General features: G+C 57.4%; 114 protein-coding genes and 2 pseudogenes (1 of these 116 cut by a window edge). 64 read left to right on the forward strand and 52 right to left on the reverse strand.

What is annotated here, in order from left to right:
* Window positions 1-180: hypothetical protein (locus tag GVL52_RS30640; protein WP_210254109.1), on the forward strand; the 180-nt coding region annotated here is incomplete at its 5' end.
* A 154-nt stretch (window positions 181-334) separates the two neighbouring features.
* On the opposite strand, the gene GVL52_RS30645 is transcribed toward GVL52_RS30640, so the two are convergent.
* Window positions 335-703 (reverse strand): plasmid mobilization relaxosome protein MobC, encoded by a 369-nt coding sequence (locus GVL52_RS30645; RefSeq protein WP_210254110.1) that lies wholly within the window; start codon window positions 701-703, stop codon window positions 335-337.
* 424 nt (window positions 704-1,127) lie between these two features.
* Between GVL52_RS30645 and GVL52_RS21865 the strand changes: the two genes are divergently transcribed.
* Together GVL52_RS21865 and GVL52_RS21870 are read left to right on the forward strand one after the other, a co-directional pair.
* Window positions 1,128-1,811: a ParA family protein gene (locus tag GVL52_RS21865; protein WP_160011039.1), complete on the forward strand. Its 684-nt coding sequence runs from the start codon at window positions 1,128-1,130 to the stop codon at window positions 1,809-1,811.
* On the forward strand, window positions 1,808-2,179 hold the full coding sequence (locus GVL52_RS21870) for a hypothetical protein (RefSeq protein ID WP_160011041.1): 372 nt from the start codon (window positions 1,808-1,810) through the stop codon (window positions 2,177-2,179). Before GVL52_RS21865 ends, GVL52_RS21870 begins: the two co-directional genes overlap by 4 nt.
* 205 nt (window positions 2,180-2,384) lie before the next feature.
* Here the strand turns inward: GVL52_RS21870 and repC are convergent, their stop codons facing one another.
* The 6 genes from repC to GVL52_RS21900 form a co-directional block, all read right to left on the reverse strand.
* On the reverse strand, window positions 2,385-3,593 hold the full coding sequence (gene repC, locus GVL52_RS21875) for a plasmid replication protein RepC (protein ID WP_160011043.1): 1,209 nt from the start codon (window positions 3,591-3,593) through the stop codon (window positions 2,385-2,387).
* A gap of 149 nt (window positions 3,594-3,742) precedes the next feature.
* Window positions 3,743-4,762, reverse strand: coding sequence for a plasmid partitioning protein RepB (gene repB / locus GVL52_RS21880; protein WP_160011045.1), 1,020 nt, complete (start codon window positions 4,760-4,762; stop codon window positions 3,743-3,745).
* A gap of 3 nt (window positions 4,763-4,765) precedes the next feature.
* On the reverse strand, window positions 4,766-5,965 hold the full coding sequence (gene repA / locus GVL52_RS21885) for a plasmid partitioning protein RepA (RefSeq protein ID WP_159952621.1): 1,200 nt from the start codon (window positions 5,963-5,965) through the stop codon (window positions 4,766-4,768).
* A gap of 1,707 nt (window positions 5,966-7,672) precedes the next feature.
* A complete protein-coding gene (locus GVL52_RS21890) occupies window positions 7,673-8,008 on the reverse strand; it encodes a hypothetical protein (protein ID WP_160011047.1) in 336 nt (111 codons plus the stop codon).
* Between the two features lie 761 nt (window positions 8,009-8,769).
* Entirely contained in the window at window positions 8,770-9,090 is a 321-nt protein-coding gene (locus tag GVL52_RS21895; RefSeq protein ID WP_159952623.1) for a single-stranded DNA-binding protein, read from the reverse strand.
* A 33-nt stretch (window positions 9,091-9,123) separates the two neighbouring features.
* Window positions 9,124-9,741 carry a hypothetical protein gene (locus tag GVL52_RS21900; protein ID WP_160011049.1) on the reverse strand — a complete coding sequence of 206 codons (618 nt, stop codon included), beginning with the start codon at window positions 9,739-9,741 and terminating at the stop codon, window positions 9,124-9,126.
* On the opposite strand from GVL52_RS21900, the gene GVL52_RS21905 reads away from it, so the two are divergent.
* Window positions 9,728-9,976 carry a helix-turn-helix domain-containing protein gene (locus GVL52_RS21905; RefSeq protein WP_160011051.1) on the forward strand — a complete coding sequence of 83 codons (249 nt, stop codon included), beginning with the start codon at window positions 9,728-9,730 and terminating at the stop codon, window positions 9,974-9,976. The genes GVL52_RS21900 and GVL52_RS21905 overlap by 14 nt on opposite strands.
* Before the next feature lie 341 nt (window positions 9,977-10,317).
* A complete protein-coding gene (locus GVL52_RS21910) occupies window positions 10,318-10,761 on the forward strand; it encodes a hypothetical protein (protein ID WP_160011053.1) in 444 nt (147 codons plus the stop codon).
* A gap of 109 nt (window positions 10,762-10,870) precedes the next feature.
* Here GVL52_RS21910 and GVL52_RS21915 read toward each other — a convergent pair whose 3' ends face one another.
* The 3 genes from GVL52_RS21915 to GVL52_RS21925 form a co-directional block, all read right to left on the reverse strand.
* Window positions 10,871-11,674, reverse strand: a complete 804-nt coding sequence (locus tag GVL52_RS21915) for a hypothetical protein (RefSeq protein ID WP_160011055.1) — start codon at window positions 11,672-11,674, stop codon at window positions 10,871-10,873.
* Between the two features lie 282 nt (window positions 11,675-11,956).
* Window positions 11,957-12,475, reverse strand: a complete 519-nt coding sequence (locus GVL52_RS21920; protein WP_160011057.1) for a thermonuclease family protein — start codon at window positions 12,473-12,475, stop codon at window positions 11,957-11,959.
* A complete protein-coding gene (locus GVL52_RS21925; RefSeq protein ID WP_160011059.1) occupies window positions 12,472-13,077 on the reverse strand; it encodes a hypothetical protein in 606 nt (201 codons plus the stop codon). Before GVL52_RS21925 ends, GVL52_RS21920 begins: the two co-directional genes overlap by 4 nt.
* Before the next feature lie 181 nt (window positions 13,078-13,258).
* On the opposite strand from GVL52_RS21925, the gene GVL52_RS21930 reads away from it, so the two are divergent.
* The 16 genes from GVL52_RS21930 to GVL52_RS22005 all read left to right on the forward strand — a co-directional run bounded on the left by GVL52_RS21930 (window position 13,259) and on the right by GVL52_RS22005 (window position 27,064).
* Window positions 13,259-13,726 (forward strand): lytic transglycosylase domain-containing protein, encoded by a 468-nt coding sequence (locus GVL52_RS21930; RefSeq protein WP_210254111.1) that lies wholly within the window; start codon window positions 13,259-13,261, stop codon window positions 13,724-13,726.
* A gap of 68 nt (window positions 13,727-13,794) precedes the next feature.
* Window positions 13,795-14,121: a TrbC/VirB2 family protein gene (locus GVL52_RS21935; protein WP_159952631.1), complete on the forward strand. Its 327-nt coding sequence runs from the start codon at window positions 13,795-13,797 to the stop codon at window positions 14,119-14,121.
* A complete protein-coding gene (locus tag GVL52_RS21940) occupies window positions 14,121-14,411 on the forward strand; it encodes a type IV secretion system protein VirB3 (RefSeq protein ID WP_159952632.1) in 291 nt (96 codons plus the stop codon). Before GVL52_RS21935 ends, GVL52_RS21940 begins: the two co-directional genes overlap by 1 nt.
* Window positions 14,408-16,816: a VirB4 family type IV secretion/conjugal transfer ATPase gene (locus GVL52_RS21945; protein ID WP_160011065.1), complete on the forward strand. Its 2,409-nt coding sequence runs from the start codon at window positions 14,408-14,410 to the stop codon at window positions 16,814-16,816. Before GVL52_RS21940 ends, GVL52_RS21945 begins: the two co-directional genes overlap by 4 nt.
* Window positions 16,809-17,978, forward strand: a complete 1,170-nt coding sequence (locus tag GVL52_RS21950) for a transglycosylase SLT domain-containing protein (RefSeq protein ID WP_160011067.1) — start codon at window positions 16,809-16,811, stop codon at window positions 17,976-17,978. Before GVL52_RS21945 ends, GVL52_RS21950 begins: the two co-directional genes overlap by 8 nt.
* Window positions 17,979-17,989: 11 nt before the next feature.
* The gene (locus tag GVL52_RS21955) at window positions 17,990-18,709 is read left to right on the forward strand and encodes a type IV secretion system protein (protein WP_159952635.1); all 720 of its coding nucleotides are present in this window, start codon (window positions 17,990-17,992) and stop codon (window positions 18,707-18,709) included.
* A 10-nt stretch (window positions 18,710-18,719) separates the two neighbouring features.
* Window positions 18,720-18,896: a hypothetical protein gene (locus GVL52_RS21960; protein WP_160011069.1), complete on the forward strand. Its 177-nt coding sequence runs from the start codon at window positions 18,720-18,722 to the stop codon at window positions 18,894-18,896.
* Between the two features lie 4 nt (window positions 18,897-18,900).
* The gene (locus GVL52_RS21965) at window positions 18,901-19,923 is read left to right on the forward strand and encodes a type IV secretion system protein (protein ID WP_160011071.1); all 1,023 of its coding nucleotides are present in this window, start codon (window positions 18,901-18,903) and stop codon (window positions 19,921-19,923) included.
* Between the two features lie 56 nt (window positions 19,924-19,979).
* Entirely contained in the window at window positions 19,980-20,210 is a 231-nt protein-coding gene (locus GVL52_RS21970; RefSeq protein ID WP_160011073.1) for a hypothetical protein, read from the forward strand.
* Window positions 20,211-20,238: 28 nt separating this feature from the next.
* Entirely contained in the window at window positions 20,239-20,619 is a 381-nt protein-coding gene (locus GVL52_RS21975; protein ID WP_159952638.1) for a hypothetical protein, read from the forward strand.
* Window positions 20,619-20,813: a YqaE/Pmp3 family membrane protein gene (locus tag GVL52_RS21980; RefSeq protein WP_160011075.1), complete on the forward strand. Its 195-nt coding sequence runs from the start codon at window positions 20,619-20,621 to the stop codon at window positions 20,811-20,813. Before GVL52_RS21975 ends, GVL52_RS21980 begins: the two co-directional genes overlap by 1 nt.
* Before the next feature lie 129 nt (window positions 20,814-20,942).
* The gene (locus GVL52_RS21985) at window positions 20,943-21,659 is read left to right on the forward strand and encodes a virB8 family protein (protein WP_160011077.1); all 717 of its coding nucleotides are present in this window, start codon (window positions 20,943-20,945) and stop codon (window positions 21,657-21,659) included.
* A 20-nt stretch (window positions 21,660-21,679) separates the two neighbouring features.
* Window positions 21,680-22,459 carry a TrbG/VirB9 family P-type conjugative transfer protein gene (locus tag GVL52_RS21990; RefSeq protein WP_210254112.1) on the forward strand — a complete coding sequence of 260 codons (780 nt, stop codon included), beginning with the start codon at window positions 21,680-21,682 and terminating at the stop codon, window positions 22,457-22,459.
* The gene (gene virB10, locus GVL52_RS21995) at window positions 22,459-23,886 is read left to right on the forward strand and encodes a type IV secretion system protein VirB10 (protein ID WP_160011081.1); all 1,428 of its coding nucleotides are present in this window, start codon (window positions 22,459-22,461) and stop codon (window positions 23,884-23,886) included. The genes GVL52_RS21990 and virB10 overlap by 1 nt, the downstream gene beginning before the upstream one ends.
* Window positions 23,883-24,887 carry a P-type DNA transfer ATPase VirB11 gene (gene virB11, locus GVL52_RS22000; protein ID WP_159952642.1) on the forward strand — a complete coding sequence of 335 codons (1,005 nt, stop codon included), beginning with the start codon at window positions 23,883-23,885 and terminating at the stop codon, window positions 24,885-24,887. Before virB10 ends, virB11 begins: the two co-directional genes overlap by 4 nt.
* A complete protein-coding gene (locus GVL52_RS22005) occupies window positions 24,884-27,064 on the forward strand; it encodes a type IV secretory system conjugative DNA transfer family protein (RefSeq protein WP_160011083.1) in 2,181 nt (726 codons plus the stop codon). The genes virB11 and GVL52_RS22005 overlap by 4 nt, the downstream gene beginning before the upstream one ends.
* A 135-nt stretch (window positions 27,065-27,199) precedes the next feature.
* On the opposite strand, the gene GVL52_RS22010 is transcribed toward GVL52_RS22005, so the two are convergent.
* On the reverse strand, window positions 27,200-29,197 hold the full coding sequence (locus tag GVL52_RS22010; RefSeq protein ID WP_306440372.1) for a methyl-accepting chemotaxis protein: 1,998 nt from the start codon (window positions 29,195-29,197) through the stop codon (window positions 27,200-27,202).
* A 76-nt stretch (window positions 29,198-29,273) separates the two neighbouring features.
* Between GVL52_RS22010 and GVL52_RS22015 the strand changes: the two genes are divergently transcribed.
* The 3 genes from GVL52_RS22015 (at window position 29,274) to GVL52_RS22025 (ending at window position 32,147) form a co-directional block, all read left to right on the forward strand.
* Window positions 29,274-29,615: a WGR domain-containing protein gene (locus GVL52_RS22015; protein ID WP_159952644.1), complete on the forward strand. Its 342-nt coding sequence runs from the start codon at window positions 29,274-29,276 to the stop codon at window positions 29,613-29,615.
* A gap of 145 nt (window positions 29,616-29,760) precedes the next feature.
* Window positions 29,761-30,081, forward strand: a complete 321-nt coding sequence (locus tag GVL52_RS22020; protein ID WP_244619250.1) for a helix-turn-helix transcriptional regulator — start codon at window positions 29,761-29,763, stop codon at window positions 30,079-30,081.
* A gap of 158 nt (window positions 30,082-30,239) precedes the next feature.
* The gene (locus tag GVL52_RS22025; protein WP_160011087.1) at window positions 30,240-32,147 is read left to right on the forward strand and encodes a bifunctional diguanylate cyclase/phosphodiesterase; all 1,908 of its coding nucleotides are present in this window, start codon (window positions 30,240-30,242) and stop codon (window positions 32,145-32,147) included.
* A gap of 57 nt (window positions 32,148-32,204) precedes the next feature.
* Here GVL52_RS22025 and GVL52_RS22030 read toward each other — a convergent pair whose 3' ends face one another.
* The 6 genes from GVL52_RS22030 to GVL52_RS22045 all read right to left on the reverse strand — a co-directional run bounded on the left by GVL52_RS22030 (window position 32,205) and on the right by GVL52_RS22045 (window position 36,302).
* The gene (locus tag GVL52_RS22030; RefSeq protein ID WP_160011089.1) at window positions 32,205-32,564 is read right to left on the reverse strand and encodes a DUF736 domain-containing protein; all 360 of its coding nucleotides are present in this window, start codon (window positions 32,562-32,564) and stop codon (window positions 32,205-32,207) included.
* Window positions 32,565-33,215: 651 nt separating this feature from the next.
* A complete protein-coding gene (locus GVL52_RS22035) occupies window positions 33,216-33,632 on the reverse strand; it encodes a DUF3597 domain-containing protein (RefSeq protein ID WP_160011091.1) in 417 nt (138 codons plus the stop codon).
* Window positions 33,633-33,856: 224 nt separating this feature from the next.
* A complete protein-coding gene (locus GVL52_RS22040; RefSeq protein ID WP_244619251.1) occupies window positions 33,857-34,039 on the reverse strand; it encodes a DUF736 family protein in 183 nt (60 codons plus the stop codon).
* 934 nt (window positions 34,040-34,973) lie between these two features.
* Window positions 34,974-35,147, reverse strand: coding sequence for a hypothetical protein (locus GVL52_RS30465; protein ID WP_200844347.1), 174 nt, complete (start codon window positions 35,145-35,147; stop codon window positions 34,974-34,976).
* Between the two features lie 349 nt (window positions 35,148-35,496).
* The gene (locus tag GVL52_RS30470; protein ID WP_200847877.1) at window positions 35,497-35,664 is read right to left on the reverse strand and encodes a hypothetical protein; all 168 of its coding nucleotides are present in this window, start codon (window positions 35,662-35,664) and stop codon (window positions 35,497-35,499) included.
* A gap of 326 nt (window positions 35,665-35,990) precedes the next feature.
* Window positions 35,991-36,302 carry a DUF736 domain-containing protein gene (locus tag GVL52_RS22045; protein WP_200844349.1) on the reverse strand — a complete coding sequence of 104 codons (312 nt, stop codon included), beginning with the start codon at window positions 36,300-36,302 and terminating at the stop codon, window positions 35,991-35,993.
* Window positions 36,303-37,036: 734 nt separating this feature from the next.
* On the opposite strand from GVL52_RS22045, the gene GVL52_RS30475 reads away from it, so the two are divergent.
* A complete protein-coding gene (locus tag GVL52_RS30475; RefSeq protein ID WP_200847878.1) occupies window positions 37,037-37,438 on the forward strand; it encodes a SyrB-like regulator in 402 nt (133 codons plus the stop codon).
* A 131-nt stretch (window positions 37,439-37,569) separates the two neighbouring features.
* Complete coding sequence (locus GVL52_RS22055; RefSeq protein ID WP_160011093.1) at window positions 37,570-38,166, forward strand: hypothetical protein; 597 nt, start codon at window positions 37,570-37,572, stop codon at window positions 38,164-38,166.
* A gap of 124 nt (window positions 38,167-38,290) precedes the next feature.
* On the opposite strand, the gene GVL52_RS22060 is transcribed toward GVL52_RS22055, so the two are convergent.
* From GVL52_RS22060 to GVL52_RS22085, 6 genes are all read right to left on the reverse strand, one after another.
* Window positions 38,291-38,602 carry a DUF736 domain-containing protein gene (locus GVL52_RS22060; RefSeq protein ID WP_160011095.1) on the reverse strand — a complete coding sequence of 104 codons (312 nt, stop codon included), beginning with the start codon at window positions 38,600-38,602 and terminating at the stop codon, window positions 38,291-38,293.
* Between the two features lie 237 nt (window positions 38,603-38,839).
* Window positions 38,840-39,766 carry an ArdC family protein gene (locus GVL52_RS22065; RefSeq protein ID WP_159952652.1) on the reverse strand — a complete coding sequence of 309 codons (927 nt, stop codon included), beginning with the start codon at window positions 39,764-39,766 and terminating at the stop codon, window positions 38,840-38,842.
* A 273-nt stretch (window positions 39,767-40,039) separates the two neighbouring features.
* On the reverse strand, window positions 40,040-40,456 hold the full coding sequence (locus GVL52_RS22070; protein WP_160011097.1) for a helix-turn-helix domain-containing protein: 417 nt from the start codon (window positions 40,454-40,456) through the stop codon (window positions 40,040-40,042).
* A 294-nt stretch (window positions 40,457-40,750) separates the two neighbouring features.
* On the reverse strand, window positions 40,751-41,155 hold the full coding sequence (locus GVL52_RS22075) for a type II toxin-antitoxin system VapC family toxin (protein ID WP_160011099.1): 405 nt from the start codon (window positions 41,153-41,155) through the stop codon (window positions 40,751-40,753).
* Window positions 41,155-41,400, reverse strand: coding sequence for a type II toxin-antitoxin system VapB family antitoxin (locus GVL52_RS22080; protein WP_159952737.1), 246 nt, complete (start codon window positions 41,398-41,400; stop codon window positions 41,155-41,157). Before GVL52_RS22080 ends, GVL52_RS22075 begins: the two co-directional genes overlap by 1 nt.
* A 108-nt stretch (window positions 41,401-41,508) precedes the next feature.
* Window positions 41,509-42,096 (reverse strand): hypothetical protein, encoded by a 588-nt coding sequence (locus tag GVL52_RS22085; protein WP_159952655.1) that lies wholly within the window; start codon window positions 42,094-42,096, stop codon window positions 41,509-41,511.
* A gap of 461 nt (window positions 42,097-42,557) precedes the next feature.
* On the opposite strand from GVL52_RS22085, the gene GVL52_RS22090 reads away from it, so the two are divergent.
* Entirely contained in the window at window positions 42,558-42,860 is a 303-nt protein-coding gene (locus tag GVL52_RS22090; protein WP_160011214.1) for an alkylphosphonate utilization protein, read from the forward strand.
* 7 nt (window positions 42,861-42,867) lie between these two features.
* Here GVL52_RS22090 and GVL52_RS30480 read toward each other — a convergent pair whose 3' ends face one another.
* The 10 genes from GVL52_RS30480 to GVL52_RS22140 all read right to left on the reverse strand — a co-directional run bounded on the left by GVL52_RS30480 (window position 42,868) and on the right by GVL52_RS22140 (window position 54,869).
* The gene (locus GVL52_RS30480) at window positions 42,868-43,308 is read right to left on the reverse strand and encodes a hypothetical protein (protein ID WP_200847879.1); all 441 of its coding nucleotides are present in this window, start codon (window positions 43,306-43,308) and stop codon (window positions 42,868-42,870) included.
* Window positions 43,305-43,694, reverse strand: coding sequence for a hypothetical protein (locus GVL52_RS22100; RefSeq protein WP_244618849.1), 390 nt, complete (start codon window positions 43,692-43,694; stop codon window positions 43,305-43,307). The genes GVL52_RS30480 and GVL52_RS22100 overlap by 4 nt, the downstream gene beginning before the upstream one ends.
* On the reverse strand, window positions 43,694-44,575 hold the full coding sequence (locus GVL52_RS22105; RefSeq protein WP_160011101.1) for a hypothetical protein: 882 nt from the start codon (window positions 44,573-44,575) through the stop codon (window positions 43,694-43,696). The genes GVL52_RS22100 and GVL52_RS22105 overlap by 1 nt, the downstream gene beginning before the upstream one ends.
* Entirely contained in the window at window positions 44,572-45,048 is a 477-nt protein-coding gene (locus tag GVL52_RS22110) for a hypothetical protein (RefSeq protein WP_160011103.1), read from the reverse strand. Before GVL52_RS22110 ends, GVL52_RS22105 begins: the two co-directional genes overlap by 4 nt.
* A gap of 93 nt (window positions 45,049-45,141) precedes the next feature.
* Entirely contained in the window at window positions 45,142-46,881 is a 1,740-nt protein-coding gene (locus tag GVL52_RS22115; protein WP_160011105.1) for a ParB/RepB/Spo0J family partition protein, read from the reverse strand.
* Between the two features lie 297 nt (window positions 46,882-47,178).
* A complete protein-coding gene (locus GVL52_RS22120; RefSeq protein ID WP_160011107.1) occupies window positions 47,179-52,275 on the reverse strand; it encodes a DEAD/DEAH box helicase family protein in 5,097 nt (1,698 codons plus the stop codon).
* Between the two features lie 110 nt (window positions 52,276-52,385).
* Window positions 52,386-52,787, reverse strand: coding sequence for a DUF3085 domain-containing protein (locus tag GVL52_RS22125; protein ID WP_160011109.1), 402 nt, complete (start codon window positions 52,785-52,787; stop codon window positions 52,386-52,388).
* Window positions 52,788-52,794: 7 nt separating this feature from the next.
* On the reverse strand, window positions 52,795-53,394 hold the full coding sequence (locus GVL52_RS22130; protein WP_160011111.1) for a DUF1419 domain-containing protein: 600 nt from the start codon (window positions 53,392-53,394) through the stop codon (window positions 52,795-52,797).
* A 64-nt stretch (window positions 53,395-53,458) separates the two neighbouring features.
* Window positions 53,459-54,493, reverse strand: a complete 1,035-nt coding sequence (locus GVL52_RS22135; RefSeq protein WP_160011216.1) for a DUF3991 and toprim domain-containing protein — start codon at window positions 54,491-54,493, stop codon at window positions 53,459-53,461.
* A gap of 193 nt (window positions 54,494-54,686) precedes the next feature.
* Window positions 54,687-54,869 carry a hypothetical protein gene (locus tag GVL52_RS22140; RefSeq protein WP_160011113.1) on the reverse strand — a complete coding sequence of 61 codons (183 nt, stop codon included), beginning with the start codon at window positions 54,867-54,869 and terminating at the stop codon, window positions 54,687-54,689.
* An 859-nt stretch (window positions 54,870-55,728) separates the two neighbouring features.
* Here GVL52_RS22140 and GVL52_RS22145 point away from each other — a divergent pair.
* The 4 genes from GVL52_RS22145 (at window position 55,729) to GVL52_RS22160 (ending at window position 58,926) form a co-directional block, all read left to right on the forward strand.
* Window positions 55,729-56,991: a GGDEF domain-containing protein gene (locus tag GVL52_RS22145; RefSeq protein WP_160011115.1), complete on the forward strand. Its 1,263-nt coding sequence runs from the start codon at window positions 55,729-55,731 to the stop codon at window positions 56,989-56,991.
* Between the two features lie 26 nt (window positions 56,992-57,017).
* A complete protein-coding gene (locus GVL52_RS22150) occupies window positions 57,018-57,239 on the forward strand; it encodes a DUF1275 family protein (protein WP_200847882.1) in 222 nt (73 codons plus the stop codon).
* Window positions 57,240-57,273: 34 nt separating this feature from the next.
* Window positions 57,274-58,360, forward strand: a protein-coding gene (locus tag GVL52_RS22155) for an IS3 family transposase (RefSeq protein WP_160011117.1) whose coding sequence is annotated in 2 segments (ribosomal slippage) — window positions 57,274-57,530 and window positions 57,529-58,360 — 1,089 coding nt in all. Because the reading frame shifts where the segments join, the coding sequence is not laid out codon by codon here.
* Between the two features lie 44 nt (window positions 58,361-58,404).
* Complete coding sequence (locus GVL52_RS22160; RefSeq protein WP_160011119.1) at window positions 58,405-58,926, forward strand: YoaK family protein; 522 nt, start codon at window positions 58,405-58,407, stop codon at window positions 58,924-58,926.
* A gap of 48 nt (window positions 58,927-58,974) precedes the next feature.
* Here GVL52_RS22160 and GVL52_RS22165 read toward each other — a convergent pair whose 3' ends face one another.
* Window positions 58,975-59,382 carry a helix-turn-helix domain-containing protein gene (locus tag GVL52_RS22165; RefSeq protein WP_159952664.1) on the reverse strand — a complete coding sequence of 136 codons (408 nt, stop codon included), beginning with the start codon at window positions 59,380-59,382 and terminating at the stop codon, window positions 58,975-58,977.
* Window positions 59,383-59,488: 106 nt separating this feature from the next.
* Here GVL52_RS22165 and GVL52_RS22170 point away from each other — a divergent pair, with 106 nt between their 5' ends.
* Window positions 59,489-59,692, forward strand: a complete 204-nt coding sequence (locus tag GVL52_RS22170) for a helix-turn-helix domain-containing protein (RefSeq protein WP_159952665.1) — start codon at window positions 59,489-59,491, stop codon at window positions 59,690-59,692.
* A 203-nt stretch (window positions 59,693-59,895) separates the two neighbouring features.
* Here GVL52_RS22170 and GVL52_RS22175 read toward each other — a convergent pair whose 3' ends face one another.
* A complete protein-coding gene (locus GVL52_RS22175; protein WP_160011121.1) occupies window positions 59,896-62,322 on the reverse strand; it encodes a bifunctional diguanylate cyclase/phosphodiesterase in 2,427 nt (808 codons plus the stop codon).
* 669 nt (window positions 62,323-62,991) lie between these two features.
* Between GVL52_RS22175 and GVL52_RS22180 the strand changes: the two genes are divergently transcribed.
* The gene (locus tag GVL52_RS22180; RefSeq protein WP_160011123.1) at window positions 62,992-63,759 is read left to right on the forward strand and encodes a CBS domain-containing protein; all 768 of its coding nucleotides are present in this window, start codon (window positions 62,992-62,994) and stop codon (window positions 63,757-63,759) included.
* A 306-nt stretch (window positions 63,760-64,065) separates the two neighbouring features.
* On the forward strand, window positions 64,066-64,350 hold the full coding sequence (locus tag GVL52_RS22185) for a hypothetical protein (RefSeq protein WP_159952668.1): 285 nt from the start codon (window positions 64,066-64,068) through the stop codon (window positions 64,348-64,350).
* Between the two features lie 162 nt (window positions 64,351-64,512).
* Here the strand turns inward: GVL52_RS22185 and GVL52_RS22190 are convergent, their stop codons facing one another.
* Window positions 64,513-65,829: a type II toxin-antitoxin system HipA family toxin gene (locus GVL52_RS22190; RefSeq protein ID WP_160011125.1), complete on the reverse strand. Its 1,317-nt coding sequence runs from the start codon at window positions 65,827-65,829 to the stop codon at window positions 64,513-64,515.
* Entirely contained in the window at window positions 65,826-66,200 is a 375-nt protein-coding gene (locus tag GVL52_RS22195) for a helix-turn-helix transcriptional regulator (RefSeq protein WP_159952670.1), read from the reverse strand. Before GVL52_RS22195 ends, GVL52_RS22190 begins: the two co-directional genes overlap by 4 nt.
* A 258-nt stretch (window positions 66,201-66,458) precedes the next feature.
* Here GVL52_RS22195 and GVL52_RS22200 point away from each other — a divergent pair, with 258 nt between their 5' ends.
* Window positions 66,459-67,655, forward strand: a complete 1,197-nt coding sequence (locus tag GVL52_RS22200; protein ID WP_160011127.1) for a diguanylate cyclase — start codon at window positions 66,459-66,461, stop codon at window positions 67,653-67,655.
* Here GVL52_RS22200 and GVL52_RS22205 read toward each other — a convergent pair.
* Window positions 67,652-68,611: a LysR family transcriptional regulator gene (locus GVL52_RS22205; RefSeq protein WP_160011129.1), complete on the reverse strand. Its 960-nt coding sequence runs from the start codon at window positions 68,609-68,611 to the stop codon at window positions 67,652-67,654. The genes GVL52_RS22200 and GVL52_RS22205 overlap by 4 nt on opposite strands.
* Before the next feature lie 91 nt (window positions 68,612-68,702).
* Between GVL52_RS22205 and GVL52_RS22210 the strand changes: the two genes are divergently transcribed.
* Window positions 68,703-69,005, forward strand: a complete 303-nt coding sequence (locus tag GVL52_RS22210) for a hypothetical protein (protein WP_200844351.1) — start codon at window positions 68,703-68,705, stop codon at window positions 69,003-69,005.
* A 47-nt stretch (window positions 69,006-69,052) separates the two neighbouring features.
* Here the strand turns inward: GVL52_RS22210 and GVL52_RS22215 are convergent, their stop codons facing one another.
* The 7 genes from GVL52_RS22215 to GVL52_RS22245 all read right to left on the reverse strand — a co-directional run bounded on the left by GVL52_RS22215 (window position 69,053) and on the right by GVL52_RS22245 (window position 77,570).
* The gene (locus tag GVL52_RS22215) at window positions 69,053-70,927 is read right to left on the reverse strand and encodes a methyl-accepting chemotaxis protein (RefSeq protein WP_160011131.1); all 1,875 of its coding nucleotides are present in this window, start codon (window positions 70,925-70,927) and stop codon (window positions 69,053-69,055) included.
* Window positions 70,928-71,283: 356 nt separating this feature from the next.
* A complete protein-coding gene (locus GVL52_RS22220) occupies window positions 71,284-71,625 on the reverse strand; it encodes a hypothetical protein (protein ID WP_159952674.1) in 342 nt (113 codons plus the stop codon).
* Window positions 71,626-71,687: 62 nt separating this feature from the next.
* The gene (locus GVL52_RS22225; protein ID WP_160011133.1) at window positions 71,688-73,262 is read right to left on the reverse strand and encodes a globin-coupled sensor protein; all 1,575 of its coding nucleotides are present in this window, start codon (window positions 73,260-73,262) and stop codon (window positions 71,688-71,690) included.
* Between the two features lie 176 nt (window positions 73,263-73,438).
* Window positions 73,439-73,717 carry a PilZ domain-containing protein gene (locus tag GVL52_RS22230; protein ID WP_159952676.1) on the reverse strand — a complete coding sequence of 93 codons (279 nt, stop codon included), beginning with the start codon at window positions 73,715-73,717 and terminating at the stop codon, window positions 73,439-73,441.
* A gap of 3 nt (window positions 73,718-73,720) precedes the next feature.
* Window positions 73,721-74,821, reverse strand: coding sequence for an HD domain-containing phosphohydrolase (locus GVL52_RS22235; protein ID WP_160011135.1), 1,101 nt, complete (start codon window positions 74,819-74,821; stop codon window positions 73,721-73,723).
* An 11-nt stretch (window positions 74,822-74,832) separates the two neighbouring features.
* Window positions 74,833-77,055, reverse strand: coding sequence for an ATP-binding protein (locus tag GVL52_RS22240; protein ID WP_160011137.1), 2,223 nt, complete (start codon window positions 77,053-77,055; stop codon window positions 74,833-74,835).
* The gene (locus tag GVL52_RS22245) at window positions 77,052-77,570 is read right to left on the reverse strand and encodes a molybdopterin-dependent oxidoreductase (RefSeq protein ID WP_159952679.1); all 519 of its coding nucleotides are present in this window, start codon (window positions 77,568-77,570) and stop codon (window positions 77,052-77,054) included. Before GVL52_RS22245 ends, GVL52_RS22240 begins: the two co-directional genes overlap by 4 nt.
* A gap of 524 nt (window positions 77,571-78,094) precedes the next feature.
* Between GVL52_RS22245 and GVL52_RS22250 the strand changes: the two genes are divergently transcribed.
* Complete coding sequence (locus GVL52_RS22250; protein WP_159952680.1) at window positions 78,095-78,823, forward strand: response regulator transcription factor; 729 nt, start codon at window positions 78,095-78,097, stop codon at window positions 78,821-78,823.
* 215 nt (window positions 78,824-79,038) lie between these two features.
* Entirely contained in the window at window positions 79,039-79,254 is a 216-nt protein-coding gene (locus tag GVL52_RS22255) for a hypothetical protein (protein WP_159952681.1), read from the forward strand.
* Between the two features lie 259 nt (window positions 79,255-79,513).
* On the opposite strand, the gene GVL52_RS22260 is transcribed toward GVL52_RS22255, so the two are convergent.
* On the reverse strand, window positions 79,514-80,248 hold the full coding sequence (locus GVL52_RS22260; RefSeq protein WP_159952682.1) for an autoinducer binding domain-containing protein: 735 nt from the start codon (window positions 80,246-80,248) through the stop codon (window positions 79,514-79,516).
* 376 nt (window positions 80,249-80,624) lie between these two features.
* Here GVL52_RS22260 and GVL52_RS22265 point away from each other — a divergent pair, with 376 nt between their 5' ends.
* From GVL52_RS22265 to GVL52_RS22320, 12 genes and pseudogenes are all read left to right on the forward strand, one after another.
* On the forward strand, window positions 80,625-81,020 hold the full coding sequence (locus tag GVL52_RS22265; protein ID WP_160011139.1) for a helix-turn-helix domain-containing protein: 396 nt from the start codon (window positions 80,625-80,627) through the stop codon (window positions 81,018-81,020).
* Complete coding sequence (locus tag GVL52_RS22270) at window positions 81,013-81,369, forward strand: hypothetical protein (RefSeq protein ID WP_159952684.1); 357 nt, start codon at window positions 81,013-81,015, stop codon at window positions 81,367-81,369. The genes GVL52_RS22265 and GVL52_RS22270 overlap by 8 nt, the downstream gene beginning before the upstream one ends.
* 65 nt (window positions 81,370-81,434) lie before the next feature.
* Window positions 81,435-82,976, forward strand: coding sequence for a methyl-accepting chemotaxis protein (locus tag GVL52_RS22275; RefSeq protein ID WP_160011141.1), 1,542 nt, complete (start codon window positions 81,435-81,437; stop codon window positions 82,974-82,976).
* Between the two features lie 249 nt (window positions 82,977-83,225).
* Window positions 83,226-84,320: a GGDEF domain-containing protein gene (locus GVL52_RS22280; RefSeq protein ID WP_160011143.1), complete on the forward strand. Its 1,095-nt coding sequence runs from the start codon at window positions 83,226-83,228 to the stop codon at window positions 84,318-84,320.
* Window positions 84,321-84,422: 102 nt separating this feature from the next.
* A pseudogene (locus GVL52_RS22285) lies at window positions 84,423-85,461 on the forward strand (zinc-dependent alcohol dehydrogenase).
* 87 nt (window positions 85,462-85,548) lie between these two features.
* The gene (locus tag GVL52_RS22290; RefSeq protein WP_160011145.1) at window positions 85,549-85,839 is read left to right on the forward strand and encodes a hypothetical protein; all 291 of its coding nucleotides are present in this window, start codon (window positions 85,549-85,551) and stop codon (window positions 85,837-85,839) included.
* Between the two features lie 282 nt (window positions 85,840-86,121).
* Window positions 86,122-87,642 (forward strand): PAS domain-containing sensor histidine kinase, encoded by a 1,521-nt coding sequence (locus GVL52_RS22295; protein ID WP_160011147.1) that lies wholly within the window; start codon window positions 86,122-86,124, stop codon window positions 87,640-87,642.
* The gene (gene fixJ / locus GVL52_RS22300) at window positions 87,629-88,249 is read left to right on the forward strand and encodes a response regulator FixJ (protein WP_160011149.1); all 621 of its coding nucleotides are present in this window, start codon (window positions 87,629-87,631) and stop codon (window positions 88,247-88,249) included. Before GVL52_RS22295 ends, fixJ begins: the two co-directional genes overlap by 14 nt.
* An 88-nt stretch (window positions 88,250-88,337) precedes the next feature.
* Window positions 88,338-88,676: a hypothetical protein gene (locus GVL52_RS22305; protein ID WP_160011151.1), complete on the forward strand. Its 339-nt coding sequence runs from the start codon at window positions 88,338-88,340 to the stop codon at window positions 88,674-88,676.
* 86 nt (window positions 88,677-88,762) lie between these two features.
* On the forward strand, window positions 88,763-89,407 hold the full coding sequence (locus GVL52_RS22310) for a helix-turn-helix domain-containing protein (protein WP_159952691.1): 645 nt from the start codon (window positions 88,763-88,765) through the stop codon (window positions 89,405-89,407).
* A 261-nt stretch (window positions 89,408-89,668) separates the two neighbouring features.
* Window positions 89,669-89,887 (forward strand): hypothetical protein, encoded by a 219-nt coding sequence (locus GVL52_RS22315; RefSeq protein ID WP_160011153.1) that lies wholly within the window; start codon window positions 89,669-89,671, stop codon window positions 89,885-89,887.
* Between the two features lie 283 nt (window positions 89,888-90,170).
* Window positions 90,171-92,081 (forward strand): methyl-accepting chemotaxis protein, encoded by a 1,911-nt coding sequence (locus GVL52_RS22320; protein ID WP_160011155.1) that lies wholly within the window; start codon window positions 90,171-90,173, stop codon window positions 92,079-92,081.
* Window positions 92,082-92,567: 486 nt separating this feature from the next.
* On the opposite strand, the gene GVL52_RS22325 is transcribed toward GVL52_RS22320, so the two are convergent.
* Window positions 92,568-92,801 (reverse strand): helix-turn-helix domain-containing protein, encoded by a 234-nt coding sequence (locus tag GVL52_RS22325; protein WP_244619252.1) that lies wholly within the window; start codon window positions 92,799-92,801, stop codon window positions 92,568-92,570.
* 232 nt (window positions 92,802-93,033) lie between these two features.
* Between GVL52_RS22325 and GVL52_RS22330 the strand changes: the two genes are divergently transcribed.
* From GVL52_RS22330 to GVL52_RS22360, 7 genes and pseudogenes are all read left to right on the forward strand, one after another.
* Window positions 93,034-93,987, forward strand: coding sequence for a GGDEF domain-containing protein (locus GVL52_RS22330; RefSeq protein ID WP_159952695.1), 954 nt, complete (start codon window positions 93,034-93,036; stop codon window positions 93,985-93,987).
* Between the two features lie 49 nt (window positions 93,988-94,036).
* Window positions 94,037-94,270 carry a hypothetical protein gene (locus GVL52_RS22335; RefSeq protein ID WP_159952696.1) on the forward strand — a complete coding sequence of 78 codons (234 nt, stop codon included), beginning with the start codon at window positions 94,037-94,039 and terminating at the stop codon, window positions 94,268-94,270.
* Window positions 94,271-94,355: 85 nt separating this feature from the next.
* Window positions 94,356-95,288, forward strand: a pseudogene (locus tag GVL52_RS22340) (bifunctional enoyl-CoA hydratase/phosphate acetyltransferase); the annotation flags it as partial.
* Between the two features lie 165 nt (window positions 95,289-95,453).
* Window positions 95,454-96,332 (forward strand): universal stress protein, encoded by an 879-nt coding sequence (locus GVL52_RS22345; protein ID WP_160011157.1) that lies wholly within the window; start codon window positions 95,454-95,456, stop codon window positions 96,330-96,332.
* A 67-nt stretch (window positions 96,333-96,399) separates the two neighbouring features.
* Complete coding sequence (locus GVL52_RS22350; protein WP_160011159.1) at window positions 96,400-97,629, forward strand: acetate/propionate family kinase; 1,230 nt, start codon at window positions 96,400-96,402, stop codon at window positions 97,627-97,629.
* A 24-nt stretch (window positions 97,630-97,653) separates the two neighbouring features.
* Window positions 97,654-100,047, forward strand: a complete 2,394-nt coding sequence (locus GVL52_RS22355; protein ID WP_160011161.1) for a phosphoketolase — start codon at window positions 97,654-97,656, stop codon at window positions 100,045-100,047.
* A gap of 67 nt (window positions 100,048-100,114) precedes the next feature.
* Complete coding sequence (locus GVL52_RS22360; protein ID WP_159952701.1) at window positions 100,115-100,753, forward strand: CBS domain-containing protein; 639 nt, start codon at window positions 100,115-100,117, stop codon at window positions 100,751-100,753.
* Between the two features lie 48 nt (window positions 100,754-100,801).
* Here the strand turns inward: GVL52_RS22360 and GVL52_RS22365 are convergent, their stop codons facing one another.
* From GVL52_RS22365 to GVL52_RS22375, 3 genes are all read right to left on the reverse strand, one after another.
* A complete protein-coding gene (locus GVL52_RS22365) occupies window positions 100,802-101,050 on the reverse strand; it encodes a hypothetical protein (RefSeq protein ID WP_160011163.1) in 249 nt (82 codons plus the stop codon).
* Between the two features lie 162 nt (window positions 101,051-101,212).
* Window positions 101,213-101,464: a YdcH family protein gene (locus GVL52_RS22370; protein WP_159952703.1), complete on the reverse strand. Its 252-nt coding sequence runs from the start codon at window positions 101,462-101,464 to the stop codon at window positions 101,213-101,215.
* A gap of 43 nt (window positions 101,465-101,507) precedes the next feature.
* Entirely contained in the window at window positions 101,508-102,143 is a 636-nt protein-coding gene (locus GVL52_RS22375; protein ID WP_306440373.1) for a universal stress protein, read from the reverse strand.
* Window positions 102,144-102,513: 370 nt separating this feature from the next.
* On the opposite strand from GVL52_RS22375, the gene GVL52_RS22380 reads away from it, so the two are divergent.
* Entirely contained in the window at window positions 102,514-102,960 is a 447-nt protein-coding gene (locus tag GVL52_RS22380; protein ID WP_159952705.1) for a response regulator, read from the forward strand.
* A gap of 432 nt (window positions 102,961-103,392) precedes the next feature.
* Here the strand turns inward: GVL52_RS22380 and GVL52_RS31275 are convergent, their stop codons facing one another.
* Together GVL52_RS31275 and GVL52_RS22390 are read right to left on the reverse strand one after the other, a co-directional pair.
* The gene (locus tag GVL52_RS31275; protein ID WP_306440374.1) at window positions 103,393-107,391 is read right to left on the reverse strand and encodes a PAS domain S-box protein; all 3,999 of its coding nucleotides are present in this window, start codon (window positions 107,389-107,391) and stop codon (window positions 103,393-103,395) included.
* Window positions 107,392-107,800: 409 nt separating this feature from the next.
* Entirely contained in the window at window positions 107,801-109,393 is a 1,593-nt protein-coding gene (locus GVL52_RS22390) for an MBL fold metallo-hydrolase (RefSeq protein ID WP_160011165.1), read from the reverse strand.
* A gap of 223 nt (window positions 109,394-109,616) precedes the next feature.
* On the opposite strand from GVL52_RS22390, the gene ccoN reads away from it, so the two are divergent.
* The 6 genes in view from ccoN to GVL52_RS22420 are tightly spaced (at most 13 nt apart) and all read left to right on the forward strand, a layout consistent with a single transcriptional unit that may run on beyond the window.
* Window positions 109,617-111,275 carry a cytochrome-c oxidase, cbb3-type subunit I gene (ccoN, locus tag GVL52_RS22395; protein ID WP_160011167.1) on the forward strand — a complete coding sequence of 553 codons (1,659 nt, stop codon included), beginning with the start codon at window positions 109,617-109,619 and terminating at the stop codon, window positions 111,273-111,275.
* A 4-nt stretch (window positions 111,276-111,279) separates the two neighbouring features.
* Window positions 111,280-112,032 (forward strand): cytochrome-c oxidase, cbb3-type subunit II, encoded by a 753-nt coding sequence (ccoO, locus tag GVL52_RS22400; protein WP_160011169.1) that lies wholly within the window; start codon window positions 111,280-111,282, stop codon window positions 112,030-112,032.
* 9 nt (window positions 112,033-112,041) lie between these two features.
* Window positions 112,042-112,212 (forward strand): cbb3-type cytochrome c oxidase subunit 3, encoded by a 171-nt coding sequence (locus GVL52_RS22405; RefSeq protein WP_159952709.1) that lies wholly within the window; start codon window positions 112,042-112,044, stop codon window positions 112,210-112,212.
* On the forward strand, window positions 112,203-113,084 hold the full coding sequence (ccoP, locus tag GVL52_RS22410) for a cytochrome-c oxidase, cbb3-type subunit III (protein ID WP_160011171.1): 882 nt from the start codon (window positions 112,203-112,205) through the stop codon (window positions 113,082-113,084). Before GVL52_RS22405 ends, ccoP begins: the two co-directional genes overlap by 10 nt.
* Window positions 113,084-113,281, forward strand: a complete 198-nt coding sequence (locus GVL52_RS22415; RefSeq protein ID WP_159952711.1) for a hypothetical protein — start codon at window positions 113,084-113,086, stop codon at window positions 113,279-113,281. Before ccoP ends, GVL52_RS22415 begins: the two co-directional genes overlap by 1 nt.
* 13 nt (window positions 113,282-113,294) lie before the next feature.
* A protein-coding gene (locus GVL52_RS22420; protein WP_160011173.1) for a DUF2189 domain-containing protein crosses the window boundary here: on the forward strand, window positions 113,295-113,665 show its start. The gene runs 436 nt beyond the window's last position; 371 of the gene's 807 nt are visible here — the first part of the coding sequence; its start codon is at window positions 113,295-113,297; the stop codon falls past the right edge of the window.

A 113,665-nucleotide genomic window follows, 5' to 3' on the forward strand; every position in this document is an offset into this window, starting at 1 on the left:
ACCACCACCCCCGCCGCCGCCGCGACGCGGCTCTTCGTCGAGTGCAGGCTGTACGCCGAGGGTCAGGAGGTTCGAAATATGCGCCGGATCGATATTGCGCGGCGCCTGAAGAACACTGTCGATCGTCAAGCTGTGACGATCAACCTCCATCGACCTGCGCGCCGGCTTTTCGGAGGATGACCTGGAGTTTGACCCTGCATGTCCAACAGGTGGCGCGGTATGCGGATCGCGTTGCGCTCTGCGGCGACGACGTTCTTGCTCCTCGTCGTCACCGACACGTTGGGCCGCACCTGCCCCCACAAGACCTTTGGTTTGAGCGGCCAACGAACCCCAATCAAATGCCACCGCCAGCCCCTTTGCCCGAACCACCGATTTTGAGCAGCCGGTCGATATCAGTGCGCAGATTGTACAGACCCGCGAGAAGATTGTGCAGCGACGCGGCGAGCTGCGGTTCATACTCAACACGGCCTTCGTTCATCGCGCGGACCGCTTGGTTGAGATTGACGCCGATCCTTCGCAGTGCCTCTGAATTGGCATTGAGCGCGACGGATACGGACGGTCCGACAGGCAGAGGCAGACCGGCGCGATCCCTCAAAAGACGCCGAACGACGTCGCTTTGGGATTGGTCATCGCTGCAGAGCGCAAGCAACGCGCCCTTTTCCTCTTCCGATAGCCTTACCCTGACAATCTCGCTTCGAGACATGAAATAGTCCCCTGGTCGCGCCACGTGCGCCTCAGAGTGCCGGAGGCGCGAACCGAGCCCTTGGCTGGCAGCCGGGCGGCGTCGAGTTTGTACCACAAACTTGACTATCCTGCCAACAATTAAATTTGTTATATCTAACTCTTTCTTACAGACACTCACGGACTTTACGAGGTGTTCTGTACCGCTCCGGGCGATCAACCAACTCATACCCACGTAATTGCCCACGTAAGCACGGGCAATTGACAGCCCTAAACCAATGCAAACGAGCGCTTTTTCGCAATTAATTATGGGTAACAGACAATCGGCAATTGTCGGTGGGCAATTGCCGATTATCTTTTGCTAGCAGGCAACGGGAAATTACCAGTTGATTGCTCACCGCTTGATGTTAGTTATATAGAATTTCTGGCAACGACGGAGGCTAAGCATGATCGTCACTATCGCCAATCCGAAAGGCGGGACAGGAAAGACAACCTTGGTCAGAGCTCTGTCCGGAACCGCGGCCTACGCCGGCAATCCTGTTTACCTGATCGATGCTGATAGCCGGGCCAATACGATGAGGTGGGTCGATATTTCAAAACAGATGAATGTCTGGCCTGAGCGCCTTGATGCCAGCAGTTGCGTGGACGCCGACAAGATCTATGACCTTGCCTTGAGCCAGCAAAAAGCAGGCAAGATCGTTTTCATCGACATTGAGGGGACGACAAGCGAAAATCTTTTCGCCGGTCTCTATGCTGCGGACATTGTGATTATCCCGATGCAGACTACCCAGGATGACGTCGTCGCTGGTCTGCAGCTGGCTCTCAATCACCTGCCCGTAATCGAGGAGGAACAAGGACGAAAGGTTCCAGCCCTTATTGTCATCAACCAGCATGACTTCGTTTCAGGACGCGCAAAGGTACACGAGCCTTTGCGCGAAGTTCTCCGAGAAAGTGGCGTCCGTTTGGCCAGTCAACCCATCGCGCGGCGTTCGTCCTATCAGTCGATCGGAGCTGCCGGCACTCTTCAGTCGATTTCAAAAAGGGATGACAAGGCGATCGATGAGATGGAGACTTTGCTGGCTGAGATCATCGCAATCCACATTGCGAACTCGAAGGGTCAACAGGCATGAGCCAGTCTGAGAGCAAAAACCTCGTCCTCGGTCTGATTTCAACGAAACGTCAGACTGTTCGTCCGACGCCGGCAAAGCCCGGTCCACAATCGACCTCCGATCCTAACGATGAAGCAGCGCCAGAAAAAACGGTATCTTCGGCGAAACTCCGGTCAATGATGATAAAAGCTGAAAGTCAGGATCCGATTGCAGGCAGACGCTACAGAGACAAGTCAAAGGTGACGACCGGTATCTACATACGCCAGGAGGTCCACCGGAAACTGAAGCTTCTCGCCGCCATCGAGCGCAAAAAGTTCAACAGCTACATTGAAGACGCGATCGACGAATATCTGGAAAAGATCGCCGATCGAATTCCGGACATATCGTGACAATCGCGACATCGCCAGTTTTCCACTTGGCTCCGGCAAACCCTACGGCGCTATGGGGAGCGCGGGTTGCCTTCGCCAGCTCCGCTCGCCCATAGAGGCTCGCTTCGGCCGCTAAGCGCCGTCCAACGGCGCGCGGCTGGAAAACCAGATTTCAATGATCATGCAGCCTCAACAACCGAATGAGGATCCGAGCTGTACCCTCTCATCAAGCCCTCCGGGCCGTTTGTAACTCCGCGTTACGCAACAAGGCCATCAACATAGGCCCAAGGGAAAATTCCCCACGGGCGGTTTTCCGCGTAAGATCTCTCAGATAGCCTCCAGGGGAATTGATATGGGGAGCCCTTTCCAGCAAGCAGGCCATGGCCACTGCCGCGTTCTCTGGTCCCATGACTTCGCAAGCCTCCTCGTAAGCCGAGGGGCTAACGGCCAGCATCGAGCGAACCACAACAGCCGCTGACATAAGGTCGCGCCATCGCGAAATTGTTCCGTCACGGCCATAATCGATGATTTGCGGACACGCCCTCAGCACCAATTCAAGCGGGAAAGTTTTTAACGGTTGCGGCTGGCGTATAGGCTCCGACTTTTCGCCCTGCTCTTTTTCTGAGCTAGGTTCAAGTTCATTGATAGATTCGGTGTTTGAATTCTGTATGTGGTCGCCACATAGGTCGGCATTGCCATCCATTTTTTCAGAATTGAACTGCTTTTCCAACATGTTGACCACTTCATCGCGCAATACAGCCATATCGGACGCAATATTTTCGATTTCTTCGCGACCTGCATGGCGTTTGATCTTTGCGACCAAGGCGACATAGCGTGCCTCGATGCTTTCCCAATTGCCGGCAGCACCTTCTTCGATTGCAGCCGACACAAGCTTCCGGACATCGCGGCGGCAAAGCGTCAAGCTCTCCTTTGCCCGCTTGAACCGTTGGTTCTCCGCTGCGACCTGCTGGGCATGATGTGCTATCTCGCCTGCGCGAGCGAGCAGCGGAGCGAGATCGAAGCCAAAAGCGTCCTGGATCACCCCTGCCCTGTCCCTGTGAGCATATCGCTTTCCATTCGGGCTGTCGCGACGGACAATAAGTCCAGCTTCAATCAAAGCCGTCAGGCTTCTTCGTAGCGTCGTTCCTGCAATCCCGTGCGCTCGCAGGGAGAGCTGTGCATTTGACGGGAAGACTATCAGATCGCGGTCTCCTGCCAGTTCGCTCTCGGGAAAAAAGCTCAATAATGCGTTGAGAACCGCCAAGGCGCGGTCATGCAGTTTGAAAATCGTTTTGGCCTCGCACGTATCGCGAAACACGCTCCATTTATTAACGCATGCTGTCTTTTCAACTTGAGCGGCATCGAGCTGGCCCTTTACCAGGGCGAGCGTCATCCCTCGCCGCCCGAAGGGCGTCGTTACATTTCCACTTTGCATTTGCCTTCACCCTTCTTCAGGTAAAAGAAATCCGCCCACCAAAAAGGTGCCAAAGACTCTTGACTAGGATTCGTGGAAATGCGATTCTTGATCTTGCTAGAAATCAGGAGAAGGCTTCCACGACTTGTTCGCTTGGGGGCCTTTTTCTTTTACGCTTCAAGCTCCTTGTTTGCTTCTAGAAATTCGTCATAAAGCCGGTCCAGCCGCGTTTCCACGAAGGCTCCAAAGCCTGGCACAGCAATCTTGTTGAAATTCAAATTCAGACGAGCGTCGGTTTCGGTGATTTTCACCGCCTTCGCATCCCCTGCCTTCCATTGTTGTGTTCGCGTTTTCGATTTTGTCGCACGCACGCCTTCCAGCACACGTTCGAAGCGTTCGTCCGACGTCTTGGCCGCGAAATCGTCTGAGCGCACCAACGCGCGGGCTTCTTGCATTTTCGCGCTTTCGGCGACCAGATCAGCCAGTTCAGCCCAGCGCGTGCGACCGTAAGACGGAGCGGGACCGATGGCTTCAATCAACTCGTCAGAAAGGCCCGCAGCCAATGCAATCATCCGTGATAACGCGGCTTTGTCGACGCCGAGAGACGCCATGATAATATCTCGCGAAAATCCCTTTCTCTCTAAACGCAGAGCGAAAAACGTTTTTTCGATGTAAGAAAGATCGGTACGTTCGTTATTTTCCTGGCCCTGGCTTACGACAAGTTGCTCGTCGGTAAGCTGACGAATCACCGCTTTGATCGTTCCGCCGATTTGCTTGACTGCGGCCAAGCGACGGTGACCATAGGCGGCTTGGTACCGTCCATCTGTTTGCGGATGAGGGCGCACCAGGATCGGGACCTGCTGCCCATGTTCCCTGATCTGCGCGATGAGGCTGCTCAATCCGCCAAGATCGACTGTCAGCCTGTCGGGCACAAAGGAGCTGTCGATTAGAAGCGGATCCAACTCCACGATGGTTTGGCCGTGTGCGAGTTTTTTTTCAAGTTCGGCGGCACGCTGTGCTTTTTCGGAAATCCCTCCAAGTGATTGGGAAAACGCTCCAACTGCCCCTGATCGGCGTAGCGGCCTTTCCAAATTCGCCAGCGGGCGAATGTCATCTGACGGCCCACCATCAGAGGGAGCGCCAGATGGCGTCTCTGTTTCGGCATCGCCAAAGAGGTTCTTCCTGGCCATCGCTTACTTGCGCCCCCAGGTTTGCTTGACGAGATCCTCGATTTCCGTGTTGACAGCAGTCAGGGATTCAAGAGCTCGGTCATAGGTACCGCGCGTGAATTGGCTCCGATCGACTTCGTAAATGGTTTGCTTGGTTAGGCCAGCATCGGAAATAGCGGTCGACTTCAACATCGCGTTGGTCAGAACACGATTCCCGAATATTGATCGCATGAACCCGGACATCTGGGCCTGCGGTCCATCGTTTGGCTCAAACCGGGTAATGAGATATCTCATCCAGTCATAGTTCATTGAACCCCCGGCATCTTCAACGATTTGAAGCAGATCCCCGGTCATCTGCAGGAACTGGCTCATCGACATGACATCGAGCATTTGCGGGTGGACTGTGATCAACACCGCCGTCGCAGCACAGAGCGCCGATAAGGTGAGGAAGCCGAGTTGCGGCGGGCAGTCGATGACCACGATGTCGTAAGCGCTCTCGATCTCGGCAAGGCATTCACCGATGCGAGCGAAAAACATTGAGTTCATATCCTTACGTGCCATGAGTGCCTTTGGCGTTTCATGCTCAAACTCCATGAGTTCGAGATTGCCCGGAATGATATGGAGATTGGGGGTGTAGGTGGCACGCACGATGTCAGCAACATCACGACGAGCGTCGTCGTAACGGATAGCGCCGTAAAGCGTCTCATTCTCCCCGACGTCAAGTTCCGGCTGGTGTCCGAACAACGCAGACAACGAGGCCTGCGGGTCAAGGTCGATGGCAAGCGTCCTGTATCCCCGAAGGGCTAGGTATTGCGCGAGATGGGCGGAGGTCGTTGTCTTGCCGCTCCCCCCCTTGAAGTTCATGACAGAGATGACCTGAAGCTTTTCGCCGTCACGGCGGTGGCGAACGTATTTCCCTGGTCCCTTCCCCCCTTCATCGAGAAGTTTACGCAGCGCCTCGATATCATCGACCGAATAGGTACGACGGCCGGTGGGGCTTGGCTCAGGACCGTGCCCTTCGGCCACGATTTGACGAAGATAACCTTGATGGATGCCGATGAAATCGGCGGCCTCAGCGGAGGTGAACTGTCGGATGCTTTTGCGTGACGTTGGTGGAAATGTGCGCTGCTGGTGCGCTTGAAGTTGGCGCATCAACTCGTCCGCGTCGGAGGAGATCAAGGAACGCAAGTTTGCGCTGTGAGCGGGCGCGGCTGGTTTCAACATCGTGGCCTCAGGTTTCGTTTCTGCGCTTTTTCAACGAATTTTCACTAATATGCGCTGATGAAGCTAATCCGATTCCGCGAGTCGGGCAAACCATTTTTAGTTAATCGAAAGTTAGCACAAGTTTTTCGTTGTACATGTACAACTGGATTTCAATCTCGGGCGAGCCACAGCAAATTCGACAGGCATCGGCTCCGCGAGCCAGCGTTTCGACAATCACACAGGTGATCCCAGTTGTACATGTACAACTAGGAAGCCCTCCCTAGCTCGCCGCCCCGGATCGGCGACGTCATCGATGCTTTGCGAGGGGATCGATGCGAGGATAGACGAGGCATTCAATTTCGCAACCGCGTTCGACCCGATCTAATCGACCAACTCGCGGCCAATGCCCGGGGTCATCGATTTCGACCCAGGCCAGATGGAGTGTGACAACGCACTGTTCTGGACCAGCGGATCGAGATCCAGCCGTCCTGGAGCGGCTAACGAGGCCCGGCGCCATCATCCGACCCCTGTCCGATCGCTCCGACACGATTGCGCGGGGCCGCGCAATACCGGCCATATCCCAGTAGATCGTTGAGTGCAGTTGTGGTCGCGCCACAACGCAACACGAAGCAGGAGAAGGACGACATCAAAGCCCGCCGCAAATCGAAAACATGGAAGCCAGGCCAGCTGAAGTCCGGCATCTGAATCGCGGCCCCCGCTGGACGGTGATGCTTTCCAAGGCAGAGACCCGGGCGAGCGGCACTCCCCGCCGCTCGCCATCGCAATCCCGGCGTTCAGTTGCCAGAACCACGTCTCGATCGAATGCAAGCGTGTGCGGATCCCAAAATGGCTGGCGACGATGCCGCCGCCTATGAAAGAGCCCCTGTGAGGGGCTTCTCGACCAGCCCAATACGGCAGGCACCGTGTGGGCGAACACCCGGCCCGGGCTTATGTCGGACGTGACATGTCATGCCCATAATCGGAAGTCGCAGGTCAACTCGCGTGTCAATCACGTCTTTGCCGAGGAGTGGGCGGGATGGACAAGTTCATCAGGACCGTCAGTAAGAAGAGCGGGCGCCCTAGCAATCACTTCAGCATGAAGCGGGCGACGCTCCAGAAACGCCGACCGCTGGCGACAGAGATCGTCTGCCGGGGCCGAAAATAGAGCCAAGGTGAAATCATCGCACTGGCTGGAAATCCCCCCTCTAACCGGCACACAACTAGCCAATCGAATTTGGTCGACAGAACCGTCCAAGGGCGTCGTCGTGCTCAGTGTGCTGACGACATTGTTCACGCCATTTCTATTGAGTTACCTCTTGCCATGTCTTCAGCTACGTCTCTCGGTTCGAATAATAGAAGGTGATTGTTGATCAACCGCGGCGGAAAGCGGCGCTGGGTTCAGTTGGATAACCGGATGTGGAACCGCCTTGATGCGGTTAGTCGATGCCGAGAGAGCAGTTGTACACGTACAACAGACCCCATTCATTCTTTCAAACAGAACCAAGAGGATGGAAAGTTGACGGCGGAACCCGTCCGATTTTCAGAAATCCCGTCGGCTTGTACACGTCCTCCTCTGAACTATGTCATCCTGCCAATGGCCGATCCAAACTTGTCGTTTGTTGAAGAAGGCGCACAACCATTGACACGGCAAGATCGCCATATCGCATTAGGTTGTCATCCGACATCAGCGCATGAACTTGAGCGCCCAATGCGTGCCTGGACCGAGCTTTACGTCATCGATTGCAGGAGGAGCAGCCAATCATCGCAATCCAGCTGATTGTATTCATCGACCGCCAAGCCGCACAGATATGTGCACCGCAGCCTGACCTCTTCCATGGAGGCTGGACGCTTTGTCATCATTTCGCGGCATGCGTTACGCTCTTCGTGTCGGGCGCGGCTCCACATGGAAACCGTCTCGTCATGCTCGGGATCGCCAATCTCTAACGCAAGGCGACGCCTTGTAAGATAGGCGACTTCCATTTGATACTGGCGATGTCTCTCTACGGCCGTCTTCATTCCCGGGCTTTGACGTGGGATCTTGTTACCGCCTTCTGCTTTGTTCATATCCGCTCCCCCTGCGTCAGTCGACCTGGTTGACCTGGTCTGGCCTCGCTCCTTTCCGGAGAAACGGAGGACTATCTGGGGAAATGAAAAGACGATCTTCGTCCTCCAAATGAGATGACAGGCGCGGAGCCGCAATCGCCTGTAGACCTAGCTCATTGACGAGGGAGAAGCGGGCTGTCCAAACCGTTTGGGTATACAGTCCATCACTATTGAAGGTTATTATTGGGTAGTGCGTCTTCCATGGTCCTAAGATCATTAACTCGCTTCCTCATGTAGCCGCCACTGTGTCGCAACGCGAAATGGCAAGTCGCTCGGCCTCTTGGGATCGACCGAGCGGAATACAACAGAATTGATAGGGACCTTGATCCCGACGGAGCAAAGGTCTTGACCGAGCCTTAATCCAGCTCAACCCCCATAGCCGCGAATTTAGGCAAATACAGCCACGACGGGAACAACCTTGAGTATTGAAATTTGTTCATCTTGGGGCAAACGCCCACAATTCTTTCTTCGTCCACGCCACCTGCCAACACCTTAGAAAGGTTCAAGAGAATGCTTGGTGGCGGAAGAGGGAAGGGCAAATCTTTTGCTTCGTAGCCGGCAAAATCCGGCCATGTTTCTGTCTGATCCAGGTGCCGAGGGATCCCGGGCAGTGAGACACGGCCCGAAATCGGGTGCCGCTGCCCGTTTGTGCGCTTCAACAATGACGCAAACGACAATTGCCTGGTGCTGAGGAGCACCCATCCCTTTGGAGTCCTAAATTACTAATCGCTCGACTTTTTGGAAACAAGATTAAACAACAGCGCTATCACATCCGTGCTATAAACCTGTTCGCCGTCCCTCTCGTAGCTGGTGTTGGCAACGCGCGACTCGACGTAGACCACATCCCCGGCAACGACATTATTGGAAATCCAGTCTGCTTGCGCTTTGTCCAAGACTGTAATTTGAACCCAGTCCGTAGCGGTCTTCCGCTCGCCATCGGACAGCCAGTCCCGGTTGGCGGCAACGTTGACTTTAAGGACATTCTTCAGGGGGATAATCTGGCCCACATGACCGAGGATGGTATGGCGATTGATTGCGCGCATGGATATGCACCTTTCTTTTCGTTTAAAAGCCGGCTATCTGTTCAACTCGAACCAGTGGCGTTCGCTCTGGCCGGATGTGTCATTCTTAATGTCGAAAAAGTAGGGTTCCTGGCGATGCGGTCGAGGGAGAGTGATGGTCTGTATGCATTGTCGATCGCTCTCACGGCCGAAGTGATTGAACCCGTCATTGCAAGTGTCGATTGTCTTGACGCAGAGATCCGGGTCGCGGTTGATTCCGCCGGCGCCGCGATTACTGTAACCGACGCGAAAATCAGCCGGGCACTCCCCGTATTGCTCATAACCGGGAACATCCGTGCCCCCTCCGGGCAGGTGGGCCAGGAAAATCCCGGTCGGCGCATTGCGGCTATAAGCTTTGTCATCGGTGGGTGGCAGGCAGGCACACCTCTCCAGGAGGGATTGGATGAAGCCGCGCATAGCAGGACCTCGCAGCCCCATTCGCTTGCCATTCCGTGGTGAGCGTGCATGATCAATGATATGGAGGAAACGAAGATGAACATTGGAAATCGTGGGATCTGTCGCATTGGCAACTCCGATATGAAATGCTCTGCCGTTAGTTATAAATAATTCCATGATGACAAACAAGAAGAGACGCGTAGAAACAGAGCTAGGTGTTTTGATGATCCGCAACATGGCAACCGTCATGGAGCGGCAACGCGAAGCGCGTGGCATGGGAAAGGTTGAATTCGCAAAATATTGCGGCATTACCGCCCCCAGTTACCTGACTTTCCTCGATGGCACTGCCAATCCGACGCTCTACATGATTACCCGCATTTCTGATGCGTTGAGCGTCACTGTTCACGAGCTTCTCTTCGGCCACTCCCGTGAAGGCAGCAAGAAAACCAGGGTTGCGCCTGAATCTGATTAGTTATACCTAATTCCCAATGCAAGGAGGCTGCATATGGGTAGGCGAGCCGATGATGAGCGCTCGATCAGACAGGCGCAGGCGTTGCTAAAGCAACTTGCCGAGGCTCTGGAAAAAGAGCGCATCAGAAGAGGCCTGACCAAGACAGCCTTTGCGAAATTCCTTGCGATTTCGCCACCCTCATACATGGCATGGAGAACAGGCGCGGCAAATCCAACACTTCTTACAATCGCGCGCGTCGTCGATCGCCTTGGATCGGACGATGTTTGCCTCAAGACCCTCGTAGGCAATTATAATCACGATGGGCAGCATGTTACCGCCCCTGCCTGCAGGGGGAGTACGCCATGAAGCACGCAAGCTCATCGATCGTCTGCGCGTCTCTGTTCTTGTTCCTGAACGCACCTCAGGCACAATCTCAATCTGGCAATCCGATGTGGACATCGGGATACACATGGGAGTGCCGAGCTGTCTCGCGAATGCTTTGCGAGCGCGACGGGAAGTGTTCAGCCGCTGCCATCGAAACCGCATCCGTTCTATTGGACTACCAGAAGAGTGTCGTCTCAATAGCTGGGAAAACGATCAAGATCCGCAGACATTTCGCTCAAACCATTGCAGGCAGTCCGCTACAGGCCGAGGTCAAAATCGAACTGGAAGATAACACCGTTATCTGGCTGACTGCGGTAGATGCCAGCAGGGTGTATTCCATGGCGTGGATCGGCGCACTGATTGAACAGAAGTCGGGGGTAGTCCTGACGGAAACAGAGAGTCTTGCCTGCCTTCCGTCATGAAATGAGTGTTACGCACGGTGGCTTCCCCCAGACGTGACAGATCATCCCAAGGAACGCGGACCCGATCAGCACCCCGGAATTCTGGCTTTGGCGTTACGCCGAGGAGGCCTTAGGTCGCGATGATTCGTCGAAACGCTTCTTTCTCAGGATAATCCTTGATCATTGGCCGCGGTCGTTCATCAAGAACGCCGCTTCTCGAAGCGGAGGCTGTGACTATTGTATATGTATCATTCGTGGGGCGCAGATTTTTGAGGGGGTCCGCCGGGGGAGGGGAAGAGATCGCCTCACCTCGTTGCGACCTGGTTTTTTTAAAGACTGCCAGCCATTTGCACCACGCGCTGGAGATGATGCGGATCGTATTCGGCAAATTTCGTTGGCCGCGCCGCCGATTCTCGACGACGGTGATCAGTCCCAACTCAGCGGCTTCCCGCAATGCATATCTGGCAATCGTGCAGCCCACGCCCGCACGCCCAGCGAGTTCCGCAAGTGACAGGTTGGATCTGCCAAACCTCAAAACAGTCTCAGCGACAATCGCCAGGACCGCCAATTTGCTGACCGTAAAATCTCGGGCGATGCAAGGCGGGATCGGGCATGATTTCGCAAGCATTCGCCGACGCGCCCAGCTCGCCGCCCGGCATCGGTCGGGGATGACGGGCCGTTGGCGCGGCGCAAAGCGCGTTGTCTGACGCGCAGACTGCAACGCCGCGATGTATTTGCAGGCGTTGGATGCGAGGCTACGCCTGCAATTTTCAATTACCGGCGCAAGATAGGCCATCTCCTGATCAAGAAGCAGGCCTTCACCGTGAAGCACCCAGGCGGACTTGGCGTATTCGTCTATTTGTCCCTGACTGCTGGCGTTGAGAAGGCGCGCCAATAGGTTCGGCCCCAGCGCCGCAATTTCGCTTGTAAGCATCCAATTCTCTCCGATCAAATTGAGTGGCTGGAGAGGGGCGGGGGCAAAGACATACGTCTCCCGTGGCAAGAATTGACTTGCGACTGGATCATTTTTGTGCGATGAAAAACTTGCTACGGTTTTTTCATTGCATCGAACTTCGGTTCGCCACCCGCCTCTCGAGGCGGGTTTTTGGTTTTAGGGCATATGATTCTCCTTCACTTTGAATTGCGGAGTAAAGACCGATCGGTAATTAGATACAACTAATTTCTTCGGCGCGAACTTCCCGTTGCAAACCTGCGCTTAACGGGAATTGAGAAGCATCTGGACAGGGTGCTGGAAACGCCCCGACCACAGCCCGGCCTTACCGGAGCGGGCGGTCATCTCTGCGACGAGATAGGCTTTGCTGACAGGCTCCCCGGTCGGATAAACCGCCGCGAAAGAGCTGCCGGTCGAAATCAGCGCCGTTCCAACATCGATGTTGTTGCCATTGAGATTCGCGGCGCAGACGACGAATGTCGCTTGATCTTTGGCCTTGCCGATAGGCTGGCAAGCAACCGTTTCCGTCAGCAATAATGCAGCGAGGGGCGCCATCGATCGTGCACCACAATCGGACGAGACCCCGTCAGCCGCAACGAACTCACTGCCGCGCAAACATGACTGCACGCCATACAAGCGATAGCGCTGACCCTGATAGGACCACGTATCGCCGGTCTCGATTTCGACCGAAGACGGAAAGGCAATCGTCTCTTCTGCAGCCAGATGACCAATGGGGATTATGTTGGCGAGGATGGCGACCATCCAGGGGCGAAGGTGGGTCAAGGCTGAACATCCGATCCCGACAGATTCTGAGAATGAAGGAGATCCGGCCGTCTGGATGCGCCTCCGTCTGTCTTCCCGATACTGGCCAACCCCAGAAAGACCATTGCATCATCGTCGTTGACGACCATGAGGGGGTCGGAATTTTTACCGCCGACAAGGGCGAAGCAGGACGATGGATCCGGTTCCTTTCGCAAGGAGCGAAGAACCAGTGTCTTGCAAAGAATGACCGATGCCCGGCGATTATAGATCGCGCCCATGTAGTCAGCTGCGGCTTTCTCGCAGGCCCACCTTTGCTTCCTGTTGTAGGTGACTTCCTTTTGCGGGCACTCTACAAGCCCCCGCAATGAAATTGCATATCCGCCGATAGTGCGCCGGCTGGCGCCATTGATGACGACTGGCTCGGTCAAAGCCTTCACGTCCCTGGCGACAAGCTTTCCCTCAGCGTCGTATCGCTCGAAAATGAAAACACGTTCCGATGCCCCCGCAAACTGATGCAGGTAACCGATCGACGGTTCGCTGAAGGGACTTGGCGCCTCCTGCGCGCGTGTTTCGCACCAAAAAGTCGTAGAGAGCAAGACCAATACGAGTTTGAATTTCTCCATCGAGTGTACCGTCCATTGCTGATTGACAGGATAAGCGAATAAAATTAGTTGTAATTAATTGTTGCTGTCGAAACAACCGTGGACACCGCAGATGAAAGTACCAACACTCTTCCTCGTTTACGCGATGTGCTCGGGGACTGCGTTTGCATGCGCACCCGTGCCGCCCAACGAAGTCGCCGAGATGGTGAAGGCGATCGCCGAGGAAGAAGGCCTAGACAGCAGCCTTGCGCTTGCCGTTGCGAGCGTTGAGAGCAGCATGGGATCGCATCAGATTTCCGATGCCGGTGCAGAAGGCATCATGCAGCTGATGCCATCTACGGCCGCCGATTACGGCGTGACCGATCGCTGCGACGCACGATCGAATATTCAGGCCGGGATCCGCTACCTCATTAAGCTCTATAGCGAGTTTGATGATCCGCTCCTCATGCTGGCGGCCTATAACGCCGGACCGGCAAGGGTCTACGAAAGGGGCGGCGTCCCGGAGTTCACCGAGACTGCAAACTACATCGTCAAGGTCATGAACCGATGGAAGCTCACGGCGAAGCTCGAGGCTCACCAGCCAAGCCATAACGATGAAGATACTACGACAGCGTCGGTCGTTCCCGAACACTCGCCATGGCGCGACGCACATGTCTGGAGCGCGGAGTGAAAGCCATGGCGGCGCCGGCGCTGCCTATCCACAAGCCAATTGCCCATAGACAAGGAACGAGTTGCATCATGACAAAACCGTCCACATCAATGTTCACTCGCAACGGACACGGGATCGCTTTGACGTTATTGACCGTATCGGTCGTGGCATTGGCGCCAGATCTCGCGTTCGCGCAGTCGGCGGCTCCGGTCGAGGGCATTCTCGATTGGTTTGTCGGGGTCCTGCAGGGCAGCGTGGCTCGCTCGGTTGCGATTATTGCCGTTTGCTTTCTTGGCTTCCTCTTCTTATCCGGACGTATGGCCTGGCAGATGGCCTTCTCGATCATCATCGGTATTGCCATCATCTTCGGCGCCGCCGAACTGGTCGATGCAATGAAATCGTCGGCAGGCGTATGATGAGTGACGACGTCCCTGATGTCGAACCGCTGATCCTGCCGTTGACCCGGCCCCCCATGTATTTCGGCGTCGATATCGTCGTGTTCGTGGTCAACGGCTTGGTGGGGATCGTCCTGTTCATCGCCACCTCCAACTTCCTGGCACCGCTGGTTGTTCTCCCGGTCCATTTCGTAGGTGTCTATCTCTGCCAGCGTGACGTGCACATCGTCCGCGTTGCCCAGGTCTACCTTGCAACGCGTCGAGCGATCAGGAATCGTCGTTTCTGGCGAGCAGTGAGCTACAGCCCATGAATATCGTCAACCGGGATCTGAAATTCGGCAGGGAAAGACGCGGCGAACTAGGGATCGGAGTACATGTTCCGTATCTACGCCATGTGGACCAGCAGACTGTCGCTACGAAGTCGGGGCTGCTTCTGAGTGTCATTCGCCTATCCGGCCTGCCGTATCAAACCATGGACCAGGCGGAAATCAATGCCCGTCTGGCAAATCGCAACACAACGGTCCGCTCGCTGGGTTCGTCCCGCTTTGCGCTCTACGCCACCATCATCCGGCGCCGGATCGCGCCGGAAATCGCCGGCGACTTTGAAAACGCCTTCGCCGATGAGCTCAACGCCCGCTACATGGACGGCCTCAAGAACCGGACCATGTTCATCAACGAGCTGTATATTACGGTCATCCGCCGGCCGATGACCGGTCGTGTCGGCAAGGTCGATCGCGTGCTGGAGCGTCTCAAGATGGCTGACAGCCAAGTCGAGGCACGGACGGATGCGTTGCGCGATCTCAGCGATATGGTGGCCGGCATTGCGGGAGATTTTCGCAGCTATCGCCCCGAAGTGCTTCGCTGCGTCGAGCGCGAGGGAGGGATTTATTCCGAACCTGCGGAGTTCTTTGCAAAAATCCTGGCGGGGGGAGACGAACGACGCATGCCGCTGCCGCGGATGTCACTTTCCGAATACGTCGGTACGGGCAGGATTACATTCGGTCGCAAGGCATTGGAGGTCTGGTCCGCGGACGGCACACAATCAAAGTTAGCCGCAATGGTGTCCATCAAGGAATATCCGCCGATGACGACACCGGGCCAGCTTGATGGCCTGCTACGCCTCCCGCACGAGTTCATTGTCACGCATTCCTTCGCCCCCGAGGATCGAACCACGGTGACGGAAGCGATTTCGACAATCGCCCGGCAGATAGCCAACTCCGACGACGGTGGCACGACGGCCGAAGACGACATCGAATCTGCACGCGACCGTCTGGCATCCGGAGAAGTGCTTTTCGGCAAGCATCATATGACACTCGCCGTTTTTTCCCGGGATCTTCCAAACCTGAACAGAGCGGTCGCCGACGTTACAGCGGAACTTGCGAGAATGGGCGTCGTCGCCGTTCGCGAAGATCTTAACCAGGAGGCATGCTGGTGGGCCCAGCTGCCATCGAATTTTGCCTATATCGCCAGGCAGGGCCTGATTTCCTCGGTCAACTTCGCTGGCTTGTTTTCCGCCCACAATTTCCCCTCCGGCCAAATCGACAAGCTCCATTGGCGCACGCCGGTTTCTCTTCTCGAAACGACCAGCCAAACCGCATATTATTTCAACTTTCACGAAGACGACGTGGGGAACTTTACCGTTATCGGCCCGACGGGCTCGGGGAAAACTGTTGCTCTCTCTTTCCTGCTTGCCCAGGGCATGCGGGTACAGCCACGTCCGCGATGCGTCTTTATCGACAAGGATAGGGGAGGGGAAATCTTCGTGCGCGCCATGGGCGGGAGGTACGAACGGCTGTCGCCGGGAGAGCCAACCGGCTTTGCACCGCTGCAACTGGAAGACACTCCGGCCAATCGGGTTTTTGGCAAGACGCTGGTCTCCTATCTCGTCACGCCACCGGATCGCGTTTTGACGGTGGAGGAAAATGCGATCATCTCGGATGCCGTCGATGGCATCTACAATGACTTCGAGCGCTCCGAGCGCCGCTTGGACATGCTTGAGGAAACATTGAAGGGACGGATGCGATCAGGCATAGGCGACCTTTCAGATCGTTTGAAGGAATGGACGTCCGGCGACAAGGGCTGGCTCTTCAACAATCCTTCCGATCGGCTCGATTTCACCAACGCCATCATCGGTTTCGACATGACTGAGGTCCTGTCCGACAAGCGGACTCGGACCGCGGCTCTACTTTACATGTTTCATCGCATTCAGGAGATACTCGACGGCAGGCCATCGATGATCTTCCTCGATGAAGGCTGGCGGCTGCTCGACGACGAGGTCTTCTCCGGCTTCATCAAGGATTGGCTAAAAACCATCCGCAAACTCAACGGAATTGTAGGCTTCGGCACACAGTCCGCCGCCGATGTCGTGCGCTCCGAGCTGCGCAATACCATCATCGAACAGACAATGACGAACATCTTCTTTCCGAACGCGTCGGCGGACGAGGAAAGCTATCGTCGAGCATTCGGCCTCTCCGAAAAGGAGTTCCGTTTCGTCAAACAGGCCGACAAGGCAAATCGGACTTTTCTGATCAAGCATGCGAGCGATTCAATCATCGCTCGTCTCGATCTTTCGGCAATGCCGGACCTCGTCAAGGTTCTATCCGGCAGGCCGGAAACTGTGCGGGAATGCGAGGCGCTACGCCAGACATATGGCGAAGAACCCGGAGACTGGCTCCCGCACTTCTGCGGTTGGGGAGGAGACCTTCGACATGCTTAGGAGCCTGAAGTTTGTAACGCTTTCCGTCTTGACTATGGTCTTGTGCCAGCCTGCCTGGGCCGATGTTCCCGTCATCGATGACGATGTCAAAGGCAAACGCGCAGATGACGAAGATCATTCGGCGGCCGACAAGGAGACGCAAATCGACCAATTGGAAGAGCAAGCGGTGACGAGCTGCAATATCTCCAAGAAGGAGAAGAACCGGAGGCTTTTCCGGTCGCCGGCGCAGGCGGTTGAGGAAGACGCGGAAAACGTCGAGCTGATCAAGCATTATGCAGAAAAATACAACGTGCCGACCGGACTGGCACTTGCCGTAGCTCACGCCGAATCGGGGATTTCGACCTGCTCGGGTTCCCCCACTGGCGTGAAGGGCGTCATGCAGTTGACGAAGCGAACGGGCTCCAGCATGGGTTTTGATCGCGATATCAATGAAGAGAATATCGAGGGAGGCGTCAAATATCTCGGCCTGGGTGTAGCTAAATGCGGATCGACTGACTACGCCTGCCTCGCGTCCTGGTACAATGGATCGACGGCAACGGAACAAGCCAACTGGGCGGGCAAAGTGGCTCGCAACCACAATTGGTTCAACGCATATGCCGGCGGCTCCAACATTGCCGACATTCCTTCTCCAACGTTCAAGACGTCGGTTGACTATGGATCCAACGCGACCCGCAATTCTACCAACGCAGCGGTGGATGCGGTCAACACGAGCGTCACGGGTATAGACACCAGCACTGCCAGAATACAGGAAGCCAACAATCGCCTTTCCGCTCTCACTTCCACGGTCGGAGCCTCGGAGATTTACCAGGATGCCTGGGACGACAACACGCAGGCCCGGGCGGTCAATGCGGAATTGCTCAACAATCTGATCTCGGTCACAAATCTAGCAAACACGCTTATACAGGCGCGGATGCAGATGAAGCTTTCCTCAATGTCAGTGGCGTCCAAATCACTAAAATCGGATTCGTCAAAAAACCCCTACTCTTGCGATCCCATAATACTGGAACGCACAAACGTGCCGCGAGTGCAGTGGCCAGAATGTGCGCTTCTTGCTGCGACCAATGCTGACGGGACCGAAAGTGAAGTTGCGGCGTCGCGAAACGACTCGAGTGTCGAGAACAGCCTTGAAGCAATCCAACAGGCCGCAGAAGCGGCAGAATAAGGAGAAAGTAGATGAGAAAGCTCTTGTTCGCTGTGGGCTTTGCGGCGGCGGCCTCGACCGTCGCCCGTGCGGATGTCCCGGTCATCGACAATGCCAACCTGACCATTGCGAAGAAAAACGCCGAGAACACCGGCAACATCATGAATACCAATTCAGATATTCTGAAAAAGACGGAAGACATTTTGAAGGCCTTGTCTGGCTCGCGCGATGGCTCGATGGGCATTGCTTCCACAGGGCTCGATGGCGGAATGTCGATATCCTCTGCACCATCGTTCAGCTCCATCATGAATGGGGGTACGCTGTCGTTCGGCGGCCTTGGCGGCGATGCGCAGAATATAGCTGCGACACTGATCAACGGGCTTCAGCTGGTAAAACAGGTCAAGAGCATCATAGAGGGTGAGGATGCCGGCGCGATGAACAACGCATTTTCCGGTGCTGTGAACACTGCGGCGCTCTTGTCTGCCTTGACCCAGCAGGCATCGTCTGCTGTCACGCAGCGGCAGCAATCCCTGCAAAATGCCAGCGGTCAGATTGGTGCTGCGGAGGATGTAAAAGGGTCTGTCGACGCGAATACGCGGATGCAACTCGAGACCGCACGCACCATCAACGAGCTGATCGGTGTATCGAACGGCACGGTCTCTGCCCTTAATACGGATATGCAGATGCGGCTGACTCAGCAATCAGAAACGGCAAAAATGCTGCAATACAAAGATATCAATCCGTTTGACTGAGGGGATCACGATGCGGCGTCTCATCACTGCGATGATACTGGTCCTGTTGCCGATGCTGGGAGCCTGCCAGACCAAGGGTGAGAAAAAGGCACCATGCCCGCCCTTAACTGGATTTGCCGAAAGCGAGGATCTTTGTGGCCCGGTTGCACCGGTAAATACCGTTTTCGAACAGATCCTTCAGGAATGAGAAGATGGCCACATCGACGACAATCATCTCGGATATTTTTGCGAAGCTCGACAGCGTTGGCGAAACATTTATCTCCAATGCTTATGAGGGCCTCGCACTACAGGTGAATGTCGTCTTCGGTTCCATGCTGACCCTCTACGTGGTTTGGTGGGGTTACATGATCCTCGCTGGCCGCGAAGGATTCTCGGTGCCGGATGCGGCCTGGAAACTCGGCCGCGCGTTTTTCATCTATTTCATGGCGACCAACTGGTCGGCATTTTCCACGACGATTTACAAGCTGGTTCAAACTGTGCCCAATCTGATCTCGGATACGATCATCAAGGCGATTGCCGGCTCAGGGGGCATTCTGGATGGCGGCAGCGATGACTCGACCGGTGTCGTGCGTATCCTCGACGCCGTTTTCGAAACGGCCGGCAAAGTTTACGAGCAGGTGGCAACAGGCACATTCGAATTTGTGGGGGCCCTGATCGGCGCTATCGTGTTCGTGATTGCAATGCTCTTTATAGCGATCGCGGCGGCGGCCATTCTCGCCGCCAAGCTGATGCTTTTCATCACCCTGGCGCTGGCGCCGGTGTTCATCATCCTCGCTCTCTATCGATGGACGTTCCGTTTCACCGATGGATGGCTAACGCTTATGGCTAATTTGATGGTCATGCAGACGCTGATGATGACGTTTCTCGCCTTCCTCTACCAGCTGATCGAGTTGGCCATCAACACTGCCACGAACACGGCCACCGAAAGTAAGCTCTCCTACGTGGCACCCTTCGTGATCGTTTGCCTACTTGGAATAGTCGTTTTTAGATTCATTCCTATGTTTTCAGCGGCGATTGTCGGCGGATCACCAATTGGGCAAGGTGATACCGCTTATTCTGGGGGACTGGAGTCGTACGGTCGAGCAAAGCGACAATACACAGGAAGAGCAAAAATTCTCTCGGATGGCTTGGGCCGGAGACGGACATCCAGCGATGTTCGATCAGCTAGAGCTCGTGCGATCCAACGTGAAACTGAGCGCAATGGACAATTTTAGATTGGCAGTTCTCCTTGGTGGCATTACATATAGTTTATGGCCAAGGAGGTTTCCTCATGCAGAACGACGAGTGTGACCGATACCAGGATGTGCGAAAGCAGCATGCGACTTGGTATCAGGCAGAACTTGTAAATAAGGAAATTCAAGAAAAATCTACCAGGAACGCCAAGGGAGGAACATTAGGATTTTTCCTGTTCATAGTCGCAGTTATCTTTTTCAAGCCGATCGCGGAGTATTGCATCGAGCTTTACAATACCGCTGCGGCTTACGTTCACGGCTTCCTGTGATTTTTCGGGATTTAGGTATGGAGGGACTATGAAAAGCCGAATTATCGTCCTGAGCCTTATTTCTGCTCTCTCTTTCGGGCCGCCTGCTGCCGCAGATATCCAAGCCAAGAGTGAAATCGTTCCAGTGCGCGTCGGCATGTATGCCCCGGCGGACGGAGGCTGTGACGCACCGGCGGCTACTCTGATTTTTGTTGAGAAAAACGGGCTTTCGGCCAATAAAACGACCGGGAAAGTCAAGAATGTGTCAAACCGAGGGACCGACTATCGTCTGAACGTGCTGTGGATCGAGGCCGGCTCGTCTGAAGCCGATGGCGAAGCAGACACCGTGAACATTGCGGTCAAAGACGATCGCAGCTTTAACTTTTCCAATGGATTCACCGAAAAGACCTTGATGAAGTGGTGCAAGTGATGCGGCTCATCATCGCGATTTTTTTGCCGTTCCTGTTATTTTTCACTATCGGGCGTCCCATTGCCGGCATCATATGCTTTTTCCTTCAGGTGACGCTGATTGGCTGGCTTCCTGCGACAATCTGGGCCGTCTACGCGCTCAGTCAGTTCAAGACGGATCGCAAGATCGACGCCGCGCTGCGCAATCGAAGCTGACGCGGTATCCAGATATCCCCAATGCATATCCCTCTGCGTCACGTAGAAGCGGCCACGCAGCGGTTTTCGCTTGCGGAAAATATTATTTATAACTAATTTCTGCGTGCCAAATCACGATGAGGACGATCCATGGTCGATACCGTTGAGCCCGGCCCCAAACCCGACCTTTCGCAATATTGGCAGGCCGGGGCCTCCTGGGAAGTCGAGCTTTATCGCAAGGAGCGCCGATCGAGAAAGATCGCGTGGGTCATTGCCGCCATATCGGGCGGCGTCGCGCTCGCAAGTCTTTCAGCTCTCAATCTGCTGCTGCCCTTGCACCAATTCGAGCCCTATGTCGTGTCGGTCGACAAGACCACAGGCTTTATCGAGATAGCCCGGGCGCTCAAGCCCGGCGATTTGGCACAGGACGAAGCTGTCACGACAGCCAACATTGTCCGATATCTGCGCGCCAGGGAGACATATAGTCCACGTGAGTTGAAGGACAACTATGATCTTGCGCAGCTCTATTCCACTGCCCAGGCATCTGCGGACCTTCGCCGGGAATTCGAACCCTCGAATCCGAAGTCGAAGGATAAGGTGCTGGGCCGCGACACGCGCATCAGCGTGACGGTAAAATCGCTTTCGTTTCTCAATAAGGCGACGGCGACCGTTCGTTTCTCGACCGAGACCAGGCGAGAGAACACCATCCGCCGTGAGCATTGGGTGGCAGTCGTACGCTATCGTTACACCACCGCACCGCTCAAGAACGAGTACCGTTTCGACAATCCGCTCGGCTTCCAGGTCGTCGAATATCGACGCGACCAGGAATCGCTGCCGGAAACTCTGCCTTTGAATGGGGCTGAGTGATGATGGAATTTCGAAAGTTCGTGATCGTCGCCGTTACCGCCATCGCGTTTGGTGGGACTGTCAACGCTGCCGATCCCCGCATTCGCTACATCACCTTCAACAACAATGCGGTGGTCACCGTGCCCGCCGGGCTTGGCGTATCGACGATGATCCAGCTTGGCAGCTCGGAAGTAATCGAAACGATTTCGGCCGGGGACACCGCTAGTTGGTCGATCGTACCGAAGAAGGGATCGGGCATTCTGTTTGTGAAGCCGCTTCGCGAGAATGCGGAAACGAACGTGAATATCGTGACCAACCAGCGTGTATATTCGCTCCTTCTGAAAGGATCGGGTGCGGCGGATCTCAAGGCGGCATTCCAGGTCCGCTTCAGGTATCCCGATGAGGACGTCAATGCGCGATTGATGACGGCTGCCGAAGAAAGCGCCAAGGACCCTTTGCTGAAGGGACTTGATCCGAGCAGACTGAACTACGAGTACGTCTTCCGTGGCGATAATAGTCTGAAGCCGCGCGTCGCTTTCGACGATGGCACGCACATGTATCTGGAATTTCCTGACGAAATCCCCGCGATATTTGTCGTGGAAGACAAACGCCAGGAGTCACTCGTCAATTTTCGGACCCAAGGGAAATATGTCGTTGTGGACAAGGTCGCCGCACAGTTCACCTTGCGGGCAGGCGACAAATGGCTGTGCCTTTACAATCGCCAGGCCGGTCGTCGGTCTTTTGATCTTATAGAGGACTTCTACGGTCCGAAACGGGTTGGACAGGACAATGCTGTCAGCCCCCATAAGGATGGCAGGTGATGAGCCAGATTGACTTCGACCGCCTCGACAACGAGAGCTCCGTGGCGAGCCGGCATGCCGGCAAGATGGGACGCCTTGCCTTGCCGCTGCTGCTCGTCGCGGGTGCAGGGGTTCTGGCATATGTGAACTGGCCGTCCAGTTCCACGGATCTGAAAATGACCGATGGCACGGCGGAAACATTCGAGACGAGCAAGGAAACGATATCCGATTTCCCTGAAAGCCGACCGAAAGAGGCGGCAGATCCCAATCTTGTGAAGATTCCGCTGGTGGAGGAAAAGACGCCCGCCGCCGCGTCAGATGTCGATATGAAGGTCGATCCGGGCGTCGATCTCGAAAAACAGCGGGCATTGCTGGAAGCCCAGTTGCGCGCCGAAGAAGAACGGCGGCGGCAGGAAGAGGCGCGACGCTTGTCGGAAGAGGCGGCACGTCGGGCGCAGGAAGACGCCAAGCGGCGCGAAGCGGAGGAAAAGGCACGTTGGGAGCGGTTGCGCTCCGAACAAATCATCATGGATGGCACGACAAGACAGTCTTTGTCGGATTCGTCGCAGGACGTGACCGTTGCCGATGACGGCCAACTGATTCAAGTCCCCGGCGCAGAATCAGACGCCAACAAGGCATTTCTTGCTCAATCCGAAAAGATGACGGCAGGCATCGTCAAGGCGACCAAGTTCACCCGCACCGACGCCTTGGTGCCGCAAGGGACGCTCATCCGCGGCTTTCTTGAAACCGCCGTCAACACCGATCTTCCCGGCATGGTCAGAGCGGTGGTTCGCGAGGATGTCCGCTCTCTCGATGGTCAGCGGATCCTTATTCCCAAGGGCTCGCGTCTGGTCGGCGAATACAAGTCCGGCCTCGCGCGCGGTCAAAAACGCGTGTTCGTCGTGTGGTCGCGGGTCATCCGCTCCGATGGTCTTTCTGTCGAAATTGCTTCACCGGGAGCTGACCGGCTCGGCCGCGCCGGCATGGACGGTATCGTCGACACACATTTCTGGGAGCGCTTCGGCTCGGCCATCATGCTGTCGGTCATCGGCGGAGCCGCCGAATATGTGGCTTCGCTCGGTCAGGCCGATACGGCTACGAGCGCCCAGTCGGTTTCGACGACCGACCCGGTCACTGGCATCACCACAACGATAACCACCCAACCAAGTCGAAGTGCGTCCGAAGCTCGCGCCATTGCGGCGGAACGCTCATCTTCGATCCTAAGGGACATCGCCAACGAAGCCTTCAAGGATAGCTCGAAGATTCCACCGACGATCTATATCGCCCAAGGCGAACCGATGATCGTTTTCCTTCGACGCGATCTGGACTTCTCCGCTTTTTACGCCGACCCGGTTCGACAGGAAATGAAACGGCTGAAGAACGGCGGCCAGGTACGACGCGAGATCGACCCGACGCCATATTATCCCGAAGCACCGGTCCACAAATGAGCAGTCGTCCATTTCCATTCCTGGAAAAGGCGCTGGAACGACTTCGACCGTTCCTGAACGACGGCAAAGTCTCCGAGATTTCCGTCAATAAGCCGGGGCACGTTTTCGTTGAACGAATCGGTTCGGGAAGCATGGAGCGTGTCGACGACGAGCGCCTCACGGCGGAGTGGATCCGCAATCTCAGTGAGCGCGTTGCCGGCGCCAGCAATCAGGTCGTCAACGACGAGAAACCCATCCTGTCGGCCTCTCTTCCGTCTGGCGAACGGTTTCAATGCGTGCTTCCGCCCGCCGCCCCCGACGGCGGTTCAATCTCCATCCGCAAACAGGTCATCCACGACGTCGACCTCGCGGCATACAAAGCGGAAGGGGCATTTTCCGAAACCCGATCGGGTCGCCGGCTAGCGCTGAACCCGGCCGAGGATGAACTGTCGGCAATGATAGGGGAGGGGCTCGACGTCCTTTCCTTTCTCAGGCACGCGGTACAATCGCGTATTTCCATCCTCGTCTCCGGGGGTACTTCGACAGGCAAGACCACATTTTTGAATGCCTTGCTCAAGGAGATACCGGAGCAGGAGCGCATCATCACGATTGAGGATACGCGCGAACTCAAGCCGATGACGCACAATACCGTGGCGCTGCTTGCCTCCAAAGGAGATCAGGGCAGGGCCAAGGTCAGCGCGCAGGATCTGCTGGAGGCCTCGCTTCGTATGCGCCCGGACAGATTGCTTCTCGGCGAGCTTCGCGGCGCGGAAGCCTTCTCCTTTCTGCAGGCCATCAATACTGGTCACCCGGGATCGTTGACCACCGTTCACGCCAACTCGGCTCGTTCTGCCTACGAGCGGCTTGCGCTGATGGTGATGCAAAGCGGTGTGTCCTTGGGAAAGCATGAGATTATCGACTACCTCAAGGAGGTCATCCCGATCGTCGTGCAGCTCGCCCGCGCGACAGATGGTCGGCGGGTGGTTTCCGAAATTGTGTTCACGAAGGGAGACGACCTATGAAGTCGGCGTTGATGGTGTTCGGCATCGCGGTCGCGATCGCGATGGGCCTGCTGGTCGCGTCACTTGCCTATGCCGGAACTTATTATGCATTCAACGGATCATTTTTCATGTTCCAGGCGCTGCAGGGCGATCTTCTCGCTTCTTATAAGATGGCCAGGCTCGATGTGTCGGCAAAGCAGTGGCTCCGCCCAGGCATTGCCGCTGGTGCTGGTGTTATCTCCGCTTTTGGCGTTCTCCTCACGGCACTGACCGGCAAGAAGAGATCGACCGACGCCCGCTTTCTCAATCCGTTGGAGGCGAGAGCCCTGGGTCTGGCCAAGCCGGGCGGTGTCTTTGTCGGCCGGATCGGCGGCAGTCTGATGAAAGTCCCCGGAGGCTTTACCCAGCGGGGATCCGGCAAACGGAAATGGTTCAAGCCTCAGTTGTTGGGTGGAAAAAAGCTCTGGATCGATGGCGACGATGTCGGCGGATTCGTCATCGGCCCGCCGCGTTCGGGCAAGGGCGCGTCCCTCATCGTGCCGAACTGCTTGCTTTGGCCGGATAGTATCGTCGTTCTCGACATGCGCGGTGAGACCTATGAGGCGACGGCTGGCCACAGATCTTCCTTTTCCCGGGTTCTGCGCTTTTCTCCGGCCGATGAGGCGGGCGACACAGAATGCTATAATCCGCTGGATTTTGTGGCGATCGATGCGGATCAGCGCGATATCGACATCAACTCTATCGCCACCGCCCTGCTACCGACTCCCAAGGGCGACAGCTACTGGATCGCCGACGCGCGAGCGCTGTTTGCAGGCGTGACATCCTGGGTCCTGGAAAATCCCGATATCGATGACGCCGACCGCAATCTCGGCACAGTTTTGAATGTCGTCGAAGGCGGAGACAAGCCGCTGCGGTCCTGGCTGACCGAGGTCGCCAATCCTGAAGTGCGGGCGGAATGGATAAGCTCCTTTACCTATACGACCATCGCGCGTTTCGCGGTCATGGCCGACAAGCAGTTTGACGGGATTTACGGCACACTCGCCTCGGCCGTTAGGCCTTTCAAGAACAATCGGATCTTGCGGGCCACCAGCAAATCGACCTTCGATATCCGCGCCATGCGTCGCGAAAACCTGAGCCTATATCTGGATTTCCGGATCCAGCAGATCGCCTCCATCGGGCCGATCTTCAACGTGCTTATGGTGCAGTTCATGGACTACATGTCGCGTAACATGATGAAGCGCGGCGAACGACGCGTGCTCGTCCTGCTGGACGAGTTTCAGAATCTTGGAAAACTCGAGAACGCCCTCACGGTCGCCACAGTGCTTGGTGGATACGGCATTCCATGCTGGTTTTTTGTTCAATCATTGCGATCGATTGACAATGTCTATACCCGTGAGGGACGGCAGACATTGGTCAACAGCGCACGCGCTCAGATATTCCTCGGCGCGCAGGATCCGGAGGATCAGCGTTACGTCTCGCAGTTGCTCGGCGACCGAAAGGAAATCACCGTCGACAAGGCGGTTTCGATCGGGGTCACCTTGTTTGATCGAAAAGGCGCAACCATGTCTCACCGGACGGCTATGCGGCCATTGATGCGGCCGGACGAACTCGGGTCGATGGACGAGACGCGATGCATCATCAAACTGAGGAACCAGCAGCCCATTCTGGGGGTGCGAAACTTCTACTACGCCGATAAGACACTCGCCAAGCTCGCCTGGCGGCCGATGCAATCGCGTGTGCGTCCGTCCGCGGTCGCCATGGAGCAGGAGCGTGGTGGCGAGATCATCGAACTGATCAGCATGGACACAGCGCCGATCACGCGGAATGTGCGAAGCAATACTGTCGTGCCAGGTGCACGTTTCAGGTCGGCATTGCCGGTGACGCCACAAGTGGAAAATCACGCCGAAGCGGTGGAAAGCGCCGTTCCCGCCCGTCCGACCGCAGACGATGCAGCGGGACAAGAAGGCCCAACCATGCCTTCAAAGCCGAGAAAGAAGCGTTCGCCTCCACGGGCAAAAAAAGAGACAAAAACCAAGGTTCCGGATTTCAAGGCTGCGGTCCGTCGAACCGCTGATATGCGGGCGCAAGCAGAGGCCTCGTTATCAAAGATACGGGCTGTTTTTGAAGCTGAAGCTCGCAAGAGCGAGGTTGTCGAGGAAACCGGGCGTGAGGTGCTGGCAGCGTTCGCAGAGAGTTGAACTCTGCCCATACGCTTGACCTTACAGGCGAGGCTGATTCACATCCGAATCGAAAAATTCGAGGTAGCGAACACGATGAGCTCGGGCGGGCACGCCAGAATTCCTGACATGCCCGCTTCGCCAATATCGCTTTCGTTACGCGGCTCTTACGATTGCGGGCGCATTGCGCCGGTCAGCGGCCGTGCGGCTCGCCGCGACGGAACCGGGCTCCCTCCTGGCGGCGCGCCTGTTCAGCTGAAAACGCCTGACGAGATCAGCGAGTGTGGCTGCGCCCGCAGCCAGCGCATTGCTGATGGCTGTCGTATGATTGACCATCGAGGCATTGTGTTGCGTCATCTGATCGAGATCGTTCACAGCCGATGTGATTTCCTGCAGGCCCGACGACTGCTCTGTTGATGCCGTAGCGATCGCGTCGACGTTCTCGTCGATGGATCTCACAAAGCTCTGGATTTCATTGAGGGCTCGGCCTGTCTCTCCGACAAGCCTGACACCTTCGCTGACTTCCGTGCCGGAATGGGTGATGAGCTGCTTAATCTCGCGTGCCGCCGTCGCCGAGCGCTGCGCAAGTTCGCGGACTTCCATTGCCACCACAGCAAAACCCTTTCCGGCATCTCCTGCACGGGCTGCCTCGACGCCGGCGTTGAGAGCAAGAAGGTTCGTCTGGAAGGCAATCTGGTCGATGACGCCGATGATCTGATTGATCTGGCTTGAAGCATTCTCGATCCGCTGCATCGCCGATATGGTTTCACCGACGATCCCGGCCGAAGCGCTGGCGGACGCGCGGGCGCTTTGAACGAGACGGCGCGTTTCATGCGTCCGCTCGCTGGACGACTGGACCGTTGCGGCGATTTGAACGAGAGCTGCGGATGTCTGTTCGAGGGCAGCTGCCTGCTGCTCGGTGCGCTGGGCCAAATTGTTCGAGGTCTGTTTCATTTCCTGGCTCTTCTCGTCCAGGCGTTGAGTTTCTTCCAAGACGAGTGAAAGCGTTTCTTGAAAAGTCGCGATCGAGCGGTTAAAATCCTGTCTCAAATCGTCGAGCCGTCCGTCGAATGGCTCGTCCAGCGTCATCCTGATATTGCATTGCGAAAGGCGTTCAAGCCCTGCGCCGAGGCCCTCGATTGCTCTTTGAAGGCTTCTGGCGTCAGTTTCAGCAAGCAGCTGGCGTTCGCGCGACTGGGCATCGTTGAGATCCCGTGCCTCGCCGATATCCAGCTGTAGCTGGCGGTTTTCCTTCGCCGAACTCTGGAAAACGAGCAGAGCCTTGGCCATCGCGCCAATTTCGTCCGACCGATCGCCATAGGGAATGTGTGATGAGAGATTTCCGCCTGCCATTTCCGTCATCAGATTGGTCATGCGAACCACGGGTGAAATTGCGCGGCGCTTCAACATAAAAAGGCCAGCCAGGAACAGAAGGCATGACGCCAGGCTCCCACCCAGAGCGAATATCTTGCCGGACGAGATCTCCGACGACGCGGCACTTTCGCGTTCTCCCATGTAGATAGTCACAGAAGACACCAATTCGACAACGGCCTCACGATGAATATGAAAGTCGCTATTCAATGACGCCATCGCCAGTTCCATCGCTGCACGATCCTTCACGCGCGCCGCTGGAAGAAATTTCAGGTCGAAGTCCTCCCAGTAGGCATCTGCTTTGCCAAGCACGTCCTCTTCCAGCTTCCTGCGGATCTCGTTGGGGATGACGCGTGTTTTCCAGTAATTGCGCCGCTCGGCATAGGCGGTGCGAAGAACACTGATCTGGCTCAAATTGTCGTCGATCAATGCTGGCGCCAGCGTCGCCTCATTGGCGAGCATATAGCTTTCGACCAGGAAAAGCGGAGGCGGGAGAACATCCGCAACGATATCTTTCCCATCGACGATTTCAGTATAGAGAGGACCGTTCACAGCAACTTTGTCGAGAATAAAGGTCTGAAAGCCCACCGACGCCAAGAGACCCATGGTAACGATAGCGCCAAATACGATCATAAGTTGGGAGATCTTCAATCTCATGTGATCCTCGATATGCTTACACGAACAAATTGGTAAACACACGTTAGGTTCTTTGTATGAAAAATGGGTAAAACGTGTTTGAAATCTGAGAACATCGGCAGAGAAAAATCGCTCGGAATCGATCAATGCCGTGAATCCCAGGGTGTTCTTCGATTCATAATTGTCGTTGGACGATTAGTCGATTTTGCCCGAATCTTCGGACATGGGCACCCACAGCTATCATATCCATGTCGAACGCGTTGATCCGGAAAGAAGGATCGCCCGCTATTACGAGCTGGCGATAGAGCCATCGATACATGGAATGTCCCTGCTGGTGAGAAGATGGGGTGGGATCGGGACGATCGGACATGTCCGCGTTCATCATTTCGACACCGAAAAGCAGGCCTTGCGACTGTTCCTTGAGCTACTCAAAGAAAAACGTGGCCGCGGATATAAGCCCCGGCACGTGAACCCGCTCAGTTCCAGGGAACCATGGACTTTGAGAAGTCGATCGCTTGATGCGGCCGGGAACGGCCAACCTGTGCATGCGAATGCCGACGGCTGATCGACGACAAGCTTAAACGACATTCTCGGCACGAACTGGCTCAGTCCGAGGCGAAAATTGCGCCGCTCCTAATATAATCACATTCTAATGCTCATCTGAGGGGATCACCGAGGCTTACCCAACGACCGGAAAAATGCGAATCAGATTGAAACTTCAAGATAATCCGCAGCACCTGGCTTTGGCGGCAGATCTCGTCAGGTGTTTGGCAAATCCCTATCGCTTGCGGATTGTCGAGAAGATCTGGAGGAAAGAGGCTTCAGTCGGTGAGCTTTCCAGATTCCTATCGCTTAGCCAGTCCGCGCTCTCCCAGCATCTGGCGATCCTGCGGGCGTCGAATATCGTCAGCACCCGTCGCCATATGCAGACGATTTACTACACTCTTTCATCGCCGGCAGCCGTTGAAGTGCTGGAGGCGCTGCAAGATATTTTCAGCGAAGAGCGAGCCGCCGAGCGCACGGATTTTTGATCCCGGTCAATTCGGAACACCGAGTATAATGTCATCGGTCGGTAAGGTTTCCTTTAATTAAGCCGTCCAATATATAGGAAGGAACCTCATCGCAGAATGAGCCTGCGAAATCGGCCGAATGACACGGCAAGAAACATTTGTCGGAGTGTCCAGAGCCAATGATAGCAGCTTTCCGTTTCCTCCGGGAATTCTTCTCTGTCCCACGTGGGCAACCTGAGCTCAGGCAGGCACAGTACCGCGCATTTTCCAAGCAGATCCCGCTGATGTATTTCATCCTTCTGACGAATACCTGGATTCTGTGTGGCAGTGTTTATTCCTCTGCACCGATCGAGCTCAGTATCTATTTTCCAATGGTGCTGACTGCGGTCTGCGTATTCCGGATTGCGAGCTGGTGGCGTTCGCGAGGGAAATCGACCACGGACGATCATGTCGCCCGGGCATTGAACAGGACCAACAGGCTGGCCGCTGTGATTGCGATCGCCTTCACAACTTGGTCGATATCGCTATTTCCCTATGGCGGACCATTGCAACAGGCACATGTCGCTTTCTATATGGCCATAACGGTCGTCGGTTGCATATTTTGTCTGATGCACCTTCGGTCGGCAGCGTTCATTGTCGCCCTGATTGTTAACATTGGCTTCATCGCTTTTTTTGCCACGTCCGGGGAACCGGTTTTTATCGCGACGGCAGCAAACATCGCTTTGGTCTCGGTCACCATGCTGATCATGCTGCTGATCTATTATCGCGACTTTACGGATATGGTTCGGGCGCGGATCGAAAACCATCGCTTGGCAAATCTCGACCCGTTAACGAACCTGCCGAACCGACGCCGGTTCTTTTCCGAACTCGTGGAAGCATTCGCGACCGCGACGACGAACGGCGATGGACTCGCCGTGGCCGTTGTGGACCTCGACGGCTTCAAGCCCGTCAACGACACATATGGACATGTCGTTGGCGATGAGCTCCTGATCGCCGTCGGCGACAGGCTTGGCGCGCTGTGCAAGTCGATCTTCGTTGCCCGGCTTGGCGGTGATGAATTTGCCCTGATCCTGCGGGGGCGCGAACAGCACGAGCTCCTTGGATTCGGTAATCTCGTATGCGCGCGCCTGCGTGAGTCCTTTGCTCTCCCAAATGGTCATATGGTTCAGATCGCAGGGTCAATGGGGATCGCGACATTTCCCGAACACGACGGCGATGCGATGAAACTCTACGAGAAGGCTGACTACGCCCTCTATCACAGCAAACGAAACCGACGTGGGCAGGCCGTCGTCTTCACAAGCCGGCATGAGGAAGAACTGCGTCGGGACGCCGATATTCAACAGGCGTTGACGCGGGCTGATCTTGAGCACGAGCTGCAGGTCGTCTTTCAACCGATTTTCAGTCTTCGAAGCCGGCAGATTGTTGCCTATGAGGCTCTTGCACGGTGGCACAGCGCGGAGTTTGGTATAGTCTCACCTGCGCAGTTCATTCCGGTGGCAGAACGCTGCGACCTCGTCCAGCAAATGACGCCCATATTGCTGCAAAAGGCCCTGGCGAATGCGGCCATATGGGACGACGACATTCGGATTTCATTCAATCTTTCCGCCAAGGACCTGACCTCTTCGGAAGGTGTTTTGCGCCTCATCGCGACCATTAACGACAGCGGCGTTTCTCCTGCCCGGATTGACTTGGAGATTACCGAGACATCCATTTTGCAGGACATCGAGCGGGTTCATCTCTATGCTCGCATGCTGAGGGACCTGGGCTGCGGTATTTCGCTCGACGATTTTGGAACCGGTTTCTCCAGCCTCAGCCAGCTTCATTCATTGCCGCTGACCAAAATCAAGATCGACCGGAGTTTCGTCAGCGATCTGCATCGCAAACCGGCGAGCTACAAGATTGTCAAATCGATGCTCGCGCTGGCACGCGATATGGGTCTCGGCTGCATTGTGGAGGGCGTTGAAAGCGCCGAAGAGACCGCCGCCCTGACGGAAATGGGCTGCGACCACGTGCAAGGCTATTATTTTGGGCGGCCAGCTGCAAAAATCGAGGCTCCCGGCCAGATAGCACGCAGGGCAGCGTCCTGAGCGCGCATTCGCACCGACAAAACGGATCCGTCATGCCTTGACGAGCCGTCTCCGCGGTTATCGCTTTTGAGCGACTGCCCCCACCTCTTGGCGGGGGCATTTGTGTGCTCGGTCCCGGTTCGGCCGGGACCAGATAAGCGACCGGCCATCCTCGTTTTCGACTTCGATCAGGGTAGCGTAGATCGCAGCGGCGAAGCTCGGATCGTCCAGCTTGACCGAGAGATAGTCGCGGCCTTCGTTCGAGGTCTTCTTCCAGGCGGCACCAAACTCGACATTGCCGGCAAGGATGCGGAAGTCGGGGCCTTTGTCGGAGACGCGCTCGACGGAGCGTATGCTGGCCTTGACGTTGAGGTTGAGGGTCTTGATGGTGCCGGTGAAGCCGTTGCGCGAAGCGGTGAAAGAGCCGATTGTTGCCATTGTTGTGTTCCTTATCTGTGTTTCGGGCCGCGCCCATCGCGGTCTCGATGGCTGTCGACCAGACGGCAGACGATCGGCCTGCACCCGCCCCCCGGATCCTCGCTGCATCTTCGCGGCGGGGTGGGCTCTGGGCCGCAACGTGAGTGGAAGACGGCCAGGGAGAGGCTTTCTTGACTCGAGAGGAATGGCGGCATTGCCGGCAGGGGAAGAAAACGAGCCGGCCTTTGCGGACGCCGGGCGAGCCGGGATTTTCCCGGCGATCTGCAGTTAGACATGCCCCATCGCGACCGCGGTGGGTGTGCCAGTTCCAGATCCAAGAGGAAAACGGTGGTGGAGTTAATCGGCTGCTATGCGGAAAAGGCGGCATGCAACTGGTCCGGACATGGTCGTTAAGACATCCATAAGCCGAGTGTGCTCTCGCCGAATGGCACCTTTGAATTCTATCCCAAGAGAAAGAAGATCGGCCTGGCCTTGGCAAAGGCGATGGCGGCCAATCTCGCTGGACAATCGTATATACCGAAAGAGAGACTTGGTCCGCAAGCACCGGGAGTTCGCAGTCGCAGTCAATATCCCTGGCATCGCTCCTTGCCGCAACATTGATGCAAAACTGGCCGCACCCGTGCGAGTGCAACCAGCAAAGCTCAACTTGTATCAATCGAGCAGGTCTGCGGGAACATTGCCGCCGTTTTCCGACAATTTCTTGATGACAGCCTTGTGCAACCACACGTTCATGGTTGCGGAATCGGACGCGTCCCCCGAATAGCCAAGCTCGGAGGCAAGCTCCTTACGGGCACCCAGGCTGCTATCGAGTTGCAACGCCTTCATCAGGTCCACGATCGAATGCTTCCAGTCGAGCTTCTGCCCGCTCGCCTTTACCGCCTGATCAAGGACGAAACTTACGTCAACCGCCGCGCCCACAGGATTTGTGACTGCCTCGGCCGCCGTGGTTGCTGTCGTCGTCGGATTGGTTTCGGTGGTCATTGCGGACTTTTCTTCTGCCGGTGTAGGCAGCGTTTCGGCTTTAGCTTCGCCGAATATGGCGTTCTTGATGGAATCGAATATGCCCATTTGAGCTCTCCCTGTAAGCGAATCTACTGGATCTTCGTCGTTCAGCTTTCGGATGGTTACGGAAGTTTTAGGACCGTCCAATCCGGTTGTCGCTTGAATGAACATAGAAGACAAGGCGCACCGGGAAAGCCCGCCTTTTTTTTCAGCCGCAGGAGATAGGAACCGAACAGGGTTAATCGTTGACCTGGAAAGAGCGCCGCATTTTGGCAGAGGCGATTGCTCGGTCAGCCCCGGTTAGGCCGGGACCAGATGTTGCGAGAGGCCATCTCGCTTTCGACCTCGATCAGGGTGGCGTAGATCGGAGCGGAAAGGCTCGGATTGTCCGCTTGACCCGAGAGGTCGCGACTTTTGCTCGACGTCTTCTCCCAGGAAGGGCCGAATCCGACATTGCCTGCGAGGATGCGCAAGCGGGGCCTTTGATGCAGGCGCGCTCGACGCGGATGCTGACCTTGAGGCTCGGGAGCTCTTCGACCTCAATGAGAAAAAGCAAAAAAGAAGAGCATCGGAGAAATCAGCATAGCGCCACCCGGAGGGTGGGATTTCGGGAATTCTCGATACGGTTTATCCGGTAGAAGCGCAGACGCAGGAGCCTTAGCATAGCGCCGCGCAAGCGGAAGGCGGGACCGACTGCGCCCGGCTAAACCGTTCCGCTTTTCTTTGGCGGCCGTCATCCGCGCCGACAACATCTAAATATCAACACGAAGAAGTGGGGCTTCCTTACCCTCTCCGATAAGCCATGTTCACGCCGCCCGACGATCGGCAGAGAAGTGGCAGCACCAGTCATTGGCTGAAACGACGGGCCACAGGCCGCGCGAATTCGCCTCCGGCAGGGATACCGCGACAGTCAGCGCGTTGAGGCGCGCGGGAGGATCGTTACCGGCAGGCCGAACCCGCTTGCGGGTTCGGTGAGCAGAGCGAATAGAGCCGATCGCCACAGGCGACCCGGCCCAACCTTCTTCCGTGTTTCACTCAGGCCATCGATCGCAATCAAATGATTTAAATGTGTCGATTGGCACGCTACCGGATGTCGGCGCTTCCTCACATGGGCACGCATCAATCCCATCTTTTCGTCGAATGCCAGGATGGCGTGAAGAACATGGCGCGCAACTGTGCCATGACCATGGATTTAGTTTTTCGAGGTGGCCGCCTGGCGCCACGCAGGGGCCGGATTGATGCCCGAATAGATGAACGAAAATCATTCCGGGCCGAACAAAGACCCGTACGTCTGTTCCTCGATCTTCTTCGCCTGCCACGATCACACGGCTCTCAACCCAGGTCGCAATCCAAGCCAGCGCTGATCGCGAGCGAAAAAAGGGGCGCCGAAGCGGCCCGTTTCACCCCTCATCGCCGCCGGTTCCAGTCGGTCTCGAAGCTGACTTCGAATTCGACGAAGAACGGGACCTTGACCGCGAGCTTTACGCCGAGCTTGCCCTTGCGGAAGAAGTGACACATCACCTTGCCGAGATCGCGGAGGCGGCGGCCAGTGGCGCTGAGATATTGGGCCAGTTGTCGCATGATGGTGTCCTTTCGATAAGCTGTCATTGCGGGGTGTGACATGCAGACCGGAAAGGCGTGCCGCACCGAACGACCGCAGCGCATGCGGAGGACCTGACGGCGCCTGAATTATGCCTCGCGAGGAAGCCGAAACGCGGCGGGGAAAATTCTGGCGGCGGCAGGTTGCGGCGCCGGCCTGCAACATCCCCGATGCCGATGACAGGGCGTCGAAAGGAGAATGCGGGAACACGCCAGAGCTTCGGCCAAGGTATGATGCGTAACCGGCAAGAAATCCCACGAAGCGGAGCTGCGAGCACGGGGCGCCGGCCGATCCGGAGTGTCGTGCTTGGCGACAAGGCAAAAGCCTCCCTCATAAGGGAGGCTCAGCGCTGACGCGGCCTTCGTCTTCGGCGGCGAGGATCTCGCGCTCGGCCAGCGCCTGTTCGAGTTCGGCTTCGATCTGGCGGCGTTCGTCGGGATGGGCATTGCCCAGCTCGGCCTTGAGTTCGAGGATCGTGCGGTCGAGTTCGTTGGTCATCGTCGTCTCCTTGACGTTTGTGAAAGATGACGGCCGCGGTCATGGCGAGATGGAGGGGTCAAGGATCGCGATAGCGACCGGCGGAGCCGGCGAGTGGGGGAGCCGATTTTGTCGCAGCGCAGGGAACCGGAGCGGAGACAAAATTGGGGGATGACCACTCGTCCTTTGAGGCCTCGATGCCGCCATGGCACACTCGGTCGAACTGATCAGACATTTGGGTTCGGTTTGGCACCATAAAGCCAGGACGGGGTTCGATACCCGGTCCTGGCTTCAAAGAAGGCGTGAGAAGAGGCCCCGCCTTGGTGGCGGGGCCGGCTGTTGGGACCTCAGTCCCGGTTCGGGCGGGACCAGATCAGCTGGTAGCCGTCCTCGCCTTCGACTTCGGCGAGCGTTGCGTAGATCGGAGCCGGGAAGCTCGGATCGTCCAACTTGACCGAGAGGTAGTCGCGGTCGGTTTGCTCGGAGCGCTTCTGCCAGGCGGCGCCCAGCTCGACATTGCCGGCGTAGATGCGGAAGTGCGGTCCCTTGTCGGAGGGGTTCTCGACGCGGGCGATGCGAGCCTTGACGTTGAGAGCCAGCGTGCGGATCGAGCCGGTGAAGCCGGTCTCAGAGGAGGTGAAGGTGCCGATGGTCGCCATTGTGATGTTCCTTTCGCTTGGTTTCGGGCCGCGCCCTTCGCGGCCTCGATGGCTGTCGCAAGGATCGGGGACGATCGGACCGCACCCCATAGGGGCCGCAATGCAATGGAGGGCGGCCGGGAGAAGCTTTGTTGCTTCGCGAGGAATGGCAGCCCAGCTGCCAGGGGAAGAAAGTGGCGGATGGCCGTTGCGGGAAGACGATCGAGGCAAAGCCGTTCTTCGATCAGACATGCCTCATCGAGCCCGTAGAAGAGCCGGCAACAATTATGTGAAGGGAACTGACAGTGCCGATTGACATATCGTCGATGGCGGCCGCGAATTCGGCTGAGTGTTGGTCCGCCAGTCACCCTGCTGTTCAGCCCAGGCTGTACCGGCCGCCGCGCCCCGCTCCATGAGGCGTCGGATGTCTTTCACATCCAATGCTCGCGGATGGTCATTGACGGTATTTCGGGCCGTGGCCACGGCCGCTTCCATCACGGTCACTCTCCCGCGTTCACGCGCAAGTTCAACGCCCGACCGTTAAGTCCGGCAAGTCGTCGAGCAAGATGCGCTCGGGCTCGATCTTGTGTTCCAGAAGTCGCGATGAGGTTGCCGGTATCCATTAAGCCATCCATTTCCACCCGATACGTGGGCCTGCGGACTAGGGTATCGGGAAAATGATGGAATTGCCTTTGGACCATTGACATCGCTTGCTGTGGAACAAATGCTTCATCGCCCTACAGAGGAGAACACTGATGGCCGATGAGACGACCACCGAGAATGCCGGTAATGACGTCGTGACTGAAACACAGGTTGCGCCCGCAGCTGTTAAAAAGACCCGTGCTCCAAGACGCTCAAAGGCCGAGATCGAAGCCGCAGCCGCGGTCAAATCTGCGGGGAAAGAAAAGCCGGCGAAAGCCCCAAGGGCGCAAGTCTTCAGGGGTATCGCCGCCAAATCAAAAAAGTCGGTTGGCGAGCCTGCAATGATATCGCGGGCAAATCGCGCACAGGAGCCCAGCGGCTCTTCGAGCGAAATCTTGGACGATATTGCGACTCTCATTGAGCTTGAAGAAGAGAACAAGCGTCTTCGCAAACAGCTTTCTGACAAGCTGCGCGCCGAAAATGCTGACCTGCGCAAGCGCTTGGGGACAAGCTGACAGGAGCAGGCAGGTTATATCTCGCCAAGCGACCAGCCTGTCTCTGGACATGAAAGATCGACCGGGCTCCCGAAGGGCCCGGCATTGCAATCGCGACTTATCGGTCGCAGCTCGCGTGAGGCGTCGATCCAATGAAAACACCTTGGAGATTTTTGGCTGACCTGGTGTCACGTAAGCCCTCCATTGGTTCGACGGAGCCTGCAGGCTCGCAAGCGCCCGAGATGAAAACGCTTGAATATCACCCGGAGAACAAACAGGCCGTTTCCACAGAGGTCAGAGGGAAACCGTCGGTTACGGATACCGTGTCCGCGAGTTCCGAGCCGACCGTCGAGTCCCTGTCGTCGGGACAAACGGCGGACGCCAACGAAAAGAGCAGTCCACGCACAGAGGAAGCGGTCGTAACCCCAAAGACATATGACGATCCCGAGATGGCGTTAGCCGAGATCGCTCATGCCGATAAGGCGTCGTCCGATGCAAGACCCGGCAAATCCGCCGTGAAGCCGTCCAAAGCAAAGCGGGCAAAAGCGATCAAAGACAATGCCGCGCGGAAAAGGCCTGAGCCCGCCGCGTCGGAGACAGTGGAGCTGTGGCGAACGGCTCCCAAGACATTCCATGAGGAGATGGCAGAGCTTGATCTCGATGTTGCAGGTTTGCGGCACCAGCTGGCCCGCAAGCTCACCCAACAGAATGCGCAGCTGAGGAAAATGCTGCAGCGTTTCGGGGACTGACCTTCATCGACGACCCAAGTCCTGCCGGCTATTTTCCTGGCGCAAAAACCCGACGCGGGTGCCGCGCCTGCCTCCAGCTGCGAGAAGAGGCTCCGCCTTGGTGGCGGGGCCGGCTGTTGGGACCTCAGTCCCGGTTCGGGCGGGACCAGATCAGCTGGTAGCCGTCCTCGCCTTCGACTTCGGCGAGCGTTGCGTAGATCGGAGCCGGGAAGCTCGGATCGTCCAACTTGACCGAGAGGTAGTCGCGGTCGGTTTGCTCGGAGCGCTTCTGCCAGGCGGCGCCCAGCTCGACATTGCCGGCGTAGATGCGGAAGTGCGGTCCCTTGTCGGAGGGGTCCTCGACGCGGGCGATGCGAGCCTTGACGTTGAGAGCCAGCATGCGGATCGAGCCGGTGAAGCCGGCCTCCGAGGAGGTGAAGGTGCCGATGGTCGCCATTGTGATGTTCCTTTCGTTGGTTTCGGGCCGCGCCCTTCGCGGCCTCGATGGCTGCCGCAAGGATCGGGACGATCGGACCGCACCTGAAAGGCCGCAATGCAATGGAGGGCGGCTGGGAGAAGCTTCAAGGTTGCCATAGCGGACCGTCATAACGTTCGATTGCGGGGATGGATTGTTGCCCGCAGCGCTTCGTCGCCGAGCAGGCGAGGATCAACAACCGGGAAGATGGAAACGACATCAGGCGGCCTCCCGCTCTTCCGAGATCAGCGGCTGCAGGCTGTGGAGATAGGCCACGGCGCGTTGTGCATGCGCTGCGGCCTGAAAGATGGCGCGCTTGTCGTCTGACAGCACCCTGAGCCAGGATTGAAGGTAGCTCGCATGATCGGGACGTGGCTCTAGTTCCGGGACGATGCCGAGATCGGCGCACAGGAAGCAGCTTCCGAGTTCCGCCAAAAGCTCTTCGCGGCTTCGGTCAGTCTTGTCCTTGCCGTATCGGCTGAGATCTCGGCCGACGCGATCTGGATGCGCCGTCCAGTGGCAACTCTCATGGCTTAGCGTTGCAACGTAGGAAGCGGCATCGCGGAAACTCTCGAATGCGGGCATCTGGATGTGGTCGGATACCGGCGAATAATAGGCTTGCGATCCACCGTGCCGGATCACCGCACCGGTATTGCGGAAGAACTGGTCGGCGTGGGCGATCCGTTCGACCGGATCGAGCACCGGTGCAGCATCGGTATAATACCGATCGGCAAGACCGTCGATTTGCGCGACGTTGAAGACCGTGTAGGCTTTCAGAAAGGGAATATCGCGCTCGACTTCAGCGCCCTGTCCGTCGGTCTCTGTCTTGGTAAAGCGGCTGGCATAGATGACGGTGGCGCCGGTTTCGCCCTTGCGGACGGCACCACCCAGTTCCAGCGCCTGCTTGAAGGTCATCCAGATCGGTGACGTATAGCCGCGGGTCAGACCCTCCGACCACAACAGCAACACGTTCATGCCGCTGTAGCGCTCTCCGTTGTGCCTCAACGGCCGGGTGATCCGACCTGCCATGTTGGTGGCCGACCACGGCTGCATCCAGGGGCGGACACCGCGCTCGAGCTGCGCCACGATCGTATCGGTGATGCGTGCGTAAACATCGGCGCGCTGGTTTTCCTGTTTCCTGCTCATTTCTCAAACCTCCGTTTTGGGAGGTCGCGCCGATCGCGACCCCGTCACGGCGGTCCTAAGGCCGGAGCAATGAGGGGCGTGGGCACCGACCGGGGCCTCATTGGGCGAAGCGCAATGGGGTGGTCATCAGGGCCGGAACTAAGTGGAGGACGGCGAAGCCGTTGCCCATGACCCGCGCTCCGGCAGGTCCGGCGACGGGACGGGTCGCGAGCTGGTGCTATTCTACCGTCTCAATCAATTATTCTCTGCAGACAGAATATGCGAGCTGGCTTCTTATTTCTCGATGCCGGAGACGGCCGCCAGCGCTTTGACCAGATTGACGACCTTCTTCTTGATCGCGGGTGAGCTGATTTGTGTGAAAGCCTGGTTCAGGTCACGGCCTTCCGAGGTTGAGAGGAACTGGGAGAGATCCTCGATCGGGCCGACGCCGTCCGCCGAATTGGTGCTGAAGCTTGGTTGTGGATCGCCAAAGAAAAATGACACGGGGACACCGAGCACTTGAGCGATATGGCTCAGACGGCTGGCGCCGACGCGGTTGGTGCCCTTCTCGTATTTCTGAACCTGCTGAAAGGTGATGCCCAGGGCATCGGCCAGCGTTGTCTGGCTCATTTCCCTGACGTTGCGCTGTAGCCTGATGCGCTGGCCCACCTCGACATCGATCTGGTTTGGATGCTTCGGTCTTTCAGTCAATATGCCTACCCCCATGGAATTGCTGCCGTGCCGGAGGCCTGGCCGAGCGCGACGCAGAGTTTACTCTTTGGCAGTATTCTCTACAGCGCGGCGATCTCGTGGCCATCAGCGTTCGAAACATATTCGCAGCCGAACTGCAGGCTGCGCGTGTAGGCCCAAATCAGTCCCAGGAGGATTGGTCTATCCCGCCGAGCTCAAAAACCTATATCAGTTGTCGTGGCGTTGTATCTACAGCCACATCATCGATGTCTATGAGCAGATCACGGAGATGTTGAAACCCGAGATTGATTGCACTTAAGCGACGGTGTCAATGTCGGTGCGCCGAAACTCGTCAGCCGTCGCAAGTATGGGGACCGCGTAAAATTTGGCGCAGGCGTAATGCAGGCAATCACCAAGGTTCAAGCCGTGTCGGCCGCTGCGAAACCGGGCGGCCGCGGACAGCGCCAGACGGGTGGTTTCCTTTGCAGGAGGTAAATCGCGGAGCTCGATCTGCCGCAATTCAAGGAATTCCATCACCAGGTTTTCGACCTCTGGAATAGGGAGATCAAACTTGTCGGGCCTGGCAAGGCCGAGCACCGTCTCAAGCACCGCGACCGGCGATGTTAACGGTGTCCTGACAGTGGTGATTGCGTTGGAAACGCGCTCCGCCTCCGGCTCATCCGACAGGAGCGCAATGATCGCGCATGCGTCGATGAACATCAGTTGGTCTCCCACATATCATCGAAAGCCTTACGCGGGAGGGGTTTGCGCATGTCGGCGTTGATCTTGACGCCATGCTTCTCGCGAAGCCGTGCTGCTGTTTCAATGGCGGATTCAACCCGGCTGCGCCTTTCAATCGCTTCGCGCATGGCGATGACGATGGCATCGGTAATGCCGACGCCGGCGATTTCGGCAAATTGGCGGGTCAGCTTGTCCGCCTCAGGATTGTTGACGTTGATCGGCATGGCGCCCTCCATGTAGATAATTATCTCGTTTAATGTAGATGATCGCGGCTTCTTTTCCAAGGGTGCTCGATCAGTGTATTTGGCGGGGCCGAAGCCCCGCCCTGCGGCTCAACCGAGAGCCGCCAGTTGCGCCTCGGCAGCCTTGCGATCGAGCGACTGACCGGGATTTTCGACCGGGCGGTCGAAGGGCTTCCAGGGCTCACCGACCACATGCTCGTAGGCGGTAACGGCACCCTCCGCGGCCATCCGGAGCGCATGCGACTGGATCCCCATGTCGGCCGCAAACTCACGCTTGCGCTGGGCGGCGCTATCGTATCCGACGGGACCGTCGAGGTCCTCGTCGCGGGCGTCGTTGGCCGCCTTCGCGGTCGCGTCGCGGGCCTCGGAGACGGCGCGGGAGTAAAATTGACCGGCGCCATGCGCGGACCCGACATAGGCCCCGACGATGCGCTGCAGGTGGATCTGCATCGCCCGTTCGCCAAGACCTTCAGAGAGGCTGTCGGCGGTCTCGACGATCAGGCGCTCGTGCAGGTCGCGGATGCCGTCGCCGTCGACCACCGCAGTGCCGAAGCTTTCGGCGATCGCCAATGCCTGGACGGCGTCCGGGCAGGTGAGCCGGACCATTTCGAGTGTGGCGCCCTTGCGGAGCGGGACGACGCGGGCGGACTGGCGGGACTGGGTTGCGGACTTTGCCATCGGTTCTTCCTTTCGAGGTTGCTGCGAAGCGGTTCCGGCCCTTGCCGGTCTGTCCTTCGGTGCGGTCAGACAGAACCGGCGGAAGACGGGCGTTTCAGGGTCCGGCGCCACTGAGCGAGCGAAGCGGGTTTGCGGACAAGCGGGGCAGAGCCCTGCGAGGGACGCGGAGCCGCTTTGCGAAGGGAGGCGGGGCCGGCCGCCACGCGGCGCGATAGCGGCCTTGAAACGAACGGCCGACGGTTCAGACCGCAGCAAAACCGAAGGGCAGGCCGGCAAGGGTTCGGGAACTCACCAAAACCGCTGAAAGAATCCGATGCCAAGCAAGCGACACCAACATCTGATGCGACCCTGACGTTTGCTTTGCCGCCACTTCCACGATAGAGGCGCACACGCGTCCAGCCGCCGATGCAGACAGCATGACGGTAACCATGGACGGTGCGAAACATCACGGCGGGGCAGGGATGAGCAATCCGAACGACGACTATATCTACGACGAAGCGACCGGTGAATGGCGGCCGGCTTCCGAGATTGCCGCGCAGACTGCGGCGGGTTTCGAGGTCCGCGACGCCTCGGGCAATCTTCTCGCCGATGGCGACTCCGTGGTCCTGATCAAGGACCTGAAGGTGAAGGGCGCCGGCCAGACGCTCAAGCAGGGCACGGTGATCCGGTCGATCCGCCTCACCGACAATGCGGAAGAAATCGATTGCCGCCATGAGTCCATCAGGGGACTGGTCCTGCGCACAGAATTCGTGCGTAAGCGCTGATCGCGCTTTAGAGGTCCGGCGCCTCTAGATCGGGATCGACCAGGTCACCGGGCTTTGGCAATCGGTAGGCGACAAGCCATGACGGCCCATGCGAATTGCGCAGACCGCGCAGGATCCCACCGTCGTCATAGGGCGCGGCGCCCATCCACACAATGTTGAGGATGCTTTTCCACCGGCGGCCGTGCTTGGCCGCATAGGCTTGCAGCGCCCGGTGCTGCTCGACGGTCAGGGGCGGCAGTCGTTCGCGTTTTGACTGCGCGGCACCGGGTGTCGAGTCTGTGTCCCCGGTGGCGTTTTCCTTCTCGGCAACAAGCCGCAGCAGCTCCGCGACACCGGCCCTCAGCCGATGCTCGCCCTTCAAATGACGGAACCGCGTCCAGAATGCGGTTCGCTCTTCGGTCGATGTGGCGATACCTGCCTTGCGTTCGAGGTCTCCGATCGTTGTCATCGCCGCAGATCCTCCGTGATCAGCGGCTGGGGAAGGGACAAGTATGCGTCGGGATCGGAGTTCGATCCCGGAATCCGTATCTCCAGGCGCGCCCGAACTGCGGCGATGGCGGCATCCTGTCGCGCGAGCTTGCGGGAGAGCGCATCGATCTCGGGCTGGCGCTCGGCCGTGAGTGCCGAAAGGTTGGCGCGGTAGCGTTCGAGGAACGCACCGGGATCGGCAGCCTTGCCCCGTCGATACCCCTGCTGGCGTCGGCCGAGTCGCGGGATCAGCGCGGTCATGCGGCGGGTGATCTGCCGATCGATCAGGTCAATCTGATGCTGGGTCTGCCGGCGCGCCTCTTCCATGTGCGACAACAATGCGCTGTGATTTGCCTGGATTGCCATCACGCAGCCCTCCCGCGCCAACTGGCAAAGCTCGACGGGCCGTCATGGGCGGAATGGCGCGCCTCATCGATGACGAAACCGAACCGGCCGACCTTGTAGCCGTCGCTCGGGACGAGGTAACGACGCTCTTCCGCCCCGCCATCACGCGTGCCGCCGATCGTTGCGATCACCTCGGTCATGCCGGGGTGATAATCGGAACGCAGCGCCGAAATGACGATCCAGTCGCCGGCATGCACCGCGTGAAACGCCCGGCGGTCCTTTTCGATGGACTGACCGGGAGCAAGTTCCCGGCCGTGAACCGCCTCCCAGGCATCGGGCCAGGAATCGCGGATCGTCCGGTCAGCGGTCCTGTGCTCGTAGCCGGTGAACAGCGTCGGGAAGGTGAGCGCGACGATCGCCCATGCGGCATCCTCTTCGTACCAACCGCCATCGGCGCGGAGCAGCTGATGAACTTTTGCGTTCCGTTCAACCGACAGCTTGAAGCCGCCGTGCCCGGCCGTGGTGTGGGAAACCACGCCGTCGGCATAGATCGTGGCGCCCTGCGACGGTCCCCACGGGGTGCTGCAATGCATGCGAACACTGTGGCGCCCGAGCGCGCGGAGTTCACGGCTGTGTTCCGCCTGTTCGAGCATCCGCGCGCGAAAGGCATCTTCATCCGCCACAGCGCCATGGTGCGAATAGAAGTCCTCGCGCTTGAGACCGATGAGTGGCCGCGAGACGCGCCAGGCGCTGGCGAGGAAATACTCGTTGTGGCGACCAGGCACCATGGCGAAGACGAGATCGCCGACGCGGGCGACAGGCAATCCGTCGGCACTGCGACCAAATTCCACCTCCGATTCGGAGGTGGAAACGTCGGAGGGGGAGAGAACCGGGGTGCTCATGGCGCGGCCCTCCCTTCGACATGGTCCGCCGCGACTTCGTCAGCGGTTACCTCGTCAAGCACGGCATGGGGATAACCATGCCGGGTCAGCCATGCCTCGGCCGCCTGTCGATCAGCAGCGAGATGCACGAGTTCGGCGTGCTCGCCGGCGCGATCGAAGATCCGGACGGAACCGGGTTTCGGGCGCTCAATCACCGTGAACGTCAGGTCGCTGTCGATCGAGAACGTCCGATGGACACGGATCGTGATCACGCCATTGGCGCCGAAATCGCCTTCATGCAGAGTGAAGTAAGCGGGCGCGTCGTAGCTGCCGCGGGTTCTAGCATCCTCTTTGCGGATCAGCCGGCCCTGGCTGTTGCGGGTCTTCCATGACGCGAGCTTCTTGCGAAAACGCTCTGGCGGACGTGGCGTGGCATCCGACCATGCCACCGTGGCACCGATCGGGACGAGGTCGAAGATCAGAGATGCGGACATTGCATGTCCTCCTGGTTTGGGTTGCTGGAAACAGGACCGCCGCCGGGTGGTGGCCCGGCGGCGGTCGTTCGATCGGAAGAAAAGGGAAGGCGGCTATTCCGCCGCGATCCCGAATGCCGTGTCCTCACCTTCGGAATTCTCGGTCGCTTCGGCGTCAGCGAGCTCCGTTGGATCAGCTGCGCCGCTGTCCTCGGTCGGGCCCAGGTAATGCGGATCGGCTTCGACGCTCTCCGCCGCGTCGGCATCGTCGCCCTCGATAACTTCGCCGCGCTTGATCCAATCGGCGAGTTCCGTGTCGACCGGTGCAAACAGGGCGGACGGATGCACAAAGCGTTCTTGCCTGAACTGCTCGACCAGCGCTGCGCGGGTTTCCCGGACCTTCGGGCGCGGAACAATCGACGTGCCCTCGCACGAAGCCTCCAGCGCCGTGCGCGACAGGCACGCGAGGAAGTCTTCCGTTCCCATATTCGGCAGGAACGTGTCCGCCCCGATGGCGCTGCCGGCGATGCGGGAGACAATACCGCTGTTGGACATGTTGCGCCTGCACGAGAACACCTCGATCAGGACCGAGCGCGCGGCCACCCGCAGGCTGTCCATGTCGGCCGCAAGCCGGCCGTCCTGATCGAAGAGATGGACGGCGTGCCGCGTCAGCCGTTTGCTGCCCAGGATAGAGCCGGCCGTTCCGGAATCGACGCGCACATTGAGGCCGGCAAAGCCGATCACAAGCAACGCCATCAGCATGTCGTCCTCGATCGGCGCGCGGCCGAGCGCTTCGTGAAGCGCGTCGGTGCGGAAATCACCGATCATGTCCTGGCCCTTCTGGGTGACGTCGGCGCGCGGCTTGGCGATAATGCCGTCATCGCTTCCGTTGTCGACGTCGTCTGCCGCGCTACTCTTCGTTTTCTTGGCCTCCGGCAAGCGGAAATGGGCGGTCTGCACCTTGCCCTCGCGGTCGAGATAGAGCGCCGTGCTATCGCCCTTGCCCGGCTTGCCGTAAACGCGTTCGGCCTTTTTCGGCAATTCCGGCTGTCCCCAGTTGTTGACCTCGACGATCGCGCCCTTCTTGGGAAGATTGCTCGTCATCCACTCCTGCTGGGCGCCGAGATAGGCCTCGACATTGGTGGTGTAGCGCGAGTCCTCGTCGGCCGGGGCGAAGAGATCCTCCACCCATTCGATGCCATAGGCCTGCGCCAGGTCGTCGCCGAAGCTCGCGTCCTTGGCATACATCCGCTTCTTGGTCAGCGCGTTGGCGACCGACCACCACGAGGCGGTATCGCCCTTCTTCGGCTTGTGCGCCTTCCAGACTTCCTTCTGCTCGTCGAGCGAGGCTGCCGCGATGGTCCTGAGCTGCGGCTCGGAGGGCATGTCGCCCTTGGCCATGTGGTCAAGCATCGCCGGCAGCACGTTGGCGAGCAATCGGAGCTTGCGGATCTGGCGCACAGGCAGCGTCAGTGCCACCGCGATCGCTTCCTCGGTCCAGCCGAGGGCGACCAGACGCTCGATGCCGCGCCATTGGTCGATCGGGTTGAGCGGCTCACGGGCGATGTTTTCGACCATCGAGCGCATGGCGCCATTGTCATCGGCTGCGTCGACCACGAGAACGTCGATTTCCTCGAGCCCGGCGGCGACTGCCAAACGCCTGCGGCGATGACCGGCCTCGATGATGTAGCCGTTGCCGCCATCCGGCTCGGCGAAGACGACCGGCGGCTGGATGATACCGACGGCTTTGATGGTTGCCAGAAGCAGGGCGTCACCCTGCGGTGAGGATTTGGTCTGGCGCGTATTGTCGGGATTGTCCTTCAGCGCGCGCGGGTCGATTTTCATGTGTCGCATGGAATGAACCTTTCCAGGTTATGGACACGGCCCTTCGCCGGTCCTTCTCGTGTCTTCACTTTTCCCGAAGACACTTCCCGGACCGCAGGGCGGGCAGCCCGGCGCAATCGCGGCCGAGCATCCCTGCTGCGAAGGACAAGCGGGGCTGACAGCCCTGCGAAGGACGAGTGGCCGGGATCGCGCAGGCGGCGATTGAGCGATAGCGGCGACGGGAGGACCGGTCTGCGACCGGTTTCCTCCTTCTTTTCATTTCCCTTTTTTCTCTTAGAATCGGACAGCCGATCCGGACCATATTTGTCAGACTGCCTTACTCTCTCGGACCTCTTCGGCCAAGGCGACCTCAACGTCCTTAAGCTTCCCACGCTTTTCAGCCAATTCCTCAGCGAATGCGAAGACGGTTCCCTCACGCGAGCGGTAGGAGGCGAGCCGCCGGCGCGCTTCCTCGAGGCGATGATGATATCGCTCGCTCTCTTCCTCGAACCCGTCGAGGGCGTGCTCGAGCCGGGAGATTGCGCCAAGGGGCGTGACCGTGACGTCGAGATCGATTTCATAGTCCGCGCCGGTTCGCTGAAGGATCGTCTGGTAGCGGTAGCCGTCGCCCTTGCCGAACCTCTCACCGTCGTAGACAAGATCGAATCCGCCGATTGAAGCAAGAACCACCTCGCCCTCTTGCTGAAACTGCACAAGCGTCAGGATCTCCTTCATCAGCGTGCGGCCGGCATCCTTGCGCTCCTCATAGGTCTGATCAGTGACGGTCATAACGAATGCGTCGCCGGAGGTCGGCACAAGACGTTCTATGTCCTTGCCGATTTCGCCGATGCGGCGCGTCGATATCTCGATATCGCGCTCGGCATCGCGGCTTTGCCGCCGGACGGCATACTGATCGTCCTCGTGCGCCGCACGCAGCCGTTCGAGGCGAGCGATATCGGCTTCGAGGCCAGCCTTAAGCATCAGACGCTCATCGCCCGATGCGATCGCTTTCGCCATGGCGAACTGGTTGGCGGCACCCTCTCCGAGATCCTCCAACCTGCGGATGGAGGTATCGCCAGACAGTGCCGCGGCGATAAAGCGGGCCTTGCGCTCGTTGTTCTGCCACATCGAAGCGTCGAGCGAGCCCTGCGTGGCATAGGCGAAGATATCGACCTCATCGTGCTGATTGCCTTGGCGAACGATGCGACCCTCGCGCTGCTCGATCTGAGAGGGAAGCCAGGGAACGTCGAGGTGATGAAGGGCTTTGAGCCTGAGCTGCGCATTGACGCCAGTGCCCATGGACTCTGAGGAGCCGATCAGGAAGCGGACCTTGCCGGCGCGTACGTCGCCGAACAGGCGCTGCTTGGCTTCGGTCTTCTTGAAATCCTGCATGTAAGCGATTTCCGACGCCGGCACGCCCAGCCTGATCAATTCATCGCGGATCCAGCGATAGGCCGAAAAACCGCGCGTTTTCTCGACACTGATCGTTCCGAGATCGGAAAAAATCATCTGCGCAGCACCCGGTAGCTCGAACGGCTTGCCGTCGGGCCGGGTGTAACGGCGCTCGCCGGTCTCGTTCCAAATGCGGAAGGCATTGTTCACAAGGATATTCAGCTTGTTGTCTGGCTCGTTGTCATTGTCCGGGTCCACGAGCCGAAGATCGATCGCCGCATGGCGACCGTCGGTAATGACGGAGAGCAGGATATCGTCACCGGGCCTTGCCGGCCCCTCTCGCTTCTCGATTGCCTTGATGCGGGCGTCGAGAATCGTCTGGTAGTTCTTGAAGGCTTGTGTCGGCCTGGCCGTCAGGATCTGACGCCGGCCGGTCGAAATATCCGGCACCTTGACGTATTGCCGCAGATCTTCCGGGATGACGACATCGGCGAACGAGCGGAACATGGCGATCAACTCCGGAACGTTGACGAAGCTCGCGAACCGGCTGACCGGCTTGTATTTGCCGGACGGCTGGATTTCCAGTTCGGTTGTCGTATCACCGAAGGTCGAGGCCCAGGCGTCGAATTCGTGAAGCCCGCGCTCGTGCAGCGCCTGGTGGCCGAGCAGCCGCTGGATCGAAAACATCTCGCCAAGCGTGTTGGTGATCGGCGTGCCGGAGGCGAGCAGCAGAGCGCGACCCGGGTTCTTTGTTTCGAGGAACCGCGACTTCACATAGAGATCCCAAGCGCGCTGCGAGCCATTCGGATCGATGCCCTTCAGCGTCGACATGTTGGTGGCGAAGGAGAGCTTGCGGAATTCCTGCGCTTCATCGACGATGATCTGGTCTACGCCGATTTCCGAGATGGTGAGCAGATCATCCTTGCGCGTCGTAAGCGACTGGAGCCGCTCCTTCAGGCCTTCCTTCAGCCGTTCGAGCCGCTTGCGGGACACGCGATCCTCGCTGTCGACCTTGGTCAGAAGTTCCTCGTAGAGCTGCAGTTCGTCCTGGATCATCTGTTGCTCGAACACCGACGGCACCGCGATGAACCGGAATGCCGAGTGGGTGATGATGATCGCGTCCCACATCGCGGTCGCCGCCCGCGACAGGAAACGGGCTCGTTTGTCTTTGGTGAAGTTGGTCTCGTCGGCCACGAGGATGCGGGCATTCGGGTAAAGCGCCAAGAACTCACGGGCGGCCTGTGCCAGGCAATGGCCGGGGACGACGAGCATGGCCTTGGCGATCAGGCCGAGACGGCGCTGTTCCATGATGGCGGCAGCCATGGTCATCGTCTTGCCGGCGCCGACGGCATGCGCAAGATAGGTCGAGCCGGAAGAGATAATCCGCCAAATGCCGCGTTTCTGGTGTCCATACAAAGTAAAGGCGCCAGAGGCGCCGGGAAGCTTGAGATGGGTGCCGTCGAACTCTCGAGGCGCGATATTGTTGAAGCGGTTGTTATAGACCCGCGCCAGCCGGTCGGTGCGATCCGGGTCGGTCCATACCCAGTTCTGGAAAGCTTGCTTGATCTTCTGCAGCTTGTCACGCGCCGCTTCTGTATCGACGACGTTGAGCACCCGGCGCTCTCCGTCGACATCCCTGAACACGTCGAAGATCTGCGGCACGCGGCTGTTGAGCGCATCGGCCAGCAGTTCGCCGGCATGCCGCCGGCTGGTGCCCCACTCCGAGGTGCCAATTGCGCTGTACCCAAGTTGTCGTGCTTCGACCGTCCAGGATCCGAGCTCCGGCATGTGGTGAATGCGGATATCAACACTCATCGTCTCGTGCACGAAGGCGACGACATCGGCGGCCGGGATCCAGGGTGCGCCGAGACGGGCGGTAATATCGGAGGGGCGAAGATCGGCGGGTTGGACCGCCTGCAGCGCGCAGACATTGCGCTCGAAAACCGGATCGAGAGCGGCCGCGGCTTCAGCTGCTTTTAGCTTGGTGCGAACCGCGCCGGAGAGGTAGGCATCCGAAGTCTGCCAAGAGCCGTCTTCTGGAGCACGGAAGATGGCATCGTCGAGCTCGTCGATGACGGCATCGGGGTCACGATGCAGGAGCTCGGCGACATGGTCGACGTCGACGCGGCCGCGTTCATTGAGGACGACGGCCAGCGCATCGGTCGCGGAGGTGATCACCGGCGGGGCAGGGGGCGAGATGACCCGCTCGGAAAAGATCGGACCGGGTTTTGCCGTGTCGGTCTCGAGATCATAGTCCTCGATCGAGGCCACCAGCCAGCAATTCGGGTCGTCCAGGAACGGCTGCAGGTTTGGGCGACGGTGTATTTCTCGGATCTCGCCGCTTTCCTCATCCTCGCTGATCGATACCGTCGTGTGATTGATCGGCCCGAAATCGCGCACGAAGCTCGACCAGGCGATGCGAAGCCGGACTTGGAGATCGCGCCAGTGGCGATCCTGCTCCTGCGCTTTCAGGACGTCGCGCACCGCGTCACGGATCGGAATGAGCTTGCTGACGATGCGCACGTGCTTTTCGGTGAGCCCGTCACCGCCGCGTCCCTTGCGAACCTTGATCGCGACCGGAACGCCATCGATCATCTGCATCAGGCCCTGCCGGATATCGATGAAGAAACTGCCCTCGCGGATCCTCGCATTGTCGGGCCTGAGATCGACGATATCGCCGAGCTCCGCTTCCAGATCGATGTCGATCGGCGTCGGCTCGCCATCGTAGCGGCCATCGGGCAGCATCCCGATCGCGGCTGCCAGCACCGCGTCCAGGTCGTCGCCGGCCCGCGGTTGGCACGTGTAGGTCTCCCCGAAAGGACCGGAGGTGAGGGCGTGGGTGCCGAGCACGAAAGCGGGGCGCCGGGCGAACCAGCGGTTCACCAGGATGGCGCCGTCGTCGGCTGTCACGGGACGAACTTCTTCGACATCGAGCCACGACAGGTCGCCTTCGGGATCGCCAGCCTTGCGCTTGCGGAAAAACAGGAGATCGACGACGACATCCGTGCCGGCGTCACGGCGGAAGCTGCCTTCTGGCAGGCGGATCGCCGCAATCAAGTCCGCCGATTTGGCGATATGCTCGCGCGCGGTACTGTCCATCTTGTCCATCGTACCGGTGCTGGTGACGAACGCGGCAAGGGCGCCTGGCTTCAGGAGATCGATCGAGCGGGCGATAAAATAGTCGTGCAGGCGCAGCCAGAGGGTACGGTAGGCCCGGTCCGAACGCACGCTGCGATCATAAAAAGGTGGGTTGCCGATTGCGAGATCGTAGATCGGCGCCAGATCGGTTCGCGCGAAATCTCCCGCAATGATCCGCGCCTTCGGCTGCAACAGCCTGGCAATCCGAGCCGTCACCGGATCGAGCTCGACACCGGTGACGAAACTCTTGTCGCGCAGCGCCTGCGGCATCAGCGCCGGGAACAGGCCGGTGCCAATGCCCGGTTCGAGAACCCGACCGCCACGCCATCCGAGCCGCTGTAACCCGGCCCATATTGCCTGGACGATGAATTCGGGGGTGAAATGTGCATACTGGGTGCAACGCGCCAGAGATGCGTAATCAGCTTCGCTGACGGCGCTTTCCAGCGACGCGCCGAGCTCGTCCCAGCCTTTTCGGAAATCGATCTCGCCGGGCCGCCGGAACATGCCGTTGGCCAGTTCCGAAGCCCCGAAGCCGGTAAACCGGATCAGCCTCGCCTGCTCTTCGCGGGTGGCGGGCCGGTCCTGCTTCTCGATCTGGTGGGCGGCGAGGATCGCCGCGATGTTCATCCGCGCCCGTTCCTTCCAGCTCGCCGCCAGGCCGCGATCGCTGTCGTCCAGGTAGAAGTTCTGATGCTGTCCCTGCTTGCGTGGCGCCGGTGGAGGTGTGGACCTGTCGGCTGGCAATGCCGGGGCAGGGGCGGGCGGTGTCGGTTCCGGATCGTCGTCATTGGCGGCGACGGGATCGAACCCGCCAAAGGCGGTAACACCGAGGCCGAGGCCGGATGACAGCGAACTGCTGCCGAACATATCGAGCGTGAAGGGATCGTTGCTCATCGAAAAACTCCTTTTGGGGCAAGTGTCCTCGTTCTGCCGAAGCGCAGTCGATGGGACGGTGTTGGATGAGGGGAGATGCGCCTGAGGCCGTTGATCGGACCGGTTGTGTCCTAGGGTCTCTCGACCATGAAAATCTGCATGGTGTCAGGGGTGAAAGCGATGCACAGATGAGTGGCATCAGGACTCGCCGCCATCATGGCTTCGATCTGTTCGGCGTCGAGGAAATCGATACCATCGTCGCCGCCATAGGTGCTGCGCTTCACCGTAAACCAGTCGTCGTTGCTGCGCGGATTGCATTCATCGGCATAAAGAACCATGGGGCGAGCACCCTCTGGCAACTTGCCGTTCGACATCAGATAGATCCCATGATCACCAACGAGCCATATACCTGGCGTCTCGTCCTTGCCGGGCTGAAGCCCGTAATGGGGATTGCGAAAGCCGCCATTGGCCTGCGCGTCGGTAAGGCCGCGGGCGATAACCTCGCGCACGGATGCGATCGGAAAGGAAAGCATGATCACCTCACGCGGCGATGGGAAGATGACGCAGCTGCACCGGCAGCTTGGCGGCAATTTCATTATCGGTGAGATCGTCCAGCAGCGTCTGCTGGACCGCCCCGGCTGCGCCGTAGATCGTTATCAGCCGTCTGCCGGGAAGATATTGCGGGCAGTTCTCGTCGGAATAATCACGATACTGATCCACGGTGGTGCTCCAGATATGCTCGAGCCACTCCTGGCGCGTCATTGCCCTGATCGGCCGGCTTTCCCGTTCGGTGATCGCCACGCGCATGCGCTCGACCGAACCCTGGTCGGACAGATCGCAATAACTATGAAAATGGCGGATCGAACCGTCGATGCGCAGTGCGAAGAAGACGCTCGTCACCGAGCCCGTCAGAAAATCGCGCATTGCGAACACCGATCCGCGGATCCAGAGCGGTGGCAGGATCTCGAACATGTAGTCATGCTCGGCCTCGCCGATCTCGAACCATTCCCCGGTGTAGAGCGACATGGCGTCATCGTCCCAGCGGTTGGGTCGCTGGTGATGCCGGTCGAACATGCGAAACATCTGTTGGCGGCTGGCGACGCCCTGGTAGACCTTGGCGGTTGGAGAAGAAGTATTCATTGACGGCTCCTTCGGAGTTGTTCCGAACCGAAGCGCGACACGTCATCCCGACTTGCCATCCTCTTCAGTCCTTCGTTACCCCTCCCGCGCCGCCGGCATCGCAAGCGGCCGGGTCAAGGGCCGGCAGAGCCGGGCGCAGCCTCCCTTGACGCGGGCGCTGCGGATGCGGCACGTCTGCAACTCCCTTCGTCCCGCTTCTTCTTTCCTCCTCCTTCTGTTTCAGCGCCTCGTTCCAGTCTTCCGCCGGCGGCCGCAGGCGCTGCCATCCACATCCGGCGTCTTCGGCGAGAGCACGCAGCCGTTGCGCGAATGCTTCGCCCTGAGAATTGGCATCTGTCGCCGCAACCAGCATAGCGGCAGACCGCTCACCGAGAATTCTCAGGGCGGATTCAGTGGCGGGCGACCAACCGCCACCGGTGCTGAGATAAAGAGTGCCTTCCCGCATTCCCTCGATCGCGGCCAGGCTCATGGCGTCGATCGCGGCCTCTGTCACGCACATGCGCTGCCCGTTCGGCGGGCCGAGGCTAAACAGGGTTTTGGTGCCGCCCGTCGCAAAGCCGCGCCACTCGGGGCCGCGGGCCTCCCAACCCAGGATTTGTCCGGAAAGATCCCTATGTGCCGCCCACATGCTGCCACGCGGTCCTTCACGCAGGCTGTCTTGAGAGACGGCGGCGCGAAGCACGATCGCTGGAAGATTTCGCTCGCCACTGAGATATTTCCAGCCCGCCGAGCCGGGCCACGGTCGGCGCCGCTGGAGCCATCGTTCGGTAAGACTGATGTCGCGAGACAGCTCGCGGGACGGCTGGCGCCATACCGTCGCGGACGGCTCGAAGCCGACGAGTGCGGCGACACGTTGGATCCCTTCGGGAAATCCGACATGATCGAGATAGACGACAAGAGAGAAGACATCGCCCTTGTCGTCTCCGAGAGGGTCGAACCAACCACGTCCCTCATGTGTGACGATCACGATCTCGCCTGTGCGGCGATATTTGACGGCCCGCTTTGTGCTTTCCTTGAGATCGATGGCGAAGCCGGCGGTTTCTAGAACCGCGCTGCAACTCACCGCCTGCCTCAAAATTTCGATATCTTCTCTCTTCATCTTCCTTTCGATCGCCGAGCGAACGCCTTCTTTGTCTTTCCGTCCCGCGAAATTTAGCGTGACCACACCGGCCTGCTGCGAAGAGCAAAGGCCGCAAGGGCGCAGCTGACAATGGCGCCGACGGCCTCAGCTGCGGCGCAGCCTCCCTTGCGGCCGCCAGCTCGCAAGCGGCACGCCGAAGGCGTAGGCCGGCTCAGTGAGCCGGCCCGAAGTCGAAAGGATCGATTTCGTGGATGACATCCACATCGGCGTCGTCAAGTTCGTTGGACGGCAGGACGCCGAATTCCCCGCCCGATCGGAAAAGCGTGACTGGAACCATAAGGGTGCGGGCCAGTGCGAAAGCGTGAGACTGTGCGAGGGCAAGATCCTGTGCCATATGAGAAACCTCCGTCCGGAGCGGGCCGATCCCGCTCGATGGCTCCTCAGAGGACCAGGACAGGGCGCGATCACCGCGCGGGCGAAGACAAGCGGCGGCAGCTTGCTAGCCGACCCCGATAGTGGGTTGATCGACGGAGATCCGGGCATGGTCCAGGAAGCCATTAATAGAGAGCGGGATTGGCTTGCTTCGACTGCATTGAGGTGTCCGGCACAGATCATCCACGGAAACTGCCCAGCATTTTTTGCCAATCATCTGTTTCTTCAGTCTAGAGATGAGCGGGAGTGGTCCTTCCTGACCAGACAGCAACCTTTGAGGACATCGAAGTCCACCGCGGCACGCAGTTTATAGGCGCGATTTCATTGGCGACCAAGTCGCTGGCTAGATATCGACACTAAGTCCGGGTAAGAAGTTGTATGTATATAATATATAAATATCAGTCACTTAGCAAAAATCGCGTAAGGAATATTATGGAACTTCCGCGTGTCCTATTCCGGTTTCCAACTTCGGTTTTCCCTGTCGTTGCTGCCCTGATGCACGATGGGCGAAACGATACTCCGCAACTGCTTGCAATGGAGGCAGAACCGTCAGCACGTTCCTTCGGCGAGCCGTTTGTATCGAACAGCAGAGAATTACGGCTGCATATCTGCCCTGGAGGCTGCAACAGAGGCCGATCCCCCTACCTTGTTCAGGGATCGTCCCGGTTGTAGCGGTTTTTCTCCACCTGACGCGTCAATACTACGGCAAGTGCGCCCGCAACCTGGACAATAGTTTTTGAAGGGTAAACGTTTCCCATGAATTTTTCAGTAATGTTTTCATACTACATTTGCCCAAACGCAATTGGGTAACGGCGGCGTAGATGATAACCTCTGGTTCTGAAGATCACTACAAGCGTGAATTGCGTCGTCCTTTTTGGAAATTACGTTTCACTCCCCCTCTTGAGGCGGAGTTTATCGCTGCCGCGGCAGATCGGCGGCTCAAGCACAACATGATATGTGTTGCAGCACTTATTGTGCTCTATGATATTGCCCTCATACCCGACTGGCTTCAGTCGCCTGAGACATTTGCTGCCAATGCCGTCTTGCGACTGACTATCTTCACCCCATTTTGCTTGGTATGTCTCGCCATTCTTAAACGAGGCGCACCACCGCTATTACAGGAGATCTTGTTAGGTCTCATTCTTGTGATGACGGTGCTTTTCGAAACGAGTCGCCTCGTCCAATCAGACTTTGATGCTGATGCCGCCATATACCAGCTGGGAGGCGGGCTTTGCTGCATGATGTTCGCAGCTGTTGTGATGAAGGCCAGATTTTCAACTACGTTGGTCGTTCTTCTGCTGATGTTTGTCTTGAAGGCAAATTTCATCTGGGTTGCGCCAGGCTCTATTGGAGCGGCTGGTCGAGCGATCATGATGCATGCTTTCGCAAGTGCTGTCATGATGCTCTTGCTTGCGGCCTTCCTCCTAGAGCGGGCCGAACGCGTGGGTTTCATCCAAGGGCTCAGAGCGAGCTTGCTGAACAGGGAGCTGGAAAAAGCCGCCAGCACAGATGGACTGACGGGGCTAGGAAACCGCCGATATCTGAGTGAGGTGACCAATAGTCTCTGGACCGATCAAAAGGGGCCAAACCTCGTATCCGTCGTACTGATCGATATCGACCATTTCAAACTTTTCAACGACCATTACGGCCATGTCGGTGGTGACGTCTGCCTGAGACGCGTTTCAGAATGCGTCAAAGCTGCGGCGACGCGACCCGATCAGATGGCCTTTCGTTATGGTGGCGAGGAGCTGCTATTGGTTCTGCCCGATACTGTGGAAGCCGATGCACGGGTATGCGCTGAACGGGTCAGGGAGCTGCTATCTCATGAGGCCATTCCACATCTAGGTCTGAACAACGACGCATTGGTGACAATAAGTATCGGCATTGCGACTGCCGACCGTCGCGCGACGTCGTTGACGGATCTTATCGCCACGGCCGACAACGCGCTCTACAACGCCAAGCGCGCCGGCCGCGACCGCGTCTGGCCGCCGAGGAGGGAGACAGTTGAAAATGGTAGCGAAGCACTACCAGCCAAGCCGCAGATTTCATCAAAACCGCGAACGGTAAAAACGGGAACCCGTTGAAACTGCTTTGGAGCTGTAAGAATGTCATGTTGATCCGACAGGGAGCCGATCGTGATGAATTGGCCGACAGGTTGGCAACCTCGCTCGCAGCCGTCGCAGGGGCTTTGAACGCTGCCGCGTTTTATGCTGTCGGATTTTTCTCGGCCAATATGACAGGCAATGTCTCGTTGCTTTCGGACCACGTCGCGATCGGCGATTGGTTAGGTGCCGTGGTAATCCCCCCTCCGAATAACGGACTTCAAAAGTAGAATTTTCTCGGGCTTTATGATCGAGGAGATTTTGATGAAGACGAGCAGATTCAGTGAACCACAAATCCTTGCCATCCTGCGCCAGGCAGAAGGCGGTGTTCCTGTACCCGAGCTTTGCCGGGAACATGGAATGAGCACGGCGTCCCTTTACAAATGGCGATCCAAATACGGCGGCATGGACGCGTCGATGATCAGCCAGATGAAGGCTCTGGAGGATGAGAACCGTCGGCTGAAGAAGATGTATGCCGAGATGAGCATGCAGGCCGAACTTCTGAAGGAGGCTTTGGGAAAAAATAACACGGCCGTCTCAACGCCGAGAGATGGCCGTGAAAGCAGTGGCATTGCGCGGGGTTGGTGTTGCGCTTGCCTGCCGCACCTTCGCGGTCAGCGAGACCTGCTATCGTTACAGCGCCAAGTTGAACGACGAGAACGAGCAGATCGCCGATCTGCTCATCGGCTTAACGCGGGCAAAGAAGACGTGGGGCTTCGGTCTGTGTTTTCTTTATCTGCGCAATGTCCGGGGACATCGCTGGAACCACAAGCGCGTATACCGCATCTACCGCGAACTGGAGTTGAACCTCAGGATCAAGCCACGCAAGCGTTTGAAGCGGGACAAGCCCGATCCCTTGACTGTGCCGGATGCGCCGAACCTGGTTTGGTCCATGGATTTCATGGCGGATCGTTTGGAGGACGGTAGGCAATTCCGGCTGCTGAATGTCCTGGACGACTTTAACCGCGAGGGGCTGGGCATCGAGGTAGACTTTTCGCTGCCTGCTGAACGCGTCATCCGCAGTCTGAACCAGATCATCGAATGGCGCGGCAAACCGTTCGCCATTCGTGTGGATAATGGGCCTGAGTACGTCAGTGGCAAACTGATGGAATGGGCCGAAACGCAAGGAATTGCCTTGAGCCACATCCAGCCCGGAAAACCGCAACAGAATGCCTATGTCGAGCGCTACAACCGCACCGTCCGACATGAATGGCTCGACCAATACATCATCGAAAGCATCGAGGAGGCACAGGAATTCGCCACGCAGTGGCTATGGACGTACAACAACGAACGGCCCAATATGGGCATCGGCGGCATAACGCCCGCACAGAAACTGAAAATGGCCGCGTGAATTCTACTGCGGAGCCCCGTTAAAAACGGGGGGATTACCCCGTCTTGTATTTCGGTATCGTGCTCGCCTTCATTTTAGGCGCCGCTTCCTGCACGTTGATCCTGAGAGTTTGCCAGCGCCGGACGTTCCAAGGCTCGCACGCCTTTCTCGTACTCCTGGAGGCCATGCTGGTGTTGCCTTTGGCCTGGATAGACATGATGCCGGCAACCCAGACGCGCGTCGCAATTCTGGTCGGAGGCCTTGCATTCATTATGGGACTCCAAAACGCCATCGTGACCCATATATCAGAGGCGCGGGTGCGCACCACGCATGTATCGGGCATGGCGACCGATCTTGGCATGGAAATCGCGGTTGCCTTGGATGGCTTACGGAGAGGTCGACACGATCAAGATAACGGGAAGAACAGCCGCAAAATCCTACTGCACGGCAGTACGATGATCGCCTTTCTTGCAGGCGGTATTTTGGGCGTCGTGGTCTACCGTCACATCGGAGCGTTGCTGTTTGCGGTCGTCTCTATCATTTTGGTCGCGATCGCCACGAACGGATTGAGACGGCTTGCAAGATAACCGGACAACCCTTGCCACAGTTAGCCGTAGCGTACGAGGCGCCTGAGGCTAGGCATCTTCTCCGGCGCGCGCTATCGCCACCACCAGAGACACGATTTTTTGCTTGATCGGACCATCGACGCGTGCAAATGCGGTATTTAGCATCCGCCCCTCGATCGTCGTCAAAAAACCAACGAGCTCATCGCTGCCCGCTGGGACGGACGAAAGCGCATTCGGTTGGTCCGGCTGCACTGGAAAAAAATACGACACTGGAACGCCGAGGATTGTCGCAAGGTTCAACATCCGGCTGGCTCCGACACGATTGGTCCCTTTTTCATATTTCTGTATCTGTTGAAATGTGATGCCGAGACCCTGCCCCAATCTCTCCTGGCTCATTCCGATGGCGCGGCGGCGCAACCTGATCATTTCGCCGACGTGAATGTCGATCGGGCTCGCCCTTTTTACATTTTTGATCAACGTGTCCTCCGTCTCCGCTCATCCGTCTGAATGCAATCATTAATTGCTTCCGGCTTGTAGAGAATACTCCGTGGAAGTATACTCTACAAGCCGCTTTTACTCTTGCATGACGATAAGAGAGACATTTGCTCGAAACCTGAAAACGATGCGAAATGCCAAGGGGCTATCTCAGGAAGAGCTGGCTCATCTGGCGAAGCTCGATCGCACCTACATCAGCTCGCTCGAGCGATGCATCTATAGCCCGACCATCGATGTCGTCGACCAGATCGCCAACGTACTTGGGGCCACCGTTCCGGAAATGCTCACATAAGTCGCAAGGTGTTAAGTGCGGAATGCGTCGCCAACAGCTTTGGATTGTATGTACCGTGAGAACGCGAGAGCATCGAAATTCGGCAGATGATCTCGCCGGCATGGAGATCGTTGAGCGGGCTGGCAGTCGGCTGTAACGAAGGCTTGGCCAGCTGTGAGTTGCTGAGGAGTGCGATTGTTTGCTGCGTCTCCTGGTACAAAGCCTCAAGCGGCCGAACTACGCGATTGCTCCCAAGTCGCATCCGTTGAAGAGGTATCAGACGACTGTTTTACGTCGGCTGCAGCGGGACGCTGAATGAGCATTGTCGCAGCCTCATATGTCAACGGCCTGCTGTAGAGATAACCTTGGCCCAGCCGACAACCCATTTCGAGCAAGGTCTGTTGCTGGGTAAAGCTTTCCACACCCTCCGCCGTCGTTTCGAGCTGAAGTGCGTCGGCCAGCTGGGTGATTGTCCTTAGGATCGACATTGCCGCGACATCTGGCTCATGGTCGATCGGCGTCACGAAAGAGCGATCGATTTTGAGCTTGGTGAAGGGAAATCTGCGCAAATAGGCCAGCGATGAATAGCCGGTACCGAAATCGTCCAAGGCGACCTTGATCTCCCGTTTGCGCAACGCCTGCAACAAGGGCAAGATGGCTGTGTCGTCCTGCATGATCGTCGATTCAGTCAATTCCACTTCCAGTCTGGAAGGTGCAACACCGGTCGCGGCAAGCGTTTCGTCGATCATCGACAAGACATCAGATCGCTCGATCTGAACCCCCGAGAGGTTTACACCGATCATGAGGTGCTGTGGCCAAGTCACGGCGTCTCGACACGCCTGCTCCATGATCCAGGCGCCGAGCGGAACGATCAACCCGCTTTCCTCGGCGAGCGAAATGAATTCGACCGGTCCGACAAGCCCGGCCCCCGGTCGTCTCCATCGCACCAAGGCCTCAAATCCGTTGAGTTTGCCGTCTGTCAGGCGGATTTGCGGTTGGTACATGAGGAAAAAATCGTCGGTCCCGATGCTCATGCGCAAATCGTTCAGCATGTCGTTCTTGTATTTTGCCCGCGCGCCCATCTCGGCCTGATAGCAACGAATCGTGTTGCGTCCGGCTTCCTTGGCCGCATAAAGCGCCATATCGCAGACCTGCATCAATCCCTGATCAGTATCAGCGTCAGTTGGCGAGAACCCGACACCGATACTCGCATAGATTTGCAGCACGTTGCCTTCATATGTCCAAGGTGCCGCCAACGCAGCGCGGCAGCGATCGCCGAACTCTTGTATTGCAACGGCATCCACATGGTCATGGACCAGCCAGGCGAATTCGTCGCCACCCAAACGGGCCAGCAGGCCTTGACCCTGCGTGACAAGGCTCAGACGTTGGGCAACCATCTGAAGCACGGCGTCACCGGCAACATGCCCGAGCGTATCGTTGATGCCCTTGAAATTGTCGAGATCGAATAGAAAGAGCGTGCTCAGAGGCGCGGTCCCGTCATTTCTTGCGAACCTCTTCTTCAGATCAGCCTGGAAACGATATCGGTTGGCAAGGCCTGTAAGCGAGTCGACATTGCCAAGTCGCGTCATCTCGAGGTCATGAGTGCGAGCTTCGGTTATATCTGTGCCGAGACCGCGCCAACTGGCGATAAAGCCATTCTTGTCCAGCAACGGCTTGGCTTTGAGAGACCACCAACGAATCTCCTCGCCATGTTTCGACGATATGACGAAATCTGAAAAAACCTGACCCGCGTTCAGTATCTGATCGAATCGTGACCGCTGATCATAGCATTCCTGTGTGATCAGGCTATTGCCACCGCAAAGCGCTGCCAAGAGCGTTTCGCCCTTGAGCTGTTTGTGCGATTTTCCGACGATTTCCAAAAGCCGGGGAGATACGCGCAATATGCGTCCTTTCGCATCGATCTCGAACAGCCAATCGGAAGAATTTTTTTCAAAATCGTCGAGAAGAAGTCCGAGAATTTGCCGTTGCTTGTCGATCTCTATCTCCGCATGGACACCTGCCGCGAAATGGCGGGCATTGACCAGAATAGCCGTCGTCAGAAAGCCGACGAAGGCCGCAACCAGCGGCAACATCACCCAATATTGTGCGAAATGCTGAGTCGCTAGTGATAAAAGCACCATAGCGCTGAATGGAAAGACCCACAGCATCGCCACGATCGGGATTGCCGAAAACAGCCAGGCGCCGCAAGCGACGGACGCGGCAAAGCATCCCAGTATGATTGCCCGGCCCGCACCATCGACCGTGTCGAAAAGATCCATCGAGAGAAGACCATAGGCAATCGAGCACAGACCGATTTCAATGGCGACGGTCGCGATCATTCGGCTCGAATAGCGCACCGGATATCGCCCTGTTCTGTGCAACATGAATATCGTCAAATTGACGCTGGTCGCACTGACCAGAATGAACAGGCATACCATCACAAGGAGATTGTCGACGATCGGCCAGTTCAGGAACACAACCAGACCCGAGAGCGAGAAGGTCGCCGCCGCTGGCAGAGGGCTGATCTTGATGTAGTTCTCAAGTTGACGTTCACGGCAGATCGCCACAAGCGGCTTTGCCTCCTCCCCTTCTCCAAGACTGGCGCTCAGCTCGGCGGAGGAGAATTTGTTCGCAGGATCTTTGATATGCATTCGAGAATTTCCAAGGGTTCAGGACCGGCGGATGGCCGTTTGAGGGAGCCTGACGACCTTCAGGCGAGGAAATGAAGTCATCAGACTCTATCGTACTGGTTTCCGATATATGCGAAATCTCTTGCAAAAGTGCTCTCGCAAATGGTTAGTCAAAACTAAAATCGTATAGTCGAACTGTATACTCAGATCCTTGTCGCATCAGGAGATAATTTGACAAAAATCAAAAAGAATACGCGGAACAATGCAGAATATTTTCTAAATTAAAACATGGCTATATTTACATTCCTCCACCCCGTGGATAACTACATAACGATGTTCATAGGATATTCAGCCAGTCGCTCTCCCGATCTCGCACATGATGTCGCCGAGATGGCCGGCACCGCAAGCTACACGCGGTTCCAGCGCCTCTGCCTCCAATGGTGGTCAAGGGCAATCCCGACAGCGTGCTTGTGTTGACTTTGCCAGGCTGCAAATCATGGTCGGGTGTCTCGAGAGATAACCATTGCGGTCGGCGAGAAAGCTTTGGAACGGGAAGGTCCTTGAAACGGTGATCGTCGCTATATGACGCTCCTCTCCGGGCCGTAATTCCGGTGATTGGCGGCGATCTCTGCCAGCCCGCTCTCCTCTTTGCTGTCGGGGTCCGTCGTTCGTTGCAGCGGTAGAAGGACGTTGACCGGCGTCAAGGACAGTTCTGGCGAGCGGACTTACTCTCGACATAAAAAGAGAGGTCAGACCATGCTAACAGTGCGAACCATTATGAGTTCAGACCCGATTGCAGTCGGGCCAAGTGCAAAAATCTGGGAAGCGGCCAACGTTATGTTGGATTGCGGGTTCAGCGGGTTGCCGGTGGTCGATGATCACGAACACGTGGTCGGAGTGATCAGCGAAAGCGATTTCCTGCGGCGCGGTGAATTAAGGACGGAAACTGCGCAAGCGTTCTGGCGTACTCTGTTTTCGTCACGCGGTGCTTTGGCCGAGGATTACGCAAAAGCTTTTGGCAAAGAGGTTGGCGAGGTCATGACCTCGCCGGCGGTAGTCGTAGAGCCAGGAATGACGGTGAAGGCTGCGGCTTCCCTGATGGCCGATAGCGGCATAAAGCGCTTGCCCGTCGTCGAGAATGACAGGATTGTCGGCATCGTCACGCGCTCCGACATCATGCGCACCTTGATCAAGCAGATGGCTGCAACGGCGATGAACAGGATCGACGCGGACATTAAAGGCGGACTTGAGGCTGAACTCGCCAGACAACGCTGGGGCGACACTATCACCGTGAGTGTCGATGCTACTGTTGTCACGCTGGAAGGCAGAGTATTGGATGCACGGGAAAAAAATGCTGCGCGGGTCGCGGCCGAGAATACCATTGGCGTCACAAAGGTTATGGATCGGATTCTCATAGTCGGATTCCCGGAAATGCCGGTCTCGCCACCGGGATTTTGATCTGATCGGCACCGGGACAGCAGATCGCGAATAGACAACCATAAAAAGATATCTGGGAACCGAGCAAATGCAGTTGTCGGCTGCTATCGGTCCGAGTCCCGGAGCTACCCACCCCCTGCATGATGGGCGGGCGGCGACCGACCTGAACACGTCGCGATGTGCCTTTTATCCTGCCACGCGGCGTTCCGTCTGACGGCTGTCGCTACGACCCCGCACACGCAGAGGCTGATATCAACGGCAATGTTGATCTGCGTCACTGCGGATATCTTCCAAGCCACTATTCTATGGGAAACAGAGGAGGATGCCATGCCGCTGAAACTGAAATCTGGATTCTTGATGTCGTCGGGAGACGAGGGCCGGCTGGTAATGGATTCGGGCATCGGAGACCAGATCGTGATCATTACGCGCGATGCGCTTGAGGTCGTTGCCGAGCCGGCGCGCGTCGATGAGTTCAGGCTGCAGGAATACATCGAGGTCTTCAGCCGGATCGCCAGTGCAAAGTTCGATCAGAACGTGCTCAATGCCAGTGGGCACGTCTGCGTGACGTCGGAGGATGTCCGAATCTGGCATGCTGCCTTCCACCCGATCTGAGCGGCGTCATTCGCGCGAGATGCAAGGCATGCTGGGCTGGGCCGCTTCGCGGCTCAATCGGACATCGCGCGTGCATTTGTTCCATTGCGAGGATCCGAGCCTTGATCTATCATGAGTCGCAAGAGCGGCCTTGGCTTCAAGATGTGGTCGCTTTTCAGCTCACTAAACTGTCTGAACCGAGGGGAATTCCAGGCGGAAACCGCGCATTGCGCCTTGCGTCAACGTTTCTGGGACGCGCGCGATTTCGGCATAGGCTTGCCAATTCTTGGCAGCGACGATGACATCCTCCAAGATGGAGTTGATGCGGCTTTTCTTGAGATCGGCAAATTGTCCGAAGGCGACCAGATCCGCTTTCCCGAAACCGGTCGTCTTGCCGTTGAGTGACATCTGGTGCTGGCTCGTCCATTCCCCTTCAGGATTATAGGCATAGGCAACGTCAAAGGCTGGTGAGAGCGACCAGCGCCCGGAGCGATCCATCAGAAAGGCGATATTCTTCACGTGGTCATCCTGGTTGCGGATCACGATATTGAGAAAGGCTCGTCGGACCTGCTGTTCGAGCGCCGATTGGTCGAAACCTAGCAGCCTCATGGTTTCTATCGCCTGTTCATAAGAATAGGCGCGCGGGATATTGAAGTCGAAATGACGCATCGCGCCGAGCGACAACATGTGAAGCTTGTCGCCGCGGCCGGTTCGATCAAATCTTTTGGTCATGAAATGGGCTCGACCGCCTTCCTCATGTAGCCGGCACGGCGCCATTGTCACGCCAGCGTCCTGCGCCAGCAGATAGCAGGCATATTCGAGCCGGCCGAAGCCGTTGGGATCTGCCAGTTCCTTGTCGGAATTTCCGGCAACACCGTCAAACTTCATCAGCCAATGTTCAAACCCCGATCCGGGCATCGTCTGGCCGGAGCGAAATTCTCCCGTTTGCGGATTCCAGGCAAGCACCGCTTTTGCGCGCGCACCGCCGGCGGATGTGCCAATGCGCAAGATTTCGCGCAGCGCCTCGGCATCGTCCTCTCCAGCCAGGACCCCCGACAACTTCAATCGATCGCTGACGACCGCCGAAGCGAGATCGACCATTGCGGCGATGTCGAGTTGGGCGCCAGCCGGACCAAGACCTGCGGCGGATGGTTCAAATTCCAACGCCCCCATGCCGCGGCTTCCAGTGTAGCAGAGCCTTTCGACCGGGTTCATACTGTCGGCGGGCCGCCCCTGCTGCGCCAGCCAGCGGTTGATCAGCAAGTTGCCGAACTTGTCAGGCAGACTGTCGGACAACAGGCCTGGCAAGCCCTTGAAAGTTCGCCAGGCAAGCTCGGGAAAGTCGAAAACACCTGACCTTAACGGCATCGCAAGTGGAGCAACCTCGATACCGGATCGGAGGAAGTTGCGCGCATATTCGAACACGCCGAGACTGCGTGTTTCGTCCCAGACGACGGCACCGATGTTGCTGCCCCATAATTTGACTTGAGCACGTTTCATCGTTCCTGGCCTCGGAAGGTGTCGTCACCCCAGGACCAAGGCTCGTCAGCCTCCCCTTCCTCTTCCGTACTGCGCACTCTCTGGCGCGGTTTTCCCTCCGCCGATCTCGCGTCAAGCGGACTCAAGCTTGCATCGGGAACGACATTGAAGATGCGCTCCTCCAGACCGTAGGCGCGCAGAACGCGCACCAAGGTATCGAGCGTCGCACCTTTGCCGCTTTCGAGCTTGCTTACGGTCATGCGCGAGAGGCCCGCAAGCTTTGCGACATCTTCCTGCTTCAGGTTGCGGGAGATCCGGTACTGCTCCAGCCGCATCCCCAAAGTATCCAGAACGACCTTAAGCGGCTTGCTTTGGACATGGTCACTATGCATATAAATATTATCCTTAAGCCCTCTGTGCGCCATAAGGATCGCATTTCATATCTTAAAGTCCAGATATTTATTATGATTACAATTATTATCTTTAAATCGCATTTGCGCCATAATGATCAAATCAACGATCTTAAAAATGCGAAATTGCGGCGCAACGGTTTAGAAACCTTTCGGTCCTAAAATTGGGGCAGGACGCCGCCTTGTCGAGCGATTCAGCGGAAATGGAAAAGGGATGACGATAAAAAGCTGCGCAGTTCCATGACCGGAGCGACGTTTCTGCTCATGGTGAACTTTTCGATTGGCGTTGCGTTTGCAATTGCATTTCAGTCGATGAGCGGTCGTTCCTCGAAAGACCTGGCCCATTGGTGCTCCGCAGGCTTCCTGTGCGCATCGGTGACCGTAACGGTGGAGGGATTCGCATGGCTCATTCCCTGGGACCGGGCCACGACGTTCCTGTCATTTGCATTCTTCCAGTCAGCCTTGACCACGATTACCATCGGCACGGTTCGTCACTACCAACAGCGCGCCCGTGCCGAAATGCTCGTCCTGCCGCTCATCCTGTTTGTCGCGCTGCAGCCCCTTGTTCTTTATGACCTGCCTCGCGACTCCCTCCTGCACGCTATCGGTTATCAGGCACCTTCGGTCATCATGACCGCATTGGCAGCAGCAGCGATATGGTCGAGACGACGTCGTCGGACCGCCGACCTCTTGCTCGCAACGATCCTTGGGCTGTCGAGCACGCAATTTGCGATGAAAGCCGCCTTGGCCTACCAGATCAGCACGGGCGCGGGCGTGCGCTCCTATATCGTCAGCACCTATGCCTACTACTCCCAGACGGCAGGCGCCATCCTGTCGCTCCTGCTGGGACTGACGATATTCGGGGTCATCGTGACGGAATTGATGGCAGACGCTTGCATCGACGCGCAGCAGGATTCGCTGTCGGACACCCTCAATCGCAAGGGCTTTCTGAGCCAGGGACGTACAATACTCGCTTGCGCACTGCCTGGCATCCCGCAGTGTGTGATCATGGCGGATCTGGATCACTTCAAGTCGATCAACGATCGTTTTGGGCATGCTGCCGGCGATGAAGTGATCGCGACCTTCGGATCGTTGTCGAGACAGTTATGCGGGGAAAAGGGCATTTGCGGCCGTATCGGCGGCGAAGAATTTGCCATGCTGTTGAGCCCTTGCGACGAACTCCAGGCGATATTGCTGGTCAAGACGCTACGCTCGGCCCTCACCCAACAAAGCTATCGTCTCGTCCCGGAAGCAACATCGATCAGCGCCAGCTTCGGAATCGCTCAGACAAGGCATAGCGAAACGCTCGAGGACACGATGCGACGCGCGGACCTTGCGCTTTACGAGGCCAAGATAAACGGGCGCGACTGTTACAAACTTGCTCCGGCGGCTGGAGCGGGAAAAGACGACCAAACCGCCATCGCAAACATCGCCTAGGCGTCTGACGACATTTTGCCCTGTTCGAAGAGGCGAGCCACGGAATCCACCGCTGTTTCCTGGGCAAGCTCGAATATCATTCCACGAAACCAGATCAGTGCCGGATCCGCTTCGGTTCGCCTGTGCCATGCCAGGCAATAGGAAAAGCGCGGCACCGCCAAAGGCAGTTCGAAACCCACCAGCCCGCGATCACGGGCGTTGCTGACAAGCCTTGAGGGCAGCGAGCTGATCAGGTCGCTGGCAAGCAAAGAGGCGATGTTGGCCGAGAAGCTGTGGGTCGATACCGTCACATTGCGTGTCCGCCCGATTTCTTCGAGCGCCACGTCGATCTGACTGCGGCCCGGTTCTTTCATCGAAACGACGATATGCGGATAAGCAAGGTAATCGTCCAATGTGACCTGACCCCGCCGCGCCTTATCCGCCAAGGGATGCGTTTCTCCAACGACGCCGATCAGTTGCTCGCGAAACAGCGACCGCGTCTGCCAAGGAGCCGGCGGCACGGCACTTCCCCAGAAGCTACAATCGACCGCACCGGTCTCCATCTCGCCCAAAGTCGTGCCGCCAAAGGGCATCACCTCGAGAATCGCCTTTGGCGCGCGGTTGCGGAGCATGGGAATGATACGCGGAATAAGGGTAGCGATGGAATATTCGCTCGCGGCCAACCGAAATGTCCTGGGATCCTCGAGCGGATTGTAGCTGCCGTCGGCAAAGATCGTATCGGCAGCCCGAAGGATATCTCTAACCGGTTCCATCATTGCAACCGCTCTCGGCGTCGGCAGCAAACCGTCCCGACCGCGCAAAAAAAGCGGATCTCCGATACGGTCTCTCAGGCGGTTCAAAGCGTGGCTGACAGCGGGCTGGCTAAGCGCCAGGCGTTCCGCTGCGCGGGTGATCGACCGCGTTTCGGCAACGGCTTCGAAAACAGCCAGCAGACCCAATTCATTCCTATTATTCATTTTCTGCATAGGCCCTCGAAAATCATTTCATTTCATCGAGTACATCGAATCGGCAAGATCACCGAAGGGGCATATTCGGGACCATAGCAGGATGAAACGACACGAAATACCGGAGTTTGTTGCGGCGATCATTGCGGCAGGTAGTAATATTTGTGCAATCGGTTCGGCGCATTACTGCCTGGGGGACGACGAAGACGTTTCCGATGAAGTCAGGCGAAACGTCAACGAGGTTATCGAACGCTTTGGCGATCGTAGCCATTTGCTCCTGGACATCGCCCAATATCTGCAATTGCGCGGACGCTGCATCGATGTTCCTGACCCTGATTGCTCGATGCTTTTCGCGGGCACGCCCATGTCCAGCAATCATCCCGAACTCATGGCCACAGGCGAATAGTCCGAAGATTTTCGCCTGTTTTCCACTCTCAACCCTTTGTCTTGCAGCTACGCCGCGCGTGCGACATCGTGTCCCGCCCTGCCGCGGTTGCTTCCGGCCAGGTCCGCGTCCGACCCCGGTTCACGGCGGGCGGCGCGGCGGTTGAGCTTGAAGCGACCGACAAGCGCAGCAAGAAGATTAGCGCCTTCCGACAATGTGAAGCTTATAGCTGTCGTTTCCTGAACCATCGAAGCATTCTGCTGTGTCATCTGGTCAATATCATTTACGGCAGCACTGATCTGCTGCAATCCGACCGACTGCTCAGCAGCAGCGGTGGCGATCGCATCGACATTGCTGTCGATCGCAGCCACGAAGCCTTCGATCTGATCCAGCGATGCCCCCGTCTCGCCAACGAGCCGAACTCCGGCCGACACCGCGACCACTGAGTTCGATATCAGCGACTTGATCTCCTTGGCAGCACGGGCCGACCGTTGCGCAAGTTCGCGAACCTCCTGGGCGACGACGGCAAACCCCTTGCCGGCTTCGCCAGCGCGGGCGGCCTCGACGCCTGCGTTCAGCGCCAGCAGGTTGGTCTGGAAGGCGATCTCGTCGATGGCGCCGATGATTTGATTGATTTCCTCCGACGCTGTCTCGATGCGACGCATGGCATCGACTGTTTCACGCACGACGTCTCCCGATGCGACCGCACATTTCTTCGCGTCGATTACCAGGCGCCGCGTTTCCTGGGTGCGCTCCGACGACGCCTTGACCGTCGCCGTCACCTGCTCGAGGGCAGCAGATGTCTGCTCAAGCGCGGCCGCCTGCTGTTCCGTGCGCTTCGCCAGATTGTCCGCTGCGGTATGCATCTCCTGGCCATTCGCCTGAAGTGCACCGGTTTGCGCCAGCACCTGCTCCAGAGTCGCCTGGAAAGTCGCAATGGAGTTGTTGAAATCCAGCCGCAAGCGTTCGAAATCGCCTGGGAAGGGCTCATCCAGCGTCAGGCGAATGTTGCATTCAGCAAGCCTGGCAAGGCCCGCCCCCAGTTCCGAGACGACGAGATCGAGATTGCCGGCATGAATTGCCTGGAGGCGCTCGGCCTCGGCTCGTTCCTGGTCCAGAAGAGCGCGTTGCGCATCCGTTTCTGCGAGCCGCAATTGCACCCTGTCATTGACGGAGTCGCGCAGCGCACCGAGTGTTCTCGCCATCTGCCCGACCTCGTCTCGCCGGTCGACGTCGGGGATTTTACCGGCAAAATCTTCGGCGGCGATACGGTTCATCGCTTCGCGAAGCCGCGCCAGCGGGCGAATTACCGAGCGAATGATCGTAAATGCACCGGCCAGCATCACGATCGCCCCGACAATCGCGATTATCATGGCGCTGCGTGCCGTCTGCCAGAATTTTGCATCGAGATCATCGAGGTAGACGCCGTTTCCAACCACCCAGCCCCAAGGTTCGAACAAGGCGACATGCGAGAGCTTGCGAACCGGTTCCTTCACGCCCGGTTTCGGCCAGATATAGTCGACGAATCCGGAACGCTTCGCCTTGGCGGTCTTCACGAACTCGACAAAGAGTGCCTTGCCATTCGGATCCTTCATGTCTGTGACGTCCTGGCCGTTGAGCTCCGGCTTGATCGGATGCATGAGGACGACCTGCTTGAGATCGTTGACCCACAGATACCCACTTTCGCCATATCTGATCTTTCCGAGTTCATCGAGAGCGCTGCGCTGAGCCTCTGCGCGCGATAATGCGCCGGAAGTCTCCAGGGAATATTTTTGTTCAATGAGCGACAGCGCGACTTCATCGACGGTCAGCAAAAGAGACCTCCGCTCATCTTCCAGGCCGGACGCCGTGTCGCGCAACGTGAAGATCATCACACCCGCGACCAGGAGGAGCGACAAACCTATAAGCAGATAAAGGCGGGTAGCGATACCGAAAAGCGACATTCAAAGCTCCAAGGCCATGCGGAAATAAAGCGGAACGAAACGACAAAGCGACGCGGCGCGGCGCGGCGACCCGACCAGCGCGTTGAAGTTCAACGTGGGGATGACCGAAAAGCCAGATATCGGCCTGGAAGTCATGTTCCGAAAAATAGGATAGAAAGATTAAAAACTGATAAATACACCGGCTAGCCCCGACCAAAATGGTCTATATTTCAGGCAGATGCCGAAACAAAGCGCATTCTCTGGAAGTTCGGCGTTTGGAAAGCCGTTGGTCCCAAGCCGCACAAGCGTGAGCGCTCGGGGGAAGAGGCAAGAGCCTAATTCCCTTCTATAGGCATCCAAGGAAAAATGATCAGTGGTTAGCTGACGTTGGTGTCGGCGCCAGAGCTTAGGTGTCGGTTGATGTCGCGATCCAGCACCGTCTTTTCCGAAATGTCCGCAATCTTCTCCAACATCTGGGTTATTTCGGACGTATCGAAATCACCGACCGACGGCATCGAAGAGAAGCCGTCCGCGATAGCTTGAGCAGTTCCTCCCAGCATCGCGCTTGTGCGCAGCGCCGCCAGTCGGGGATCTCGCTGAAGAAGACAAATCTCGGCGAATGCGGCGGCGCATACCGCCTGCAATGCGAGAATCTGATTACCCATGACGTGGTTGCGGACGACCAATCGATCCACGACTGCGACTAGATTCTCGTCCATTTCCGTTCCTCGGCAGATCGTTGCGTCACACATGCAGGAAATTTTGACAACCTAAAGCGCGCTCAGAATTCCTGCCAGTTGTCGACCGCGCGTGCCGCACCGAACTGGTTTGCGACAGTGGCCATCAACCGGCGCGCTGGTGAGCGTTGAACGTCAGTTGGTTTTTCGGGCCGGCGGGTATTGTCAACCTTGAAACCTGAGACAAGTTGACCAAGACGCACAGCTTCAGCCGACATCTTCATGGTTGCGGCGGACGTTTCCTCGACCATCGCGGCATTTTGCTGCGTGATCAGGTCCATATTGCTGACAGCCGTATTGATCTCGGCGATCCCGGAAGCCTGTTCCTTCGCCGACTGCACAATCGTGCTCATGTGCTCGTGGATTGTCTGGACCTGCCCGCCGATGGTGCGAAGGATTTTTCCGGTATCGTTGACCAGTGCAACGCCGCGGGAAACGTCGGTCGAAGACTTGCCGATCAACTCCCTTATTTCCTTGGCAGCCACCGCCGAGCGTTGCGCCAATTCGCGAACCTCCTGGGCGACAACTGCAAATCCCTTTCCTTGATCACCTGCGCGCGCTGCTTCGACCCCCGCGTTCAGCGCCAACAGATTGGTCTGGAAGGCGATCTCGTCGATCGTACCGATGATCTGCGTCATGCGTTGGGAAGATCCTTCGATCTCGCTCATCGCCTTGACGGCTTCCTCCACGATGACGCCGGACTGGGCAGCTTCGGTGGCCGACTGCAGGACAACCTTCTGGATGTCGTCGGTGCGTGACTGAGCCAGCCGCGAAATCGTCGCAATCTGCTCAAGTGCAGCTGCGGTCTCCTCAAGCGCTGATGCCTGTGTTTCTGTTCGCTTGGCCATGTCGTCCGTCGCGGAAGAGATTTCATTCGACTGCATCGAGACCGTTTCGACGGAATCACTGATCTGTGCCAGCGCGGCGCCAAGGCTGCCGATCGAAGTGTTGTAATTGTTCTTAAGGCTCTGGAAGTCGGACGACATGTCCTGGCGTAGCGGAGCGGTCAGGTCGCCTGCCGCCAGCGCGTTGAGTGCGCTGTCGAGCGCGGAAATGACATTGTCCTGCTCTTCCTTGAGATGTTTCTGGGTTTCTTCGGCTTGCTTGCGCTGGGTATCGAGCACATCGAGATAGACGGAGATCGCGTAGTCCATGTCGACCAGCGCCGCCTTGACGACTGAAGAAATGTCATCGCCGAGCTTCTTGGCTTTGCGTCGGTGCAACAGACCCGAGAGTTCCTGATCGACCACGGATCGCACGATGGATTCGAGGATGAGTGCATAGCCGCCAATATACCAACGTGGTTCAAGTCCCAGCCTGGCATGGGTGCGGCCGACGGTGGAAACCGCCTCGACATAGCTGTCGTCGAAGGTTGCAGCGGCAATCCTTTTCCAGTGATCGATCTGCCGGCTCTTGGCATGCTGGATATGGGCCTCGTTGGCGAAAAAATGTGCGGTATCGGGATGGACACGCGCCTTCTTGTAAAATGTGTCGAGGGCGCCATCCAGCGACCCGCCGATCGTCGGTGAGAGGGCGGCTAGCGAACGCCGTTGGTCCACATCGAGGCCAACAAAATCGAGGCGTTCATTCAGTTGCCGCTGTGCGCTATGGTTCGACATCGAGTTGCCTTAAAGCGGGATCGCTCGTCCCGCGGTATGCTTGATAGGAAGCTAAGATTGCGCGCGTGCCTATCAAGCATGACTCGAACGCGTCCGTGGGCGATTTCGTACGTCCTAATATTAGGGCTCAAAGGTTAACGCGCCACTAATATAGAGAGCATTGTTCATGCACGGTTCTATTTCCCAGGGAGGGAGACAAAAGCGACGCCAATCTCCGTTAAGCCCCGTCGAACAACTTTGGCCGACTTCTTTGTGCCGTCTTCGAAGACCAGCTCGATATCATCGGGAAGACCTATGGATGATTCCAGTATCACCTTGGCCCCGCCTTCTGACATGTTGCGCACGATGCCGTCGAACGAACTGGCGCCCGAGTGGAAAAGAATGCGCACAGCCTTCAAAGTCTTCCACCGGGGAAAGGAGCGGCGCTCCTCTTGTACGGCCTCAATCGTAGTCATGTTTCAGATCGCTTCTCTATATTCTATTGTCTGGTAGGTGACGTTCACGTCGCCGTGTGCGGCGACGACAGGTTGCTCGAGGTTCTCGAGCATGATTTTCAGGATCGAAGGCAATGCTTCGAGGAATGCATCGACGCAATGTGGGTCGAACTGGGTGCCCGCACGCTCGCGGATGTGATCCACGGTGCGCTCGACACTCCATGCTTCCTTGTAGGGCCTTGCGGTCGTTAAGGCGTCGAAATTGTCAGCAATTGCCACGATTCGACCCGATAGGGGAATTGCCTCACCGGAAAGACGGAAAGGATATCCTTGGCCGTCCCAACGTTCATGATGGCTGCCGGCAATTTCTGCGGCGAGCTGAAGCAGGCTGGACTTGGATTCCCGCAGGATATCGCAACCGGCAATGGTGTGGCGTTGCATGGCCGAAAACTCCTGTTCGGTCAGCTTGCCTTTCTTTAGAAGCACGGCGTCTGGAATAGCGACCTTACCGATATCGTGCATGGGCGAGGCAAGCCGGATATCGGAACAGAACTCCGGCTTCAGACCATATGCGATCGCGATTGCCTCGGAGTAGCATCCCACGCGCTTGGTGTGCTTTGCCGTTTCGGCATCTTTATAACTTGCAGCGATCGCCAGCCGATCGATGATTTCTTCCTCGCGCGCGCGCAGTTCGAGCACCGCCTTGTCGACCTCCTGACGCAACCAGGCAGCCTTGTCCGCGAGTTTGTTCTGCGCTTCGACCAGTGCTACCAGATTGCGCATCCGGGCCTGGAATTCCAGCGGCTGTACGGGTTTGGTCAGAAAATCAATGGCCCCGGCATTCAGCGCTGACATGCGCACTGACGTGTCACCGTCTGCCGTGACAAAAACCACGGGCCTCATTCTGTATTTGTCGAAATGCATGATCTCCGTCAGCAACTCGACCCCGTTGTAGTCAGGCATCTGGAAATCGACAATTGCGATATCGAAATCGAGCCCCGGCATCGCGGTCAGGACATCGACCGGATTTCCGAAGGGGACCGCGGTACAGCCGGGAAGCTTTTCTACCAGCTTGGTGAGAAAGATGAGATTGGTCTTGTTATCATCGACGAGTAAAATACGCATTCTTTTCCCTGTCAGTTCGCGCAGCGTTGCCTGCAGCTCGTCATGAGCTCTTCCAGCGCGCTCAATTGCATTTCAGAAAAGTCCCGGCCCCGCAGGCGCTGGGACGTTTCCGCTATTTCAACCAGGCCGATGCTCGATGCGGCTCCCTTCAATGTATGTAAGAGAGGATCAAGTCGTCTGTGGTCGTTCGCCTTGAGTGCATTCGCGAGTTCATCGAGAACCGTCGCAGCGTCGTCGAAGAAGCTGACGACTAACTCCTCGAACACTTCGTCGCCCAGGGCATCGACTATCTCTTTGCGGCGCGCGGCAAAACTGTCGTCGAAGCCGTTATTATTGTCCTTGCCCGCTGCCACGGTCCGGGTGTCATTGTCCGGAGCGGTAATCTTTCGGGTGTCAGCGACGATCTTACGCAACTGCGGCATCGTCACCGGCTTGCTTTGGAAAGCATTCATGCCGGCTTCACGGCATCGAAGCCGGTCGTCGTCGGAGGCGTTCGCGGTCATGGCGATGATGGCAAGATCGGTAGAGACTCCAGGCATGACGCGTATGTGGCGTGTTGCTTCGATGCCGTCCAGATTCGGCATTTGCATATCCATGAGGACAAGATCGAACCGATGCTGTTCTATGGCAGCGATGGCTTCAAACCCATCATTGGCGATCAGCACGTGCTGACCGAGGTGTCTGAGAAAGCCAGCCGCGACCTGCTGGTTGACCACATTATCCTCGACGAGCAAGATGTTGAGGATGGGAAGCGCTTCGACGGTAGCCATCTGTGGGGCAGAAACCAGGCTCCCGGTTGTTGGCTCGTCAGCGGCGACCATCGGAATCTCGAACCAGAAGGTGCTTCCTTCTCCCTTGGTACTTGAAACGCCGATCTCTCCACCCAGCGCCTCGACGATCTGCTTGCAGATCGTCAGACCAAGCCCGGTTCCTCCGTACTTGCGGCTGATCGAGGCATCGACCTGGGAAAAGGGCCGAAAAAGCTTGTTCATGCTCGATGGATCGATTCCGATCCCAGTGTCTGAGATCTCGACTCGCAGCAACGCACTGCCGCGGCGTGCCACTTCGGCGAGGGTCATCGTCACAGCGCCATCGCGGGTGAATTTCACGGCATTGCTCAGGAGATTGAGCATAACTTGTCGGAGGCGGGTCGGATCTGTCCTGATGGCGGGTGCTGTCAGTTTTTCAGGCAGGCGCAACTCGACACGGTTTCCATGTTCAAGCGCACGATCCCGGATCATTTCGACTGTCGCCTCGGCCAGGGGCAGCAAGGGGACGTTGCGAATCTCGACCTCGATCTTGCCGTGCTCGATCTTCGCGAAATCCAGGATCTCATTGATGATCTCGAGCAGCGCGTTCCCGGAGCGCCGGATCGTTTGCACGCCCGGCGCCACCTCAGCTGGAAGTGGCGACAGCTCGAGCAGTTCGGCGGTGCCCAGGATGGCGTTGAGGGGCGTGCGAATTTCGTGACCCATCGTCGCCATGAACTGTGACTTGGCCTGGTTGCCGGCTTCGGCTGCAAGGTAGGAAGCATTCAGCTCCTTTGCCATCGACTCCAGATCGAGACCGGCTCGCTTGACGGAACTGAGCTGACGGCGTAGCGAGAAAATCAGGAAGATGACCGAAAAGACCAGCATCACTACCAGCAACGCGGATTTAATCTGCAGTTTCAGAAGTTCGCTGCGGCTTTCCGCACGATTAACGGATACCCAGTTGTTCGTATAAATCAGCAGTTCTTCAGTGTTTTCGATGGTTGTCTCGAGCTTGGTATCGATCAAGACGATCTCTTGGGCCGTCAGCGACTTGCCCGCCGCGATCTTGTCGAAGTATGCGACAATGCCGAAAACGACGGACTTGATGGCCGTTGTCTTTTCGCGGACGCTGTTTTCAAGCGCGAACTTTTGCTCGAAATTCGCCTTTTCGATAATGTCCATGCGCGAATAGAGGATGTCGTAGCGCGTCGACAAGGCCTTGAGGCTGGCGGGGTCTTGATTGTTCTCCACGTGGATCAGATGCAAGACTTCGTGCAGACGGCGGGCCTCGCGATCGAGTTGATAGACCGACCAGAGGGCATTTTCCCGAATGCCATCCTGAAGTGTTCCGTAGCGATGGGAAATGTCGGCCAAGACATAGGCCAGGCCCAACATCAATACGATGGCGAAGCCCTGCAGGACCATAGTGGCCTTGCTGGCTCTGCGAATGACATCGCCATTGTGTTGGGCGGCGGTTTTCACTCGCTGACCTCGATCTTCGAAATCTGCCAGACAGAGCGCGAGAAGTATTTCTCGTTGAACAGGCTAGGGGTCGAGTCGAAGGGATAGATCAGGAACAGCGGTCCCTTGTCGCGGACCGACATCTGTTTTCCATCCATGCGGGTGGCAAGCATCGTATCGATCTTCGAGGCGTCCTCCATCGGAACCTCCGCGGAATAATCGTTAAGAGCGATCACCCTCAGCTTCGATCCCTGCGCACCGGCGGCGTCGAGCACTGCGCGCAGCAGCGGGCCGGAGAATTCGACCTTTCCTGAAGTCCAGGGCGTCTCCATTTTCCCCCGACGTCCCGCCAGGGCCTCCAGCATTGCCAGATCGAACTGGGCGTTCCCGTCGACATTTGCATGCTTCAGGTTCGCCGCCTTGACGGTCAGCACGACCTCACCGGTCGGTTTTTCGAGAGCGTAAGCATAGGGAGCCGAAGCGGCGATCGCGCCCAAGGTGGCGGCGGCTGCCAGGATAGCGTGGTGAATTTTCATTTTTTCCTCGAACGCAAAACAAAGAGGGCGGACGCGCCTTGGCGAATCCACAAGGGGACTTTGGAAAATTCCGGCTGATCGGAGAGGGTTTGAAGCATCATGCTTCGGCAAAATCGCCGCAAACCCTGCTAGATAGCAAACAGTGTACCCTAAATTTGGGAATATTTGCTTAATACGGAGGCATGCTAGACTTATCCCCCACGATGACCGGGTCATAGCTTGGATCAAAGTCGCTCAAGCCCCTGATAGGGTTGGCGTTTCATCCTCGTTTTCGGCCATGTGAAGTCCGCGCGTCATCGCGCGATTGTCGCTGCCCAACCCCAGATTTAGGGCAGATTGTTTGAGCAAAGATGAAGTGAATGGCGCCAATTTGAGACAATCCTCACTTTAGCCATCTCTAAGGTGTTAAGGCGACGACTTTCGTGGAATCGAACACCGTTTGAACGTATAATCAAAACGCCCCTTGATTTGCGTCTCGGCGATGCGGATCGGACGAGATGAGAAAAGGAGCTTGAGCCAACGACATGCCCCACTCTATGCCGTCCCCGGAGGTAGCCGCCCTCACCTACCCAGATCTCAACTCCAGGCCGAAATATCGCAACTTTCGCCATCATCCGCTCATTGAGCGAACTCGCTTGGCCGTTGCGTTCGAGAACGTGATGATCAGTGGGCTCGATATCGCTGAATTCGACTATGCCAGCTGCCGCTCGATCGACAGTGATCTGCCGCCTACGTTCGTCTACACCTATGTCGAGGAGGAACTCTTCCTCGAAGATCCGTTCATCACCGCCTTGCCGGTTGAAGGGACCGTGGTGACGGAAAACGAAGTTTACCAGCGCTGTCGTCCGAGTCGCCGGCTTGCCCAAGTTCTTGACCGCCATAACATCCACAACAGAACGTACTTTCTTTTGAGAAGGAAGGATTACGTTTATGGCGCCGTCGGGTTTACGAGAGCGGAGGCATTCAGCCGTGAGGAAATCGAGTATCTCTCCATGGTTTCACCGCCGCTTCATCAGGCTTTCACAAAACCGGTGATGGACAGGTTTGCGGCCGACAACCTTCGTCTCAGCTCTGGCGAACTGGAATGCCTGCGCATGGCCAGCATGGGCCTGACGACAGATGAGATATCAATCGCGACCGGTTTCCAGAAGAATACGATTAATACTTATTTCCAACTTGCCTCGAAAAAGTTGTACGCTACAAACCGCTCCCAGGCTATTGCGGAAGCTCTGCGGCGTCACCTCATTGACTAAAGACGAGCAAAAGCTCAAGCTGGATAAAATCGCCCAGTTTGTTGCAGTCGAATTGTCTTGTTAATGGTGATTTAACGAGTCGACCCTATTTTTGAGGTTGTCGGAGATCGATGGGATCGGCGCTGCATGACGGCGGCCTGACATCCAATCTAAAATCAGATTGTCATACCGCAGTTGGCAGATCGGCCTGCCGCGCGGCTCGATTGAGGTGCACTATGTCGAACGTCATCAAATTTCACGGTGCAGAGCGCCAGATCCTGACACCTGCCCAGGCGCAACTGACCGCGATGCGTCTGGTCCGCAATCGCCTCCAGGAACTACATCTTGAAATGGAGTCTGTTCTCGACAAACTGGTCGTGGCCAATGAGGCGGCGGAGCAGATCGGCGTTCAGGAAGGGCATTGCCTTGCCCAAAGTGCACTGGCCAGATGACGGAAGCTGCCCTCTGCCGGCGTGATATGGATATACTCCCCACGACCAACAGCCTGATTGGCAAATTAATCGATGACCTTCTTGCGGTTGGTTGCGAGATCTGTGCCGTCGGCCAAGGTTACTGTATCAATGAGCCGCAGGACGAACCTGCGGCGTCAACCGTCGCGGCACTTCTCGCGGACTTCGGACCGCGAATGCATTTGCTGGCAGATTTCAACGCGGAACTACGGGCGCGTGGCCTTTGCATTGAGATCTGATTCTAGTCGATGAGGCGTCGCCGTATCGCCTCGGCAATTGCCTGCGATCGATTGGCTGCGCCGAGCTTCTTCACGGCGTTCTTGATGTAACTGTTGACCGTATCGCTCTGATAATCGGTCTGCAGAGCAATTTCCTCGCTCGTCAGCCCAAGACTTGCCTTTGCGAGACAAACGATTTCGCCTTTCGTCAGGCGCATTTGCTGCGCTGCGAAACGCTCCATCAAAGGTCGAGTGATCTCGGTATGAATCCCGGTAGATACCAAAGATAGAAACTGCACTTCTTCTTTGTCGAATGGTGTTTCTCGGGTGTAACAGACAGCGCCGTACACAAGCTCGTTGCGCATGACTGGGAAAAATGTCCGATTTCGAACCCCGAAGGATCGAGCCAGATATTCCACCCGCTGCGGCGGCGGGGTGATAGCATACACGTCGCTCTCTGCGACCACGGTCTTTGAATCCTGCGCCGCCAAGGCAAAAGGATCTATCGCAGCCAGCCGGTCGGCCGTATAAGCGTCGACATAGGCTGGCGGCATGTCGGTATCGACAGAAACGCCGCGCCCGAAACGGTAATTATCCACATCCAGTCCGCTGATATAAATATGGTCGAACGGAACAGCCAACCGAAAGCGATCGATGATCTTGCTGCGGCCAAAATGTCTGTGGCTGGGGACAGATCGCAAGTCCAGATACTCGTCCAGCGCATTCGGGCTCGTTGTCGACAGGGGTGTTATCGGCATTGTTTTCTCTGAATTGACTTAGATCAACTTTTGGGGTGAAAAAATTTCTCAATGGTTAAACTGCCGCTCTCAAATATCATTTGACGGGTTCGCAGAGCGGGATTTGCTGATCCGACCATCGTCCGATCAATCTGGATTGATCGCGTCGTTTCAACTCAATAATCCGTCAACGTTGCGGGCAGAACACTGCCATTCCGCCGCCATTAACCGTTCTTCAACGCAACTACTCTATTTCTAAGACAATGACCCGCGAATTCGACTGCCTGGTGTCGTCAAGTCCGACAAACCACCGGCCGGCTGACAGGAAGTGGCGACCACACACGGGGTTCGACCGCTGAACGCAAGGGTGCGCGCGGACCGCTCAACTGGAATGATCATGGTGGCAAAACGGCGTGGAAGGGCGAACAACAGCATAGATCCTGTCGATGTTGCCGTCGGCTCCCATGTTCGCGAGTTGCGGCAGGCGCGAGGAATATCACAGTCGGCTTTTGGTGCACATCTGGGCGTCACGTTTCAGCAGATCCAGAAATATGAGAGTGGCAGGAATCGCGTATCGGCCAGCAATCTGCACCATATGGCTTCACATATGAAGGTCATTATTAGTGCTTTTTTTGAGGGCTTGCCGAACGGGCCAGTCGAGACGGTGAAGCCGCTTTCGGGTGATGCACATGTGCTCGCGCTGCAATTCGAGAAGATCGAGGAGCCATCCGTCCGCAAGGCGGTCGCAACGCTGTTCAGCAAGCTTTCTTCGTCAGGCGGTGCCGATGCGTAGTGCCGACGAGTTCGCAAGTCGGACGGCCGCAGCCGACAACGAACGTGTTAATTTCGCTGCGATCGCAATAGTGTTCTCGTTGTTTGCGATGCTATTGGTGACAGTCATCGCTTATCCGAGAGCAGGATTTGTGGTGGTCATCTCGCCCCCCGGAAACAGCGAAGGCCAGACGCTCTCCATTATTGCCGAAGCCGGAGGCCAATTCGTCTCTTCCAGCGCAATGCCCTGGATCGCCGTTGCTTATTCAGAAAACCCGCAATTCGCCCGAAGCGCCAAAAACGCTGGCGCACTGCTCGTCATCGCAAGCCCGTTACTCGCCGGCTGCCTATCCTCTCGTCCTACCCTTTAGAAAGCAATGCCATGCGCGCATTAGAACAACTGAGAATTCAGGCATCCTATGGAATCGTCGGATTGTTGTGGGTCAATCTGCTGCTTTTGATCGGCCGGCTGACGTTCCGCGAGGACGGTTTCGATTGGCTGACGGCTTTCGCGACGTTCGCGATGGTGGCAGCGGCAACGGCCTGCTGGATAAAAGGACGCTCCAGTGCCACGACCCGTGTCGTGTCCTCGCTGGCCCAGGCCGGAACGGTGGCCATGCTGGTCTACGCTTTTGCAGGCTCGTCGCTGCAGGTTGACATTCACATGTACTTCTTCGCATCACTTGCCATCTGTGCGGCCTGGGTCGACTGGCGAGCGATCGCTGCCTTCACGGCGCTGGTGGCCGTTCACCACCTCGCGTTATACGTGGCGCTTCCCCTCGCCGTCTTTCCAGGCGAATCGCATCTCTCTCGGGTCATGCTGCACGCTGTCGTCTTGCTCGTGCAAGCTGCCGCGCTCGTCACCACGACATCTGCAATGGTCAAGGCGTTCTTGACTGCAGAGCGCTCCATCGAGGACGCCACCAGATCCGAAAAGCAGGCACTGGACATGTCCGAAAAGGCGCGTGTTGCCGACGCTCAGATCCTTGCTCAGCGAATTGAGCAAGAAAAGGTTACGGCGGAGGCGCATCGCGCCGTAACGCACGCGGTCGACAGCTTGCGGCCGGCGCTCACCAAACTGGCGGCCGGAGACCTCACTGTCCGAATTCACGAACCGCTGGTCGGCCACATGGATGATCTTCGGACCGCCCTCAACGCGTCGATCGAACAGTTGCAGCGCGTTCTTGAGCGCGCGGGTCACGCCGCCAATTCGGTTCGAAACGGATCCCGGCAAATCAGCCAGGCGAATGACGAACTATCGAAGCGAACAGAAAGACAAGCGGCAGGTGTGACAGAAACCGCGGTTGCCCTGGCACAAGTTTTGACGACGGTGCGCGAAACCACCGCGACGGCTGACATGGTGGGCGAAATGGTGGGTCAGGCTGCACGAAGCGCCGAAGAGTCAGGTGCGGTTGTGACAAGCGCTGTCGAGGCGATGGTGACGATCGAGGCCTCGTCTCGCGAAATCGGACAGATTATCGGCGTGATCGACGAAATCGCCTTCCAGACGAACCTCTTGGCGCTGAATGCAGGCGTAGAAGCGGCACGCGCCGGGGAAGCCGGAAAGGGCTTTGCCGTCGTCGCTCAGGAAGTGCGCGAATTGGCGCAGCGCTCTGCCTCGGCCGCCAAGGAAATAAAGGTGCTCGTCAGCAATTCAGCCGACCATGTCAACAATGGCGTTGCCTTGGTCGGCCGGGCCGGAGATGCGCTCAAGCGAATTTCGGGCGAGGTTTCCGGAATGTCAGTACATGTTTCGAAGATCGTGCAGAAATCGCGGGAACAGTCCGCCGGAATTCATGAGATCGAATCTGCTGTCTCGCAAATCGACAGAGACACCCAGCAGAATGCTGCGATGGTCGAAGAATCGGCGGCAGCTCTACACTCGGTAGCCGGCGAAGCCCAGACGCTGGAACATCTCATTTCCGGCTTCAAGGTATTCGGTGGCGCTGGCGATCAACAGCAATATCGAGCCGCATAGGCGACGCGGCCGGCACAAATATTGATCAAGGGCTCCCCATCGAAGTAATGGGGAGCTTTTTTGTTTCCGACACACTGGCCGTTAGTCTTTCGTTAACTTTCGTATCTTAATTTTCACTGGGCCACCGAGATGGGGGGCGGGCCACCGACGCAGTCATCGACTTTGGGATCGATCAACCCTTTTGGCGTGAGCCCTATCCACTGCGCAATTTTTTAAACAATGGGAGACGGCTGAAACCGTCAGTCTAAGATGGATGTGGCGCTCTTATCGGTCGGACTGTTCAGGAGTATCGCTTACTCCTCCCTGGTTATTCTCGCCTATTCCGTCGCGATCAGAGTGAGCCGATCCGAGTTTCGCTGCAATTTGTTGGTTGGGTGCCTGTTTGGCGTCGTGTCGGTCGCGACACTGACCGATCCGGTGCATTTCGGCGGAGGCATTTCCTATGACGGGCGCGTCGCGGTTTTGGCTCTTGCCTATACGTTCGCCGGCGCCGTCGGGTCGACAATCACCTTGCTGGTGGCGTGCGGCTGTCGTCTGCTTTCCGATGGACAGTCGGCGAACGCGGAAATCGTTGCAATTCTGGCGACCACGCTGATCGGCTATGTCATTGCCGTAATGGCGGAACGCCGCTTTTCATGGCGATTTTCGAGATCGTTTACACTTGCTCTGATCGCGCCCTGGCCGATGATGTTTTCGGTCTGGCAGGGAGGTTCCGTCTCCTTAACTGTGTTCCTCGAGATCGCCCTGCCCTTTGTTGCCATCAACGCGATTGGCATCATGCTGCTCTACGATCTGCTCTCCAATGAACGAAAGCGCTGGGCACTCTTCCAGGCCCTGGAACGAGACGCCGCGGTCGACCCTCTGACGCGGTTGGCGAACCGGCGCGCGTTTTATGCACAGGCATCTTCCGTCCTCGAAGGTGCCGTTGGTGCGCGGGCAGACTTCGCGATCTTGATGATTGACATCGACCATTTCAAACTCGTCAACGATACTCATGGACATGACACAGGCGATGACGTTCTCGTGGCGATAGCACACGCAATCTCGACCTGCGTTCGAAAGTCCGACGTCGTCGCCCGATTTGGCGGGGAGGAATTTGCCGTTCTCCTTCCAGGCGCAACGCTGGAGAGCGGTCAGGCGATCGCCGAGCAGATCCGCATATCCGTCGAGCGAACCACCGTACTCGCCGGGCCGAAGGCTGTGACCATTACGATAAGCCTGGGGATAGTTGCAGGAAATTATGCTCAATTGAGCATCAAGAGCGCGCTAAAAACTGCCGACGAAGCACTTTATGAAGCCAAGCGCAATGGCAGAAACCGCGTGGAATTCGCGGCCGCAGCCTGATCGCCCTGCGGTTGGAACATTCTCTGACGCGCTGTCATCAATTGATCGAGTTTTCGCGCGACTGCTTCATGATTGCCGAGGCACAACCAAGTGGAGATCGACATGACGCGGATGATGAAAGCTGCGGTTGTACACCAATTCGCACAGCCACTTTCTATCGAATGCGTGCCGGTCCCGATCCCGGGGCCGGGCGAGATCCTCGTCAAAGTCATGGTGTGCGGGATCTGCCATACCTATTTGCATGCAGCCGATGGAGACTGGCCCGTCAAGCCAAACCCGCCTTAAATTCCTGGACATGAAGCAGCTGGTGTCGTCGTTGAGCTTGGCCCGGGCGTCACGGAATTTGCACTTGGCGATCCGGTTGGTGTGGCGTGGCTTCATGACGCGTGCCTCAAATGTGAATATTGCGAAACCGGTTGGGAAACGCTCTGCGAAGACCAGCACAATACTGGATACAGCTGCAATGGCGGCGTTGCCGAGGATGTGGTCGCATCGGCGGCCTTCGCGGCGCGCCTTCCGCAAGGCGTCGACTTTGCCGTGATTTCCCCAATCCTGTGTGCTGGCGTCACCACCTACACGGGATTAAATGAAACCGAGGCAAAACCCGGTGAATGGGTTGCTTTCAGGCATCTGCGGTTTGGGGGAATGTCGCAATACAATATGCCAAGGCCATGGGTTATAAGGTCATAGCACTCGACGTAAGCGAAGATAAGCTCGATCTCGCACGCAATCTTGGCGCTGATTATGCCGTCGATGCCCGACAGATGTCTGCAATTGAAGACGTCCTGGCCGTGACCGGCGGCGGCGCACATGGCGTCCTCGTCACCGCCGTTTCACCACCCGCCTTTTCCCAAGCTCTGCAGATAGTGCGGCGCAAAGGCACTGTAAGCTTGGTCGGCCTTCCGCCTGGTGAATTTCCGACCCCCATATTTGATGTCGTATTGAAGCGCATCACAGTTCGAGGGTCGATCGTCGGCACGAGGCGCGATCTCGCAGAAGCGCTGGCTTTCGCGGCGGAAGGTAAGGTCACGGCCCAGATTCGTAAGGTGCCGCTCGAAGACATCAACACGGTTTTTCCAAGCTGAAGGAAGGCAAGATCGATGGCAGGATCGTGCTGGATTTCTCGAAAACAGATGCATAGAGTTCATCTGGTCCGCGGCGTTTGAGATCAGCCGTGAGGCTTTGAAGAGCACGACCGTTCCGACGACTTACAGCTGGTGGCAAGCGCATGGATCTGGGACAGCTTATTGCGCGACGGGAAGCCCTCTGCGAAGCGGAGCTGCGCGTTTATTCGCGTGCCGCAAAAGCCAAGGCCATGGGAGATACCGAACTCGTCGAGATTCTGGAAAGCTATACCGACCTGCTTGCCGTTGTTATCGACGCGCTGGACAGGAAATATCGGCTCGCGACGAAGAACAAGACTGATGCCCGCCTCGAAGGTTGGCCCGCATTGTGGCCACCTATCGTTCGGCAGGCCAAATGTCTGCAAGCTGCGCCGGCGGTTCGCGCAAAGAAATGATGGTCGGGCGTAAAGGCTTCATGCTCGGCACAGCCTGCACACCAGAGCTTGACGGTGGGTTGGCTCGACCATAGGGTGACCCTTGGCGCCCCTCCACCCCGGATTCTCCGCAGGCCCAAATCAATCACCATCCATCGAGAATGCAGGACCTTGCGATCGACTGATCGGCTGAGCCTATCCCCTTAGACCTGCATCCATTAAATTGACAAACGTTACTTCTCGCGGCCCATTGTGTATGGCACTCTAATGAACAATTTTGCGCGATAGAGTGCCGGAGAATCAATGAGTTTTATCAAGATTACCGAAGGGACAGAGGGAGTTATTGATTTTCTTCTCAAACGTTCTCACACGCGACGGACAAGCTATCTTGTGGCAGTGGTAGGGACCTGTCTGGCATTTGTGGTGAGATTGGGTTTACAGGAAACTCTGGACGACCGTGTCATTTTCACGCTTTTCCTTCCAGCCATCCTGATTTCGTCCGTCCTCGGGGGACTTGGACCCGGCTTGGCCTCTCTCGCTCTCTCACTGCTGGGAGCCATGATCCTTCTGACAACCCATCCCCAGAGATTTGTCAGCTTTGCGGAAACGGGGATCTTCTCCATGGTCGGGGTTTCATTTTTGCTAATCGGCGAACTATTGAGGATTGCCCGCTCCAGGATCTCGGAATCGGCACGAGCCCTGTCAGTGCGGGAGGCCCATCTTCGATCAATTCTCGATACCGTTCTGGATGCCACCGTCGTCAGCACGAAGGAGGGTACGATCGTGTCTTTCAACGCGGCGGCTGTGAGACAGTTCGGTTATAGCGAACCCGAGGTGATCGGACAGAATCTGCGGATCCTCATGCCCGAACCCTACCGACACGAACACGACGGTTATATCGATCGGTATCTGAAGACCGGTGAAAAGCGCATCATCGGGGTCGATCGGGTTGTCATGGGCCGACGTAAGGACGGATCAACCTTTCCCATGAAACTCGCCGTCGGTGAAATGCACACCGCCGGTCAGACATTTTTCACCGGCTTCATACGCGATCTGACAGAGCGGGAAGAATCGGCGGCGCGCCTCCAGGAAATCCAGGGAGAACTCGCCCGACTGGCGCGTCTCAACGAGATGGGAGAGATGGCGTCTACACTTGCGCATGAACTGAATCAGCCACTGTCGGCGATCGCAAACTACGTGCATGGCTGTTCGCGGCTGGCGCGTGACCTGGACGGAGAGGCCGCCCAGCGGATGCGTGAGGCTCTCGAAGAGACGTCGAAGCAATCCATGCGCGCCGGCCAGATTATCCGGCACCTGAGAGAGTTTGTCAGCAAGGGCGAAACGGAAAAGAGCCCGGAGAGCATCCGCAATCTCGTGGAGGAGGCTGGCGCTCTGGCGTTGGTGGGTTCAAGGGAGCGCGGTGTCTTCACGGTCTTCGACTTCGCCGAAGATGCCCAACTCGTATTGGTCGACCGGATCCAGATACAGCAAGTGCTTATCAATCTGATCCGCAATGCCATTGAAGCCATGCGCGACACGGATCGCAAGGAGTTGAGGGTTGGTGTCGCCGTCGCCGGAAATGAACAAGTCGAGGTGACTGTCGAAGACTCCGGAACCGGCATTCCCGATGAGATCGCCGCGCAGCTATTCACCCCATTCGTGACGACCAAACCTGGCGGCATGGGCATCGGCTTGTCGATTTCCAAGCGGATCGTCGAATCTCACGGAGGTACGATGGAAGCACTTGGCAACAGCGCCGGCGGATCGACCTTCCGCTTCACAATACCGGCTTATAGGGAGAGACAGGGACATGCCTTCGGATGATTTTACGGTCCATATCGTCGACGATGAAGAGGCGGTCCGCAAGTCGCTGGCTTTCATGCTGACCATGAGTGGCCATGCAGTTCGTGTGCATGAAAGCGCGACCGCCTTTCTCGACTTCGCACCCAATATCAAGAGCGGCGTGCTGGTCACGGATCTTCGGATGCCCGATATGAGCGGCGTTGAGCTGTTGCGCTGCCTGACGGCCCAGAAGGTGATGTTGCCATCAATCGTTATCACGGGCCATGGCGATGTGCCGATGGCGGTGGATGCGATGAAGGCCGGCGCGGTCGATTTCATCGAAAAACCTTTCGAGGAATCTGTGTTGCTGGAGGCACTCACGCGCGCTTCACTGCGCCTGAAGGACAAACTTGTGGACTTGGAGGATATTGCATCCGTTCGACAAAGATTCGAGTTTCTATCGGAACGCGAGCGACAGGTGCTCAACGCCGTGGTTGCGGGATTGCCAAATAAATCGATTGCCTATGATCTTGATATAAGCCCGCGCACCGTCGAAGTTCACCGAGCCAATGTGATGTCGAAGATGAAAGCGCAAAGCCTTCCCCAGCTCGTGAGAATGGCGATGGCGGCGGGTTTCGGCCCCAACTAGATTTGATCCTGCGCAAGGCGCGGCATCATCCATCGGTTTATTTTCGGACCTTCCAGCGACTTCAATCGCACGAATTTCGGGTTCGAACGTGGATGATCGAAACACAATTGCAGTGGTAGCGCCGGACATGGGTCTCCGTCAATCGTTGGTCTTTGCCCTCGAGACGGAGGGGTTTGTCGTCGAGTCCTTTGTGAATTTGCGCGCCGCCAAAGTATCAATGGAAACGGTCGCCTGCGCCGTCATCGACGCGCGAGTGCTGAAGGCGGAAGAGGACGTCTGGCTGTCGCTGGGTCGATTGAGACGTAAGATCGTCCTTTTGACGACAGGGATCACCTCTTATGCCGATCGGGGAGCGGCTGCAGAGCTTTCCACACCGTTCAATGGCAATGAACTCATCGAGCTGCTGGATCATCTGCCAAGCCCGTAAGGGTATTTCCGTAGAGGAACAAGCGAATTTTCCGGAGATCCAACATGCTGCAATCTCGGTTCATCAAATCACCCTGGAGGCAACCCATGCTGGCCTATTCTGACACTCGTCCCGCTCCCGCAGCCCGCGCCGCGAGCTTTGCCGACAGGATATCCGTTGCCCGTCTTTCGCCAATCTCCACATTCACCGCGGAAGCGGAAATTTACGCGCAGGGCGAGAAATCAGGTGCCTTTTATCAGATCGAATATGGTGCTGTGCGTATATTTCGGCTGCTTGCCGATGGCAGACGCCAGGTGATCGCGTTTCATCTGGCGGGCGAGACCTTCGGCTTCGAACCAGAAGACAACCACCACTTTTTCGCCGAAACCTTGGTGCCGACGGCTTTGAGAACCTTCACGCAGCCGAGACATGATGCCGTCCCGGCGAATATGATGAAGGCCGCCTTGCAGGCGATGATCAAAGCGCAGCAACACCTCTTGGTGATCGGAAGGCAAAATGCCGGCGAGCGCATCGCAGCCTTCCTGATGGATATGCTCAATCGTCAAGGTGAACACGATCAGGTCGAACTCCCAATGAGCCGTCAGGACATGGCCGATTATCTCGGTCTGACGATTGAGACCGTCTCGCGCGTATTGTCGAGATTCCGCGCCCAGGGTGTCATTCGGCTGCACAACAGCCGCAGCGTTGAACTCCTGAAGCTCGACACCCTTCGCCGGCTTGCCACTTCATAGGCGGCCAACCTTCCGATGTCGCCTAATTCATGGATCTAGTATGCGTATAACGTTCGAAGCAGAAATGCTGGCAGGCGCTTCGGTCATTCATGTCGTGGAACCTACCTTGGTTGAGGACGGCAGGCTGATCGGTCTTCACAATGGCATAAGACGCAATTTTGCGCTCTCAGACATTCACGACATCTATTGCACCGAGACAGCGCAACTGATCTCCGTCGTCCAATGCCAATTGGCGTGCGAGGGATGCGATCGCGACTGTGCATGGCTGATCCGCAACTGATGTTAGTAAACGTTTTGCCTGAAGCGGGATTCCCCCTCCCTGTTACGGCAAAAGAAAAGGGCGCGTCGGCGGGGCGCCCTTTTCTCATTCCTATCACCGAAGCCGACAAGCGATGGGATGACCATCGATCGCTGATCGAGTCGGTCACGGTTCTGCGCCTCGCGCAGCGAAGCATACCGCGCATCGGCGAGACTTCCTAATGCTGGCCCCGTTTTGCTGTCATGGATACGATCCAAGAATCCAGTCCACGGCTTGACGCAAGATGGAGACCGATTGCCGTCTCAAAGGGTATTTGTTTCCGGGACATCTCCAGCCCGGGCGTGCCGTAAAAAACACCACGGCTGCAGCGGATAAATCGACCGGCCTCTTCTGCTTCTAACCCTAAATTAAGGATAGATGCATTACAAATTGACTAACAGCGACCATGAAGGGTGGCACTCAAGGGAATATGACATTCCGCTACCGACTGAGTGGAGTTCGAATATGAAACGGCCTAGCATCAAGGCGGCTCTTGTCGCCGTGCTTTCCTGCATTCTGGTGCTGATCGCAGCACTCTCGTTCGCGTCGTTGAAAGGTATTCACGAGCTCAACGACAATACACGGGAAATCAGCGGCTACTGGGTCGACAGGCTTGTCGTCGCGCGCACGATCAAGGGCGATTTCAACCTTCTGCGTCTGGGGCTGGCCAAGGAATTGCTTGCCGACACGCCGGCTGAAGTGACGACGGAAAAGGCCGGCGTCCAGAAGGTCACCGACGACTTAAGGCAGGCGATTAAATCCTACGAAGACGGGGTTCGCACCGAAAAAGGCGCACAGCTGATCAAGCAGTTCACGACCACACTGTCTGCCTATGACAAGCTGGGTGAAGAACTCGAACTGCTGAAACAGGCCGGCAAACAGGAGGAGGCCGAAACGCTTCTGAAGACCAAGATGAACGATGCCGCGATCAAGGCCAATACGGATGTGGACGCGCTTGTGAGTTTTATCATCGAGCGCGTCCGCGAATTCGCAGCGTCGAGTGAAAGCACCTACAGCACGGTGTTGACATGGACGTTGATTATGGCAGGCCTGACTACCCTATTCGCCATTGCCGCCATAGTTTACGCAGTTGTTGGCATTGCCAATCCGATCATGCACATCACAGCCTCGATGCGCAACTTGGCGCAAGGCGATCTGGCTACGAAAATCCCGTTTGACGGCCGCTCCGACGAAATCGGAGAAATGGCGGCCGCGGTCGCGACTTTCCGACAGGCCGGCATCACCAACAAGGAACTCGAGCGCCAAGCGGAAGAAAACCGGGCGCGCGACGACATGCAAAGCGCGGAGAACCGCCGACGTGTGGCCGAGGAGGCGGAAAAACTTCGCTTTGCGACGGAAACTTTGGGGAACGGCCTGAAACTGCTCGCACAGGGCGACATTTCCTTCCAGCTCACCAATGTGTTCGCACCGGAATACGATATGCTGCGGCAGGACTTCAACGCTTCGGTCAAGCAATTGGGCACGATCATCTCGGGCGTGCTCGATACGGTCCATTCCATCGACACGGGCACGCGGGAAATCGCCTCCGGCGCCAGCGACCTTTCGAAGCGAACGGAGCAACAGGCCGCAGCATTGGAAGAGACTGCGGCAGCACTGGACCAGATAACTGTCAATGTCTCGACATCGTCCAAGCGCACAGACGAGGCCCGTTCGGTGGCGATCCTCGCCAATGAAGATGCCGAGAAATCTGCGCAGGTGGTGGCTCGGGCTGTCGAGGCAATGCGGCGCATCGAGCAGAGCTCACAACAAATTTCCAACATCATCGGCGTTATCGACGAAATCGCCTTTCAAACCAACCTTCTGGCGCTCAACGCCGGCGTCGAGGCCGCACGCGCAGGCGAGGCCGGCAAGGGTTTCGCCGTCGTTGCGCAGGAGGTGCGCGAACTCGCCCAGCGCTCGGCGACCGCTGCCAAGGAAATCAAGGGGCTGATCCACAACTCCTCAACCGAAGTGGACAATGGCGTCAAGCTCGTCGGCGATACAGGCGTGGCGCTGCAAGCCATTGGTGCTTACGTGTCTCAGATCAATACCTTGATGGACGCGATCGCGACCTCGGCCAAGGAGCAATCGACCGGTCTCGCCGAGGTTAACACGGCGGTCAATCAGATGGACCAGACCACACAGCAGAACGCAGCGATGGTTGAACAGTCGACGGCCGCGTCCGCCTCCCTCGCTCAGGAGGCCGGTAATTTGCGTACGCTTGTGAGCCAATTCAAGCTCTCGCACAACGGAAGAAACGTTCAGACCGCCCCGCTCACGACATCGAGAATGCCGGTTTCGACGCGACCTATGCCGACGAGAAAGGCGGCGGTGGTCGGAAACCTTGCCGTCAAGGAGGATTGGCACGAATTCTGATGACGAGGCATCATGAAGAAGCGCGCCCGATCAACCCGGCTCTGCGTTGGTCGAGCTACCGTGCGATGCGCGCGACACGGCTTCGGTGTAATTTGCAGATACGCCGATCAAGCGCACTCAGGACCGGATGCAGAGGGGGTTTACATCGACTGACGATGCTCTGCGAGTCCGGTCCCGAAGCCTCACAGGCATTGGCCCGTTTTGCGAGACCGCGGTGATGATCATTCATTGGGGCTGAAAGATGGTTGCCCGGAGAATTTATGAGCATCACGGTTTCAGCGAATTCCGAAAGTCAGACATCTTTTTGGCCGCCTGAATTCATTCCGAAATTGGTGTTTCTGATTCTTTTACTTGCTCTTGGGCACACTATCGGCTTGGATAGATTATCTTGACTGTCGGGAGGCATGAGCTTCGGCTCAAGGTCAAGCCCCTCAAGGGCAGGGAGGCTGAGATCGAAGGAGGAGATCGATTTCGCGGCTCGGCAGGTCAGGTCCGCGATCTGTCGAGCAACTCCCGGATCGTTACCGTGTCATCGCTGACCAGCAAGAAGGCGGGTTGGAGATCGAGACCCTTGGCAATTCGCTCGAGGTTGTCGATCGATATGTTGCGCTCGCCGCGTTCTACCGCTCCGAAATATGACCGGTCCATATCGATCATCAGGGCGAAGTCTTGCTGACTTATACCGCGCTCACCGCGATACTTGCGGATATTGTTCGCCACCAACTGGCGCAGATGTCCTGGATGCGTCTTTTTCACCCGAACGACATCAGGCGAAAGCCGCTTTTAAGGCGACGGGTTTTAAGCACCATTTAACATTTTTATCGGATATTTCGGGCGTCGGCTTCCTATCACGACCGTTTGAAAGGTCTTCCTGTCGGGATACAGCTCGCCGTAGCAGCGGCGATCCCTATGGCATGAGGGGCCGAACATTACTGGAGGCGCGAGGAAGCATATGGCGGCAATATCTGACTTCCCCTCTGTCGATAGCCATATCGACCGGCTTGCGCGCATGTCGGGTCGCCGCGCCTTTACCATTACCATTGTTTCTTTGTTGCTTATCACCACGCTGGACTATTGGAGCGCCGATGAAACGCGTCTGCAGGTTTGTTATGCGAGCGCATACATTATCCCGATCGCCATCGCCGCCTTCACGCGCGGTCGGCAGATCGGCCTTCTGGTCGCTTTGGTCGCCGCAGCTGTGACCCTGTCGAAAGGTTTCACGCTGACCGAGAGCATCAATGCGGCAGTGTTGCTGCAAAATGCCGCCCCCCGTGTTGTCGCTTTCGCATTCGTCGCAATTGCTGCTGCCGCGTTCCGGCAATCCTACCACGCCGTGTCGACGCTTGCTTCTAGCGATCGAATGACCGGCGTTCTCAACAAGGCTGCGTTTCATCAATGTGCTTCAGCGCTGCTGGAGGCTTCTCGTCGCCAGCGAGAATACGCAATGTTGCTCTTCATCGATCTCGATGATTTCAAGTCTGTGAATGATCGCTACGGTCACGAGGCGGGTGATCGGGTGCTTCAGTCCTTCGGCTCGGTTGCTGGTTCCGCAATGCGGCGTGGCGACTGCCTGGGGCGGATCGGCGGCGACGAATTCGCAGCACTCATTCCGGCGACATCGATCTCTGCGGCGCGTCAGCTCGCAGCAGCCCTCCATGAGAGGTTTACGCAGGCTTTGCTCGCTTGCGATATGCCGGTGACATGCAGCGTCGGCGCGGTTGTCGCCACTCCGGAAAACACAAATGAACTGCCAGATTTATTGAGGCAGGCGGACGCGCTCATGTATCAATCGAAGACGGCGGGAAAAAATGCCTTCCTCTTTGAGGTCGCAGCTGACGCGGATATTGAGAGAGATTTTGCCGGAGATAGAATTCTGGCGGTAACGGCCGAAGCTGCAGCAAAGTAGGCTTCAAGAGCTGCATGCACCGCAAGGGCGGCGGACCTGGGGAGGCGTGATGGACCAATACTTCTACAATATCTCGTCGGGGTCACAGACGATGCGGGACGCAACAGGTTATTTTGCCGCCAACCGCCCGGATGCTATCGCCTACGGAAAAACTGTTGCCCGTGAAATCGCGATGGAAAGCAAGATGACAGTTTTCATCGAAATGCTGGATGCTGACGGAAGGATCGTCGCTCACATAGTGCATCGCACCAGACCACGGAGGCGGCAGACACTATCGCGTTAACTTTTGGTGCTTGCATTGTGCCTGGAAGGCAGGTCAATGATCTGGGCTCAGGACGTCTGGAGGCGCAATCACGGTGAATCCCGAACTACGAGAACACGGACGCTACCGAGACTACATCCAGCAGGCGATGTCCGAACCGGCAATGCGCACTGCTATTGTCCATCCCTGCTCTGTGGACGCCCTTCGATCATCGCTGGATGCGCGTGATCAGGGTATTCTCGACCCCTTGCTGGTTGGACCCGAACGCAAGATCCGGTCAATTGCGGAGGCCGCGGGTCTCAGCCTTGCCGGTATAGATCTCGAACCGGTGGAGCACAGTCACGCGGCTGCATGTCGCGCTGTGGAGCTTGCCTCGCAGGGAAAAGTCCAAGCCTTGATGAAGGGCAGTCTGCATACCGATGAGCTCCTCTCTGCAGTGGTCGCTTCCGGATCGGGCCTGAAGACCGAAAGGCGAATGAGCCATGCCTACATCATGGACGTCCCTGCCTATGACAAGCTTCTGGTGGTTACCGACGCGGCGATCAACATTCAGCCGGACCTGGACCAGAAACGCGATATTTGTCAAAACGCGATCGATCTCCTTCGTCACCTTGGAGTGGAAAGACCTTTGGTCGCTGTTCTGGCCGCCGTGGAAACTGTCAACAGCAGGATGGCGGCAACACTTGATGCTGCCGCATTGACGGTTATGGCGTCACGCGGCCAGATCCAGGGCGCGATCGTTGACGGCCCGCTTGCCTTCGACAACGCGATCAACATTGAGGCTGCGCAGGCAAAACTGATCACGTCGCCGGTTGCCGGCCGGGCCGACATACTGCTGGTACCGGATCTGGAGGCTGGCAACATGCTTGCCAAGCAGCTTGTCTATTTCGCGGGTGCTGATGCCGCTGGTTTGGTTCTCGGCGCACGGGTCCCAATCATTCTGACCAGCCGGGCTGATTTGCCCAAAGTCCGACTGGTATCCTGCGCGCTGGCAAAAATTCTGGCCAGAGCCTACCAGGCGCGACATATGCCAGATTGAACCGCTGCAGAGGCCATCTGCCGTGGGTTGTTCACGCGATCGTCAAAGCGGTAGGATTGACATGGTATCGCTCGACAAATGAGGTAGTCTGGACAGACCGATCGCAGTTGTCTTGAACAGACGCCGGCACCGGGAGGAAGCGCACGGCGGAAGGAGAGCAGCGTAATGACGAGCAGGGAGTTTCCACGACATATTCTCTTCGCCACTGATTTTTCCGCGCGTTGTGACAGGGCCCAGGACCGGGCAATCCAGTTGGCGCTGCAATGGCGCGCAAAACTGACGGTCCTTTTCGCGTTCGAGGCCGACGCCGTGAGCGCATCGCAGACCACCGCGCATGCTTCCCTCCCACGAACCATCTCTTATGCCGCGTGTAGGCTGGAAGAAGAGCTATCCGGAATCGACACGTTGCAGAGCAACGTCGAGATCAGGCATGGGGCCGCCTACGAGGTTATTGCTGGCTTCGTTGCGGAGATGTCTCCAGATATCGTCGTCACGGGTATTTCGAGCAATGACAAGCTTGGGCGATCGATCCTAGGTTCGACAACGACTTCGCTCTTGAGGATGGTGGTCGTGCCGGTGTTGGCCGTTAAGAAAAAACCGATCGATTCCGGGGCGCGCGTTCTGGTTGCCAGCGATCTCTCGGAAGGCTCAGCTGACGCTCTCAGAACCGCCATAGAATATTTTGATCCGGAGACAATCACACTTTTTCTCGCGCTGGACCCGCCATTTAGAACGTGGACAAACGACACGGGCGTCTACGAGCGAAGCTTCGAGGCCGAGAGCCTCAAAAGGGCACGGGATTTTCTCGACAAGGCGATTGCGAAGCATCAATCCATCGAGCCGGTTATCGTGGCAGAGGTCGGTGACCCTTCCGAACTGGTCGCCCGCTACGCAATGGACCATGACATCGACATCGTGGTGACGGGGACAGAGGGGCGCGGCGGGCTATTGAACGTTCTGGTAGAAAGCGTTGCCAGCGGAATTATGTGGGAGGCGCCGTGTGACGTGTTCGTTGTCCCGCAGAAGAGACGGACTTCGGTCTGAGTTCGGATGCGAGACGTCCCTATGCGCAGGGAAATGCGGCGCGGCGGACAAAGAGTGAGAGGCTTCAATGGACGAGACACTACTTCTGACCTTTAATGCCGGCTCTTCAACCGTAAAAATCGGCATTTTCCAAGTTACGGAGCAGGGTCCGGTCCATCTGGGAAAGGCGGCCATCGATCTCGCAGCCGTAGCTCTCACCCTGGTCCTGCGAAAAGGTCTGGAAGGTTTCAACATTCCGCTGTCTCAGCGCCCCGCCGATCTCGCCGGCCTGATCGACGAAGTGTTCGAGAAGACCAGTGCACATTTTGACCTCGATAGAATAATCGGCGCGGGCCATCGCATTGTACATGGCGGAGACGTGTTCACCGGTCCAGTTGCGCTGAACGACGAGACGATCGCGCAGATCGAAATGCTTGGCCAGCTTGCTCCGCTACATCAGCCACAGGCTCTTCGGCTGATTGCGGCCGTCAGAGACGCGCGTCCGGACCTATTTCAATCGGCTTCTTTCGATACTACGTTTCATGCATCTCAGCCTGACGTGGTCAGGCGCTTGGCAATCCCGCGCGTCTATTATGAACGCGGCATCAAGCGTTACGGTTTTCATGGCCTGTCCTATCAGTATGTGGTGCGCTCATTGCGGTCACAGGCACCAGAAGTGGCGGATGGCAAGGTGGTTATCGCGCATCTGGGGAGCGGCGCCAGTCTTTGCGGCGTTCATAACGGCGCTAGCCGGGATTCGAGCATGGGGTTTTCAACGCTTGATGGTATTCCCATGGCGACCCGTCCGGGCTGGCTGGATCCTGGCGTCATTCTCCACTTGCTGGGGCCGGGCGAGAAATCGCTTCGTGAGATAGAAGATATTCTTTACAACAAGTCGGGTTTGCTGGGTCTTTCGGGGATCAGCGGCGATGTCCGCGTCCTGATTGAAAACGACGCCGAGGAGGCAAGACAAGCACTCGAGCTGTTTACGATACGTATCGCTGGCGAGATATGCCGACTCGCCTCGACGCTTGAAGGTCTTGATGCGGTGGTTTTCACGGCCGGGATCGGAGAACACCAACCTCTGATACGGGCGAGAGTTGCCGAGAGACTTTTGTGGTTGGGGTTTGCACTTGATCCCGAAGAGAACGCGACGAATGCCCTGAAGATCAGCACGGCGGCAAGTCGAGTAGCCGTTTATGTCATCCCGACCGACGAGGAACTAATGATCGCTGAAGAATGCCTGGCAGTTTTGCTTTCGACAGAAAACTTCAAGGAAATGATCGAGATCACGGAAGACCGGCAAACCCGGGTCTAGGTGGGGAGAAAAGGAATGGCGGATATGCGGACAGAGACAGACACCAACATAGGGGCGACGACCGCGCGCGAACTCGAGCTTCTGAACCGCTACTGGCGGGCCGCGAACTACCTCTCCGTCGGACAGATCTATCTGCTCGACAATCCGCTCCTGCGCGAGCCGCTCAAGGCCGAGCACATCAAGCCGCGCCTGCTCGGGCATTGGGGCACGACCCCGGGGCTGAACTTCATCTACGCCCATCTCAACCGCGTCATCCGCGCGCGCGACGCCGACATGATCTATGTCTGCGGTCCCGGCCATGGCGGTCCGGGCATGGTCGCCAGCACTTACCTGGAGGGCACCTACAGCGAGATCTACCCGCATATTTCCGAAGACGCGGCGGGCATGCAGCGACTGTTCAAGCAGTTCTCCTTCCCCGGCGGCATTCCGAGTCATGCGGCGCCCGAGACGCCCGGCTCCATCCACGAAGGCGGCGAACTCGGTTATGCACTGGTGCACGCCTATGGCGCCGCCTTCGACAATCCGAACTTGGTCGTCGCTTGCGTTGTGGGTGACGGCGAGGCGGAAACCGGCCCGCTAGCAGCGAGTTGGCAGTCGAACAAGTTCATCAATCCCGCCCGCGACGGCGCCGTCCTGCCGATCCTGCACCTGAACGGTTACAAGATCGCCAATCCGACGGTTCTTTCCCGCATCGGCAAAGAGGACCTGGACCATCTGTTCCGAGGTTACGGCTACGAACCTTTCCTCGTCGAAGGCCATGAACCGGATGACATGCATCAGCAGATGGCAGCCGTTCTGGATACGGTCTTTGACCGCATTCACGTCATTCTGCAGGCCGCGCGCAGCGGCGAACCTGTGGAAGGTTGCCCGCGCTGGCCGATGATCGTGCTCAGAAGCCCTAAAGGCTGGACAGGACCGAAGGAAGTGGACGGCAAGAAGGTCGAGGATTTCTGGCGCGCCCACCAGGTGCCGGTCGCCAATTGCCGCGAGGACGATAGCCACCGCAAGATCCTTGAGGACTGGATGCGCAGCTACGATCCCGAAGACCTTTTCGACGGCAACGGCCGCCTGAAAGAAGAGCTGCGTGCGCTTTCGCCCGGCGGCGATCGGCGCATGGGCGCCAATCCGCATGCCAATGGCGGGCTTCTGCGCAAGGAACTCGTGGTACCGTCCATCCGAGATCACGCAGTGCCAGTGACGGATCGCGGCGCGTTGATGGTGCAGACGACCGAAATCCTTGGCCGCTACCTGCGCGACATCCTTAAACTCAACGATGCCAATTCCAATTTCCGCATCTTCGGGCCGGACGAGACGGAATCGAACCGCCTCGGTGCAGTCTTCGAAGTCACCGACCGCGTCTGGATGGAGAAGATCGAGCCCTACGACGTGCATCTGTCCCGCGATGGCCGTGTGATGGAAGTGCTTTCCGAACATCTGTGCCAGGGCTGGCTGGAGGGCTACCTGCTGACGGGCCGGCACGGCTTCTTCTCCTGCTACGAAGCCTTCATCCACATTATCGATTCGATGTTCAACCAGCATGCCAAGTGGCTGAAGGTCTCGCGCGAACTGCCCTGGCGCAAGCCGGTATCCTCGCTCAACTACCTGCTCACCTCGCATGTCTGGCGGCAGGATCATAACGGCTTCAGCCACCAGGATCCGGGCTTCGTCGATCTCGTCGCCAACAAGAAGGCGGATATCGTCCGCATCTACCTGCCGCCGGACGCCAACACCCTGCTCTGGATCGGCGACCATTGCCTGAAGACCTGGGACCGCATCAACGTCATCGTTGCCGGCAAGCAGCCGGAGCCGCAATGGCTGACGATGGACGAGGCGATCCAGCACTGCGAATCCGGTATCGGCATCTGGGAGTGGGCCGGGACCGAAGACAATGCTGTAGCGCCGGACGTCGTGATGGCTTGTGCCGGCGACGTGCCGACCATGGAAACCCTTGCGGCGGTGATGCTGCTGCGAGAAGCGCTTCCGGAACTGAAGATCCGGGTCGTCAACATCGTCGACCTGATGGCGTTGCAATCAGAGGACCAGCATCCGCATGGGCTGGACGACGAAGCTTTCGATCGGCTGTTCACCACCGACCGGCCGGTGATTTTCGCCTATCACGGCTATCCCTATCTCATCCACCGGCTGACCTATAAACGCGCAAACCATCGCAACATCCATGTGCGGGGCTTCATCGAGGAAGGGACGACAACGACGCCATTCGACATGACGGTGTTGAACGAACTCGACCGCTTCCATCTCGCGATCGAGGCGATTCAACGCGTTCCAGGTCTGGCAAAAAAAGCAAAACCCGCATTAGAGATGTTGGCAGCACGCCTGACCGAACACGATCGCTATATCCGGGAGTTCGGCGAGGACATGCCTGAAATTCGCGACTGGAAATGGACATCAAGGGCATAAGCCAGTCACGGCAGAAAATGAATGGAGAGGCGATCACATCTGTCGTCTACAACATACGAGGTAGCATATGCTTGCGCAGGATCTGATGACGAAAAGCCCGGTTACCGTGAACGAGCAATCAAGTGTCAAACATGCCGTAGAACTGATGGTCAGACATGGCATCAGCGGCCTGCCCGTTGTCAACGATGAGGGCGTCACAAGCGGCATGCTGACGGAAGGAGACATTCTCAAGCGCAGCGAGTTGAACCGGGCGCTTGTCGTTCCGGATAATCCAGATGACGATTTCTACAGGAGCTACGTCCAGGCGCACGCAACTATGGTTGCCGACTGCATGTCTCGTGATCTTGCCTCCGTGCCCCCGAGCGCCTCTCTGGCGCAGGTGGTCGGGCTCATGCGCAACAAAGGTGTAAAACGGCTCCCGGTGATCGACAATGGTACGCTTGTGGGAATTGTCAGCCGTAAAGATGTCTTCAAAGCGATCACGCCGTCACGCGAGAATGTGGCAAGTGGTGGCGACGCACTCCGGCTTGCGTTGTCGACCCGGCTGAGGTCGGAACTTGGAATCGACCTTGGTACTTTCGACTTGCGGATAAACGGCTCGCTCGCCGAGATCTCGGGCAACCCCTTCAGCGAATATCAGAGAAAGGCAATGCGAGTGGTTGCAGAGAGCATTTCCGGCCTGTCCGGCATAAAAATTGCGAACTAGAAAATGGAATCGGAGCCTACGCCCAGTTGGGCGTAGGACGTCTCGCGTTTAACCGGAGATAACGTCACCGGCCTGCCACTGCTTCTTACCCCAGTTACGCAGCCGCATGCGACGCGCCACGACACCTGCCAAAAGAGGTGCTATTGCGAAACTCAGGAGGACCACGACGGGTAACCAGACTTTGAGATTATCGGAAAAGGCGGGTATCATCAGCACGGCAACAATGCCTACCCCGAAAAGGATGGCATTGATCAACATGCTGCAGACGATCTTCAACCATGTATCTGTGCTCAGCATCTTCAGCTCCTTTTTGACCTGAAGCTAAACTGATCCAAATCCAGATCGTTCCCACGTGCCCACCGGGTGGACGCGTTCGCGGCTCTTTCCTCTTGGCTGACGCGCAAATAGGCGCCGCTGACCAGCGACGCCGATGCCATAATTCACCTGAAGCCCATCGCGCTATTCGGCCGCCTGTTGCCGTGCCAAAGTCTGGAAGATTGCATCCTTGAGCAACATCCGCGATTTGCGCATCTCGGTCATGTGGAGATCATCGACCGGTTGAATATCTGTCTCAGCCAGGTGGATTTTATCGTTGATAGTCTCGTATTCCTCGCACTGGCGGGAAAAATGACGGTCTTCCTCGCGAAGGCGGCGCAGCAGCGCGAGACGCTCGGGGAATTCATCTGCCAGACGATGCGGGGTATTGGACATGGTTCACTCCTGTATGTGTCTAAAGGGGCGGGTCGCTCACGATCTAACGAGCAAGCAGAACGGGAACGACTGCGCCCTCGAGCATATCGCGGGTCACGCCGCCGAAGATCCGCTCGCGAAGGCGAGAATGCCCGTAGGCGCCCATGACGATCAGGTCGGCGTCGATCGCGATCGCCTTCTCGTTGAGCACATCGGCAACTGATCGTCCGCCACTGGCAATGCGCTCCACCGAGACTTTCACGCCATGCCGGGCGAGAAACGTCGCAATATCAGCGCCGGGTTCTCCGCCGTTTAAGCCGTAAGATGCAGTGGGATCGACCATCGTCACCACCACTTCTTCCGCAGCCTTCATCATCTCCAAGGCCTCGCGGACGCCCCGACTGGCTTCGACGCTTGAATCCCAGGCAAGGACAATGTTGCGTGGCGAAAGGGTCGGTTCTTTTTTCTCAGGCACCACAAGGATTGGCTTGGGAGCGCTAAACAATGCGCCGTCGATCGCGCGGGCGCGCAACTCCGGATCCAGATTGAGATTGCGGCCGATCAGGACGATATCAGCATAGCGTGCCCGGGTGCCGATCTGATTGTCCGCCAAGGCAATTTCGGTCTGAAGGAGCTCCAGTTCGAAGGATATGCCGGTGGCAGCCAGGTACTCGCGTGCCTTCTTTTCGGCCTCGAGCAATTGGAGGCGGTCCTTGTCCCGTTCCTCCAGCCAGACGGTCGAGATCGCCCCCGCATAGGCTTCAACGGCGGGGGGTACGAACATCGAAACGAGAATGGCGACCAGATGGGCCCCCTCCTTCCGCGCAAAGGCTATGGCGGAACGGAGATCCTCTTCGGGCTGATGGACGCTAAGGATGCTTATGACAGTGCGATAAGACATACGCGAGTTCTCCGACAATCTGAGTGGTGAGAATACGCATCAAAAAAGAAACGCGGTTTGATCCGAATCAAACAGGCACTCACATTTTCGAACAAGCCATGTTCGGCTCCTCAACCTCAAATGATTTCGGTCCGGAACAATATCCATTCGACAACGTTTGGAAGCTCACGTGTCCATTGCAGTTCAATGGCTGCGCAAAACCGGCTTCTGCGGTTGCATGCTACCCACACGAGTGAGAAACTTCTTGTCTGAATTTTACAAACCGGTTGCCCTGGTTGTCGAGGATGAACCCCTTCTCGCACTCTACGCTGAAGATCTTTTGTGCGATCTCGGCTACGAGGTCCACCATGCCCACAATGCCGATGTGGCGGTCCCCATGCTGCAGACCCTGAAAATCGATCTGCTCTTCACCGATATAGAAATGCCGGGTCGATGGAATGGTCTTGCTCTGGCGGTTCATGCCGCGACCGTGATGCCGGAAGTCCCGATCCTTGTGGTCTCCGGACGGCTCAAGCCCGCCCAAACAGAAATTCCGAGTTCTGCTTTGTTCTTTTCGAAGCCCTATGACGCATCTCACATCACTCAGGCGCTGCGGCTCTTCAGGAAACCCGCTTAGTCATCGGCAGACTCTTCGAGGCATATCCTATCTTGCCGGGCATATCTATTGCGACAAGTGGCCCTTATCCCAAGTATGCTATTTGTTGGAGAGAGATGCGCAAAAGTTTACGGAATTCGGTTTGGTAAAGACGCACCAAAATGCCCAATTGTGGTCAGACCGTTTGTGCCCGCGCCCAGCGCCTCTAGGGCCTCGTCGGCCGTCTGGAAATGCCACGTGTCCGCGTCTTGCCGCATTTGTCCCCCTTAGCGGTTTTTGTTCAGAAACGCCCTCTACATGCTCTCCACAAATATTCTGTTTGCCAGGGACAGGAACCCGTCCCAATGTCGGTCAGGCTCCGACCCACTCTGCCACAATACGCAAATACCTCGAAGCGACTTTGATCCGGCGCAATCGTGGAGGGTCCATCTTTCCCTTTTTCATACGGCCGCGTCAGCGCGTGACCGGCGATACGGCGTGCAGGACTTTTGTCATGGCCTCGACACTATATGGTTTCACGAGGATCTCGGTCATTCCGTTCCCCGGGAGAGTCGGCACGTTTGGATCACCCGTCGCGAAGATGACCGCGATATCGGACTTGATGCCACGAAGGATCCTTGCGAGTTCGATTCCGGACATGCCCGGCAGTCCGACATCGGTCAACAGGAGATCAAAACGATCGGCACTGAAGAGATCGAGCGCCGTTTTCGCGTCGCCGGCTTCGGTGACGGTATGTCCGAGTTCATCTAGCATATCGACCGTGTTCATGCGGATGAGGACATCATCTTCCACAAGCAGAATATCGAGGGGGACGGCAATCGCTGGGGTCTGGGTCGGGCGAGTCGATGGCGCTGAGCCTTGCGTGGCTTGTGTTCTCTGCTGTTGATTGGCAAGGACGTGCCGGATTTTACGAGCCATCGCTTCTCTCGTATATGGCTTTGACAAGAGCTCCACCCCAGGATCCAGGCGACCGCCATGGACGATCGAATTTTCGGTGTAGCCCGACGTGAAGAGGACGGCAAGAGCCGGATCACGCTCGCGAGCGATGCTGGCGAGCTCCGGGCTTTTCAGCGGTCCAGGCATCACGACATCAGTAAACAGCAGATCCACATGAGCACCGCTCTCAAGTATGCTCAAGGCTGCGGAAGCGTCTTTTGCACTTAATATCTTGTATCCGAGGTCCGTCAGGAGCTCGACGGCTGTGGCGCGCACCGCCTCATCGTCTTCGGCAATCAGGATCGTTTCCGATCCGCCGACAATGTCAGCGGGAACCAGAACCGTGAAGACGTCCTCTTCGCGGTCCACGCGCGGGAAATAGAGCTTGATGCTCGTTCCCTGACCAGCTTCGCTGTAGATCTTGATATGACCGCCGGACTGCTTGACGAAACCGTAGACCATCGAGAGACCCAAACCGGTCCCCTTCCCTTCAGGTTTGGTGGAGAAGAACGGCTCGAAGACCTTTTCCATGACATCCGGCGTCATGCCTGTTCCGGTATCCGATACCGCCAGCATGACATATTGCCCCGGCGCAACCTCGGGATTGCCCTTCACGTATTCGCGATCGAGCACTGCATTACGAACCTCGATCGTGAGTTTTCCCGCTCCGTCCATGGCATCGCGTGCGTTAATGGAGAGGTTGAGCAACGCGTTTTCGATTTGCGTGGGATCGACCTGGACGTTCCAGAGATCCGGGTAGACCATGGTTTCGATTTCCACGGCCTCACCCAGAGTCCGCTTGAGCATGTCGTCCATGGCAGAAACCTGCCTGCCGAAATTGATGACTTTCGGCTCCAGTGGCTGGCGGCGACCAAATGAGAGCAGCTGGCTGGCGAGCTTGGCTCCGCGGTCGATACCTTGGAGCGCGTTTGCAATTCGACGCTCTGCCTTGAGGTCACCGACGAGATCTTTTTTCAGAAGCTGGAGATTCCCCGAAACGACCTGCATCAGGTTGTTGAAGTCGTGAGCAACGCCGCCGGTCAGATTGCCGATAGATTCCATTTTTTGTGCCTGTTGCAATGCAAGTTCAGTGGTCCGAAGTGCTTCAGCCGCTTCCTTTTCCGCTGTGATATCGCGACCGACAGCATGGATCAGCCGACCGTCCGGTACTGCAGTCCACGAGATGTCCCTGTAGAAACCGTCTTCCGCTCGGTACCGGTTGACAAAATTCAGTGTCCGAGCGCCCTGCGCAAGTTTTTCGAGTTCGTCCAGCGTGGCCCGCCTATCGTCTGGGTGCACGAAGTCCATGAATGATTTGCCGAGCAGCCATCGTTCCGTTTGGCCGAGAAGCAATAGGAATGCAGGGTTGGCAGCTGTGACGACGCCGTTGACATCAGCGACCAGCATGATCTCCGTCGATAGGCGCCACATGCGGTCACGGTCTGCCGTTCGGTCTTCCACTTGGCTGGCAAGATCGTTCGTCAGGTCGGCAAGCGCTTCACGGGTCGCCCGCAATTCATCGACATCGGTATTTGTACCGATCCAGCGGAAAATCCGTCCCTCGCCGTCGCGGATCGGAACTGCGCGGACAAGGTGCCATCGAAAGACACCGTCATGTCGGCGTAGGCGAAATTCGGTCTCGTAGACCGCTCCACTTTGCAGGGCCTCGAGCCAGTGGGAGGTGACCGATCCGAGGTCGTCGGGGTGGACCATCGCTGTCCAGCCATTGCCAACAAGCTCCCCTTCCACCAAGCCGCTATAGGCATAGATCCGCTCGTTGAACCAATCGAGCTGGCCATCGGCAGCAGCTGTCCAGACATGGTTCGGCAGTGCCTGCGCCAGGCCCTTGAACCGCTCTTCGCTTTCGCGCAAGGCACGCTCATTGTTGACACGGTCTGTGACGTCCTGAACGACGCCGACCAGCCGCGCGGGTTTTTCCGTCGTACCTCCTTCGAATTCCGCCTTCCGGGCGATGTAACGAAGGGCGCCGTCACCAGCGCGATGGATGCGGTACTGGACATCGAGCTGCGCTTCTTCGGTGGATCGGGTTTGCGCCGATGACCTGATGTGCCGATCTTCGGGAAGGACGCAGGTCTCTATCAGCGCAACCGGCAGGCGCTCGGCTTCTGGCACGCCGAATATCCGGCAAAATTCCGGGCTGACATGCACGACATCGCTTTTCAGGTCGATGCTGAATACGCCGACGCCACCGACCTCTTGCGCTCGATGCAGGAGCGCTTCCGATTCCTTGAGCTTCTTGTTTGCCTGGTGCTCTGAGGTCCTGTCGCGCAAGACCTTAACAAAACCGATCAGAGAGCCGCTATCATCCTGGAGCGGCGACATCTCGCCGCTTGCCCAGAACTCCTCGCCATTTTTACGGATATGCCAGCGTTCGTCGTTGGCGGCGCCGTGCTTCAGCGCCAAGCCCATTTCGGTCTCGATACGGTGGATGGATTGATCCGACCTGGTGAAGATCCGATCGGCATCCCGACCCAGCATTTCATGTTCGGACCAGCCGAAGATACGCTCCGCTCCGCGGTTCCAGCGTGCCACCTTTCCATCGATATCGAATGCGATAATCGCGTAGTCGGTCGCGCTGTCGAGAATTTGCCGGTTGCGGGCTTCACCGGCGCGCAAGGTGGTTTCCGCCTCCACCTTGCCTGTGATATCGGTTCCCTGAACGAACACACCGGTGATTTTACCCTTGCGATCAAGGATAGCCTGACAAACGATATCGACGTGACGTGTCCCAATGCGATCTTCGTCTGTTCCTTGCAAGTCCACCTTCAAGGCTCTACCGGTAAATGTCTTCCCGGTTTCAAAGACGCGGTCGAGGATCCTGCTGTAACCTTGACCTGCCAGTTCCGGGAGGGCCTGTGCAAGCGGCACTCCCACCAGATCACGACGATCGACGAGTTGGAAAAATGCGTCGTTCGCAACGTCGAAGACGTGGTTGGGACCGTAAACCGTTGCCATGAACCCCGGCGCTTGCGTAAAAAGATCCCGCAAGCGGTTACGCTCGCCGTTGAGCCACTGCTCTGTTAGCACGGTTTCGGTGGTTTCGACGACGACGGCCATGACGCCGACGATCGAGCCCGCCTCATCCATGACCGGCGAATAGTCAAGGTCGGCCCAGGCTTGATCGGGCTCTCCTTCCCGGTAGAGGGTGAGAGCTTGGTCACTGAATGACAGGGTGTCTCCCGAAAGACAAACTGTGAGGACCCGGGCATTGAGATCGGAGGCTTCCGGCCATCCTTCGAGGACCTTCATGCCAAGCAGGGCCGGGTGGCGGCTGCCTGCGAATGCCGCGTAGCCGTCATTGTAGATCATAATGCCGTCCGGACCCCAGAGCGTTGCAATCGCCAAAGGCGACCGCATGATCAGCAGGACAGTCGAGCGCATGGCAGCTGGCCATGTTTCGATGGCTCCCACTGCGGTCTGCGACCAGTCGAATGCGGCTACCAGCTGGCCGGTTGGGCCGCTTTCCTTGAGCAATGGAAGAAAACTTGTATTCAATTCACAGGCCCCAGCACGATCTCGACGCAAGTTGCGACAGAATAACCTATGCACGATGGGAACCCGATACGGCAACACGTAAGCGAGCGAGCGAGTGCCCGGATCGAAACACATTGGAAGAGTCCGGACAAAGTCATCACTGTGCGCGATTATATAAGCGACACCTTCGAACCCATTCCACCAAGATCGAACCAACCGCCAGGCAAGACCCAACGCTCCTCATCGCTCTGCCCTCTAGGGGAGAGGAAACACGCTACCCCCACCAAATCAAAGCCCAGGATGCGGCAGCAGGGCGCCGAAGGGAACGGGCGCTATCTGCCGACCAAACCCCATCCGGAAGGAACCACTGGTCATCACCGGTCTCGACTCCGATAGTCGATCGCCCAACTACGCTCTCAAGGAGAGCCTATCACGCCTCGAGTGCTCGTCTTATCTTACGGATCACCACCCCTCGCGCCTTATCGTCTGCTGCGTTTCGAAGTTCGGACTGAAGATCGAGCAGCAGCTTCTGATAATCGTTGTTCCAATCGCGATGTCCGGCTTGCTGGGGATCGATGCGGGGCGGCGGCGCATCAGGCGAGATATCGATCGGTCCGCTGAGTTCCAAACGAAAAGCGGAATCGAGCCGGGGACGATAGACGCGATCCTCGCCGACGAGGGCAGCGGCTCTGTGCGCCATTGCTTCCAACGCGTCTTGCTCGCCATGGACAAGAAAGACCGCCTGTCGAACCGGCAGCCGTTCTGCCAACCACGCGGACAGTTCGGCGCCATCGGCGTGGCCGCTATAAACATCGATGGAACGAATCCGGGCTCGAACGCTGATCTCGTCCCCTTGGATCCGGACGGTGGCTGCGCCGTCCTGAAGTATTCGTCCGAGGGTACCGGCAGCCTGAAAACCGACGAGCAACACAGTTCCTTCTTCGCGCCACAACCAATTCTTGAGGCGGTGGCGTATTCGCCCCGCTTCGCACATTCCGCTTGCCGCGATGACAATATGGAACCCGTGGATGAAGTCGACCGCCTTCGATTGTTCGACGGTTTGGGTAAACCGCACGTTCTTTGAACGGATCGCCCTGACCAGTAGGTCACCGTTTTCAAGATCATGACGGTGCTTTTCGAAGATTTCAGTCGCTCGGATCGCCAACGGTGAATCGATGATAATCGGGCAGGATGGAATTTCGCCCTTTTCCATCAAATATACCAGGTCGGCGAGCAGTTCCTGTGTCCGCTCCACCGCAAAGGACGGAATGATCAGGGCACCCTCGCGATGTTGGCTGGCGGCTGAAACCTCAAGGGCGAGAATCCGGCGCCGACCTTCATCGGTCGTGTCGAAGCGGTCTGTACCGCCGTAGGTGCTTTCACAAACGACGTAGTCGAAACCCGCTGGTGCCTCCGGGTCATGCTGAAGCAGCTTGAAATTAGAACCGATGTCTCCGGAAAACAACAACCGGAGCCGATCATCCGCTTGCCCGATTTCCATCTCTATGGAAGCCGAACCGAGAAGATGGCCGGCGTTCCAGAAACGCACATGAATATCTTCCGCAATCTCCTGCCACTGGCGCAGTGGTACCGGTCGAAACTGGGTTAACACGATTGCCGCGTCCGCCGCATCATAGATTGGCTCGACCTGTCCTCGCGATCGTCGGCGATTGCGCCGGTTAAGCTGCTCGACTTCGAACTGCTGGATATGGGCGGAATCCGGCAGCATCACGCTGCAGAGGTCCATCGTGCCACCGGTCGCATAGATTGGTCCTCTGTAGCCGAAACGTGCCAGCTTCGGCAAAAGTCCGGCATGATCGATATGCGCGTGGGTGAGCACAACCGCCAGGATACTTTCAGGATCGAACGGAAAAGGGCGGTAATTCAGTTCTTTTTCCGTTTTGGAACCTTGGAACATACCGCAGTCGACAAGGATGTTCCCGCCGGCGGTTTCGATCGCGAAGCAAGAGCCTGTCACCGTGCCGGCCGCCCCGTGGAACCTGATTATGGGTCGATTCTGCATGCTTGTGCCCTCCCGCTGTTAGAATACATTATTTTAAACCTGTTGCGTATTGATCCTGATCATTACCGCGAGGTGCGATGTCAGCGCCTTGCGATATCAATCGCACATTTCTGCACTTGATACTTGTCTGCCAAGCTATAGCTTGAGCTGAGGTCATGTGTTGGTGATGGAACTTTTATAGAATGTTGGGCGTTTACAACGCCAAACAGGCGGGGGAGGAACTATGGGTCAATTTACCACTGGTGAGCGCGAATTGGGCGCCGCCGTCCTCATTCTTCTCGCCATTATCGGCGTCGCGATGGCCGCCGTGGGACGATACGATCCGCTCGGCATTCACGGAGCCATCGTACTGTTTTACAGCGTTGGACTGCTGTCTCTGTTGATTTCCGGGTCATTCGCTTCTCCTCCCGATCCGGAGAGGTTTAGCAGGTACTACGACGATCCGATCAAAGTGGGCGTCTGTCTCACCCTGCTTTGGGCAATTTTCGGCATGTTCGTCGGGGTATGGGCTGCCGCGCAACTCGCCTGGCCGTCTCTGAATTTCGACACGTCTTGGGCGAGTTTCGGTCGCATCCGCCCGGCTCACACCACCGGCGTTATTTTCGGTTTCGGCGGGAACGCCTTGCTGACAACGTCCTTCCACGTGGTCCAGCGAACGTCACGGGCTCGACTTGCCGACCAGTTCTCCCCGTGGTTTGTCCTTCTTGGTTTCAATCTCTTCTGTCTTATCGCCGTTTCCGGCTATTTCCTTGGTGTGACCCAGTCCAAGGAGTACGCCGAAGCCGAATGGTATGCCGACATCTGGCTCGTGATCGTCTGGGTCACATATTTCTTCCTGTATGTTCGGACCTTGGCACGACGCAAAGAGCCCCACATCTATGTCGCCAACTGGTATTATCTGGCATTCATAATCGTGGTCGCCATCCTGCATATCGTCAACAACCTCGCAGTCCCGATTTCGCTTGGCCATGCGAAGAGCTACACAATCTGGGCTGGAGTCCAGGACTCGATGGTACAGTGGTGGTATGGGCACAATGCCGTCGCATTCTTCCTGACCGCAGGCTTTTTGGCGATGCTTTATTACTATCTTCCCAAGCGCGCCGAGAGGCCGATTTTCTCCTATCGTCTGTCAATCCTGAGCTTCTGGGGCATTACATTCTTCTACATGTGGGCTGGCTCGCATCACCTGCATTACACGGCGCTTCCCCATTGGGTACAAAACCTCGGCATGACGTTTTCGGTCATGCTCCTGGTTCCGTCCTGGGCATCTGCCGGAAACGCTCTTCTGACCCTCAACGGCGCCTGGCATAAGGTGCGGGACGACGCCACGCTTCGATTCATGATGATGGCCGCGTTTTTCTATGGCCTTTCCACATTCGAAGGGTCGTTCCTGGCCATTCGCCCTGTAAACTCGCTGTCGCACTACACCGACTGGACCGTCGGCCATGTCCATGCCGGCGCTCTTGGGTGGGTCGCGATGATCACCTTCGGCGCGCTCTACACGCTGGTCCCGTCGATCTGGAAGCGCGAAAGGATGTATTCGGCCGCGCTCGTCGAAGTGCATTTCTGGCTCGCACTCATCGGAACCCTCATCTACGTGTTTGCCATGTGGAATTCCGGCATCATCCAAGGGCTGATGTGGCGGACCTACTCTCCCGACAACACACTGGTCTATTCGTTCGTCGATACGCTGGTCGCGATGTACCCCTATTATATCGCGCGTGCTTTTGGCGGGTTGCTGTTCCTCCTCGGCGCAATCGTCGCGGCATACAACGTCTGGATGACGATCCGAACACCGGAGACCGTCCTCAAAGAGGCGAGCGATGATCTGCCGATCGGAGCAGGCACTTTGAACGGTGCCACCACCTCGCCTGCGGAGTAGACCTATGCCGGAACTGATGCACAGAAAGCTTGAACGATCTGCGACGGGTTTCATGCTGGCAATCATTGCCGCTGCAAGTGTCGGCGGGATCGTGGAAATCGCCCCGTTGTTCACGATCGACGATACCGTCGAAACTGTAACAGACATGCGCCTTTACACCCCTTTGGAATTGGCCGGACGTGATATTTATGTGCGCGAAGGCTGTTATGCCTGTCATAGTCAGATGATCCGCACGTTGCGAGATGAAGTCGAGCGCTACGGACCTTATTCGCTCGCCGTGGAATCCCAGTATGATCACCCGATGCTGTGGGGATCAAAAAGGACCGGTCCGGATCTCGCCCGTATCGGAGGTAAATACTCCGACTTCTGGCACGTGGCGCATCTCACCAACCCTCGAGACGTCGTACCGGAATCGAACATGCCGTCCTATCGATGGCTTGCGACGACGCCCCTCGACCTCACGGACCTGCCTCTTAAACTGCGAGCACAAAAGGTAGTCGGGGTGCCTTACACCGACGAGATGATTTCGAATGCGTCGCGAGATGCGTATGGACAGGCATTGCCGGATAGCGAACAGGCGTCGGGCGTCAGCGAAAGATACGGCGAGGCGACACAGATTTCGGCGTTCGATGGAGTGACCACCAATGTTACCGAGATGGATGCCTTGGTTTCGTACTTGCAGGTTCTTGGACAGCTGACGAAAGCCGCATACGAAACCACCGCCGCGCCCGAACAGATGCCCAACCCGAACGATTGAGAGGACGAGATGGACGTCAGTCATGACACGCTGGTCGAAGCGGCCAAGACATGGGGCCTGTTCTATCTGATCGGCTTCTCGATTTGTGTCGTCATTTATACCTTCCTTCCTTCCAACAGGTCGCGTTTCGAGCGCGCCGAAGAGCATGTCTTTGACAAGGAGGATCGCCCGTGGATGTAGAAGAGGTCGATCCGGTCAGCGGTCGAAAAACGACCGGACACGTTTGGAATGGAATCAAGGAGCTCGATACCCCGATCCCCAGGGGCGTTTTGCTGTTCCTCATTGTGACGCACGTTTTTGCCGTGCTGTGGTGGTTCTTGATGCCCACCTGGCCCTTGGGAGCAACCTACACGAAAGGCTTGCTCGGCTCCGACCAGAAAAGCACCGTCGAGGAAACCTTGCGTGACGCCAACGCCGCGCGCGTACCCTGGAGCAAGCAGATCGAAACGATGTCCTACGACGAAATCCGCGCCGATGAGCAGCTGATGGTGAAGGTCCGCTCGAACGGGCATCAGCTTTTCGGTGACAACTGCGCAGCCTGTCACGGCAGGGATGGCAAAGGCGGGCGAAATTATCCTGACCTCACCGATGACGATTGGATTTGGGGCGGCGGTCCTGAACGAATTGCCCAGACATTGACGGTGGGCGTCAATTCCCGGCATCCTGACAGCCGGGTCGGACAGATGCCGGCTTTCGGCCGAGACGAGATGCTGGACCGTCAACAGGTGTCGGACGTGGCCGCCTACGTTCGAGCCTTGAGCGATCCTTCGACATCCACAGCGGCCAATATCGCTCAGCTGGACAAGGGGCGGGAAGTTTTCGTTACGACATGCGTCGCCTGTCATGGCGAGAATGCCAAAGGAAATCCGGAACTCGGAGCACCAAATCTGACCGATCAGCACTGGATTTATGGCGGCAGCCTCCAGACGATCATCGATACGATTCACGGCGGGCGCCAGGGGCACATGCCGACATGGGACGAGCGGCTCACCCCCGTGGAAATCAAGGTTCTCGCGCTCTACGTGAACGCCCTGGGCCAGAAGGAACCGTGATGGCCAGCATTTTACCTGAACCCGTCAAACGATCGGTATCGGTGTGGGTCGTAGTGGCTGTCGTCGGCTTGGTCCTGATCGGCGCCAATGCTCACTTGGCGTATGTCGCCTTTTCCAGTCAACCGGACTGCGTGGTGCATCTAAAGGACAAGGGCGAGGCGCCCGGAAAATTTCGCGCTGCCAAATCGGCATGTTGAGCAGGAGACGACGATGGCCGGCAGAGAACATTCCCCCGTATTGATTTCCGAGGTCTCGGATATCGAGGAGACGCGTAATATCAGGTGGAAACGAGATCTCTCCTGGGCGGCACCCTTGCGATGGCTTTCGTTGGGCTGGAAAGATCTCTGGACGCGACCTGTTCCAAGTCTCCTGTATGGGGTGGCTGTGTGCGCCGCCTCCATCGTTTTCATTGTCTATATGTTCGATACCGGCAGGGATTATTTCCTGTTTCCTGCACTGGCCGGGTTTCTCATCGTCGGACCGCTGGTGGCAGCGGGCCTTTATCTCAAAAGCCGCAACATCGAAAGCGGGACGCAGGTAACCCTTCGAACCATGCTGGCTGTTCAGCCGCTCGCCGGTGC

Source organism: Rhizobium sp. 18055 (assembly GCF_902706285.1).
Lineage (GTDB): Bacteria > Pseudomonadota > Alphaproteobacteria > Rhizobiales > Rhizobiaceae > Rhizobium.

Coding starts and splice junctions, on each gene's coding strand:
- GVL52_RS30645 (WP_210254110.1), bottom strand. CDS start 703: ATGTCTCGAAGCGAGATTGTCAGGGTAAGGCTATCGGAAGAGGAAAAG.
- GVL52_RS21865 (WP_160011039.1), top strand. CDS start 1,128: ATGATCGTCACTATCGCCAATCCGAAAGGCGGGACAGGAAAGACAACC.
- GVL52_RS21870 (WP_160011041.1), top strand. CDS start 1,808: ATGAGCCAGTCTGAGAGCAAAAACCTCGTCCTCGGTCTGATTTCAACG.
- repC (WP_160011043.1), bottom strand. CDS start 3,593: ATGCAAAGTGGAAATGTAACGACGCCCTTCGGGCGGCGAGGGATGACG.
- repB (WP_160011045.1), bottom strand. CDS start 4,762: ATGGCCAGGAAGAACCTCTTTGGCGATGCCGAAACAGAGACGCCATCT.
- repA (WP_159952621.1), bottom strand. CDS start 5,965: ATGTTGAAACCAGCCGCGCCCGCTCACAGCGCAAACTTGCGTTCCTTG.
- GVL52_RS21890 (WP_160011047.1), bottom strand. CDS start 8,008: ATGAACAAAGCAGAAGGCGGTAACAAGATCCCACGTCAAAGCCCGGGA.
- GVL52_RS21895 (WP_159952623.1), bottom strand. CDS start 9,090: ATGCGCGCAATCAATCGCCATACCATCCTCGGTCATGTGGGCCAGATT.
- GVL52_RS21905 (WP_160011051.1), top strand. CDS start 9,728: ATGATCCGCAACATGGCAACCGTCATGGAGCGGCAACGCGAAGCGCGT.
- GVL52_RS21900 (WP_160011049.1), bottom strand. CDS start 9,741: ATGTTGCGGATCATCAAAACACCTAGCTCTGTTTCTACGCGTCTCTTC.
- GVL52_RS21910 (WP_160011053.1), top strand. CDS start 10,318: ATGAAGCACGCAAGCTCATCGATCGTCTGCGCGTCTCTGTTCTTGTTC.
- GVL52_RS21915 (WP_160011055.1), bottom strand. CDS start 11,674: ATGCTTACAAGCGAAATTGCGGCGCTGGGGCCGAACCTATTGGCGCGC.
- GVL52_RS21925 (WP_160011059.1), bottom strand. CDS start 13,077: ATGGAGAAATTCAAACTCGTATTGGTCTTGCTCTCTACGACTTTTTGG.
- GVL52_RS21930 (WP_210254111.1), top strand. CDS start 13,259: ATGGTGAAGGCGATCGCCGAGGAAGAAGGCCTAGACAGCAGCCTTGCG.
- GVL52_RS21935 (WP_159952631.1), top strand. CDS start 13,795: ATGACAAAACCGTCCACATCAATGTTCACTCGCAACGGACACGGGATC.
- GVL52_RS21940 (WP_159952632.1), top strand. CDS start 14,121: ATGAGTGACGACGTCCCTGATGTCGAACCGCTGATCCTGCCGTTGACC.
- GVL52_RS21945 (WP_160011065.1), top strand. CDS start 14,408: ATGAATATCGTCAACCGGGATCTGAAATTCGGCAGGGAAAGACGCGGC.
- GVL52_RS21950 (WP_160011067.1), top strand. CDS start 16,809: ATGCTTAGGAGCCTGAAGTTTGTAACGCTTTCCGTCTTGACTATGGTC.
- GVL52_RS21955 (WP_159952635.1), top strand. CDS start 17,990: ATGAGAAAGCTCTTGTTCGCTGTGGGCTTTGCGGCGGCGGCCTCGACC.
- GVL52_RS21960 (WP_160011069.1), top strand. CDS start 18,720: ATGCGGCGTCTCATCACTGCGATGATACTGGTCCTGTTGCCGATGCTG.
- GVL52_RS21965 (WP_160011071.1), top strand. CDS start 18,901: ATGGCCACATCGACGACAATCATCTCGGATATTTTTGCGAAGCTCGAC.
- GVL52_RS21970 (WP_160011073.1), top strand. CDS start 19,980: ATGCAGAACGACGAGTGTGACCGATACCAGGATGTGCGAAAGCAGCAT.
- GVL52_RS21975 (WP_159952638.1), top strand. CDS start 20,239: ATGAAAAGCCGAATTATCGTCCTGAGCCTTATTTCTGCTCTCTCTTTC.
- GVL52_RS21980 (WP_160011075.1), top strand. CDS start 20,619: ATGCGGCTCATCATCGCGATTTTTTTGCCGTTCCTGTTATTTTTCACT.
- GVL52_RS21985 (WP_160011077.1), top strand. CDS start 20,943: ATGGTCGATACCGTTGAGCCCGGCCCCAAACCCGACCTTTCGCAATAT.
- virB10 (WP_160011081.1), top strand. CDS start 22,459: ATGAGCCAGATTGACTTCGACCGCCTCGACAACGAGAGCTCCGTGGCG.
- virB11 (WP_159952642.1), top strand. CDS start 23,883: ATGAGCAGTCGTCCATTTCCATTCCTGGAAAAGGCGCTGGAACGACTT.
- GVL52_RS22005 (WP_160011083.1), top strand. CDS start 24,884: ATGAAGTCGGCGTTGATGGTGTTCGGCATCGCGGTCGCGATCGCGATG.
- GVL52_RS22015 (WP_159952644.1), top strand. CDS start 29,274: ATGGGCACCCACAGCTATCATATCCATGTCGAACGCGTTGATCCGGAA.
- GVL52_RS22025 (WP_160011087.1), top strand. CDS start 30,240: ATGATAGCAGCTTTCCGTTTCCTCCGGGAATTCTTCTCTGTCCCACGT.
- GVL52_RS22030 (WP_160011089.1), bottom strand. CDS start 32,564: ATGGCAACAATCGGCTCTTTCACCGCTTCGCGCAACGGCTTCACCGGC.
- GVL52_RS22035 (WP_160011091.1), bottom strand. CDS start 33,632: ATGGGCATATTCGATTCCATCAAGAACGCCATATTCGGCGAAGCTAAA.
- GVL52_RS30465 (WP_200844347.1), bottom strand. CDS start 35,147: ATGCGACAACTGGCCCAATATCTCAGCGCCACTGGCCGCCGCCTCCGC.
- GVL52_RS30470 (WP_200847877.1), bottom strand. CDS start 35,664: ATGACCAACGAACTCGACCGCACGATCCTCGAACTCAAGGCCGAGCTG.
- GVL52_RS22045 (WP_200844349.1), bottom strand. CDS start 36,302: ATGGCGACCATCGGCACCTTCACCTCCTCTGAGACCGGCTTCACCGGC.
- GVL52_RS30475 (WP_200847878.1), top strand. CDS start 37,037: ATGGCCGATGAGACGACCACCGAGAATGCCGGTAATGACGTCGTGACT.
- GVL52_RS22055 (WP_160011093.1), top strand. CDS start 37,570: ATGAAAACACCTTGGAGATTTTTGGCTGACCTGGTGTCACGTAAGCCC.
- GVL52_RS22060 (WP_160011095.1), bottom strand. CDS start 38,602: ATGGCGACCATCGGCACCTTCACCTCCTCGGAGGCCGGCTTCACCGGC.
- GVL52_RS22065 (WP_159952652.1), bottom strand. CDS start 39,766: ATGAGCAGGAAACAGGAAAACCAGCGCGCCGATGTTTACGCACGCATC.
- GVL52_RS22075 (WP_160011099.1), bottom strand. CDS start 41,155: ATGTTCATCGACGCATGCGCGATCATTGCGCTCCTGTCGGATGAGCCG.
- GVL52_RS22080 (WP_159952737.1), bottom strand. CDS start 41,400: ATGCCGATCAACGTCAACAATCCTGAGGCGGACAAGCTGACCCGCCAA.
- GVL52_RS22085 (WP_159952655.1), bottom strand. CDS start 42,096: ATGGCAAAGTCCGCAACCCAGTCCCGCCAGTCCGCCCGCGTCGTCCCG.
- GVL52_RS22090 (WP_160011214.1), top strand. CDS start 42,558: ATGAGCAATCCGAACGACGACTATATCTACGACGAAGCGACCGGTGAA.
- GVL52_RS30480 (WP_200847879.1), bottom strand. CDS start 43,308: ATGACAACGATCGGAGACCTCGAACGCAAGGCAGGTATCGCCACATCG.
- GVL52_RS22100 (WP_244618849.1), bottom strand. CDS start 43,694: ATGGCAATCCAGGCAAATCACAGCGCATTGTTGTCGCACATGGAAGAG.
- GVL52_RS22105 (WP_160011101.1), bottom strand. CDS start 44,575: ATGAGCACCCCGGTTCTCTCCCCCTCCGACGTTTCCACCTCCGAATCG.
- GVL52_RS22110 (WP_160011103.1), bottom strand. CDS start 45,048: ATGTCCGCATCTCTGATCTTCGACCTCGTCCCGATCGGTGCCACGGTG.
- GVL52_RS22115 (WP_160011105.1), bottom strand. CDS start 46,881: ATGCGACACATGAAAATCGACCCGCGCGCGCTGAAGGACAATCCCGAC.
- GVL52_RS22120 (WP_160011107.1), bottom strand. CDS start 52,275: ATGAGCAACGATCCCTTCACGCTCGATATGTTCGGCAGCAGTTCGCTG.
- GVL52_RS22125 (WP_160011109.1), bottom strand. CDS start 52,787: ATGCTTTCCTTTCCGATCGCATCCGTGCGCGAGGTTATCGCCCGCGGC.
- GVL52_RS22130 (WP_160011111.1), bottom strand. CDS start 53,394: ATGAATACTTCTTCTCCAACCGCCAAGGTCTACCAGGGCGTCGCCAGC.
- GVL52_RS22135 (WP_160011216.1), bottom strand. CDS start 54,493: ATGAAGAGAGAAGATATCGAAATTTTGAGGCAGGCGGTGAGTTGCAGC.
- GVL52_RS22140 (WP_160011113.1), bottom strand. CDS start 54,869: ATGGCACAGGATCTTGCCCTCGCACAGTCTCACGCTTTCGCACTGGCC.
- GVL52_RS22145 (WP_160011115.1), top strand. CDS start 55,729: ATGATAACCTCTGGTTCTGAAGATCACTACAAGCGTGAATTGCGTCGT.
- GVL52_RS22150 (WP_200847882.1), top strand. CDS start 57,018: ATGTTGATCCGACAGGGAGCCGATCGTGATGAATTGGCCGACAGGTTG.
- GVL52_RS22170 (WP_159952665.1), top strand. CDS start 59,489: ATGACGATAAGAGAGACATTTGCTCGAAACCTGAAAACGATGCGAAAT.
- GVL52_RS22175 (WP_160011121.1), bottom strand. CDS start 62,322: ATGCATATCAAAGATCCTGCGAACAAATTCTCCTCCGCCGAGCTGAGC.
- GVL52_RS22185 (WP_159952668.1), top strand. CDS start 64,066: ATGCCGCTGAAACTGAAATCTGGATTCTTGATGTCGTCGGGAGACGAG.
- GVL52_RS22190 (WP_160011125.1), bottom strand. CDS start 65,829: ATGAAACGTGCTCAAGTCAAATTATGGGGCAGCAACATCGGTGCCGTC.
- GVL52_RS22195 (WP_159952670.1), bottom strand. CDS start 66,200: ATGCATAGTGACCATGTCCAAAGCAAGCCGCTTAAGGTCGTTCTGGAT.
- GVL52_RS22200 (WP_160011127.1), top strand. CDS start 66,459: ATGACCGGAGCGACGTTTCTGCTCATGGTGAACTTTTCGATTGGCGTT.
- GVL52_RS22205 (WP_160011129.1), bottom strand. CDS start 68,611: ATGAATAATAGGAATGAATTGGGTCTGCTGGCTGTTTTCGAAGCCGTT.
- GVL52_RS22210 (WP_200844351.1), top strand. CDS start 68,703: ATGAAACGACACGAAATACCGGAGTTTGTTGCGGCGATCATTGCGGCA.
- GVL52_RS22215 (WP_160011131.1), bottom strand. CDS start 70,927: ATGTCGCTTTTCGGTATCGCTACCCGCCTTTATCTGCTTATAGGTTTG.
- GVL52_RS22220 (WP_159952674.1), bottom strand. CDS start 71,625: ATGGACGAGAATCTAGTCGCAGTCGTGGATCGATTGGTCGTCCGCAAC.
- GVL52_RS22225 (WP_160011133.1), bottom strand. CDS start 73,262: ATGTCGAACCATAGCGCACAGCGGCAACTGAATGAACGCCTCGATTTT.
- GVL52_RS22230 (WP_159952676.1), bottom strand. CDS start 73,717: ATGACTACGATTGAGGCCGTACAAGAGGAGCGCCGCTCCTTTCCCCGG.
- GVL52_RS22235 (WP_160011135.1), bottom strand. CDS start 74,821: ATGCGTATTTTACTCGTCGATGATAACAAGACCAATCTCATCTTTCTC.
- GVL52_RS22245 (WP_159952679.1), bottom strand. CDS start 77,570: ATGAAAATTCACCACGCTATCCTGGCAGCCGCCGCCACCTTGGGCGCG.
- GVL52_RS22250 (WP_159952680.1), top strand. CDS start 78,095: ATGCCCCACTCTATGCCGTCCCCGGAGGTAGCCGCCCTCACCTACCCA.
- GVL52_RS22255 (WP_159952681.1), top strand. CDS start 79,039: ATGTCGAACGTCATCAAATTTCACGGTGCAGAGCGCCAGATCCTGACA.
- GVL52_RS22260 (WP_159952682.1), bottom strand. CDS start 80,248: ATGCCGATAACACCCCTGTCGACAACGAGCCCGAATGCGCTGGACGAG.
- GVL52_RS22265 (WP_160011139.1), top strand. CDS start 80,625: ATGGTGGCAAAACGGCGTGGAAGGGCGAACAACAGCATAGATCCTGTC.
- GVL52_RS22270 (WP_159952684.1), top strand. CDS start 81,013: ATGCGTAGTGCCGACGAGTTCGCAAGTCGGACGGCCGCAGCCGACAAC.
- GVL52_RS22280 (WP_160011143.1), top strand. CDS start 83,226: ATGGATGTGGCGCTCTTATCGGTCGGACTGTTCAGGAGTATCGCTTAC.
- GVL52_RS22290 (WP_160011145.1), top strand. CDS start 85,549: ATGGATCTGGGACAGCTTATTGCGCGACGGGAAGCCCTCTGCGAAGCG.
- GVL52_RS22295 (WP_160011147.1), top strand. CDS start 86,122: ATGAGTTTTATCAAGATTACCGAAGGGACAGAGGGAGTTATTGATTTT.
- fixJ (WP_160011149.1), top strand. CDS start 87,629: ATGCCTTCGGATGATTTTACGGTCCATATCGTCGACGATGAAGAGGCG.
- GVL52_RS22310 (WP_159952691.1), top strand. CDS start 88,763: ATGCTGGCCTATTCTGACACTCGTCCCGCTCCCGCAGCCCGCGCCGCG.
- GVL52_RS22315 (WP_160011153.1), top strand. CDS start 89,669: ATGGCTGATCCGCAACTGATGTTAGTAAACGTTTTGCCTGAAGCGGGA.
- GVL52_RS22320 (WP_160011155.1), top strand. CDS start 90,171: ATGAAACGGCCTAGCATCAAGGCGGCTCTTGTCGCCGTGCTTTCCTGC.
- GVL52_RS22330 (WP_159952695.1), top strand. CDS start 93,034: ATGGCGGCAATATCTGACTTCCCCTCTGTCGATAGCCATATCGACCGG.
- GVL52_RS22335 (WP_159952696.1), top strand. CDS start 94,037: ATGGACCAATACTTCTACAATATCTCGTCGGGGTCACAGACGATGCGG.
- GVL52_RS22345 (WP_160011157.1), top strand. CDS start 95,454: ATGACGAGCAGGGAGTTTCCACGACATATTCTCTTCGCCACTGATTTT.
- GVL52_RS22350 (WP_160011159.1), top strand. CDS start 96,400: ATGGACGAGACACTACTTCTGACCTTTAATGCCGGCTCTTCAACCGTA.
- GVL52_RS22355 (WP_160011161.1), top strand. CDS start 97,654: ATGCGGACAGAGACAGACACCAACATAGGGGCGACGACCGCGCGCGAA.
- GVL52_RS22360 (WP_159952701.1), top strand. CDS start 100,115: ATGCTTGCGCAGGATCTGATGACGAAAAGCCCGGTTACCGTGAACGAG.
- GVL52_RS22365 (WP_160011163.1), bottom strand. CDS start 101,050: ATGCTGAGCACAGATACATGGTTGAAGATCGTCTGCAGCATGTTGATC.
- GVL52_RS22370 (WP_159952703.1), bottom strand. CDS start 101,464: ATGTCCAATACCCCGCATCGTCTGGCAGATGAATTCCCCGAGCGTCTC.
- GVL52_RS22390 (WP_160011165.1), bottom strand. CDS start 109,393: ATGCAGAATCGACCCATAATCAGGTTCCACGGGGCGGCCGGCACGGTG.
- ccoN (WP_160011167.1), top strand. CDS start 109,617: ATGGGTCAATTTACCACTGGTGAGCGCGAATTGGGCGCCGCCGTCCTC.
- ccoO (WP_160011169.1), top strand. CDS start 111,280: ATGCCGGAACTGATGCACAGAAAGCTTGAACGATCTGCGACGGGTTTC.
- GVL52_RS22405 (WP_159952709.1), top strand. CDS start 112,042: ATGGACGTCAGTCATGACACGCTGGTCGAAGCGGCCAAGACATGGGGC.
- GVL52_RS22415 (WP_159952711.1), top strand. CDS start 113,084: ATGGCCAGCATTTTACCTGAACCCGTCAAACGATCGGTATCGGTGTGG.